Source organism: Clostridium grantii DSM 8605 (assembly GCF_900129965.1).
GTDB lineage: Bacteria > Bacillota > Clostridia > Clostridiales > Clostridiaceae > Clostridium_AF > Clostridium_AF grantii.
This window is the reverse complement of record NZ_FQXM01000002.1, coordinates 230,685-346,027: the sequence shown is the minus strand read 5'-3', so window position 1 is coordinate 346,027 and position 115,343 is coordinate 230,685. Positions and strand designations below refer to the sequence as shown.

Genomic DNA, 115,343 nt, shown 5'->3' with positions numbered 1-115,343 from the left:
TCAGAAAAATCGTAATTCATTAATATCACGGCCTTTCTAAAGATATTTTTCCTAGCTTCCCACCTCTAAATTCGTCAAGTACCATTACCGCTATCCTTGTATAATCAATATTTTTCCCAGGCAATATAGCTCCTCTTTTTAAAGCCATATTTTCCATGTTTACTAAAGGATCTTCACTTAATTCATCTAGTTTATATCTTTCTTTTAATCTTTCCGGATAATAAGTTTGTAAAACTTCTATTAATTTTAATGCTAATGTTTCAATATCCATTATTTCATCTTTTATTGCTCCTGTAAAAGCAAGATTTAATCCAACACTTTCATCTTCAAACTTAGGCCAAAGTACTCCAGGAGTATCCATTAAATCTATATCTAGCTTAGTTTTAATCCATTGTTTGGTTTTTGTAACACCAGGCTTATCTCCAACCTTCGCTCTAGTATTATTTCCAACTCTATTTATAAAAGAAGATTTACCCACATTAGGTATACCTACAACCATAACTCTTATAGTATATTTAACTAATCCTTTTTTTCTGTATGCATCTAGTTTTTCTTTTAAAAGTTCATTTAATAGTGGTTTTATATTATTAAGTCCTTTTCCCGTCAAACTATTTCCCACAGTAACTTTAGTAAATTCATTTGATAAACTCTGAATCCACATATTTGTGACTCTTTCTTCACTTAAATCTGCTTTATTTAATAAAATCAATCTTGGTTTACCTTCACATAATTGATCTATAATTGGATTTGCACTTGAGCTAGCAATTCTCGCATCTCTTATCTCAATTACAGCATCTACCATATCTATACATTCTGTAATTTCTCTTCTGGTTTTGGCCATATGGCCCGGGTACCAATTTATTGCCATGTTCAACACTCCCTATTCTTTTATAAAAAGAACACAAGAACAAAAAAAAGGACTAAACAGTCCCTCTTTTTATCTAAGTTCTTTAACTTTCGCTGATTTTCCTACTCTATCTCTTAAGTAGAATAACTTAGCTCTTCTAACTTTACCTTTTCTAACAACTTTAACACCTTCAACTAATGGTGAGTTGATTGGGAAAGTTCTTTCAACACCTGTACCATAAGCTACTCTTCTTACAGTAAATGTTTCTCTAGCTCCACCGTTTTGCTTTTTGATAACAGTTCCTTCAAATACTTGAATTCTTGTTTTAGCTCCTTCAGTGATTCTAACATCAACTTTAACAGTGTCTCCTACGTTAAATTGAGGTAATTCTTTCTTAATGTGTAAACTTTCTATTTCTTTTATTATATCTAACATTGTGCATTCCTCCTTTTTTTTATTAACGTTCATTCTCTTCAAAAGGAAGACAGCGGACCGTTGGTACTAGCACAAAGCATATTATATCACACAGATACACCTTGTTCAAGATATTATTTGTTGTTTTCTCTTAATTTCCAAGTAATTTTTTATCTTTTTTTGAAAGTTTAACTTTAGAAAACAAGTCAGGTCTTTTATTTTTTGTTAGTTCCAAAGATTTTCTACGTCGCCAATTTTTTATATTTTCATGATGACCAGAAAGAAGAATTTCTGGTACTCTTTCATTTTCGAAAATTTCCGGCCTTGTATATTGCGGAAATTCTAATAATCCCTCATAAAAAGACTCGTCTTCGTAGGATTCTGAAGTTTTTAGTACTCCTGGAACAAATCTACATATACTATCCACAACAGGTATACATGCCATTTCTCCACCAGTCAAAATAAAATCTCCTAGTGAAATTTCCATATCTATATGTTTATAAATTCTTTCATCTATACCCTCATAATGACCACATACAAAAATCAATTCTTTTTCATCTGATAATTTTTTAGACATTTCAGAATTAAAAGTTTCTCCTCTAGGGCCTAGAAAAATCACCATTCCTTTATTATTTTTCTTTACATTTCTTATAGCCTCTATAATAGGCTGTGGAGTCATAACCATGCCTGCCCCGCCACCATAAGGGTAATCATCTACTTTCTTATGTTTATTAGTAGAATATTCTCTTATATCATGGGCTTTAATACTTATTAAATTATTTTCCTGAGCTCTTTTAATTATACTTTGATTAAATATTTGAAACATTTCAGGAAATAAAGTTAATATATCTATCTTCATTGCCACTTCTCCACATTTTTAATTACTATTGATTTGGTTTCTATATTTATATCCAATACAATTTCTTTTAAAACTGGGATAAGTAGTTCTTCTTTTCCTTTTACCCAGTAAACATCATTTGATCCTGTAAAAAGAACGTCAAATATTTTTCCTAAATCATTTTTGTCTTCATCGTAAACCGTACAACCAATTAAGTCTACAACAAAATGTGTGCCCTTAGGTAATTTAATTGCATTTTCTCTAGAAACTTCAATAAGTTTAGTTTTCAATTTTTGAGCATCTTCAATAGTTTCAACACCTTCTATTTTAAGAACAACTCTACCTGGTTGTAATTTACATCCAATAATTTTTTCTTTTTTCCCATCAATATAAACATCTTTTAGTTTTTTAAATCTTTCTTCATCATCGCTTAAAGATATTACCTTTACTTCGCCTTTCAAACCATGTGTATTTACAATTTTACCTACAGCTAATAATTCTTCCATGGCTTAATCTCCTTTTCCTCTATTTTATATTATAATGCATTAAAAGAGTTAGGAATCCCTAACTCTTTAACATATGTAGCTAAATTATTTCAACCACAACTCTTTTATTTTCTTTTATTGCAGCTGCTCTAACTACTGTTCTTATAGCTTTCGCAATTCTACCTTGCTTACCTATAACCTTCCCCATATCATCTGGAGAAACTTTTAATTCTAAAACTATGGACTGCTCACCATTTATTTGGTTAACAGATACCATTTCAGGGTTATCCACTAAAGATCGTGCAATAATTTCAAGTAATTCTTTCATTTACAACACCCCCGCAAAACTACTTAGCTGCTTTCTCTTCGATACCAGCAACTTTGAATAACTTTTTAACAACATCAGTTGGTTGTGCGCCATTCTTAATCCATTTTTGAACTTTTTCTTCATCTATTTTAACCTCTTTTGGGGTTGATACTGGATTATAATACCCAATTTCCTCGATGAATCTACCATCTCTTGGAGATCTAGCATCAGCAACTACTACTCTGTAAAAAGGTGCTTTCTTAGCGCCCATTCTTTTTAATCTGATTTTAACTGCCATTTTATATTTCACCTCCCTTAAAATTTAAGTTGTATCTACATGAATGGAAGTTTTCCAAACATACCTTTACCCAAACCTTTTTTGCTACCACCTTTAAACTGTTTCATCATTTTTTTCATCATTTGGTAGTCTTTTAAAAGTTTATTAACATTTTGCACTTTTGTTCCTGACCCAATAGCAATTCTTCTTTTTCTTGAGGCAGAATTACTTACAATATTAGGGTTTCTTCTTTCAGCCGAAGTCATGGATTGAATTATAGCTTCCATTTTTTTCATTTCTTTTTCACTTTGGCCTAAATCTACACCTTCAAGCTGTTTTGTATTTACCCCTGGAACCATCTCTATAAGTTTAGACATTGGTCCTAATTTCTTCATTTGGGCCATTGACTCTAAAAAATCTTCTAAGTCAAATTCAGCTTTCATCATTTTATCGCTTAAATTTTTAGCTTTTTCTTCATCTATAGATTCTTGTGCTTTCTCAATAAGAGTCAACACATCACCCATTCCTAGAATTCTTGAGGACATTCTTTCTGGATAGAAAACTTCTAAATCATTAAGTTTTTCACCTACACCAATATATTTAATAGGCTTTCCAGTAACTGCTTTAATAGATAAAGCAGCACCACCTCTAGTATCTCCATCTAACTTAGTTAAGATAACCCCTGATATTTCTAAAGATTCATTGAAAGTTTCAGCTACATTAACTGCATCTTGACCTGTCATTGAATCAACTACTAAAAGAATTTCATTAGGATTAACCTCTGCTTTTACATCTTTAAGCTCATCCATTAATTTTTCATCAATGTGCAATCTACCAGCTGTATCCACTATAACTACATTTAATCCATTTTCTTTAGCATATTCCATAGATTTTTTTGCAATATTAACAGGATTTTCTTTATCCCCCATAGAGAATACTGGCACTTCTACTTGTTTACCAAGAATCTCTAATTGTTTTATGGCTGCTGGCCTGTAAATATCACAAGCAACCAAAAGCGGTCTTTTATTTTGTTTTTTAATAGCAACTGCTAGCTTTCCAGCCATAGTTGTTTTACCTGCACCTTGCAGTCCCGCCAGCATAATAACTGTTATGCCTGTAGAATTAAACTCTATCCTACTTTCTGTGCTACCCATCAATTCTGTAAGCTCTTCATTAACTATTTTAATAACATGCTGAGCCGGAGTCAAACTTCTCATAACTTCTTCACCCATGCTTTTTTCACTTACAGTACTAATGAAATTCTTTACTATTTTATAATTAACATCCGCTTCTAATAAAGCAAGTTTTACTTCACGCATAGCAGATTTTATATCTTTTTCGGAAAGTTTTCCTTTTCCTCTTAACTTCTTAAAGGTATCTTGAAGTTTAGAAGATAATCCTTCAAATGCCATATGCTACCTCCTAAAAAGTTCTGACGATATACTCATTTAATTCCTTAAGAGAGTTATAAATATCATCATCCTTAACAGACTCTTTTATAGTATCTATTTTACTTATCAAAACTTTTATGTCACTATCTCTTTTTTGATCTTTTTCCATATAAGCTAATTTTTCTTCGTATATTCCAAGTTGTTTGTCACATCTCTTGATAATATCGTAAATAGCTTGACGACTAGTTTTAGTTATTTCAGAGATTTCTTTAAGGGATAAATCATTATTTATGTATAAATCCATGATATCATTCTGCTTATCAGTTAATAATGGACCATAATAATCTAATAAAAGCGAAATGGTAAATCTGTCATTCATAAAATCACCCTTCCCATAAAAGATAATATCAAAAACTAAAAGGTCTGTCAAGTACTTTTACTTAACACCTTTATTTTTTTTATTTTACTCATTCATTTAAAACAATGCTTCTACAAATTCTTTGGAATTAAATGCTTGCAAATCATCTATGCCTTCTCCTACACCTATCATTTTAACTGGTATATTTAACAAATGTTTTATAGCTATTACAACTCCGCCTTTTGCAGTACCATCTAATTTCGTTAATATTATTCCATCTATTGGACAAACTTCTTTGAATTCTTTTGCTTGAATAAGAGCATTTTGCCCAGTTGTTCCATCTAAAACCAAATAAGTTTTCTTTTTAGCTTCTGCAAATTCTCTATCAATAATTCGATTTATTTTACCAAGTTCATTCATTAGATTTTTCTTATTATGAAGACGTCCCGCTGTATCGCAAATAAGCACATCTGATTTTCTTGCTTTAGCCGCTTGTATGGCATCAAAAACTACGGCTCCTGGATCCGAACCTTCAGAATGCTTAATCAGTTCTACCTTTGACCTATCCGCCCAAACTTGTAACTGATCAATAGCAGCTGCTCTAAAGGTGTCTGCTGCTGCTAAAAGAACCTTATAATCCTTACTCTTTAGTTTTGCAGATATTTTTCCTATGGATGTGGTTTTTCCAGCTCCGTTAACTCCAATAATAAATAATAATTCTGGTGTTTGCTCTGGTTCGATAGAATTATCATCTTCTCCTAATATCTCTATAATAACTTCTTTTAAACAATCATTTACTTGTAAGGGATCTTTTATTTTCTTTTCTTTTACTTTTTCTCTTAATTTTTCAATAATATCAATTGAAGTTTCCACACCAATATCTGCTGTTATCAAAATTTCCTCTAATTCCTCATATAAATCCTCATCAATTTTGATAGCTGTAGTCAGTGCATCTGTAACCTTATTAGTGAAATTTTCTTTTGTTTTAGTTAATCCAGTTTTCAATTTGTCAAATAAATTACCAAACATATTTTTTCTCCTTTTTATTCGTATTTACTTAGGTCTACTGAAACAATTTTAGATACCCCTTTTTCTTCCATAGTTACACCATATAAAGCATCACTACATTCCATGGTTCCTTTTCTATGGGTAATAATTATAAATTGAGTTTTTTCTGAAAACTTTTGTAAAAATTCCGAAAATCTTTTAACATTAGCATCATCTAATGCTGCTTCTATCTCATCTAATATACAGAAAGGAGAAGGTCTCATTTTTTGAATTGCAAATAATAAAGCAATTGCTGACAATCCTTTTTCTCCACCAGACATCAAATTTATGTTTTGAAGTTTTTTACCAGGTGGTTGAACATTTATATCAATATTGGCAGATAGCTCATCTCCCTCACCTAGAATAAGGTCTGCGTGACCTCCCTTGAAAAGTTCAATAAATGTTTCATTAAAATTTTCTCTCATTTTTTGAAAATTCTCTTTGAACATACTTTTCATTTTTTCAGTCATATCTTTAATCAATGATTGTATTTCATCTTTTGCATTTAATAAATCTTCCTTTTGTTGTTTTAAAAAAATGTACTTTTCAGAAAGCTCTTTATATTCCTCTACTGCCCCTACATTGACTACCCCCAAGGCTTTTATTTCACTTTTGTACTCTTTAACATCTTTTTTAAATTCCATTATATCCATTTGATCAACTTTCATCTCTAAAGCCTCAGCATAAGTTAAATTGTATTCCTCATTTAACCTTGAATATTTTTGTTCTAATTCAGTTTCAAGTTTCGCAATTTCAATAGTTATCTTTTGTTCTTCCTTACTTTGTTTTGAGAGAATATCTTGATGTTGTTCTTTAGAACTCAAAAGACTATTAATAATTTCTTTTAATTTTAATTTTTCTACTTCTTTTTCTTCCATTTTATCCTTAAAAGTTATTAATTTTTTCTCTAAAACAGCAATTTTTATAATATTATCTTCTATATTTTTTTCAAATAACTTTTTATTATTCAATGAACTTTCTATTTCGTTTTCTATTTTTTTATGATTTTTCTTAAATTCATTTAAATCCAATTTTATTCTAGATAATTCATTTTTTTTATTTGAAATTACTTCTTCATTATGCGCTTGTTTAATTTTTAATGAAGTTTGTTCTTCCTTTTTTGTATTTAAGCTAATATTATCTATTATCAATGTTTTTTCTATTTCTTCCACCAATTCTTTATCTTTTTCCACTATAGTTGATAATTCTTCAACTTTTAATTTATAAATATTAGCATCATCATATGTTTTAAATATATTGATATTTATAGCTTCCATTTCTTTTTTAGATATTTGTAGATCCTTGGTTAGCTTTTCATTTTCTTTATCTACCGCAATAATTTTACCATTGATTTTGGTTATATCTATATTCTTATAGTGAATTTTATCTCTTAAATCTAAACATTCATCATCAAAAGCTTTAATTTTATTTTGAATTTTTTCAATTTTAATATTAAGAGCTTCAATATCTTCATTTTGCTTTATTTTTTGTGATTCAGTTTCATCAATCTTTCTTTTTCGAGATATTACATTAAATGATTTTTTATAAATACTTCCTCCGGTAAAAGACCCACCTGAATTAATCACATCTCCTTGTAGTGTTACGATTCTAAAAGAAAAATTGTTTAATTTTGCAATAGAAGAAGCGTTCTCTAAATTATCTGCAATTAATATTCTTCCCAAGGCGTAATCAATAGCTTTTTTATAACTAGGATTATAATCTATAATATCAGATGCAACCCCTATATATCCTTTAGCATTTTTCGTGTTCTCATTCACGAAAATCTTATTAGGCTTAATTGTATTTAGTGGTAAAAATGTTGCTCTTCCTATATTTTCCTTTTTTAGATATTCAATTAAATTTTTAGCCATAGAATCATCATCAGTAATTATATTTGAAATAGCACTTCCTAATGCAATTTCTATAGCAGACTCATATTTTTCATCTACATCAATAATTTCTCCCAATATTCTGCACTTACCAAAAGCAGAAGGAATTTTATTCTTATCGATTGCATTCATTAAATCTTTTGTAGACTTTGTATATCCTTCATGATTATTTTCTAAATCTATCAGCATTCTATGATGAGCTTCTAATCTATTAAACTCTGAGGTTCTTAATTTTAAATCCTTTTGAGTTTCTTCCAATAATTTTTTTTCAGAAAAAATTATCTTTTTATCTTCAATTATTTTTTCTTCTAAAAATTGAATATCTTTATTTAATTTTAATACTTCATTTTCTAACATAGTTATAGTTTGAGAATTTATTTTCACTGTATTCTTATATGTATCATAGGATAATTGCATATCTTCTAATTTCGCTTTATAATTGGAAATATTATTTTCAATTAAATTAATATTATTTTTATATAAAGAAACATCACTAAGCTTTTCTATGATTAAATCTTTCTTATTTTTAACTTCTTCTTCATTTTCAGATATTTGATTTTGAAAAAAAAGAATTTCTTCACTAAGAAGAATAACTCCATCATCAATTATTTTTTTATTTTTTCCCGTTTCTTGCAAAAAAGATTGAATTCTTGATTCTTCATCAACCAAGAAACTTATTTTTTCCGAAATACTTATAACATCACTTCGGTATTTTTCAATATTTTCTAAATTATTCTTTATTTTTTCTTCACTTAAACTATTTTCATGAATCAAATCTTGAGTTTTTTCTTTGTTCTTAAAATATTGTTCTTTTTCAAAATTATTTTCTTTTTCTATGTCTTCTAGCTTTATATTATTTTGTTCAATCTTGTTTTTAATTGTGGAATTTTCATTTATCAAGTTTTTCATTGATATTTCTATTTTCCATAATTCTTCTTTACATAAGATCATATCATTTTGAATATTGCTTAAGTCGTGTATCAATATATTTATTTCTTTTACTTTTAATTTTTGTGATAATTCAATAAATTGACTTGCTTTTAAGCTTTCTTTTCTAAGAGGCTCAATTCTTTCTTCATAGGTTGAAAAAATATCTTCCACTCTTTGTAGATTCTGCATTGTTGATTCTAGCTTTTTTTCTGCATCATTTTTTCTTGTTTTATATTTAACTATACCTGCCGCATCTTCTAATATACTTCTTCTTTCTTCTGGCCTTCCACTTAAAATAGCTTCTATCTTCCCTTGTCCAATGATAGAGTAACCTTCTCTACCCACGCCAGTATCCATAAATAATTCATGTATATCCTTAAGTCGACATTTAGTGTTATTTATATAATATTCACTTTCTCCAGATCTGTATAATCTTCTAGATATTCTTACCTCATTATAATCAAGAGGAAGTGATTGATCATTATTATCTAAAACTAAGGAAACTTGAGCTAACCCAACAGGCTTTCTATACTGTGTTCCTGCAAAAATTACATCTTCCATTTTACCGCCACGTAGATTTTTCACACTTTGTTCACCTAAAACCCATTTTACCGAATCTGATATATTGCTTTTGCCTGATCCATTTGGACCTACCACAGCAGTTATTCCTGATTTGAATTCTAAATTTGTCTTGTCAGCAAAAGATTTAAAGCCTCTTACTTCAAGTGACTTCAAAAACATATTTCACACTCCTAATTACATTTTTAAAAAACTTACAAAAGATAAAATAAAAATAAAAATTATAAAAACTAATGTTACTTGAACAACATTTTTTCTTGTTTTCTTTTTCACTTAAATCACTCCTTTTTTAAATTACCATCTAAGTTTATATTAAAATTAAAAAAATATCAATAAAAGCCGTGCTAAGCACGGCTTTTATTTCTATCTAGGCTCAATAATAAATTTTATTGCTGTTCTTTCTTCACCATTTATACTTATCTGTGAAAAAGCTGGTACAGCTACTAAATCTATACCATTCGGAGCAACAAAACCTCTACTTATAGCTAATGCCTTTACCGCTTGATTTACCGCTCCTGCCCCTACTGCTTGAATTTCCACGCTACCATTTTCTCTTAATACCGCTGCTAAAGCTCCTGCTACAGATTTTGGTTGAGATTTTGCCGATACTTTCAATATTTCCACTTTAACTACCTCCTATAATTTCTACATTAACAAGAAATTCCTTATAGATGATATATTCTACTAATTTTGAAAATATCCTTCTTTATACCAATTTTTAATATTTTTAATTATCGATACATTTCTACAATCTTCACCATATTCAAAAACAAGCGCCATTCGGTCTACTAAACTATCTTGCTTTACCATAATTTTTTTATCTTTAATCTTTGATATCATTTCATTAAAATATTTTTTCTTATTAGCATATACTTTAGAAATATCCTTATTATTAACTTTAACAACCACTTGATTAAAAGGTATTTCATTTAAAGTTTTTAATATAAATTCATTAAAAATTTTACTTTCAACTAATTCTCTCATTGCTGGATGAAAAGGGCCTGCTATTATATCTGCACCTTCATTTATTTCTTCTGTAGGTTGTAGCCCTATCCTTATTACGTTTATATCATTAGCTAAAAGCATTGAATACATAGTTTTCACAACATCTACAGTTTCTTCTAACTCATAAGGTAAATACTCTTTCATATCAAGCATTTTCTCCATATAAGTATTTTTAATTGTCAATGCTGGATATAGTCTACATAGATTAGGTTGTAGAGCTATCACTTTTTTTATTGTTTCAATATCCTTTTGAAAAGTATCTCCTGGCAAACCAATCATAATTTGTATGCCTAAAGTAAAATCAAATTCTTTTATTAACTTCACCGCTTTTACAACATCTTCTTCACTATGCCCTCGACCAGATTTTACAAGAACTTCATTATCCATGGATTGAACTCCTAGCTCAATAATATCTACAGAATAATCTTTAAGGTGATTAAGTATACTTTTATCAATGTAATCCGGTCTGGTAGAAAGATGAATTTTATCAATCAACTTTTTAGCTTTATATTCAAAAGCAACACTAAGCAATTCCCTTTGTTTTTCTAAAGGAATACCTGTAAATGTACCCCCATAAAAAGACACTTCAACAATAGAATTTTCTCTGTTAATTGTTTTCAAATAATCACTTATAGTTTTTTCAACAGAAGCCTTAGTTTCCGGAGACACACTCCCTGTAATGGAGTCTTGGTTGCAAAAGACACACTGATGTGGACAACCTTCGTGAGATACGAAGATTGGTATTATGTAATGATTTTTATGCATTATGTGCCTCCCAATTTTTCAGCGCTTCTTTTGCCGCATTTTGTTCAGCTTCTTTTTTTGAATACCCATTGCCATTTCCATAAACAAGTGAATCAACTAAAACTTCAGTATAAAAGATTCTTCTATGTGGTGGACCATCAAATTTAACTAAGTTATAGCAAATAGAGTAATCTTTAGTCTTTTGAATGGTTTCTTGTAGTTTCGTTTTGTAATCTGAAATATATCCACCACTTTGAACTAATTCAATAATCACTTTAAAATTATCAATTATAAATTTCTTAGCATTTTCATAATCCTTATCTAAATAGATTGCAGCTATTAAAGCCTCCACACAATCTGCTAAAATTGAAATTCTAGTTCGTCCTCCTGTCATCTCTTCCCCTTTACTCATTTTTATAAAAGGACCAATATCCCAATTTTGAGACACCTGAAATAACGAATCTCCACAAACTATAAGAGCTCTTTTTTTTGTTAAAAAGCCTTCCGATTCATTTACATATTTACTAAACAAATATTCTGAAATACATAATTGCAATACAGAATCTCCTAGAAATTCTAGTCTTTCGTTACATTCTACACCCTTTTGCTCATTAGTAAATGAACTATGAGTTAGTGCCTTATCTAACAATTCTATATTTTGAAAATTTAAATTTAACTTTTTCTCTAATGTTCTTAATTCATTTACTCTAGTTGCATCCATAAACTCAGCCTTTCATAGTTATAATTGATAAAATCAAAGTCCCGTTTTACGGGACTTTGATTATTCTTCTGAATGATTTGTTATATATTCTACAACATCCTTAACGGTAACCATTTTTTCTGCATCTTCATCAGGTATTTCTACTCCAAACTCATCTTCACAAGCCATTATAAGTTCAACTACATCTAAAGAATCTGCTCCTAAATCTTCTATTAAAGATGTTCCTTCTTTTATTGAATTAGCACCAACACCAAGTTGCTCAGCTATCATTTCAATAACTTTCTCTAATACCATAAAATCACCTCCATTAATCAAAATACTACACTATGATACTATTATATTCCTGAGCCTAAGTCAATAATCTTTTTCATAATATTTAAATATTATTTTCTAAACTACTTTTTATTTTATTAATAACATCATGATTATAAGCATTTAAGGCTTGCTTAATAGCATTCTTAAAAGCTCTTGAATCTGAGCTACCATGAGCTTTAATGCATATACCATCAACACCTAAAAAAGCAGCTCCACCATATTCTTTATAATCAAAATCTTTTTTGATTTTCTTAAAAACTGGCTTTAAAATTAATGCTCCTATTTTTGTTCTTGTTGTTTTTAACATTTCTTCTTTTAAAATACCAAAAATATTAGAAGCTACCCCTTCATATAATTTTAATATAGTATTTCCTGTAAATCCATCACATACTAAAACATTTACCTCACCCTTTGGTATTTCTCTAGGTTCTACATTACCCACAAAATTAACACCTGATTCTTTAAGCAAAGGATATGTAGCTTTAGTAAGTTCATTTCCTTTTTCTTCTTCCGCGCCTATATTAACTAATCCTACCGTAGGCTTTTCTATATTTAAAACATTTTTAAAATAAATCTCACCCATTTGAGCAAATTGAACCAAATTTAAAGGCTTACAGTCCGCATTAGCTCCAACATCAATAATCATAAATGGGCCTTTCTTACCCGGCATAACAGGCGCTAGAGCAGGTCTTTTAACATTATCTATCCTACCAACAATTAAAGTAGCTCCGGCAAGGAACGCTCCAGTACTTCCAGCTGATATAACCCCATCAACTTCTTTATTCTTTACCATGGTTAATGCTTTATGTATACTAGAGTCTTTTTTTCTTCTAATAGCCATTACTGGGTGCTCATTATTCCCAATAACTTCACTGGCATGAACTACTTTTATCTTATCTTTGTCATATTCATATTTATTTAACTCAGTATTTATAAGTTCCTCAGGTCCTGTAATAAATATTTCAATATCATTTTCCTTTATTGCTTCTATACAGCCAGCTACAATATCAATCGGAGCATTATCTCCACCCATTCCATCTACGGCAATTCTCATATTACATACCTTCCTTTATTAAAACTTTTTATCTTTATTATAAAACAAAAAAAGATAAAATTAAATAAAAAAAAAAAGAAAGTCATGCAGACTTTCTTTTTATTGTTCAACTTTAATTACTTCTACACCTTTGTAAAAACCACAGCTTTTACATACTCTATGCGCTAATTTCATTTCATGGCATTGTGGGCATTCAACTATTGCTGGTGCACTCAATTTGAAGTTTGATGCTCTTCTTTTGTCTCTTCTAGCTTTTGACGTTTTTCTTTTTGGATGTGCCATTTATTTTTCACCTCCTTAATTATTAGAGAAAAAATCTTTTAATTTTACAAATCTCGGATCAATGTCATCTTTGATGCAACTGCATGAAGATTTATTTAAATCATCACCACAACTTGGACATAAGCCTTTGCAGTCAGTTTTGCACAACTTTTTAATAGGTAGATTTAAAATAATATTATTTTCAATTATTTTCGAAAAATCAATTTCACTATTTTCAAAAAAGAATATTTCCTCATCTTCATTAAATTCATCTTTGGTAAATTCTTCATGAAAATCCACATTAAGTGAATATTGAAATTTTTCTAAACACCTTGAGCATGTTAATTCCATATAAGCTTCAATTTCACCCTGGAAAGCAATCAAATCTTCCACAGCTCTAAATTTTCCACTAAGGATAACTGGCTTTACAAATTTTATGTATTCCTCATCATAACTAAAATCAGTGCAATTGAATGATGTATTGATTTCTTTCTCTGTTACTTTTTTTGAAGTTAAGTCAGAAATATCAATTATCATGTGAACACCTCTATCCGTATAAATGGGCTAATGAATCCCATTAATGAATTCATTAGCCACAACTATTATAATAAAGAATAGTATAAAAAGTCAAGAATTATTTATTTTATAATGCTGAAACTATTTCTTTTGTATCTCTAGCTATCATCAATTCTTCATTTGTTGGCACTACTAAAATCTTAACTTTAGAATTTTCTGTTGAAATATCTGCCAATTTACCTCTTAATCCTTTATTAGTATCTGTGTTAAATTCAGCACCTAAATATGCTAAATCTGCACATATTGATTCTCTTGTTTCTGGACCATTTTCTCCAATACCACCAGTAAATAATATACAATCAACTCCACCCATTGCTGCAGCGTATGACCCTATATATTTTTTAACTCTATAGTGGAACATATCTAAAGCTAATATAGCTCTTTTATTACCTTCGTTAGCAGCTGCTTCTAAATCTCTAAAATCTGAACCTACTCCTGAAATTCCAAGAACCCCAGATTTTTTATTTAATGTTTCATTTGCTTCTGAAGCTGTCATACCTAATTCAGTAATCATGAAAGTAACTATAGCAGGATCAATGTCGCCACATCTAGTACCCATAACTAAACCTGCAAGAGGTGTGAAGCCCATACTTGTATCTATACACTTACCATTTTTAACTGCTGATATAGAAGCACCATTTCCTAAATGACAAGTAATAATTTTTAATTCTGACATATCTTTTCCTAAGAATGTTGCTGCTTCTTTTGCAACAAATTTATGAGAAGTTCCATGTGCACCATATCTTCTTATTTTATGTTCTTCATAAAACTCGTATGGTAATGCATACATGTAAGCTTCTTCTGGCATAGTTTGGTGGAAAGCTGTATCAAATACTGCAACCATAGGTGTTCCAGGCATTAATTCTTCACAAGCATTTATTCCAAGAATATGCGCAGGATTATGTAAAGGTGCTAATTTCACGCAATCTTCAATTACTCTCATTACGTCTTCATTTATTAATACTGAATCAGCATATTTTTCTCCACCAGAAACTATTCTATGTCCTGATGCAGAAATTTCTGATAAATCTTTTATAACCCCATGTTCTGAATCAACTAAAGCTTTTAAAACTAATTCTATAGCGATTTTATGATTAGGCATTTCTTCTTCAATTTTATACTTCTCATTGTTTGCCTTTTGGATAAGAACTGAACCTTGTATACCTATTCTTTCAACAAGACCTACCGCTAAAGCTTCTTCTGTAACCATATCAATTAATTGATATTTTAATGATGAACTTCCACAATTAACAACTAATACTTTCATAAATTACCCTCCCAATTATTAAACAAAATTTTATATTGCTTGAACTGCAGTTATAGCTACAACATTCACAATATCTTCCACGCTGCAACCTCTTGATAAATCATTTAATGGTTTTGCAAATCCTTGGCATATTGGACCAATTGCTTCTGCTCTAGCAAATCTTTCTACCAATTTATACCCAATATTTCCAGATTGTAAGTCTGGAAAAATCAAAACATTAGCTTTGCCTGCAACTTTACTGTTTGGAGCTTTTAACTCAGCTACTTTTGGTACTATAGCTGCATCTAGTTGAAGCTCTCCATCGATATCCAAATCTGGTCTCATTTCATGAGCAATGGCAGTTGCTTCTTTTACTTTATCAACCAATTCATGCTGAGCACTTCCTAATGTTGAAAATGATAGCATTGCAACTTTAGGATGCATTCCACAAAGTATTTTTGCTGAATCTGCTGTTGAAGTAGCTATATCTGCTAAATGAGTTGCATCTGGATTAGGATTAACCGCACTATCTGCAAATAATAATAATCCTTTTTCTCCATATTCACAATTTGGAATTTCCATTACAAAAAAGCTTGAAACAATTGATGCCCCAGGTGCTGTTTTGATAATTTGAAGACCTGGTCTTAACAAATCACCAGTAGTGTGTATTGCACCTGAAACCAAACCATCAACATCTCCAACCTTCAACATCATTGTACCAAAGTATACAGGGTCTTGAACAGTTTTTAAAGCTTTTTCTTCTGTAATCCCTTTATTTTTTCTTAATTCATAAAATAAATTAGCGTATTCTCTAGTTTTTTCTGAGTTATTTGGATTTATAACTGTAATTCCCTCCAAGCTAACTCCGTATTCTACTGCTTTTTCCATAATCACTTCTTCATTTCCTATAAGTACCACTTTAGCAATTTTTTCAGCAGTAATTATACCTGCTGCTTTTAAATTTCTTTCCTCCTCACCCTCTGGCAATGCAATAGTTCTTAAATTTTGTTTAGCTTTTGCTCTTACTACATCAATAAAACCCATTTTTATTATCTCCTCTCATCCATTTTCATGTATTAAATATAATATAGTATACTAAAGTGATTATACTATATTATATTTAATACTCCATAATATAATATACACCGTTTTTAAATGAAATTTCAAGACATGCTTTAATATTTGTTGTTGAATTAATAATATTTTGAAAATTTAAGGTATAATTAAAGCTAGTATTATTATTTTTAAAAATCTATATTATTATTCAGGAGTGATGAAATGAATATTACAGGTGTAATTACAGAATACAATCCCATGCATAATGGGCATGTTTATCATATCAATGAAAGCAAAAAAATAACTAACTGTGATGCAATTATTTGTGTAATGAGTGGCCATTTTGCTCAAAGAGGAATACCGACTATATTAGATAAATGGACTAGAACTGATATAGCTTTAAAAAACGGGGTAGATCTAGTAATAGAGCTTCCTGCTGTTTATAGCACCTCTTCTGCCGAGTTTTTTTCTTTTGGCTCCGTTAGTATTCTTAACAGTTTAAACTGTGTAGACAGTCTAGTATTCGGCTCTGAATGTGGGGATATTGATACTCTTAAGTTAATTGCTTCCGTTTTGACAAATGAGTCTCCCGAATTCAAAGAAAAACTAAGCTTTTACTTAAACAAAGGGCTGGCCTTTCCTAAAGCTAGAACATTGGCTTTTATCGACCTTTACAAAAACGAAACAAGTGCTAATTTGGAACAAATCATGAATTCATCTAATAATATATTAGGAATTGAATATTGTAAAGCTTTGAATAATTTAAATTCCAAAATAAACCCTGTTACTATTATGAGAAAAGGTTCTTCTTACAACGAAGAAAATCTTTATGAAAATTATTCTAGTGCAACATCCATAAGAAAATTTTTAAAAAGCGAAAAGAATACCGATATTCTTTCTTCTACTCTTCCAATAGAAACACTATTAGAACTCCAAAAAATAAAGAAATCTAATTTTGATTTCCCTAGCGAGGAAAATTTCTTTCCTTACTTAAAATACAAACTTTTATCTGATGGCAACTCCATTTTGAGAATACCTGATGCTTATGAAGGTTTAGGTAATAAAATTTTAAAAGAGATTGGACATTGCACTAATTACTCTGACTTGATAGATTCTGTTAAATCAAAGCGTTACACTCGCACTAGGATAAATAGAATTTTGTGTCAATACTTATTAAATTTTGATTCTTATGATTTAGCTAGATTAAGAAAAACACCTGCTCCCTATGCTAGAATCTTAGGTTTTAATAAAAAAGGAAGGGAAATTCTATCTATAATAAAAAAAAGCAGTGATATTCCTTTGATTTCTAAAGTTCCATCCAAAACCCAAGATGAAATACTTTTATTAGACCTTCATTCAACTAAAATATATAGCTTATTTAATAGTAAAATTTCTTATAACGATGATTTTTTAAAAAAACCAATAATTTCTATTTAAAAGGATAGGCCATAAGCCTATCCTTTTTTATCATAAATTCTATCATAATTAAGCTTTCTCAAAATATATTTATACTATAAAATAATATTAAAGGGGCTTATATGTTTTATTTCTTCTGTTTTTTATTAATATTGATATTTACTTCATTTCTTTTTCTTTATATGAATATGGGAGTAAAACTAAATTTAAATATAGTTATTACTTTTATATCCACTTTAATGATTTTATCTATAATTATTAACCCTAAAATCTGCTTAACTTCAGGTTTGCAGGGATTAAATCTGTTTATAAAATCTGTTTTCCCTTCTCTTTTTCCTTTTTTGGTTATTATTAATTTAATGATTAGTTTTAAAGGAGTAGATATATATGCTTCAATTCTTGGAGGAGTGTTATGCAAGCCTTTAAGACTTCCTAGAAATTGCTCAATTGTTGTAATGGTTAGTTTTTTATGTGGTTATCCTCTTGGTGCAAAATTTGCAGTAGATTTATACACAAAAAAAGAAATCGATTATTCAACCTGCCAACGTTTAATAGCTATTGCTTCAAATCCCAGCCCCTTATTTGTTATAGGCTTTATAGGTGTTAACTTATTAGGAAACCCTTTTTTAGGATATGTATTATTATTGTCCACCTATATTTCCTGTTTGATTATGTCTTTTATTCTAAAACCAAATAAAGAAAAATCTTTTTATCAATCATTTAAACAAAACAAAAAATTAGTTAACGAAAACTCTTCACCAAATACCCATAAAATAGGTGCAGCTTTAAAAGATGCAATACATAACGGCATAATTACTTGTTTAGATATAGGTGGTTTCATAGTATTTTTCTCAGTAATAATTAGTATAATAAAAAACAATACCCTTTTGGATATTGTTTTAAATAAAATTTCCTATGTAATTCCTTTAAATGTAGATTTTATTGAATCCTCTTTGTTAGGTATAATTGAAATAACTAATGGTTGTAATGAATTAAATTCACTTTCAATTAATCCTCAATGGAAAATTATTCTTATAAGCTTTCTTTTGGGATTTAGCGGTTTATCAATAATTGCTCAAGTTAGCTCTTTTATTGCACCATATAACTTTTCCATAAAAATATATATTAAAAATAAACTACTTCAGGGGTTTTTATGTAGCATAATTTCTTTAATCCTACTGAAAGTAGATATATTTAACTTAAGTGAAAATGTATTTAATTATACATCAAAAAACCCACACTCATTTTATGGAATTTATGTAGTAATCATTCTTGCTTTTTTTTCATTATTTATAATAAAAAAATTATTTAACCGTATCTCTTAGCTCTTTTATGTTAGCTCTAACTGTTGCGGACAAAGAGAAAATTTCATTGTCTAAATGTTTCAAATAATTTTCACTTTGTTCTTTTATAGCTAAAAGCATTTGATCACCTTTTTCACTAAGTTCTTTATCTAAATCACATAAAATTTCATCAGCATAATCTTTTGCATTAAGCCTCATGTTTTTAGCCTCTCTTCTTGCCGAAGAAATTATTTCTTCTGCTTTTACAGTGGCTTCTTTAATTATATCGTGGTTTTCAATTTCTCTTCTTAGCATATCATATGTTTCGCTTTTGTATGCTTCTGACTCATCCTTTGCTTCCTGCAAAATTCTTTCTTTTTCCTGACTTATCCACTGTGCTTTTTTAAATTCATCTGGAAGGTAGTTTATTATTTCTTCTACAACCTCTAGTAGTTCTTTTTTATCTACCATAGCTTTTCCCATGATAGGAACATTTTGTGATGTTTCTATTAATTCTTGTAAATATTGCAACAATTTTATAACTTCCATGCTATCACCCTATTTATTCAAAATTTTATTCACGACATCATCAATAATTTCTTTTGGTACTAAATCATTTAAATCTCCGCCAAACTTTGCTACTTGTTTTACAGAACTAGAACTTAAATAGGAATACTGAGCGCTAGTCATCATAAAAACCGTTTCTATTGTGGGACTTAATTTTCTATTCATAAGCGCCATTTGAAATTCATATTCGAAATCAGTTACAGCCCTAAGTCCTTTTATAATTACATTCAATTCTCTTTCTTTCATATAATTAACTAATAATCCATGAAAAGCCTTAACTTTCACATTGGGAATATTTTTTGTTACTTTTTCAATTAATACTTTTCTTTCTTCTATATCAAACAAACCTTTTTTTTCAGGATTTATTAAAACCAATACTACTAATTCATCAAACATTTTGGAGGCTCTTTTTATTATATCCAAATGCCCTTCAGTAATTGGATCGAAACTACCTGGATATACTGCAACTCTCATTTAATCCTCCTTGTATCTATAAAAACAAACTGTTGTATTACCATATTTTCTTGCGTCAACTAAAGTTATTTCTTCATTTCCATTATATATATCTTCGCCAGAATCAATTTTTGTAACAATCAAACCATCCTTTTGAAGAATATGTTTTTCAGTAATTATCTCTACTGCCAAAGGAATCATTTCCTTTGCATATGGTGGGTCTATAAAGATTAAATCAAATATTATTTTTTTTCTACTCAAATCTTTCAAAGCACCATATGAATCCATATTCAAAGCTGTACATTCTTCTTGAAAATTCAAATTATTAATATTTTGACACAAGAATTTAAATGTTGTAGGATGTTGATCAACTAAGTAGCATTTTTTTGCTCCTCTACTTACTGCTTCCAAACCCAGACTTCCAGTACCCGCAAAAACATCTAGGGCTATAGCATCTACCACATCATTTTGTATTATATTAAAAATATTTTCTTTTACTCTATCTAACGTGGGCCTTGTTTGCATCCCATCTGGGGGAAGCAAATTTTTCCCTTTAGCTTTTCCTGCTATTACTCTCACTTAATTTTCCTCCTTAAGTACGATAACTTTCAATTTATTTTAACACATATTACTAAGTTATACAAAATATAATTTACATTAAAAACGTCTTTTAAATTCATCTTGTTAATTCATTATTAATTGAAACAAATAAGTTTTTTCTCACTTTCTAATCTTTGTGCGATACTTGTTTTAAGCAGAATATCTTCTTCTTTTGCGCTTTTCATTATTTTTTTAGCTTCTTCCGAAGCACAAATCAATATTTTCATGTCATCAATAGGATTTGCTAACATGAAATTTTCATCTCCATGTTGCTTTATTCCAAATACTTGACCACTACCCCTAATCTTCAAATCTTGTTCTGCTATATAAAATCCATCATTACTTTTCACCATAGTTTCCATTCTTTGTTTTGTAACTTGACTTTTACCATCAGCAATTAAATAACAATATGATTTATATTTTCCTCTTCCTACTCTCCCCCTTAATTGATGCAATTGAGATAATCCAAATCTTTCTGCATCTTCAATTATCATCACAGTAGAGTTTGGCACATTAACCCCAACTTCAATAACGGTAGTAGATACCAAAACATCTATCTCTTTATTTTTGAATCTCTCCATTATTGCGTCTTTTTCTTTTTGCTTCATCTTACCATATAAACTTTCAATCACAAAGCCCTTTAAGTTATTACTTCTCAATTCTTCTGATAGTTGTTGAACTGAGTTTAATTCCATTGTTTCATTTTCTTCAACTAAAGGACAAACCACATACCCTTGCCTACCTTCTTTTAATTCCATTGATAATAAGTCATAAACTTTTCCTTTTTCCTTTTTGCTAAACCAAAAGGTATCAATTTTTTTTCTACCAGGAGGCAATTTATCTATTATAGATACATCTAAATCGCCATAGAGGCATAAGGAAAGTGTTCTCGGAATAGGTGTAGCACTCATAACTAAAACGTCAGTATTTACTCTTTTATTGTATAATCTTGCTCTTTGATTTACTCCAAATCTATGTTGCTCATCAGTAACTATTATACCCAAATTTTCAAATTCCACATTATCTTCAATTAAAGCATGAGTTCCAATAACTAAATCTAATTCACCTGCTTTAAGTTTTTCTTTTATACTAATTTTTTCTTTATTAGAGGTACTACTAGCTAAAAAAGCAATTCTTACGGAAAAATCTTTTAAAATTTCAATAAAATCTAAATAATGTTGTTTTGCTAATATTTCAGTAGGGGCCATCATAACTGCTTGATATCCATTAAAAATAGCATTAAAAATAACAATAAGCGCTACCACTGTTTTTCCAGATCCAACATCTCCTTGAAGTAATCTATTCATAGCCACCGGTTTTTTACTATCTATCAAAATTTCTCTAACCGCCTTACTTTGAGCTTCCGTTAATTGAAATGGTAATTTTTCTTTTAAATTAATTAATTCTGGTGCAATTTTAAAAGGAATACCTTGGTTATTTAATAAACGTTTTTCTTTCATAACTCCAATTTTAATGGAATAAGCAAAAAGTTCTTGAAATTTTAATCTATCTGTAGCTAATTTTAATTCTTCTTTTGTATCTGGCTTATGAATTTTTCTTATAGCAAAATCCAAGGAGCATAAAGAAAACTTACTTAATAATTCTTGGGGTAAATTTTCATTAATTACAAAAGAATTTAATGCTTCATTTGTATATTTATAGAAAAAATTATTTGTAAGTCCTTTTGTTAACTGATATTTTGGCGAGATACTATTTCCACTTTTATCTCTTCCTAAAATCTTAGCATTCATTAAGACTCTAGAACCATTTTTTTGAATTTTTATAGTTCCTGAGAGATTATAGCTGTTGTTAACTAAAAATCCTTTTTTAATATAAGGTTGATTAAACCATTTTGCAATAAAAGTTGTTTCTCCATCATTTAAAACTATAGATGAAATAATCATATTTCCTTTAACCCTAATGTCTTTATTAATACTTTCTACCAAGCACTCTAAAGATATTTTTTCTTTATCTTCACAATTAGAAATCTTTTTATTTAAAGATAAAGTTTCATAGTCAGTGGGAAAATATAAAATTAAATCCAAAATAGTTTTTATATTTAACTTATTTAATAATTGAGCTGTTTTTTTCCCAACTCCTTTTAAATTTTCAATATTATCGCTTATATTCATGAAATAAACCTCACTCTTTTTACTTTAGACAAAAAAAAGCCCAAGGGCTTTTTTTTACTCAGCTGAAACTATGAAATAATATAAAGGTTGTTCTCCATTGAAACTTTGAACATCAATATCCTCATATTTTTCTTCTAATTGAGCTATTAATTCATTAACTTTTTCCTCATCACAGTCTTTACCATAAAAAACTGTTAATAGTTCTGTTTCATCATTTACTAAATTATTTATAAGATCTTTAGTAACAGCGTATACTTCATCACCAATTTCTGAAATTTTACCTTCTATTAGTCCTAAAATATTACCCTCTTTTATTTCTCTTCCGTCCATTTCAGTATCTCTCACAGCATAAGTAACAGAAGCTGTTTTTACAGTGGTGATTGCTTCTTTCATATTTTCTAAATTTTCTTCAACTGAAGATTCTAGATTAAATTCTGTCACAGCTGTAATTCCTTGAGGAATTGTTTTTGACGGTATAACAAAAACATTTTTTTCTGATAATTCTCTTGCTTGTTCTGCTGCCATAATAATATTTTTATTATTTGGTAATATAAATATATTTCTAGCATTTATTTTTTCAATTCTATCAAGAATATCTTGAGTGCTTGGGTTCATAGTCTGTCCGCCTTCAATAACAGAGTCTACTCCAATATCATTGAAGATTGCTTTCAACCCTTCACCCATAACCACAGTTACAAAACCATATTCTTTTTCCTCTTCAATACTTTGTGTTTCTTCTTTTTCTTCTATAAGTTCGCTTGCATATTCAGCTTCAAGTATTTCCCTATGTTCTTCTCTCATATTATCAATTTTGATTTTAGAAAGTTCTCCAAGCTTAACAGCTTCTGAAAGAACCCAACCTGGGTCATTTGTATGTATATGAGTTTTTATTATATCATCCATTGCAATAACTATCATTGAGTCTCCAACAGGATTCAATGTATTCTTGAATGATTCTTGAAAATTAACTGCATCTTTAACTTTAATAAAAAACTCAGTACAATAGCCAAATTTAATAGAATCAGGGTCAATTTTACTTTGAGCAGAAACCAATCCTCCAGCTGCACCTTCTACACTATCTTCTATTTCAACTTGCAAATCTTCTGATAATACTTCAAGCATTCCTTTTAAAATAATTAATAAACCCATACCACCTGAATCCACTACCTTAGCTTCTTTTAATGCTGGAAGCATTTCTGGCGTTTTGTTTAAAACTTCTTCACTATAATTACATACTTCTTTTAAAAGTTTTGTAATATCCACTTCTTCACTTTCAACAGCTTTTTCACCAGCGGCTCTAATGATAGTTAGAATAGTTCCTTCTATAGGTCTCATTACAGCTTTATAAGCAAATTTTGATCCTTCTAATAGGGCCTCAGCTAATTGTAATGAATCAACTTGGTCATACCCTTCTAATCCTTTTGCAATCCCTCTAAATATTTGTGATAATATTACTCCAGAGTTACCTCTTGCTCCCATCAATGAACCTCTAGATATCAACCTAGAAACTTCACTAATGGACTTAGAATCACTTTTTTTAATTTCTTCTGCTGCGCTTCTAAAAGTCATTGACATGTTCGTTCCAGTGTCACCATCAGGTACGGGAAATACATTTAAAGAGTTAACATACTCTTTCTGTCTTTCTAATTTATTAGATGCGTTAATAACCATATTTTTAAGTTTCGTTCCATCTATCTTTAAATATTCCAATTTTAGTACCCCCTATACTCTTACACCTTGAACATTAACTGTAACACTTGATACTTTCAATCCTGTATAGCTTTCTAAATTGTATTTAATCTTTTGAATTATATTATTCGCTATAACTGAAATTTTAGTTCCATATTCTACAATAACATATAGTTCAATGCTTATAACATTATTTTTATTATGAATTTTTACCCCTTTACTAAAATTTTCTCCTTTTAGTAATTCCCAAAATCCATCAGTTGCATTTTTTGAAGCCATGCCTACCACTCCATAGCATTCCATAGTAGATAAACCTACTATATCTGCTAATACTTCCTCTGAATAATGTATTGCGCCAAAATCATTGGAAAGTTCCATCATATATATCTTCCTCCTTAATACTCATACATAGTATTTATTGTATATTATTATAGTACTTTAATCAAGAAAAGTTAAGTATAATTTTATCCATTATTATTTATTACCTCTTTTTTTCGTAATATAATAGATAATTTTTAAGATTATTTAATTTAAGCATTCTCTTTATTTGATTTATGTGCTATAATCATTGAGTGCTACACTAAAATAAAAATTAAGTAAATTTTAAATTTTGTTTGCATTTTTATTCTTATCTGTGGTAAAATATTAGACGGTACATAGATAGGTATTATCTTTATGACAGGAGGTGTCTTTAATGTCTAAAAGTTGTGATATATGCGGAAAAGGTGTAATTTCTGGCGTTCAGTACAGCCATTCTCATCGTCAATCAAAGAGAAAATGGGCTCCAAACGTAAGAAAAGTAAAAGCTGTTGTCAACGGAACCCCAAAAACATTAAAAGTTTGTACTAGATGCTTACGTTCTGGTAAAATTCAAAGAGCGGTTTAGTACTAAAGATAAAAAATGCAATTGAATTCAATTGCATTTTTTATTTTTTTATAAACACTTTGAGTATAGATGCTATAAACTTAGGCATTTTGATAGCAACAATTTTCATATTATCCTCCTAGAATTGCTGAAAATAAAACATACCTTTTATAATATGTTTCATTCTTTTATTTGTTACTTTTTTTAATCTCTAGAAAAAAATATCAACAAGTCCCCTTTTTCAAACTCAATAGTCACCTTTTCTTCTTGAAATTCGTTAGAGATTGTAAGACCATCTCCTATCTTTAAATTATAGTCTTTTAAATCATATTTAGAACCTTTTATATTTAATCTATAGATTTCATTTTTGTATGGCATCAATGAAAATTTTTCTTTTTCACTTCCTTTAATAATAATACTTTTATCCACCATAAAGATTTCATTATTATTGTCCTTAATAAAAGCCTTAATTCCTTTTTTCATAGATTTATATAATAAAGTTAGACTTCCAAAAAAATGATCAATTCTAGTGCCTGTACAACCCAAAAATACTATTTCTTCAGCATTATTCTCAAAAGCAATATTCATAGCAAGTTCACTATCTGTAAAATCTTTTTCTGGTGGAAATTTTAAGATATTACATTTTTCATTTTCATAAAACTTCAATACATCTAAATTGATTGAATCAAAATCACCTACTAAGTAATGGGGTACAATTTTATGCTTATATAAGTGATTAGCACCGCTATCTGCACATATAATTAAATCTGCATTATTTATTTCTTTCGTTAACAAAGAAAAAGAGGGTGCTACCCCTCCTGAAATGATTAATACTTTCATGCTAGTTTCTCCATCAGTTCATCAATATTTTTCTTTATCTCCCCATTTTTGAAAACTCCAGATCCAGCCACTAATAAATTTGCTCCACAAGAAGCTACTTTTTTGATTGTATCACTGTTTACTCCGCCATCTACTTGTATCAATAAATCTTTATTATATTTATCTGAAAGTTCTTTAACTTCTCTTATTTTATCTGAACAATATTCAATATATTTTTGCCCACCAAAACCTGGATTTACACTCATAATAAGTACAAGATCTAACTTTGGAATTAAATGTTTTATGGATGATACTGGCGTTGCCGGATTAAGAGAAACTCCTGCCTTCATACCAAAACTTTTAATATAATCAATTGTTCTATCCAAATGTCTCTCTGCTTCATAGTGAACTGTTAAAATATCTGCACCTGCTTTATAGAAATCCTCTACAAATTTAGAAGGGTTTTCAATCATTAAATGAACATCAAAAGTCATTTTTGTAATGGGTCTTAATGCTTCTATTACCGGAAATCCGAATGAAATATTAGGTACAAAACTTCCATCCATCACATCTATATGGATTACCTCGATATTATTGTTTTCTAACTCTTTAATATCCTTCTCTAAGTTCTTAAAATCTGCTGACAGTATTGACGGAGCAATTCTTACCATCTTTTGTTTCCCCCTTTTTCATATTCTTCTAATAGTCTGAGATAAAAATTATATCTATTTTCATTTATTTCACCTTGTTCTACAGCCTCTTTTACTGCACAAGAAGGTTCTTTAAAATGCATACATCCTTTGAAACGACATTCTTCTATAAAAGATCTAAATTCCGGAAAATATTGTTGAATTTCTTGTTTCTCATCAAATGTTATATCCAGGTTTGAAAATCCAGGTGTATCAACAACTAGACCGCTTTCTACACTTAAAAGCTCACTATGTCTCGTAGTATGTTTCCCTCTTCTTAATCTATCACTAATTTTCCCTGTTTCCATGGCTTCATAGCCTGCAATTATATTTAATATTGTTGACTTACCAACACCAGAAGGTCCACAAAATACAGAAATATTATCTTTCAAACGTTTTTTAATTTCCTCTATTCCTAATCCTTCTTTTGCATTTAGTATTAAAGTATCATACCCTGCTGATTTAACCATTTCAATAGCAATATTATTAGCATAATCATTGTCTAAATCAACTTTATTGAAACAAACAACTACATCTATATCGTTCATTTCACATTGTATTAGAAACTTATTTAATAAATCAACATTAATATCAGGATGTTTTACTGCAAAAACTACAAAAGCTTTTGAAATATTTGATACTATGGGTCTTTTTAAAATATTTTTTCTTTCATAGATATCTTCAATAGTACCCTTCATATTATCCATAACAGAAATTCTAACTCTGTCCCCAACCACGGGACTTTCACCTGTATTTCTGAATTTTCCCCTTGCCTTGCACTCAAATACTTCCTCATTCACTTTTACATAATAAAATCCTGCAATTCCTTTTATAATTATTCCGTCCATATTTTCTCCTATTCCTAAGGATTAGTGGCTTGAACTGCATTATCACCTGATTCTGCATCTTCCGGTTCACTTTCAACTATAATTGTGCTTCCTTTTTCAATTTTTGTATTTACAGCAACGTTTTGTGAAACAATAATATAATTATTTTCCCCATCAAAAGATAAAACTAATCCTAATTTATCAAGAGTTAATTTTGCCTCGGATATACTTTTACCTACAATGTTTGGAACACTTACCATATCTGCTTTATAAACATAATATGTTAATCCTATTTCCGTATTAATAGCTACCTGGGAATCACTTTGTATACTTTGAAGTACAACTTTATTATCAAGTTCCTTATCTGTAGTACTCACTTCATTTACTGTACCTAAAGCAAGTTTGGCTTTACCTATTAAAGCTACAGCTTCTTCATATTTTTTATCAATTAGGTTTGGAACATATGTTTTTTCTATTCCTCCACCTTCACTTACAATCAAATCAATAGTATCCCCTGGTTTTGCTTCTACATTTGCATTCAAACTTTGACTTATAACAAAGTTCTTTTCAATAGTTTCATTTTGAACATAATCTATTTTACCTACTATTAATCCCAAATCTTGAATAGTTGTTTTTGCTTGCTCAATCTCACTATTAACCACATTTGGAACGGTTATAGTTTCTACCCCCAAACTAACTAATACTTTTACCTCAGTTACCTCTTGTACATCAACTTCTGTTCCTTCATAAGGATAACATTGAGTTATAGTCCCCTTTTCTTTAGGACTTTCCACTTCTGTTATCACCATTTTTAAGCCTAATTTTTCTAACTCAATTTTCGCTTCCTCACTTTGCATACCAACTATATTAGGAATCATCACCTTTTGTATGCCACTTTTTTCAACATCATTTCCACTTGCTCCTGATATTATATATGCCGCAAAGAAAACCAGAATTGCTGCAATAACTACTCCTATAGTTCCTAGTATGATTTTCTTTTTATTAGTTTGTGGCATTATAAATTCATCCTCAAACTTTTTATCCTTTTCTGTTTCTTTTATTTTATCAAAATTAGAATCATTTTTAACTATAGGTATAATCCTTGTCATTTCATCTTCATTCACAAAATTTATATCATAGTTAGGATTATTTTTAACTTTAATTAAATCATTTAGAATTTCACTAGCTGTATGATATCTTTTAAATTTTTCTTTTTCTAATGACTTTAATATAATATTATTCAAAGCATTTGGTATGTTCTTATTTATGTTAATAGGTGGCTCTACATCTTCTTGAATATGTTTTAAAGCAACCGCAATAGGACTATCCGCATTAAAAGGAACTTTTCCTGTTACCATTTCATACATAACAACACCAAGAGAATATATATCCGTTTTACAGTCAACTACATTTCCTTTTGCTTGTTCAGGAGAAATATAGTGTGCAGAACCTACGATTCTATCAGAATTAGTTATAGTAGAAGATGTAGTTGCCTTTGCAATACCAAAATCCGCCACTTTAACATTACCTTCTGTTGTTATTAAAATATTATGCGGCTTTATATCTCTGTGAATTATATTTTTCCCATGAGCACATTTTAAAGCCGATGCAATTTGCACCGAGATGTCTAATGCTTTATCATAATTCATAACTCCAGCTTCTTTGATAAAGTTTTTCAGATTAGTACCCTCAACATACTCCATAATAATGTAAATGAGATTTTTATCGTTTCCTATATCGTATATATTAACGATATTATCATGAGATAAAACCGCAATGGCCAAAGCTTCATCTTTAAATTTTTCCACAAATTCCTCATTTTCATAAAACTGACTTTTTAAAACTTTTATTGCAACATATCTTTGAAGAAGATTACACTTAGCTTTGTAAACTTCGGCCATACCACCCTCTCCAATTTTTTCCACAATCTCGTATCTATTATCCAATATAGTACCAATCATCTAACTATCTCCTCTGCATAAAATTACGGATATATTATCTCTACTACCCATCTCTAAGCTTTTAATAAAAATATTATTACAAACTTCACTGCCATCATAACTTTTAATTATACTTAATATTTCTTCGTTAGTTAATACATTCGAAGCTCCATCAGTACACAATAATATATCCGTAATATCACAAGAATCTATTTTGTAAATATCTACTTCTACATCTTTACTTGTACCTAAAGCTCTTGTAATAATATTTTTACTTGGGTGTACTTTTCCCTCTTCTTCAGTTATTGCTCCAGAATCCACTAATTCCTGCACTAAAGAATGATCCTTTGTTATAAGACTTATTTCATTGTTCTTAACAACATAACATCTACTATCTCCTACATTAGCTATATAAATAAAATCATTAATTATGATGCTCACTGTTATAGTTGTACCCATACCTGAATAATCTAAGCTTTCACTTGATTTTTTAAAAATTTCCTCATTAGCCATTTTAACCGCAGTTATAAGTTCTTTTTCCACGTTAGGTTCTTTTATTTGATTTATATAACTCAACAAAGTTTCTACCGCTATCTTACTAGCAATTTCCCCCGCATTGTGGCCACCCATTCCATCTGCTATTACTAATAAACTTGAATCCTCATGAAAAGCACAGCCTACGTAGTCTTCATTTATCTCTCTAAAATTTCCTTTTTCAGATATTTTATATACCTTCCAATGTTTGTTTTGGATTTTCATTCATTGTTTACCCCTTATAATAATATTTAAGAAAAGTTTTCCATATGATTTCTCCTAAGTTGTCCACATGCTCCATCTATATCTTCGCCCATCTTTCTTCGTATAGTTGTCTCAATACCATTTTGAATTAAAGTATTTTTAAACATCTCTATGGACAAAGAGTCAGATTTTTTATATGTGTTTTCTTTTATTTCATTTACACTTATAAGATTTACATGGCTAGGAAACTTATTTAATAGTTTGCTCAATGATAAAGCATCTTCTTTACTATCGTTAACCCCTTTTATTAATGCATATTCAAAAGATATTCTTCTTTTAGTTTTATTATAGTAATATTCACAACTATCTATTATTTCTTTAATAGTATATTTTCTTGCAATTGGCATCATATCTGCTCTGCTATCATCTTTAGGAGAATGTAAAGAAATAGCTAATGTTATTTGATATTCTAAATCTGCTAATTCATATATTTTAGGTACAATTCCGCAGGTTGACATTGTAATATGCCTTGCACCTATATATAGGCTTTCTTTTGAATTTAATATCTCAATAAATTTTATTACATTATCAAAATTATCTAATGGCTCTCCGCTACCCATTAAAACTACATTTGATATTCTATCATTTATATTGTTTTGCGCCACTAAAATTTGACCTATAATTTCACCGGGTGTTAAATTCCTTACCATTCCCCCTATTGCAGAGGCACAAAAACTACACCCCATTCTACATCCTACTTGAGTTGAAACACATATAGAATATCCATATTTGTATTGCATTATTACAGATTCAATTATGTTTCCATCTTCTAACTTTAATAAAAGTTTTTTAGTCCCATCTTTTTCAGACTTTTGTTCTTTAATAATGTTTGGTAAATATAAGCTTAATTCTTTAGAAATATTTCCTCGTGTTTTTTCAGAAATATTTTTCATATTTTCATAGTTAAACACACTGCTTTTATATATCCACTGAAAAATTTGTTTTGCTCTAAATTTACTTTCATTGTTTTCTAACATCCAAGCTGATAATTCTTCTAAATTGAAATCAAGAATATTTTTCATAATCATCCTACTTTCTTTTTAACCTAGCTATGTAAAAACCATCCATATTTTCATTTGGAAGTATAGTCAAGGTTCCTAAATTATCATATCGAAGATTACTTAAATTTCCTAAAAATATTTTTTCAATCTCAAATCTATCATCCTTTTCTAGGAACCAACTTATATTCTTTATATTCTCATTTTTGTTTAAAGTACATGTTGAATAAATCAAATATCCACCTGACTTAACATAGTCTGCTGCTTTTACAAGTATATCTTTTTGAATTTTAATCAATGCATCTAATTCATTTTTATTTTTATTCCATTTAATTTCAGGTTTTTTTCTTATTATCCCAAGCCCAGAACATGGAACATCTATCAAAACTCGGTCTGCATAATTTACGAATTTTTCATTGTATACCGTAGCATCAAAATTCATCAATTCCACATTTTCAATACCTAATCTCTCTATATTATCTTTAACCAACTTCAACTTATGATCGTAGATATCACAAGCAATAATATTCCCTGTATTATTCATTAACTCTGCAATATGCGTAGTTTTTCCCCCTGGGGCGCTGCACAAGTCTAAAACTTTCAAATTATCTTTTAACTCCATAACTTCTGCTACAAGCATAGCACTTTCATCTTGAATTGTTATTAAACCTTCGTTAAATAAAGGATTTTTCTCCACATTACTACCTTTTCTTATATATATAGCTTCTGGTGAAACTTCCCCTTCTTTAATGGAATATTCAAGTTTAGATAATGATTCAACCACTGTATCATAGTCAGCTTTTAAGGAATTAACCCTTACTGTAATTTCCGGTCTTTGGTTAAGCCCATTTAAAATACTTTCCACATCTTCCTTACTATATTGAGCTAAAAGTAATTTTACCATCCAATTTTCAAAAGAATGTTCAAAACTAAGAGTTTCAGTATAAGATTTTTTTAATTTTTCATCTGGTTTTTCCTTATTTCTAAGGTAATTACGCAAAACCCCATTAACTAATTTAGATTTTGGCATACCACATCTTTTTTTTGTGATTTCCACAGCTTCATTAACTGCTGCAAATGGTGGTATCTTATCAAGATATTTAATTTGATAAATTGATATTCTTAGCACGTTTAATAGCAAAGGGTCATTCTTACTCATTTTCTTGGTTCCATCCTTAAGAAAACTATCTAGAATTTTATCTATTGTATACTTATATCTTAAGGTACCATAAATGATTTCAGTAAATAAACCTCTATCTTTTTCATTTATTTCACTTTCATTTAAAACTTTACTCAAATATATATTTGAATAAAGTCCATCTACAAATATATTTGTTAGCGTTTCTACCGCTAGTTCTCTGGTGCTTTTCATTGATTTCTCCAATCTATCTTCGATTTCTACTTAAAGCTAATAATCTCACTAATTGTAAAATAGACATTAATGCCGCTGCTACATATGTTAAAGCTGCCGCAGATAAAACAGATTTAGCTTTTTTAACTTCATCCCCATATAAAATACCCTTATTCTCCAAAACTGATAAAGCTCTATTTGAAGCGTCAAACTCTACAGGCAATGTAACTATTTGGAATATTACAACTGTGGTAAACAAAAGTATCCCTATATTTATCAATGCTGATGATTTAAAAAAGAATAGTCCTGCCATAAAAATAATCCAAGAAGCATTTGAACTAAAATTTACTACTGGCACCAAAGCTCCTCTTAATTTCAATGGTACATAGCTATTTTTATGCTGAATAGCATGCCCTGTTTCATGTGCTGCCACTCCTATTGCTGCTATAGAAGTACTACTATAAACACTATCTGAAAGTCGCATAACTTTATTAACTGGATCATAGTGGTCTGAAAGGTTCCCTTTAATATGTTGCACAGATATATGTTGTAGCCCTTCATCATCAAGTAATCTTCTTGCAACTTGTGCACCTGTTAAACCATTCATACTTCTAACCTTTGAATACTTTTCAAAAGTGGATTTAACTTTGAACTGAGCCCAAGCTGAAATAATCAACGCTGGTATTAATATTACTATGGTTGAATCAAAACCGTAAAACATATAATCCTCCTCCTTTTATTTTAATACGTATCCTTCTTCTATGGTATTGCCTCTTAAATAGTCTTTTACTAGAAGAACTTTTTTTCCTGGGAATTGAATAGAAGTCAAAAGAATAACTTTTTCACCGCAGGATACTTCAATTCCCTCATCATTTACTTTAAGTATAGTGCCTGCTTCTTTTTCAGAAGTTTTATCTAAAGTTTTAGATGAATAAATTTTCATAATCTGCTCTTTGTATTCTGTATATGAAACAGGCCATGGATTCAATCCTCTAATTAAATCATGTATTTCTTTAGCTGATTTTTCCCAATTAATCTTTGCCAGTTTTTTATCTAACATGGAAGCATAACAAGTTTCAGAATCTTCTTGTTTTATACTCTTAATCTCTTTCTTTGAATATCCTTCTATAGTTTTTATTAGAAGTTCTCCACCTATATCTTTTAAAATATCATGAAGCTCTCCTGCAGTCATATTTTCTTCTATATCTACTTGCTGTTTTAAAAGCATATCTCCTGTATCTAATCCCACATCCATAAGCATAGAAGTGTTGCCACTAACTGTTTCTCCATTAATAATAGCCCAGTTTATAGGCGCTGCTCCTCTATACTTAGGCAATAATGAGGCATGCAAATTGATACAAGCATATTTAGGTATATTCAAAACCTCTTTCGATAAAATTTGCCCATATGCTACTACAATAATATAATCAGGGTCTAAATCTTTAAGCTCTTGAATTATTTCAGTATCTTTTCTTAAACTTTTAGGTTGGTATACTTTTATATTATTTTCTAAAGCAACTTCTTTTATAGGAGATATTGTAACTTTATTTCCTCTTCCTTTAGGTTTATCTGGCTGAGTAAAAACACCTATAACATTGAAGTTTTTGATTAATATTTTTAATGACGGCACCGCAAATTCAGGTGTTCCCATAAATACTATATTCATTTTTTCACCTTCCAATTATTAATTTTCTACTGTTTTATCTGTAAATAAAACTCCGTTTAAATGATCTAATTCATGACAAATAGCTCTAGCTAAAAGTTCTTCCCCTCCTAAAATGAATTTTTCTCCATTTTCATTAAGTGCTTCTACTTTTACCTTCATAGGTCTTTCAACCATCCCTTGAACTCCAGGTACACTAAGACATCCTTCTTCATCAATCTGTGAACCTTCTTTACTTATTATTTCCGGATTAATTAAAACTATAGGACCTTCGCCTACATCTATAACCACAACTCTTCTTAGAATACCAATTTGTGGCGCAGCCAAACCTACCCCATTAGCATGATACATAGTTTCCACCATATCTTCAACCAATATTTTTATTCTATCATTAACTTCTTTTACTTCTCTACTTTTTTTTCTTAAAATCTCATCTCCATTTATTCTTATAGTTCTTAAAGCCATAAAATTACCTCCCTATGTTAATTATTTTTTTACAAATTTTACGCATTTCATACATTCAAAGAGATTACATCATATTTCCAGGATTCACATCCAAACTTACTCTTATATCATTATACATAGTTTTTAAATTTTCATAAATAAAATTTTTAATTTTATTCTCAAATTCATTATCGAATTTACCTTTTATTAATATTTGCCACCTATAATATTCCTTTATTCTGGATAAAGAACTAGCTGTGGGTCCTAACATAACTATTTTATCACTATTGCTTAACTTATGCTTTAATAAATAGCCAATTTTTTGAGTATTTTTTATTAAAATTTCTTCATTTTTGCTACTAAAATTTATAAGAAGAATTTTTCCAAAAGGTGGATAATTCATAGCTGCTCTTAATGCTATTTCACTTTCATAGAATTCTTCGTAATTATTTTGTGAAGCATAAATTATTGCCTGATTTTGTGGTTCATATGTTTGAATTACAACTTTTCCTGGGTTGTTCCCCCTACCAGCTCTTCCACTAACTTGTGTTATAAGTTGATAAGTTCTCTCCTCTGCTCTATAATCAGGTATATTTAAAGAAATATCCGCTGCTATAATCCCTACTAAGGTCACATTTTCAAAGTCTAATCCTTTCGCAATCATTTGAGTTCCTATCAATATATCTGCTTCCCTATTTTTAAATTTATTATAAATTTCTTCATGGGAATCTTTTTTTCTAGTAGTATCAAAATCCATCCTTAAAGTTTTAGCTCGAGGGAATGTTTCTTCAATTATACTTTGTATTTTTTCTGTACCAACGCCAAAAAACTTAACATATTTACTGTTACATTTTGGGCAGCTATTTTTTACGGAGTACTGTTTGCCGCAATAATGACAATTCATATAATTACCCTTTTGATGATAAGTAAGTGAAATATCACAACTGTCACATTTAAATACATATCCGCATTTCCTACAAGAAACAAAAGTTGAAAATCCTCTTCTATTTAAAAAAATAATTATTTGTTCCTTTTTATCCAACTTTTCATTTATGTCATTATATAATTCTTCGCTAAAAATAGACTTGTTATTTTTCATCAATTCATTTCGCATATCAACTATAGAAACTTTAGGCATTTCATAGTTATTAACTCTCTTACTTAACTTAAGCAATTTATAAAAATTTTCTTTTGCTTTATAATAACTTTCAACTGAAGGTGTAGCCGTTCCTAAAATCAACTTGCAATTATATAACCCGCTTTTTAGCTCTGCGATTTCTCTAGTATCGTATTTTGGATTACTATCAGATTTGTAACTTAATTCATGCTCCTCGTCTATAATTATGAGTCCCAAATTATTAAATGGCAAAAATATAGCTGATCTTGCTCCAATAGCAACCTTTACCTCACCATTCTTAACCCTATTCCATTCGTCATATCTTTCTCCATCTCCCAATTTACTATGGAAGACAGCTATTTCCTTACCAAATCTACCCTTAAATCTTTCTACCATCTGAGGAGTCAATGAAATCTCTGGAACTAAAATAATAGAGTCTTTATTAAGCTTCATCATTTTTGTAACAAGATTCATATATATTTCAGTTTTCCCGCTTCCAGTTACTCCGTGTATAAGAAACATATTTTCATTTGATTCCATAATATCACTAACTACATATTGCTGTTCAAAATTTAATTTTACACTTTTATAATTTTCATATTCTCTATCACTATATCTACTAACTACAACATCCTCACTAAGGATAAATCCATTCTTTATCATTGTATTTATAGAAGATAAGGATATATTAAATTTCTTGCTCAAAGCACTTTTATTAAATAAACCATTATTATTTTTTACTATTTGGAAAATTGATTCATAAGGTTCCTTTAGATATTTATTTTTTAATGGTTCTCCCAAAAATAGTAAAGCGGAGGTTTTAGCTTTATTACCTCTAGTTATACCTGTAGGAATCATTACTTTTATACAATCCAAATAAGAACACAAATATTTATCTTTCATTACTTTTATTAATTGTACGTGTTCTTTTGACAATAAAGGAGTTTCATTATTTATCGAAATTATTTCCTTTAATTTTCCAATTTCATTATATTCCGAATATAATTCCATAACGAAAGCATCAATTTTCTTATTACTTCTTCCGAATGGAACTTTTATCATTTGTCCTAATAAAATTTTATTTTTTAATTCTTCTGGGATTTTATAAGTGAATAGCCGATCCACCGCTTTTGCTTCGTTATTGACAATAATCCCTGCGTAATTATTCAAACTTTTCACCTTCTTTAATTTCCACTATAAGAAAAAAGCGCATTAGCGCTTTTTGTCATTAACAATATTAAATAACTCTCTAGCTACAAGCCTTTTAGTCATCTTTTCCAGAGAAATTTCTTTCCCATTTGCTTTTATAATAGTAACTACATTTTCCATAGAATTAAATCCTATTTCACTAGATTTTATATTGTTAGCAACTATATAATCCAAATTCTTTTTTTCCATCTTAGCTTTGGCATTATTAATTAGGTTTTCACTTTCTGCTGCAAAACCTATTAAAATCTGTGTTTTTTTATTTTTTCCTAATTCTTGCAGTATATCTACATCTTTTATCAATTTAATTGATAATTCATCATTTTGTTTCTTTATTTTTTCTTCTGAATATTCAGCTATTTTATAATCAGCCACAGCTGCTGCTTTTACTACTACATCCATAGAATCATAAATTTTTAAAACTTCATCTCTCATTTCACTATTAGTTTGAATCTCTAGAAAATCCACACCAATAGGTGGAACTTCGTTTGATGGTCCCGATATTAGTGTTACATGGGCCCCTCTATCTCTAGCCTCTTCTGCTATTGCATAGCCCATTTTACCACTAGATTTATTGGTAATAAACCTAACTGGGTCTATAAAACTAATTGTAGGTCCTGCTGTTACTAGTACTTTTTTCCCTTTTAAATCTTTTAAATCGTACAATGTTGTCTTAATATTTTCTAAAATCACATCAATATTTGCGAGTTTTCCCTTACCTTCATCTCCACATGCTAATCTACCACTATCCGGTTCAATAAATTTATAGCCAAAACCCTTTAATTTATTGATATTATCTTGAACTATTGCATTCAAATACATATTAGAATTAGCAGCAGGTGCAAAAATTACTGGAGCTTTAGTTGCCATTATAGTAGTAGATAGCATATCATCAGCTATCCCATTTGCTACTTTCCCAATAATATTTACTGTAGCTGGACAAATAATCATAACATCAGCTTTTTTAGCTAAAGAAATATGTTCTATGTCCCAAGTTTTAGGGTCTTCAAACATATCCTTGATTACAAAATTCTGACTTAATGATTGAAATGATAAAGGGTTTACAAACTCAGCTGCACTTTTTGTCATAATAACATGAACATTAAAGTTTGATTTTTTCAACTTGCTTACTAAATCTAATGCTTTATAAGCTGCGATACCACCAGTCACTCCAATAACAACTGTTTTTTGTTCACCCATTTTATCTATTCCCTTTCTTCAGATATTTTTTCGTAAAATACTCTTCCCTCATTAACTTCATTGATAGCTATTGTAAGCGGTTTTTCAGTAGTCTTTCTTTCAAGTAAAGTTTCATCACCTGCAATTAATTGTCTTGCTCTTTTAGATGTTACTGTAACTAGTGTATACCTATTTTCCGCCTTCTTTAATAATTCTACTAATGATGGTTCAATCATAGAGTTGTTCATGAATTATACCCTCCTTTGATAATATGTTTTCCTTCATTCTTTCAACACTGCACTTTTCTGCAGTTATTATACTCTCTATCTTTTCAACTGCTTCAGACAATTCATCGTTCATCACAGCATAATTGTATTTTGAAACATAATTTACTTCTTTATAAGCAGATTTAAATCTTCTCATTAAAGATTCTTCTGTTTCGCTGCCTCTTTTAATTATTCTTCTTTTCAATTCATCCATAGATGGAGGCAATATAAATATAAATACTCCCTCTGGATAAGACTCTTTAACCTTTAAGGCACCTTGAATATCTATTTCTAGAATTACATCTTTACCTTCTTCGATTTTAGATATAACACTTTCTCTAGGGGTTCCATAATAATTTCCATATACCTCAGCACTTTCTAAAAAATCATCCTTAGCTAATCTATCAACAAAATCTTCCTTTGTCATAAAAAAATAATTTATCCCTTGTTGCTCATTTTTCCTAGGAGCTCGGGTAGTTGCTGAAACTGATAACCAAAAATCAGGATTCTTTTCTAATAATTCTTTACAAATAGTTCCTTTACCGGCACCGGAAGGACCTGATATTACTAAAAGTAATCCTTTTTTTACAACGTTATTGTTTTCAAGCATTATTCATCAACCTCATTCATTGGTATTTCATCTTTAACAGATAATCTATGCGCTACAGTTTCTGGTTGAACTGCAGATAAAATCACATGATCACTATCAGTGATGATAACAGCTCTTGTTCTTCTGCCGTAAGTTGCATCAATTAACATTCCTCTTTCTCTTGCTTCTTGGATAATTCTTTTTATCGGCGCTGATTCTGGGCTTACAATAGCAACTAATCTATTAGCTGATACTATGTTGCCAAAACCAATGTTTATTAACTTTATTCCCATGTTCTCCCCCTGTTATTCAATATTTTGAACTTGTTCTCTTATCTTTTCTATTAAACTCTTTAATTCTATGGTTAAATTGACAGTTTCTAAATCACTAGACTTAGAAGCAATAGTATTAGCTTCTCTATTCATTTCCTGAATTATGAAATCTAGTTTTCTACCTACAGGTTCAAGTTCAGTAAAAGTGCCTTTTATTTGGCTAATATGACTTTTAAGTCTAACCAATTCTTCATCAATACTAGCTTTATCAGCAAATATAGCAATTTCATTTGCAATTCTATATTCGTCAATATCACTTTTATCCATTAATTCGCTTATTCTTTCTTCAAGCTTTTTCTTATAATCCATTACTACAAGAAAAGATTTTTCCTCAATTTGGCTAACAATATTCATTATTAAGTCACATTTATTAATTATATCTAATTTGAGTTTTTCACCTTCTATCATTCTCATATTAGACAAATTTTCAATAGCTTCATTAACTAATTGACTTAATTCATCCCAAACATGGTTAATATCCTCTTCTTTTTTTTCTATAACAACTACATCTGGAAATTTTGAGATGAGTGCAACAGAGATGTTATCAACAACATCATAATTATTTTTAATTTCTGTAAGACATTTCATATAGTTATCTGCCAAATCTTTATTAAAAGAAACTTGGTAGTCATCTTTACCATAAGAATTCTGAGAAATAAAAATATCTATTTTTCCTCTTTTTAATTTAGCTTTAACTAATCCTCTAATTTTGTTCTCAATTTGCAAATAATTTCTAGGCATTTTTATATTTATATCAAGATACCTGTGATTTACACTTTTCATTTCTATAGTGAATCCTCTAGTACTTTCTTCTAAAGAAATTGCCCTTCCGAAACCAGTCATACTATTTGACATTTAACTCATCCTTCCAATGCGACAATATGATAAAAAGTTATCTTTTATATGATATCATATTTTTTCTCATATTAAAACAAATTATTGAATTATTAGTATTTAATTAATTAATACGCCCTCATACTTCCTAATACTCTTTTAATTGTTTCTTTATCGTTGGTCAAACTAACTCTGAAATAATTATCATAATCTTTTCCAAAAGAACTTCCCGGTGTTATTATTACTGAATACTTCTCAAGCATTTCACGTGCAAAAGTTTTGTCATTATATCCCAAAGGAGTATGACACCAAAGATAAAAAGTCCCTTTACTATTAAAATATAAAATGTTTTTTTCCTTAAAAATCTTTTTCACCGCATTTTTCCTACTATTGTAAATATTCATATTGCTATCAATATATTCTCTTGGAAGTTTTAAAGCTGCAATAGCTGCATATTGTATTGGAATAAACTGTCCTGAATCAAAACTATTTTTAACTTTTAGTAATCCTTGAATTAACTTTTTATTTCCTACCGCAAAGCCAATTCTAAATCCAGTCATATTAAAAGTTTTTGAAAATGTTCCAAATTCAAAACAATATTTTTCTTCATCATAACTTAAAATACTAGTTGGTTTTGATTTTGAACATATTATTTCATTATAGGCTCCATCATTGCAAAGCAAAATATTCTTACTTTTGCAGAATTTTATAACTTGCTTAAAAAAATATTCATTGGCAATAGCACCCGTTGGATTATTTGGATAATTAAGTATCATTAATTTACTATTCAAACTTACTTTATCACTAATGTCATTTAAATCCAACAAGAAATTATTTTTTTCAAATAGTTTTACTTTATTACACTTTATACCCCATAAATTAGCGCTGGTTTCATAAGGTGGATATTTGGGTTCTGTTATTATAATTTCATCCCCCGAATCACATATCACTGGTAAAGCGTGAGAAATACCTTCTTTAGACCCAATTAAAATAACAACTTCATCTAAATCTAGTTTCACATTGTATATTTTATTATAATAATTAATAATTTCCAATTTCAATTCTTTTATTCCTTCATAAGGTGGATATTTGTTATAGTTCTCTCGTTTTAAAGATTTTACCAACTCTTCTTCAATAGATTTATGAGGATTCAAGTCTGGATCTCCTATACCTAAATCCAAAATTTCCTCACCTTTTTCTATTTTTTCACACTTTATCTTATTTATAGTTTCAAAACAATACTCTTCAAGATTAGCTACTCGACTACTAAACATTATTTTCCTCCAAAGAATACTTTATAAATTATTTTATTCTTAGGATTTTTCTTAAGTTACAGATTATTTATATTATTTACTTTTCTTCAATACTATAACTATAAAAAGCAGGGAAAGCCCCTACTTTAATTTAAGATGCAATTATTAATTTTACAAGAAATAAGAATGCTAAAATATACATTACAATTGAAATTTCTTTTCTTTCACTCTTATCTTTTGTAAAAAAATTATTTATAACGTTTATAACTACGTAAGATAGTATTCCTAGTGTCAATCCATCACCTATACTGTATGTTAATGGCATTAATGCTATTGTTAAAAAGGCTGGAATACCTTCTGTTATATCTGCAAAATCAACATTAATAACATTTTCCATCATATAAAACCCTACTACAATTAGTGCTGGTGCTGTAGCACATGCTGGAATAGCCATAAATATTGGTGAAAAAAACATTGCAAGTAAAAACAAAATACCTGTAGCTACAGATGTTAGTCCCGTTCTACCACCTGCTGCAACTCCTGCAGAACTTTCTACATATGTAGTTACTGTAGATGTTCCCATTAACGCCCCAAAAGTTGTCCCTATTGAATCTACTAATAAAGCTTTTCCTGCATTTTTAACTTTGCCGTCCTTATCAACCATTCCTACTTTAGATGCAACTCCCACTAAAGTTCCTACAGTATCAAAGAAATCTACAAACAAGAAAGTAAACACAACTGTAATAAATGTAAACAAGTTTGCACTATCTAAAAAGAATGATTTATCTAGAGAAATTGCTTTAAACACAATAGGTTTTAAAGATTCATATTTGAATATTCCTGACGGTAAATAAATGTGGTACTTTTCAGCAGCTATAACTGGATTAACAAATGCATATGTCCATGCAATAACTGTACTAGCTAAAATACCCCAAAGTATAGCCCCTCTTACATTTTTTTTAGATAAAACTACTATAATTAAAATACCTATGCATGTTACAATAGAAGTTGGAGATATAAAATCACCAAGACTAAGTAATGTAGCTTCATTATTTACTACTATTCCTGCTCCTACAAATCCTATAAATGCAATAAAAAGTCCAATACCTGCCGTAACCGCAATTTTTATAGTTGCTGGTATTGCATTAACCACTGCTTCTCTAACCTTTGTTAGAGATAAAATAATAAATATAATTCCTTCTACAAATACAGCTGCTAATGCTATCTCCCAAGGTATTCCTTTTTCAAGAACTACTGTATAAGCAAAAAATGCGTTCAGCCCCATTCCTGATGCTAAAGCAAAAGGCAAATTTGCATATAAACCCATTAATATTGTCGCTAATCCTGCTGTCAAACATGTTGCAGTTAAAACAGCACCTTTTGGCATTCCAGTTACTTCTAGAATATTAGGGTTTACAGCTATTATATATGCCATAGCTAAAAATGTTGTGATACCTGCTAGAACTTCTTTTCTAACATCTGTTCCATTTTCCTTAAGTTTAAAATACTTTTCCATATACTTCCCCCTAAAAATGATTATATCACTACAACTCTTTCTACCAAGCAAGTCATAGTGATAAAGGAAGCTTCTATAACTTACTCGTAGTCAGACATTTAAGGCGTCTGGTAGAAACTTCTGATCCTCATCATCAGAATTATACGAGTAGTGCGATATTTACAACTTCACCATAATATCAAAATTCTTAAATCATGTCAAATATTTTGTCAATTAATGTCGACCATCTTTTGTTTCTTGAATTGATAACCTTATTAACCTATTTCTTTTCAAATATTTCCTTTATTAAATCATAATCATTGGTTTGCCCTAAGGCTAACATAAGCTTAATCCTAGCTTTTTGTCCCGGAAGATTATTTCCAAATATCACACCTAATTTTCTTAATTCTTTTCCACCACCCTCATATCCATAAGAATCTAATACTCTTCCCATAAAGCACCTTGTAACTAAAACCACAACAACACCCTTATCGATGGCTCTTTTTATCCCATCAACCATCTGTGGTGGCACATTGCCTCTTCCTAATCCCTCAAGCACAATACCCTTAGCACCAGACTCTACTAGAAAATCGAAAATTTTAGAATTCATGCCTGCAGCGCACTTTACTAACTCAACATTCTCTTCTATTTTATTTGTTAAAATATTTTGTTTTTGTAAAATGTCTCTATAAAAAATAACTTGATTGTTATCAATTATCCCTATAGGTCCAAATTCCGGGCTCTGAAAAGTATTTAAATGCATTGAATGAACCTTTGTAACTTCTTCAGCAGAGTTTAATTCATCGTTCATACAAACAAGTACCCCTTTATTGCTTGCATCCTCTGAAATCGCTGTACAGATAGCTGCTGATAAATTTGCTGGACCATCATATCCCAGTTCAGAACCATTCCTCATAGCTCCAGTTACAATTATAGGTTTGCTTGATTTAATATTCAAGTGAAGAAAATATGCTGTTTCTTCCAACGTATCTGTTCCGTGAGTTATAACAACCCCTTCAATATCTTCCCTGTCCACTATATTTTGTACATATTTAGACATCTCTAACATCTTATTAGGAGTTACATGAGGACCTGGTAAATTAGAAAAATTAAAACTCTCAATATTTGCATATTCTTCAATGCCCGTTACCATACTCATTATTTCTTCCCCACTTAAAGAAGGTACTGCAGCCTGAAGCCTTGGATCTATTTTCATAGATATAGTTCCACCATTAAAAATCACAGCTATTTTTTTCATTATTATCCCCCTTACAGCATTTTATTATTTCGATTATAATTTCAACTTGGATAAGTGTCAATAAAATCAAATTATGAATATTTATTAATTTTTATATATATTTATATATAATCAAATCATTCTAATTATTTTTTCAATTAATTACTAATAATCTATTTTATAAATCTATGGTTTACTTTGTTTCTATGAAATTTTTAACACTATATGTTATATAGTTAACCTATTTAACATAAAAACTCTGATTTAATCAAAAAAATAAAAGGTGGAGATATTTATGTCTCCACCTTCTTTAAAAAGATCATTTTACTTCTTTAGATTACTGTTTTTCTTTATCCTTTGACGTAGTTTCATCTAAATATCCTGTTCCCTTGTCAGGATTATTGACAATACCAGCTATAACTAGTATGCCTAATAAAGAATTCACTATTTCGTCATAATTTTGAGGTACAATCTTTAATCCAAAAGCCTCAAGAGCTAAGGGAATAAAAGCAGCAACAGAAATCCATAATCCATAGTTTTTAAATCTGCTCATTATACCACCCCTCTAATATTATATTAACTTTTTTAATCAATGTTACAAAAATCCGTCATTCTTTTTAAGAATGACGGATTAAAATATTTTTATTATTTATAAGATGATACAAATTAAACCCCCATTGCCTTCATTGATGATCTTTTCCAAAGTTTTTTGGATCTTAATTTGAACATCATCAGGCATTTTATACAATTTGTTTTGGAGGCCTTCTTTAACTAATACTTCTAATGACTTACCAAACATATTACTTTCCCATATTTTAGACGGATCACTTTCAAATTGATCCAAAAGTGATTTTACTAATTCTTCACTTTCTCTCTCAGTTCCCATAATAGGGGAAATCTCTGTTTCTATGTTTGCTCTAATAAAATGTAATGAAGGAGCACTAGCCTTTAATTTAACCCCATATCTAGACCCCTGTCTTACAATTTCAGGTTCTTCAAGTTTCATCTCTTTTAACTGTGGAGCAACAAGCCCATAGCCTCTTTCTTTTACATCTATTAAAGCATCAGAAACCTTATCGTACTCAATTTTGGCTTTATTCAAATTTTGAATAATATCTAATAATTCACTTTCTCCTTTTATGTTTACAGAACAAACTTCACTTAATATTTTATAAAACAAATCCTTTCTAGGATTCATTTTTACACAAGCAGTTCCTTCTCCCATATTAATAGAATCTAATGATGAGTTTTCCAAGAAATCTATTGTGCTGAATTCATCGGTAAAATTTCCTACATCCCTTACCTTGTATACTTTTTTACACATATCTTTAATCAAACTCATAAAATTCATTTTAAGCCAATGACTCACTTCTAACTTTTCAATCCACTCAGGCATTTCAATATTAATTTCCTTTATTGGAAATTCTTTTAATATGCGTTGAAATACATTAGTTATATCCTCTTGTTTCATGTTAGCTACATTCATGATTTGAACTGGAACATCATATTTTTCTTCAAGCTTTCTTTTTAATTCTATAGTTGTTTCATTTTCTGGATTAGAAGAATTTAAAACCATCACAAAAGGTTTATCTATTGCTTTCAATTCTTTTACAACTCTTTCCTCAGCCTCTAAGTATTCTTCTCTTGAAATATCTGTTATAGAACCATCAGTAGTCACTAATAAACCTATTGTGGAATGTTCATTAATAACTTTTTTTGTTCCTATTTCAGCTGCTTCTTCAAATGGAATCTCGTAATCATACCAAGGAGTAGTAACCATTTTAGGTTGTTCCCCTTCTTTATACCCTAAAGCCCCTTTCACAATATAACCAACACAATCCACCATTCTAACTTTAAATTTTGTTTTATCACTTACATCAACCTCAATTGCTTCATTAGGAATAAATTTAGGCTCAGTTGTATGAATGGACTTTCCTGAAGCACTTTGTGGCAATTCATCCCTAGCACGTTGTGCTTTATAAGCATTCTCAATGTTTGGAATAACCATCAATTCCATAAACCTCTTGATAAAAGTAGATTTACCTGTTCTAACAGGTCCAACTACACCTACATATATATCCCCTTGAGTTCTTTCCGCAATATCTTCATATATATCAAAGTTTTCCAATAGTGCACCCTCCCAGTACTTATTATTAACATTATATATATACTGTTAAATACAAGAAATATTACAAAATAATTTAATATTTTAAAAAAAAGCTATTCGTAATGCGAATAGCTTTTAATAATATATTTCATCTTTTTTTTCTCTTGTCATTAATTCATATACTGCATACTTTGGGTCTTTACCATTAAATAAAACATCATAAAGCGCATCTGTTATAGGCATTGATACATGTAGGTCTTTTTTAAGAAAATAGAAAGCCTTGCATGCTTTTACTCCTTCTACCACCATTCCAATTTCTTTAGCGGCATCTTCATATGAATAACCTTTACCTATTAAAATTCCCGCTCTTCTATTTCTGCTATGCCCACTAGTACAAGTAACTATTAAATCTCCTACCCCTGTAAGTCCAGAAAAAGTTTCTTTTCTAGCTCCTAGCTCAACACCTATTCTTTTTATCTCATTCATTCCTCTAGTCATTAAAGCAGCCTTTGTATTATCTCCAAAACCAATACCATCAGACACTCCTGCAGCAAGAGCTATAATATTTTTTACAGCAGCACCTATTTCTACACCGATAATATCATCATTAGTATAAACTCTTAGTTTGCTGGTTGTAAAAACTTCCTGAACCTCTATTGCACTTTGCCTGTCTTTAGACGCTGCTACCAAGGTAGTTGGTAAATCTTGCGCCACCTCTTCTGCATGACTTGGTCCTGACAAAACTACCACTGGATTATTAGGAATTTCTTCTTCTATAATTTCTGAAAGTCTTTTATATGTTTCAACTTCAATTCCTTTGGCAATATTAACTATTATAGCATCCATATGAACATATTCTTTTATCTTTTTACATACCTCTCTCACAGCATGAGATGGTACCGCTAGAACAATAATAGAGCATCCGTCCATACTCTCTTTTAAATCGCAAGTGGCAAACACATTAGAGGGTATAACAATATTAGGAAGATATTTTATATTCTCTTTTTTTACATTAATATCTTCTATTGTTTCTTTGCTTCTATCCCACATATTTATTTGGTACCCTTTTTTAGATAAAGTAACTCCTAAAGCTGTTCCAAAACTACCCGATCCAATAAATGCGATTTTTTTCATGCTATTCTTTCCTTTCTCTGAAGATAAGCTTTATACCAGTTCCACTGAAATCAAAGCTTTCTCTTAATCTATTTTGCAAATATCTGCCATAGGAGAAATGTAATAACTCTGGATCGTTAACAAAAAACACAAAAGTTGGCGGTTTAATTGCTACTTGAGTAGCAAAATGTACTTTTAATCTTCTTACCCCCATCATTGGTGGTTCTTGCATCATTAAAGCTTGACTTATTACATCATTAATAACTCCTGTTTTGATTCGTTTTGAGTAATTTGCATAGCAATCTTTTGCTACAGATAAAACCTTATGGACTCTTTGCCCTGTAAGTGCAGAAATAAACACCATTGGTGCATAATTTAAAAATGCTAAACTTAATGAAATTTCTTTTTTAAATTTAGCCATTGTTTTATCATCTTTTTCAATAAGATCCCATTTGTTTACAAGAACTAATATGGATTTATTTAATTCATGTGCATACCCAATAATTCTTTCATCTTGTTCTGCCACACCTTTTTCTGCATCTAACATCAATATACAAACATCTGCTCTTTCTATAGCTGCAAGAGTTCTTACTGCACTGTATCTCTCTACTTGTTCTTTTATTTTACTTTTTCTTCTTAATCCTGCAGTATCAATAAGCGTAAATTTTCCCAAGTCATTTTCTACATAACTATCCACAGCATCTCTTGTAGTACCAGGTATGTCACTAACTATATGTTTTTCTTCTCCTAATATTTTATTAATCAAAGAAGATTTACCTACATTTGGTCTTCCGATTATAGCAATCTTAATACTGTCATCCTCTTCATCTTCCGTAAATAATCCCTTGAAATAAGCTGTAACCTCATCAAGCATATCTCCTAATCCCAATGCTTGAGTAGAAGAAATAGCAAAAGGTGTTCCTATCCCTAGATTATAAAATTCGTAAGCGCTTGATTCTAATTCTCTTGTATCAATTTTGTTAACCGCAAGCACTACTGGCTTTTTAGATTTTCTAAGCATTTGAGCTACTTCTCTATCTGTATCTGTCAATCCTTGTTTTCCATCTACAATAAAAATAATAACGTCAGCCATTTCAATAGCAAGTTCAGCTTGCCTTCTCATTTGTGTAAGAATAATATCTTGATTATGAGGCTCAATCCCACCTGTATCGATAATAGTAAATTTATCATTTAACCATTCTGCTTCAGCATAAATTCTATCTCTTGTAACTCCTGGTTGGTCGTCTACAATAGCGATTCTCTTTCCTGCTAATTTATTAAATAGGGTTGATTTCCCTACGTTAGGTCTCCCTACAATTGCAACTATTGGCTTTGCCATGTTTATTCCTCCTCTTGTATGTGATTTATAATTTGGATTAAATCCTCACCTGTATAATCACATAATAAAACTTTTTTATTTAACTTCTTTTGTAAATCTTCAATTGTAATATCATCAAGTAAAACTAGTTCCTTAGAGTCACTTAACTCATATCCTTTTCTCACCACATTATCAGGTAATATCATATAATTAAATTCTTGGAAATCCTCTTGAATTTGCTCTATTATGTCCTGGCCAGTAAGTAAACCTGAGACTGTTATAGTTTCTCCGAAAAAGTTGTTGATTATTTTTTTTACCTTTATATTAAGGTTAGAATTTTTACTCATAATAATGTTTGCCATAGAGACAATTTCATCATAAGCTAAAGTTCCTGTCACCAAAAGAATATTTTCTTTTAAATTTTTTCTTAAATCTTCTAGAGTCATATTTATATTATCTCTCAATTTTCTAACAGTTCCAATACCATCTTCTAGTTGTTCAAAATCTTCATAGAACTCACTTGATGGAATTTCTTCTTCTGCTAAAATATAAAATTCATCTGACAACCTAATAAATACCTCTCCATGTTCCTTTAAAAATTTTTCTTGATATACAGCTACTGCATCTAATAACTGTTTTGAAGTTTCTTTATTAAAAATATCAATTTGCGGCAAATGAGATTCTTTTCTAAACTTAGTTATTCCAATAGGAACTGCTGCCACATTATTCACATTTGGATAAAGCTTATATAAATCTTCAACTGTTTTAATAAATTCTTCTCCATCATTGTAACCTGGACAAACCACAATCTGTGAATTCATACTTATACCATTTTCAGCTAGTCTTTTCATCCTTTCATAAACATTTCCTGCAAATTTATTATTCATCATTTTGCATCTAAGACTTTCATTCGTTGTATGTACAGATACATTTATTGGACTGATTTTATATTTAATTATTCTATCAATATCTTCCTCACTCATATTAGTCATTGTAACAAAGTTTCCTTGGAGAAATGATAATCTAGAATCATCATCTTTAAAATATAATGTTTCTCTCATTCCCTTGGGTAATTGATCTATAAAACAAAATATACATTTATTATGACATTTTTTAGGATTATCTAAAATTGGTTCTTCGAATTCTAATCCCAAATCTTCATCATATTCTTTTTCAATTTCAATTTCCCAAATTTCATCTTCTACTTTTTTCAAAATTTCTAATACTAGTACTTCATCAGTTATAAGATATTTATAGTCAATAATATCCTGAATATCCTTATCATTAATTTTTAATAACTTATCCCCAGGTTCAATCCCAACTTCTTCTGCTATACTAAAAGGTTTTATATATTTTATTTCAGAAATCATAATTCCTCCATAGATTCCAAATCATATCATTAATATTTTTGCCATACATTATGTATAGTATCATTAATCTAAACATTCTGCAAGAATTCATTTTTTAAATAATTAATGATAGCACAAAAACCAGACTAATCTGGTTTTTATTTAAATTCACTCCATATTTATCGGGATTTCTATTATAAATTCCGATCCAGTCTCCACTTTAGTATTAACTGTAATATTTCCTTCAAAACTCATTACAATATGTTTCACTATAGCTAACCCCAGTCCTGTTCCACCCCTATCTCTAGACCTAGCTTTATCAACTCTATAAAACCTTTCAAAAAGTCTATGTATATGTTCTTCTGGTATCCCACACCCAGTATCTTTAACAGATACTACATAATTGTATCCTTGAACTCTAGAATGAACGTAAACTGCATCACCATTTTCAGAATATTTTATTGCATTATCAACTAAATTTATTAACATTTGTTTGAAACTATCTGGATTGCCTGTAATAATAGGATTACCCTCCATAGTTTTAACTAAAAGAATCTTTTTCTTTTTAGCCATAGATTTTGTTAAAGAATAAACTTCATTTACAATTTTATTTACTTCAAAGTCCACATTATTTGCATTAGGTTTATATTGTTCAATATCAGATAATGTAAGAATGTCATTTATCAACCTAGTCAATCTTTCTGTTTCATCATTAATTATGTTCAAAAATTTATCTCTGGTTTCTTTATCCTCCACATATTTTAATGTTTCAGCAAACCCTTTAATTGAGGTAAGAGGTGTTTTTAGTTCATGGGAAACATTGGCAACAAATTGTGATCTCATATTTTCTAGTCTTCTTACATCTGTAATATCATGAATAACTGCTACTGTGCCAATTTTTGTATTCTCACTTATAATATCTGCTGTTTTTATCTTCAAATGCTTTTCAATAACATTATTTATTTTAATTTCCTTTATATTATTATTATCATTAAATATTTCTTCAAAACTTTCTTTATCAATGAAATTATTTATATCATTACCAATAACATCTTCATTTATTCCGAAAATCCTTTTTGCATAAGGATTTAACATAATTATTTTATTGTAATCATCTATGGCTATAACTCCACTATCCATACTTTTTAGAATCGCCTCCAATTTATCTCTTTTATCAATAGAATCCTTTATAGTTAATTGTAATCTATCTGCCATTTTATTAAAGGTAACTGCTAATTGACCTATTTCATCATCAGAGAAAAACCTTGCTCTTCTATCAAATTGACCTTGTGCAATTTTAGATGTGGTTGACTCTAAATCTTTTATAGGTTTAATTATTGCATAAGTGAGCTTGGATGATATTAACAAAGAAATCAAAAATACAAAAGCTAAGATTGTCAGATAATACTTTAAATATTCACCTTCAAGACCAGTTATTACATCTACATACATAGAACTTCTTATAACCATATCATTATGAAAAGTTGCATAATACATCATTCTTTTTTTAAGGGTACCACTATATCTAATTGAAGTTCCTTTACCTGTTTTTCTTGCTTCTATAACTTCTTCCCGATTATTATGATTTTCCATTAATTCTGAATCTGCTTCAGAATCAATGATAACCTTCCCATCTTTATCAATTATTGTAATTCTTAAATCTGTATCTTTATAAAGTTTTTCATAAATATGTTCATCATTTAAAATTCCTAATTCAATTTGATTTATAATTAATTGATTATTTTTCTTTAATTGATTTTTTATGAACTCCTCATTTTTGAAATTAATAAGAGTTACAAATAATAAGGTTACAATAATCAAACTTAAAGTCATAGTACCTATTATGGATATCATTAATTTCTTTTTCATGTTTATTCTCCTAAACTAAATCTATACCCAATACCTCTTATAGTTTCTATGTATTTAGGTTTTTTATCATCTTCTTCAATTTTCTTTCTCAAATGTCTTATATGAACATCCACTGTTCTAGTTTCTCCTATATACTCATAACCCCATATTTTTTCAAGCAGATAATCCCTAGTCATAACCCTTCCTTTATTCTTAATAAATTCACTCAATAATTCAAATTCTTTATATGTGAGATCAATTTTATTTTTATCCTTTATTACTTCATGCTTTTCAAAATCCACCATAATATCGCCAAAAGAATAAATATCCTCAAAAACTTGAATTGTAGTTCTTCTTAATACCGCTTTTACTCTAGCTAGTAATTCTTTCACTGAAAAAGGCTTTGTTATGTAATCATCGGCTCCCAATTCCAATCCATGTACTTTATCAAACTCCTCTCCTTTTGCTGTTATCATAATAATGGGAATAGAAGAAATACTATTGTTTCTTCTTATCTCACTACATACATCATATCCGTCCATTCCCGGTAGCATCAAATCCAATAAAATCAAGTCAGGCTTTTCCTCTTTAGCTAATTTTAATGCTTTTAATCCATCCCCTGCAACAAGTACATCGTATCCCTTACTTTTTAAATTAAACTTTATTAACTCTTGAATATTTAATTCATCATCTACAACTAGAATTTTTGCATCGCTCATAACTTTCCTCCTATTTTGTATAATTTTTCCATTATCTTATAATTACAAATGAAAACATTCTTCCATATTCTACTGTTTTTTTTCTAAATGAATGCAGACAAATCTCTTTTTCACAGTAAGTACACTTATTAACTTTTATTATCTTTTTATGATGAACTCCTATAGATTTAAGTTGTGTTAAAATACAATTTTGCAAACTTAAATTTTTACCAGAATTAATATTATCTTTTTTATATAATTCCTTTTGTAAAAATTTATCTATTAAATCATAATCTACTTCATAACAACAATCCATAATATGCGGCCCAATATAAAAAGATAAATCCTTTATTTCACTTTCATAACAATCCACCATTTTATTCACTGCCTCAATAACAACTTCATCATAGGTCCCTTTCCATCCGCTATGAACGGCAGCAACAACTCTTTTTTTACCATCAATGATTATAATTGGCACACAATCAGCATTAAATACCCCTACTGCTATATTTTTTTTATTGGTTAGAATCCCATCTGCTTCTTTAATTTTGTCACTTTCATTAAATATTATAACATTTTTCCCATGTACCTGTTTACAATATCCTATTTTCTTAACAGAAAAATAACTTTCCATCTTTTTTATATTATTTAACCCTTCTTCTGTATTCATATTAAATGATTTATTATTTTCCCCAGTAGAAAAATATATTTCAATATCACTTTCCTCAAAATTTATAAATTGAAAATCACTTTTTTTTATCATTTCTTTTACACCCTCCTACTATCAAGTTATTAATCCTTTAAATTTACCATTATTACTATAATAAGAAAAGTCCTTTATTTAAAAGGACTTTTCTTATCTGACATTAAAATTTTAATCTCTTCAATGAAAGTATTTATATCTTTAAATTGCCTATAAACTGAAGCGAATCTCACATATGAAACTTCATCGATACCCTTCAATTTTTTCATTACCATCTCACCTATGTATTCACTCTTAACTTCATTAATCATAGAATTACTTAATTTCTTTTCAATATCCTCCGCAATTTCATCTATATCATCTCTAGATATAGGTCTTTTTTGACAAGCTATCAATAATCCATTTATTATCTTATTCTTATCAAAATATTCTCTACTTGAATCTTTTTTTACAACTAATAATGGTATTGTATCTACCTTTTCATAAGTAGTGTATCTTTTATTACAAATAATGCATTCTCTTCTTCTTCTAATGGCATTATCTGTTGATCTAGAATCAATTACTTTACTTTCGCCCTCACCACAAAATGGACATTTCATAAACTCACGTCCTTTACGCTAATAGTCATCCTTATCTAAGATTATACACTTAATATTTATAAATTTCTATATCGAATTTACTAAACCTTCTTTATACCCATTTACCAATAAAACATCTTCCCCTACTTTGAAGATTTGCTCCCAAGGTATTTCTAGAACGTCTTGCTTATTAAACCATCCACTTCCTTGTATAGGGATAATAATAGATAATATTCTATAATTAAAAATATCTATTTTCAAATCAGCTACAAAACCTATTTTTCTTCCATTTGAAACATCTATTACCTCCATACTCTTAATCCTATTAATCGAGTACAATATGTTTTCCCCCTTAATTTAATTTTTAGATTTCCTCATATTATTATATGTATAAGCATTATTAAATATTATATTAATATAGAATAAAAAAAAGAGCTCAAGAGCTCTAAACGTATTTTTTCATATGCTTCAATGCAGTTTTTTCTAATCTAGAAACTTGAGCTTGTGAGATGCCTATTTCATCCGCTACCTCCATCTGTGTTCTTCCTTGAAAGAATCTCATACTCAAAATAAGTTTTTCTCTACTATTGAGTTTTTTCATAGCTTCTTTTATAGAAATGTTTTTTATCCAGCTATCATCCAAATTTTTGCTATCACTTATTTGGTCCATTACATAAATTGCGTCTCCTCCGTCATGGTAAATAGGTTCAAATAAAGATACTGGATCTTGGATAGCGTCTAAAGCAAATACAACCTCCTCTCTAGGCAGTTCAAGTTCTTTGGCAATTTGACCAACAGTAGGTTCCTTGTTATTTAAGGCTATTAATCTGTCCCTTACTTGCAACGCTCTATAAGCAATATCTCTTAAAGATCTACTTACTCTTATAGAATTATTATCTCGTAAGTACCTTCTAATTTCCCCAATAATCATGGGTACTGCATAAGTGGAAAATTTAACATTTTGGCTGAGGTCAAAATTATCTATTGATTTTATTAAACCTATACAACCTACTTGAAATAAATCATCAATGTTTTCTCCTCGATTGTTGAATCGTTGAATAACACTTAAAACTAATCTCAAGTTACCTCTTATAAAAACTTCTCTTGCACCTATTTCTCCGCTTCTCATTCGTAACATTAAATCTTTCATTTCTTTTTCTTTTAAAACGGGTAACTTAGATGTATTAACTCCACATATCTCTACCTTGTTAATCATCATTTCTGTATCAGCTCCCTCTATGTAGTTCATTTTAAATTATTTCCCGAAAGCTGATTTTTATACTATAGTATTAAACCATTTTATTAATCTCTTTTTTTAATCTTCTTATTATTCTCTTCTCAAGCCTTGATATATATGACTGGGAGATACCTAAAATATCTGCAACTTGTTTTTGAGTTTTTTCATCTTTTCCATTTAAACCAAATCTTAATCTAACAATTTCTTTTTCTCTTTGACTTAATTTTTTCATTGCTATTAATAAAAGTTGCTTATCCACTTCGTCTTCAATAAGATTATATACCATATCATTTTCTGTACCCAATATATCTGAAAGTAGTAACTCATTTCCATCCCAATCTGTATTCAACGGTTCATAAAATGAAATTTCAGACTTGATTTTATTATTCCTTCTTAAATACATTAAAATTTCATTTTCAATGCATCTAGAAGCATAAGTTGCTAACTTTATATTTTTAGTAGGATCAAAAGTATTTACAGCTTTTATTAATCCAATTGTTCCTACCGAAATCAAATCCTCCACCATTATTCCTGAGTTTTCAAATTTTTTAGCAATGTATACTACTAATCTTAAATTCCTTTCTATCAAAATGGTTCTTACACTTTCATCTCCACTCATTAATCTTTGTACAACCTCAACTTCTTCATCCTTAGATAATGGTGGAGGTAATGCATCATTCCCTCCAATAAAATAAATTTTATTTCTAAATAATTTTAGTTTTGTGAATACTCTATTCATAAATACATTAAACACATTAAACACATCCACATTCATCACCCCACACTTAGAATATTTCCCTTGATAACAAAGCATTATAATCCCCTACGTCACTTAGTTTATTAGAACATATAGCAATAATGGCATTTCTATTTTCAACTTTATCTTCATAATAAACGGTAACAGAATCAGGCCTAAAGGCTCTCATAAAACCTTTTTCCCCATTTACAACTGAATACGGAATTTTAAAGTCTATCTTTTGTTTTTCTAGCATATCTTTTAAAAAACTCTCTTCTACTATAATCACTGGTAGATTTGTAGCCGGCTCTCTTAATTCATTACCCGTATCAAGAAAAGCCTTTATTTTCTTTACAGATCCTTTATTATTTATTTCAACCTTATAGATCAATTTTTGAATTTTTTTTCTATCCCCTATATAGCAAACTATTCTCTCTGCAAAAATATAAATCAACATGATTGATACCAATAATTTTTTGTAGGAAAAATTGGTTAACCTATCAAACAAAACCAGATTATTGTTATATTCAATAAATAAACATAGTCCTGCTAAAGTCATAGATATGAATATAAATATAGCAGTCACTTTAATTTGAAATAAAATTTCTTTGTCATTGTACACAATGCAAATCATTATGAACGCTATTACCAGTTTAGAAGGCGTGCTATATAAAAAAGAGAATGCCGATATTAAACCAATTGTGGATCCTATTGTGCCCAAAAAAGCTGCCAATATTTCTAATCCATTCTTTCTTTTTAACTTAACAATTTTGGAGGTTAGTTTTAATAGAAACAAGTTTACTATTAAATTTTGCAAAATAAAAAAATCTAAATATACTACCAACATCCCTCCCCCTTTAAACATATTATATACCCATTACCTTCAAAATTTTGTCATTTTTTATGAATATTAAAATTTTTTATCTTTTATAATTCTCTAGAATTTAACATATTATAATTATATTTATCATAAAATTCTTTAATCAAAAAAAAAGATAAAGCACTATTATAAGTGCTTTATCTTCTATACTTTCTTAGAAATGTGGGTATTTCTAAATCACTTTGGTCATATTCTTTTTCTACTGCTACTTCTTTAGCTCTTAAATCTTCATGTAAATTCGGAGTTTCCATTTTTTTATCAACTAAATGCTCATTTTTACTCTTGCTTTCATTATGTAAATCACGTTCTAATTTACTATCAAATCCTGTAGCAATTACAGTTATTCTAATTTCATCTTTTAAATCTTCATTTACAACAGCACCAAATATAATATTAGCATCAGGATCGGCAGCTTCTTGAACAATTGCAGCTGCTTCATTTATTTCAAATAAACCAATATCATTACCACCGGTAACATTAAGTAAAACTCCTGTAGCCCCTACAATAGAAGTTTCTAACAAAGGACTAGAAATAGCTAGTTTTGCTGCCTCTGCTGCTCTATTATCCCCCGACGCTACACCTACACCCATATGTGCTAAACCTGTATTTAACATTATAGTTCTAACATCTGCAAAATCCAGATTTACAAGTCCAGGAATTGTTATTAAGTCTGATATACCTTGAACACCTTGCCTTAAAACATCATCTGCCAATTTAAAAGCATCTAACAAAGGTGTTTTTTTGTCTACCATAGTTAATAATCTTTCATTAGGAATAGTAACCAATGTATCTACCATACCTTTTAATTCCTTTATCCCACTTTCTGCATTTAACATCCTTTTTCTTCCCTCAAATGGGAATGGTTTTGTAACAACTCCAACAGTTAAAATCCCCATAGATTTAGCAATTTCTGCTACAACTGGTGCAGCACCTGTTCCTGTTCCTCCACCCATTCCAGCTGTGATAAAAACCATATCAGCACCTTTTATTGCTTGAGAAATTTCATCCAGATTTTCTTCTGCAGATTTCTTACCAACTTCTGGATTTCCACCTGCACCTAATCCTTTTGTTAATTTATCGCCTATTTGAATTCGTTGAGATGCTTGAGAAATAGTTAAAGCTTGCTTATCAGTATTAATGCCGATAAACTCAACATTTTTCAAGCCCTCTTTAATCATTCTATTCAAGGCATTATTGCCTCCGCCCCCACAACCTATAACCTTTATTTGAGCAAATTGTTGTATATCAACATCAAAATCTAACACAAAATAACCTCCTTGCTAAAAAAAATCAGATATAAATTCTTTTACTCTACTGATGATTCCTTCTTTTTTTTCATCAATATCCATACCAACTTTTTTTGCATTATCTTTTTTAGAATTTTCATTTAAATTTTTTGTCATTTTTAAAGTTTCAAAGATATCCTTAATTGTTCCTACTACATTTGAGTATTTAGGATTTGATGCCCCAAAATCCTCAGGGTAACCAACCTGAACTGATTTTTCTAAAACATCTGAGGCATATAAATCAATATCTTTGAACAAAGCTACTCCACCGCCAACTAGAATAACATTGGAAATATCGTCATAAACAACTTTGTCTTTTAATTGTTCTTTAATTAATTTAAATATTTCCCCAACCCTAGCTTCAATAATATTGTCTAAAAATCTTTTATCGATTTCTTTTTTATTATTATTTCCGTCTATCACACTAATTTTTTTATTCTCTTCATCACTTTTTAAATATACTTGTCCGTATTTTATTTTTAATTGTTCAGCAGATGAGTGTGGTATTTTTAAACAAATAGATATGTCTTTTGTAATATTATTACCACCTACTACAATGGTAGATGTATAAACCAAATTTTTGTTTTTAAATAAAGCTAAATCTGTTGTTTCTCCACCAATGTCAATAATCAATGTTGATAAATTTTTATCAATATTTTTTAAGGCAATATTTGAAATTGATTGTGATGATAATACCTCTGCAATTATAGTTACTCCAGCTCTTTCCAAGCTTTTTCTTAAATTGCTTAAAACCATAGTTTGAGCTAATATTACTTGAGCATCTAGTTCTAGCCTCAAACCACTCATTCCAATGGGTTCATTTATATTCTCATAGCCATCAACAATGTATTGTTGAGGGATAAGTCCCACAATCTCTTTTCCTGAAGGAATAGAAATAATTTTAGTAGCATCTAAAACTCTGATTAAATCTTTTTCTCTTATTTCTCGATTTTCTGATGAAACTGCAACTACCGCTTTATTCCATATCAATTCACAAATGCCACCTGGTAACGAAAGAAAAACCGAGGTAATTTCCAAATCAACTATTCTTTCTAAATTTTCAATACAATTTTTAATTGATTTAGCTGCACTTTCAATATCAACTACAACACCTTTTTTCAAACCTGTGCAATTAACAGAATTAGTACCAATAATATTTAATTCTCCTCTGTTATCAATCTTACCAACTGCACCATAAATATTAGAAGATCCCACATCAATGGCTACAATATATTCATGCATTTGGTATACCTCCCTAAAGACTAACTAGCTTAATATAACTAACTAATTTAATATATTCAATACATATTTGGTTTTTCCTTTTTTATTTTGAAAATAATCTCAAAAAGAATATTAGTGATTAAATGTAAAACATTTAATCACTAATATTGTAACACAAAAAAAAACTAATTACTATATACAGATGTTTAATATTATTCAATAATGAAACAAAAATTACAATTCTTTTTCCAATATTTGTATTTTATACAAATTTAAACTGTTTACATGTTTGCTAATCTCTTAAACATTTCAACATCTACAGCATAAGTAAGAGCATCTTCATATGATATTATTCCACTTTTATACAATTCTACTATACTGCTATCCATGGTTTTCATTCCATATTTTGCTCCTGTTTGAATAGAAGACTGAATTTGATGTGTTTTACCTTCCCTTATTAAGTTTTGAATTGCAGGTGTAGACACCATAGTTTCTAAAGCTGCCACCCTTCCTTCTCCGTCACTACGTGCTAATAATTGTTGAGATACTATTCCTTGAAGAACAGCCGATAACTGCACTTTTATTTGCTGCTGTTGGAAAGGAGGAAATACATCAATAATTCTATCTATAGTTTTTGCGGCTCCAATAGTATGTAATGTTGAAAGTACTAAATGTCCAGTTTCCGCAGCAGTAATTGCTATAGAAATAGTTTCTAAATCTCTCATTTCGCCTACTAGAATTACATCAGGATCTTCTCTAAGTACTGCTTTTAAAGCATTTTGGTACGAATTGGAATCTCTTCCGATTTCTCTTTGATTTATTATAGATTTATTATGCTTATGCAGATACTCAATAGGATCTTCTAAAGTTATAATATGAGAAGCCCTGTTAGTATTTATTTCATTAATCATAGCAGCTAAAGTAGTACTTTTACCACTCCCTGTTGGACCAGTTACAATTACTAGACCCCTTCTTTTCTCAGTTAAATCCCCTATTATTTTAGGCATATTTAATTTTTCTAAAGTAGGAATCTTTAATCCTACTACTCTAATGGCAATAGCCGCACTATCTCTTTGCTTATAAATATTAACCCTAAATCTACCAATTTTAGGCAATGAATAAGATGTATCAATCTCACCTTTCTCATTATAATAAGCGAAATCATCTTCTAATATTTCTTTTGCAAAAACTTCAGTATCTTTAGGGGTTAATTTTTTTTCCTCTAACTTTACAAGTTCTCCGTTTATTCTCAATATAGGTGCTGTACCCACTGTTAAATGTAAATCTGAAGCATTTCTGTTTACTGTTAATTCTAAAAGTTCATTTAATGAAATCAATTTATCTCCTCCTAGAGTCTATTTATATCATACCATAGTATTTTTCACTTGCTTTAGTTCTATCTTTAGTTAATTTTATCAAAAAATTAACCATAATGAAAGAGTTAAAGTTATTTAATAGAAAATATGCCTAATTAAATTTATATTTTATTTATTTGTTTTTTGTTATTAAACTCCTTAAATAACTTTTTTAAAGCCCTTTTTTCAATTCTGGACACATAAGACCTTGAGATATCTAGCATTTTAGCAATCTCTCTTTGTGTTTTTGGTTCCCCATCACATAAACCATATCTCATCTTAATTATTATTCTTTCTCGCTTAGTTAAACAATTTTTTATATTTTCATAAAGAATTTTAATTTGAATTCTACTTTCTACCTTTTCTAAAACAGAGTCATCATTTGTGCTTAATATATCTAGTAGTGAAATTTCATTACCTTCCTTATCAACACCAATGGGATCCTGTAGGTACATTTCATTCTTTACCTTTTTATTGTTTCTTATAAGCATTAATATTTCATTTTCAATGCATCTGGCAGCATAAGTAGCTAATCTAGTACCTTTTGATGTGTCAAAAGAGTCAATAGCCTTTATTAAACCTACTGTCCCTATAGATATAAGATCCTCCACATCTTTATATGGATATGAATATTTTTTTACAATATGAGCAACCAATCTAAGGTTGTGCTCAATTAAAGTAGTTTTGGCTTTAGTATCGCCCTCTTTAAATTTATTCAAGTAATATTTTTCTTCTTCTTCATCCAAAGGTTTTGGAAATGAATTGCCATTGCTTATATAGGCAGTAAACAAAACTATAGTGCTTAAAATTTCAGTTAGATTATCAATAATTAACATAGGAGTCTCCCCTAAAGAGTGCTTATTACTATAATATGTTTGAAATTATTAAATAGTTACACTAATTAGGATAATTCTTCATAAACTTTTTCTACTACACTTTTAAAAATAGGTGCACAAACTTCTCCTCCTGATTTTGTTCCAATGTTATCTGAAAAAACAACCATAGAATAGTTTTTATCTTCTATAGTAAAAAAACCAACAAACCACCCATCGTGTAATAAGATTCCATTATCCATACGTTCCGCGGTACCAGTCTTGCCTCCTAAATATATATAACTACTATAAGCCTGTTTTCCTGTACCCATTTCACTTCTAACTACTTTAACCATTTGGTTTTTCATAATATTAGCAGTATCTTTAGTAAGAATTTTTTTTGATTCTGTTTCAAATTTTTTTATCACGTTCCCATTTATATCTACAAAACTGTCAACAATATAAGGTTTTACATAAACCCCTTGATTAATAACCGTATTAGGAATAGCTAAAGCATGCAAAATAGTAATTCTATGTTTTTGCCCAAATGATGCTAATCGAGTATCTCCTATCTCATTTACATCACCTTCAAAAGTACCTTTAGCTTCTGAATCTATGTTTAGAACTTTCTCAAACATACCATATTCTGATATCAAGTTATTTATGTTATTTATCCCTACTTCTGTACCAACCTCTGCAAAAACATTGTTTGACGAAACTATAAAAGCCGTTTCTACATTCATATAATCCAGTGATAAATGATCCTGGAAATTGTAATTATTTCTATACATTTTTTCCAAGGATGTTGTTTTTGCTTCTAGTGCTGCCTCTTCTACTACTACTTTCATAATAGAGCCCGGATAGTAACCATTATTTGTGGAAATACCCAAATTGATATTAGGCAATTTATCATCTTTCTGTACCATAGCTTTTATTTTTCCTGAATCTGCTTCCATAATGACAACACCAATTTGATTAAAATCTTTGTATTGTTCAGAAAGCATAACTTCTTTCACTTTATCAGAAACTTCTTTATCTATAGTAAGTTTTACATTAATATTATCTTTAGGAATAACAAAACCCTTACTTTCTATAGTTCCTTCCGTATTTTTTTCGAAAAGGCTATATAAATATTCATTTTTTTCTGTCTCTTTTTCAATAAAACTTTCTAAACTATTTTCATTTTTCATTTTCAATTTACCATCTAAAGAATCATATGCAAAATTACTTGAAATGATATTTTCAATACTGTTTGCATCCTCATCTCGATCAACAACACTATCTTTAGTGATGTAAAAACCTTTCACACCCTTTATATCCATTATTTTGTTGTATGCAGATAAGTCTATCTCCCATCTAATTTTTTTGCTTTTGTCTTCCATATTTATTTTTCGTAAATCATACTCAGAATTATAGTTCCTCAAAATCAAATCAAGGGAATATAAATCGTCTATTCGGGTATTATAGTTATTCATAGCAAAAGTATATGGGTCAATTATAATATAATACTTATCCTTATAATTCAATAAATTTTTTCCATTACAATCAAGTAATGAATAATTCAAGTCTCCTACTTTTTCACTAATTGAGAATTGAGAATTAGTCATTGATACTAATTTATCCTTTTGTACATATTGAATGACAACTATTTTGTAAATAAGATAACTAAAAAATCCTAAAAAAACGAGAAATAAAGTTACTATTCTTTTTTTGATCTCACTTCTACCATTTCTGTACATAAAAACACTCCTTTATAGCTTAAATCATTGCCAAAAGGAGTTTTTTTATTCATTAATTTATTTTGTCATTAAGTATTTGTTGAATTTTTGCTACAATTATATCTATTGCTACTTTATTTCGTCCACCTTCTGGGAAAATTATATCAGCATACCTTTTTGTAGGTTCTGCAAATTGAAGGTGCATAGGTCTTACCACATCTAAATATTGATTTATTACGGATTCTAAAGTTCTTCCTCTTTCTTCAATATCTCTAACAATTCTTCTTAAAATCCTAATATCTGCATCTGTATCTACATAAATTTTGATATCCAACAAGTCTCTTACTTCTTTTTCTTCTAATATTAAAATTCCTTCAAGCATTATAATATCTTTTGATTGAATAGTTACAGTCTCTTTTGCTCTATTGTGAATTGAGAAATCATAAACAGGTTTTTCTATACTTCTGCCACCTATTAATTGTTTTAAGTGACGAACTAATAAATCATTATCAAAAGCATTAGGATGATCATAATTAGTTTTTATTCTTTCTTCAAAAGTAAGGTTGCTTTGATCCTTATAATAAGAATCTTGTTCTAACACAGCAATACAACTTTCATCAAAAGTTCTATAAATTTCTTTAGCAACTGTACTTTTCCCAGACCCAGTTCCTCCAGCAATTCCTATTACTACTGGCTTTCTCATGTTATTTGCCCCTTTCCTTAAAGAGTATGTCATTTAGTTCAAGTTGTTTATCAACTTTAGCACTAAAAATCATTTGTGCACTTCTAGCCGCCTCAATAAGTTCACCTTTTTCATCTCTTAATTCATTTAATATAACTGTAAATACGTCACCATTTGGTCTCAACACTTGAACAGCTTCACCTTCAAAAACTCTATTCTTTTGTTCTAAAGTTACTATTGATTGGCCTTTATCAAATTCCTTAACAACGCTAATAACATCATAATCTCTTATGTATGATGATGAGCCATAGTATTGTTTTAATTCTTCATCAAAGTAGAATCCTGTTGTATAAGTTCTGTGACTAGGTCTCAAAAGATATTCAAACCATTTTTCATCGAATTTATATTCAAGTGGATTATTAAAATAAGAATCTATAGCTTGCCTATATGCTTTTACAACAGAGGCAACATAGAAAACACTCTTCATTCTACCTTCAATTTTAAAAGAATCTACACCGGCTTTAATTAGTTCTGGTATATATCTAATCATACATAAATCTTTGGAATTCATTATGTATGTCCCTCTTTCATCTTCATAAACTGGGAAATATTCACCAGGACGTTTTTCTTCCATTAAACGATATTCATATCTACATGGTTGAGCACACTTTCCTCTATTTGCATCCCTTCCAGTCATATAATTAGATAATAAGCATCTTCCTGAATAGGACATACACATAGAACCATGCACGAATGCTTCCAAACCACATGACAAAGGTAATTTTTGTCTAAATTCATTTATATCCTCAAGTTTAAGTTCCCTTGCTAAAACAATTCTTTTAACACCAAAATTATGCCAAAATTGTGCGGACTTCCAATTTACATTATTAGCTTGTGTACTTAAGTGAATTTCCATTTCAGGAATCACTTCTCTTGCGGTCATTATAATCCCTGGGTCAGATACAATAATTGCATCAACCTTTAACTTGTATAGCTCAATCAAATACTCTTCTAATCCAATCAAATCTTCGTTATGAGGAAAAACATTTAAAGTTACATAAACTTTTTTTCCCCTTGCATGCGCATATTCAATACCTTCAATTAAATCCTCTTTTTCAAAGTTATTGGCTAAAGCTCTTAGGTTAAGCCTATTGCCACCTAGATAAACTGCATCAGCTCCATAGTCTATGGCAGTTATTAGCTTCTCCAAATTACCAGCTGGTGCTAATAATTCAGGTTTATTCATACTAATTCCTCCTTGCCGTAATGGCTACTCCATCTCCTACTGGGAGAACTGTGGTGATTAAATTTTTATCTTTACTTATATTCATAAGATATGTTCTCATTCTTTTTACAATTGTAATTTTTCTTCTAATTAGCAAATCATTATTTGCTACCATTCCTCGGAACAGTACATTATCAGATATAATCACACCTGAATCTTTTAACAACCTTAAACAATGTGGAAAAAATTCATTATAATGTCCTTTCCCTGCATCTATAAAAATCATATCATACTTATCTTCAAGTTTTTCAAGTACTTTTAAACAGTCCCCTTCAATTATGGAGATAATTTTATTTTCATCAAATTTACTCATGTTATTTCTAGCAATTTCAGCCATGTTTTCATTTCTTTCTATTGTCACTATTTCTTTAACAAATTTAGAAGATCTACTCATAAGAATAGACGAATACCCTATAGCTGTTCCTAATTCTAAAATTCTCATTGGTTTTTGAATTGTTATCATCAGTTTTAGAAGGTTTGCAACTTCCTTCTGTACAATTGGAACATTGTTTTCATTTGCATATTGTTCCATTTCTAATATACCCTCATCATCTTCTTCAATTAGGGTATTTAAATATTCAGTTATATAATCAAATGATATTCCATTCATTAATCTATCTCCAATCTGCTAAGATATTTATTTTAGATATTTATTTTTAGCTTCTAGAAAATCATTATAATTATTTGAAAAATAATGAGATCCATCTCCTTTTGCTACAAAATAAATATAATCGGTATCCGCAGGATATAATGCAGCAATTAATGATGCTTTCCCAGGATTACAAATTGGCCCCGGTGGAAGCCCCAAATTTTTATAACTATTGTATGGTGAATTAACTTCTAAGTCAGTTAATAATAGTTTTTCCTTGTATTCTCCTAAAGCATATATAACAGTAGCGCAAGATTGAAGCATTTGCCCTTTTTCTATTCTATTATTGAAAACAGAAGCTATAATTGGTCTGTCTTCTGCAACTCTTGCTTCTTTTTCTACAATTGATGCCATAGTAACAATTTCATCTAGATTGGCAATTTTCTTGCCATAATCTTTTTCTAACTCTGTTAGTACTGCCATAAATCTATTTATCATTTTATTAATTATCACATCTGGAGAGGTGTGTTTTTCGAAATTATAAGTATCAGGAAATAAATACCCTTCAATTTTATATTTCACATTATCATTTTCATTCATTACCAAAGAATCTGGAATCTTATATTCTAGACATGCATTTAAAAATGTTTGGCTAGAAACTATACCTTTTCCCTCTAATAGTGTGGCTATGGTTTCTATATCATAGCCTTCTGGAATAGTAACTTTAATGGTATTATTTGAAATCGTACCAGTTTGCAATTCTTTTAAAAGTTGTTCTAACGAAAGGGTTGAATCCAATGTGTATTGACCAGCTTTTATCTCTGTAGGCAATTCATTATACTTAATTGCTAGTTTTATCAAATTCTTATCTTTAACAATATTATCCTCAACTAAAGTATCTAATAGAGAATAAAAAGTCATACCCAAAGATACATTTATAGTAACGCTATCAGTATCTACAATTAATGGGTGATCTATAACTTTTTTATATCTAAACCAAAGAACTCCCACTGCAACCAAAATAAAAATAAGAAATGCCACAAAAAACCTTTTTACCCCTTTCATTAAAACACCTACTTTTTTAATTTATTTTTTCTTACTAACTCTTTTTCTTTCTACACTATTTAAAATTCTTTTTCTCATTCTAATTGTTTGAGGAGTTATTTCTACTAACTCATCATCAGCAATAAATTCCAAGCATTGCTCTAAACTTAATTCTAGGGCAGATACTAATTTTAAAGCATCATCTGCACCTGAAGATCTTGTATTAGTTAATTGTTTCTTCTTGCAAACATTAACTTCAATATCATCAGCTCTTGAACATTCTCCAGCAATCATACCTTCATATACCTTCGTTCCAGGTTTTAGGAATAATCTTCCTCTATCTTGAGCGTTAAATAATCCGTATGGTACTGCTTCTCCTTGTTCAAACACTACTAAAGAACCTCTATTTCTTCCTGGAATGTCGCCTTTGTATGGTTCATAAGCTTCAAAAATATGATTCATAATTCCGTTTCCTTTTGTATCTGTTAAAAATTCATTTCTATATCCTATCAACCCTCTTGCTGGTATTTTAAATTCTAATCTAGAATATCCATTAACAGCAGACGACATATTTAGCATTTCTGCTTTTCTTGGTCCTAATTTTTCGATTACTACGCCCATAAATTCCTCTGGTACATCTACTGTCAATAGCTCTACAGGTTCATATTTTCTATTGTCAATTTCATGGAAAATAACGTTTGGCTTTGATACCTGAAATTCATATCCTTCTCTTCTCATTGTTTCAATAAGTATTGAAAGATGTAGTTCTCCTCTACCACTAACTTTAAAGCTATCTGCAGAATCAGTTTCCTCTACTTTTAAGCTTACATTTGTTTCTAGTTCTTTAAATAATCTATCTCTTAAATGTCTTGATGTAACAAAGTCACCTTCTGTTCCCGCAAAAGGGGAATTATTGACAATGAAGTTCATATTTAGTGTTGGCTCATCAATTTTAACGAAATCTAAAGCTTCTGGCTCAGCATTATCACATATTGTATCTCCAATGTTTATATTAGAAATACCTGATAAAGCTACTATATCGCCTAATTTAGCTTCCATAACTTCAACTCTTTTTAATCCCTCATAAGCATACAAACCTGAAACCTTCATATTCTTATCATGTTTATCTATATTTAACACTGCTACTGCTTGGTTTTTCTTAACACTACCTCTTTCAATTTTTCCTACGGCTATTCTTCCCACATATTCGTTATAATCAATTGTTGTAACAAGCATTTGGAATGGCTTATCTATTTCACCAGTAGGAGGCGCAACGTTACTTATTATAGTTTTAAATAAAGGATCCATATCAGTTGATTCATCTTCAAGTTCAAATTTAGCAAATCCATTTTTTGCTGAGCAATAAACCACTTCAAAATCTAATTGTTCATCCTCTGCACCTAATTCAACGAATAAGTCAAAAATTTCATCTACAACTTCTTCACATCTTGCACTAGGCTTATCGATTTTATTGATACAAACTATTGGTTCTAGTTTTAACTCTAATGCTTTTTTTAAAACAAATTTAGTTTGTGGCATAGCACCTTCATTTGCATCAACAAGAAGTAAAACACTATCAACCATTCTAAGTACACGTTCAACTTCACCACCAAAGTCAGCATGTCCCGGAGTATCTACAATATTTATTTTTACCCCCTCATAATTCAAAGAAGTATTTTTAGAAAGTATAGTTATTCCTCTTTCTTTTTCTAAGGCATTTGAATCCATAACTCTATCTTCAACAACTTCATTTTCTCTAAAAGTGTGACTTTGCTTTAAAAGAGCGTCAACAAGCGTAGTTTTACCATGGTCAACATGGGCGATGATAGCGATGTTCCTTATATCGTTTCTTGTAATATTATTCATTTTATTCCTCCAAGTCTATTTGTTGCTTATAGTGGCATAAATAAAAATTGGATACTTCATAGCATCCAATTTTATTTTGCCATATTTTATTGTAATGTTTTCGCTATAAAAAGTCAAATTATTTATAATCTTATAAGTGAAAATCTATTTGAATTACTTTAATAAACCTAAGATTTCTCTAGACTTCGACTATAATAGGTAAAATCATCGGTTTTCTCATAGTTTGTTCAAACAAGAATACTCTCAATGCTTCTTTAACTTTGGATTTTATAACAACCCATTCAGTAATATTCTTTTCTTCACAATACACTAAAGCTTCTCTTGCAACTCTTTTAGCTTCATCCATAAGAACCTCTGATTCTCTTACATATACAAATCCTCTAGATATTATATCAGGTCCTGCAATAACTCTTCCTGTATCTTTTTCCAATGTGACAACCACAGTAAGAATACCATCTTGAGATAAATGCTTTCTATCTCTTAAAACGATATTTCCTACATCACCAACCCCAAGTCCATCTACAAAAACTTGGCCTGAAGGTACATATCCATTTTTTCTAATAGTTTCTTGAGTAACTTCAATTACATCACCATTATTTGCAAGAATAATATTTTTTTCTGGCATTCCTAATTTCATAGAAAGGTCAGCATGCTGTTTTAACATTCTATATTCTCCATGAACTGGAATAAAGAATTTAGGCCTTACTAAAGTATGAATTAATTTAAGTTCTTCTTGTTTAGCATGGCCAGACACATGTACATCTTCCAATGCTTCATAGATAACCTCTGCACCTTTTTTAAATAATTGATTTATTACTCTTGAAACTAATTTTTCATTTCCCGGAATAGGAGTTGCTGAAATAATCACAGTATCTCCTTTTTCTATAAATAGTTTTCTATGGTCAGACATAGCCATTCTTGACAATGCTGCCATAGGTTCACCTTGACTACCAGTTGTTAATACAACCATTTTATCATTTGGATATTTTTTAATGTCGTCTAAACTCACCATAACTTTTTTAGCAATTTCTAAATAGCCAAGTTCAGTTGCTACTCTAACTATATTTTCCATGCTTCGCCCAGAAACAGTAACTTTTCTATCATATTTGTCTGCTGCCTGCATTATTTGCCTTACTCTATGAACATTAGAAGCAAAAGTTGCCACAATAATTCTTCCTTGGGCTTTTGCAAATAATCTTTCAAATGTTTCTCCTACTATACTTTCCGACATTGTATATCCAGGTCTCTCTACATTAGTGCTATCTGCCATTAAAACGATAACACCCTTTTGGCTCAACTCTACAAACCTTCCCAAATCTGCTAATTCGCCATCAATAGGTGTATAATCAATTTTAAAATCACCCGTGTGAAGAATGACCCCCAATGGTGTGTGTATAGCAATTGCTGATGCATCTGCTATACTATGGCATGTTCTTATAAATTCAACTGACATATGCTCAAGCTCAATTATATCTCTAGATTTAACCGTCTTCAGCTCTGTAGTGCTCAATAAGCCATGTTCTTTAAGTTTAGACTCTAGTATACCTAATGTTAATTTAGTGCCGTAAATAGGCACATTAACCTCTTTTAAAACAAAGGATATAGCACCGATATGATCTTCATGCCCGTGAGTTAAGAATATTCCCTTAACTTTTTCTTTATTTTTCACTAAATAAGAAATATCAGGAATAACTAAATCAATTCCAAACATATCGTCATCAGGAAATTTAATACCGCAATCGATAACTACAATTTCATCCTTATATTCAAATAAGGTTAAATTTTTTCCCACTTCGTTTAAACCACCTAGGGGAATAATTTTTATTTTGTCTCTTTTCTTTCTCAATTTATGCCTCCTTTTCTTTATGATGTCAAATCTTCTTCCGAACATTCTTCACATAATCCAAAAAACTTAACTTTGTGATTTTCAATTTTAAACTTATACTCTTTCTCAATAGATTCTTCTATTGAATCCAACAAATCACCTTTTACTTCAATTACTTTTCCACAATTTTTACAAATCAAATGATGATGTTGATGTACTTCATCCTCGTTATTTAATTCATATCTATTGCAACCATCTTGAAGAGTCAATTTATTAATCAACTCAATTTCTTCCAACATTTGAATTGTTCTATATACTGTTGCAAGTCCAATCTCCGGGCATGGGACTTTAACAATATCGTACAATTCTTCTGCAGTTAAATGTTCACCTTGACTTTTATATATAATTTCAATTATAGCCATCCTTTGAGGTGTTAATTTATAACCTTTGTCTTTTAATTTTATCTTTAATTCTTCTTTAACTTTATCATCCAATTGAGACATTTAAACCCTCTCTCCTAATATATTTTCATAAATATTTTTATATTAAATGAAGATTATTTCTCTATTAAAGAAATCTATTCTTCCTCAAGTGACAATGCTTCATAAGCTTCTGAAACCATCTTAAACTCTTCTTCATCTTCAACAGTAACAAGAACTTCCTCTCCAGATTCATCAACCACAATTTTAAGTGCAATAGCTTCTTCATTGTCTAAAGCCGTTAAAATAACATACTCACTATCCTCAATATCAAACTTCATAACTAATTCAAATTCTTGTTCAACACCATTTTCGTCTTTTAATGTAAAAATTTCATTTTCCATATTTTTTTCCTCCATTATAAACTATCTAAATAATTTTGCAAAATAAAAGTTGATGCCACTTTATCAATAAGTTTTTTTCTTTTGTTTCTAGACAAATTTGCCTCTAGCATTGCATTTTTTGCCGCTACAGTAGTAAGTCTTTCATCCCACATGATTACCTCTAATCCTAATTCTGCTTTAATTAGATCAGCAAACTCCAAAGCTTTTTCACCTTGTGGTCCAATAGTTCCGTTCATATTTTTAGGTAATCCACACACAATTTTTTCTATCTTAAATTCATTGCAAATTTGTTGCAATTCTATTACATCACTTTCTATACTTTTTCGGTGAATAGTTTTGATACCCTGAGCTGTAAATCCTAGCAAGTCTGACATACATACCCCTATAGTTCTATCACCAACATCCAATCCTAATATTCTCATTTAATTCTCCTTGGTTTATTTTTTCCCCTATTAAAAATAAAAATGCCCAAAAGGGCATTTTTATTTAATTAACAAATAAGCCTTAATTACTTCATCTAATATATCATCTCGCTCCAACTTTCTTATTAAAGTTCGAGCACCTTTATAATTTGTAATATAACTAGGGTCTCCAGAAATTAGATATCCAACCAATTGATTAATAGGATTATATCCTTTTTCCATTAATGATTCATTAACTTGCATCAAAATTGTTCTTGTTAAATCCTTTTTGTTTTTTTCCATATCAAATTGCATTGTGTTTTCATTCATAATAAATCATCCTTTCAGCTGGAAAGCTTAGCAATAATAATGAAAAGTATGTTCTTATTTTAATTATAAACTAAATCAAAGTAATTGTATACTATTTAACTAAATTTTCCATGATATTTTTAACACTATTTAAAGCTTCATCTAATTTTTCAGGATTTTTGCCTCCTGCTTGTGCCATATCTGGTCTTCCTCCACCTCCGCCACCAGCTATTTTAGCTACATCCTTTATTATTTTGCCACAATGAACCCCTTTATCTAAAACATCTTTACTTGCCATAGCAATAAAATTAACTTTTCCATCTTGTGTACTACCCAACACAACTACTCCACTCTTAATTTTATCCTTTATTTTATCAGCAAGATTTCTTAATGAATCTCCATCCACGTCTTTTAAAGCTTTTATAGCAACTTTGACACCTTTAACATCTATCAAATTATCCAATATTTCTTTTTCAGCACCACTAGCCAACTTTAAGTTTAAATCGCTAATTTCTTTTTCCTTTAATTTGATTTCCGCTTGAAGTGTTTGGATTTTTGACAAAACGTCTCCCTCTGTTGCTTTTACTTGATAAGATATTTCTTTAAGTAAGTTTTCTTTTTTCTCAACAAATTCTAATGCTTTAAATCCAGTCACTGCTTCAATCCTTCTTATTCCTGCCGCAATTCCGCTTTCAGAAATGATTTTAAACAATCCAATTTTACCTATGTTATCAGTATGTGTACCCCCACATAATTCCTTACTGAATTCACCAATACTTACTACACGTACGCTTTCCCCATATTTTTCATCGAAAAGTGATGTTGCTCCGCTTTCTTTCGCTTCTTCTATACTCATTACTTTAGTATTAACTTCATACACATTCATTATTGCTTTATTTACTAAATTTTCAACTTCATTGATTTCCTTTTGTGATAATCCTGTAAAATGTGTGAAATCAAATCTCAGTTTCTCTTTGTCAACAAATGAACCTGATTGATGTACATGCTGTCCTAAGACTTCTCTTAAAGATGATTGTAATAAATGAGTAGCACTATGATTTTTCTGTATACCTTCTCTATTATTTTCATCTACTTTTAATACAATATTATCCCCTGTATTAATTAAACCTTCTTCTACTTCTATGAAGTGAACTATCTGGCTACCAATGTTTTTTCTAGTATTGATGACTCTAGCTTTAAAGTTTTCATTATACACAACGCCAATATCACCAACCTGGCCTCCCATTTCTGGATAAAATGATGTGCTCGCTGTGACTAATGCTCCTTTTTCACCCTCATGCAAAACATCTACTATATCTTTATCATCCACTAATGATAAAACGACACTTTCGGTTTTTAAAGTATTATACCCTAAAAATTCAGTTTTTATTTCTTTGGATATTGTATCTACAGTTTTTATTTCAGCACCCATATAATTACTTTCTGCTCTAGCTGCTCTAGCTCTTTCTCTTTGAACTTTCATTTCCTCATTAAATCCTTCTAGATCCAAGTGAAGATTTTTTTCCTCAAGTATTTCTAAAGTTAATTCAATTGGGAATCCATAAGTATCATACAATTTAAACCCTTTGTCCCCTGATAAAATTGTTTTATTTGTTCTTTCAAGTTCTGCTATAAAGTCTTTCAAAATTTCCATTCCCGAATCAATAGTCTCACTAAATCTTTTTTCCTCAATTTTAATTACTTTCTTTATGTAATCTTTCTTCTCAGCTAATTCTGGATAAGCCGACTCAGAATTAAGAACAACAACCTCTACTAACTCAGCTAAAAACCCTGGATTTATACCTAATACTTTTCCATGTCTAGCTGCTCTTCTTAAAAGCCTTCTTAAAACATATCCTCTTCCCTCATTTGAAGGCAAGACTCCATCTCCAATCATAAAACTTACACTTCTAATATGATCTGTAATAATTCTCAAAGAGATATCTTTATCTTTTTCTATGCCATATGCAACATTTGAAATATCTGTAACTTTATTTAAAATATTTTTAAATGTATCTACTTCAAAAATAGAATCTACTTCTTGCATTATTGTTGCAATTCTTTCTAAACCCATACCTGTATCGATATTAGGAAAATCAAGTTCATTATAATTTCCTTCTTCATCTTTATCAAACTGTGTAAAAACTAAGTTCCAAAATTCTATAGCTTTGTCCTCATTACTTGCTTTAACAAATTCTTCTGCAGATAAAATTTCACCTTCACCTTTATAAAAATGAATTTCTGAACATGGACCACAAGGTCCAACTCCATGTTCCCAAAAATTATCTTCTTTTCCCAACCTAAAAATATGACTATGTTTTACATCAGTTTTACTCTTCCACAAAGTTTCTGCTTCATCATCATCTAAATAAACAGTTACATAAAGCTTTTCTTTTGGTATATCTAATACTTCTGTAACATACTCCCATGACCATGGAATAATTTCTTCTTTAAAATAATCTCCAAAAGAAAAATTACCCAACATTTCAAAGAAAGTGGCATGCCTTGATGTTTTCCCTACATTATCAATGTCGCCTGTTCTTATACATTTTTGGCAAGTAGCAATTCTTTTACTTGGAGGAGTTTGTAATCCCGTAAAATATGGTTTTAGTGGTGCCATTCCTGCATTTATCAACAAAAGACTTTTATCGTTTTTTGGCACAACTGAAAAACTATCCATAATTAAATGTTCTTTCATTCTAAAAAATTCTAAGTATGATGCTCTAATTTCATTTAATCCCATTTTTTTCATATTAAAAACCTCCATTTATTTAAATACTTTTGTTTTTCAAAAAAAAATCTTTCAATCCCAAAAGGGACGAAAGCATTCTTCCGCGTTACCACCCTAATTATATATAGAAAATCTATATATCCCTCGATAACATATGACTCCTAGGTAGCTTCAATAAGATTAAATAAAAGTTTTCACCAACCACTTTTTCTCTGAAAATCAATCTTTACTTACTATTCCTAATTAACGCCCAATATCTATACTAGTAAGTTTGATTATAAAAAAAAATATGTTTTATGTCAATATTTTAGAAATCAATAAATATAATAATTTAAATCCTCATATATAATTTTAACAAAAACAACAATAGGAATTGCCAAAATCATTCCTATTATTCCACTTATTTTTCCTCCTAAAATTAACACTATAATCACTACTATAGGATGAAGGTCTACTGAATCTCCTGTTATTTTTGGAGCAATTATATTTCCCTCCAACACTTGTATTGCATAAAGGGCTATAGTTAAATATATAGCTTTTTTAGGAGAATACACAAAAGCGATAATTATTGAAGGCATAGCACCAAACAAAGGCCCAAAATATGGTATTATATTGAACACTCCATTTATAGTGGAAAGTAATATTGGATATTTTATTTTAAAACATATCAAAATAACAAAAGTTAAAATACTGACAATTCCACAAAGTAAAAATTGACTAAGTATGTATTTGCTAAGAATTTTATCTGTATCATATCCAATTTTTCTTATGATTTTTCTCCATTTGATTGGAAATAAAAATACTATTTTATTTTTTATTTTTTCGGCATCACACAAAAAATAATATGTTATTACAGGTATCACAAAAACAGCCAAAATATTATCAGCAAAATCTAAAACATTATCCAAAAAATCATTTGCATATCCCATAAAAGCAGAGTATCCTTTTTTGTACAGCCCATCTAAAAGATTGATTAATATCTTATTGTTTTTGATTCCAGAAAATTTTTCGCTTATTTTATAAAAGTCTTTTTCTCCAATTCCAAAGTTCCCTGCCAAACTTATACTTTCCCTGAAAAACAAAGGTATAAAATAAATACTCATTAAAAGAAATCCTACTAAAACACTTATTACAAGAAGAACAGATGCATTTTTTTTCTTGATTCCTTTATGAATCAAAGTTTTTTGAAAAGGTTTTAAAGTGTAATAAAGAATATATGAATATAATAGGGTACAAATTATTTCTCTCATAAATTCTACTTTTAAAACAAAAATTATGCAAATAAAAATGACAATTGTATAAATTAAGAATCTTTTATATTTTCCATTTATATAATTTATCTTTTTTCATCTCCTATAAAAGTGAAGTGAGGTTTAGTATAAAATTCTAAATCTTTATTAGAATTAAATAAAAATATACTTTTGTCTCCTAAAATAAAATCATCTAGCAAAATTATTTTTTTACCATGTATTAAATTTTCTATTAAACCCATTGAAATAAGTAGGCCTAAAATATCAAGTCCTTCTTCTTTGATCAATATATCCTCCACAACTCCTACTATATTTCCAATTGAATCAATAACTTCAAATCCCCTTATTTCGGAAAATTTAAGGAAATTTCCTGTGTTATATTTTGAATATATTATACTTTCACCTATTGAAACTATATCTTCTTTTGTAATATATTTATTCTTAGAGAATAAGTTTGTAGAAACCACTGAAAATCCCAATATTTTCCTTTCTGAAAAACTAATTAGAATATCCTTGATAAAACCCACTCTTTTTCCTTGAATACTTTCTACATTTTTATATAAAAAATCTTTGTTTTTAAGCACTTGCATCATCCTAACAAAAATCGAAATAATTATAATACCCATATTTATTATTACCAACAGTTTATAATTTATCCCAAAATTTCATATAAAACCTTTATTTGTTTCAACAAGGACTATAGTTAATAAACCACAAAAATAAAACAGCTGAATTTCTGGCGAAATTCAGCTATAAGTTAATTTTACTCTTCTCCATGCACCATATCATGTAAATCATCTGAATGTTCTTCAAAATCCCATGCATCATAACCATTATTTTTTCTATAATCATTTATAGCTTTGTGAATTGCCTCTTCTGCCAAAACAGAACAATGCATTTTAACTGGAGGTAACCCATCTAATGCTTCAGCAACAGCTTTATTAGATAATTCCCAAGCTTCTTCTACTGTTTTACCTTTAATCATTTCTGTTGCCATACTTGAAGAAGCAATAGCAGATCCACATCCAAAAGTTTTAAACTTTATATCTTTTATGATATTATCTTCAACTTTTAAATAAATTTTCATTATATCTCCACATTTAGCATTTCCGACTTCTCCAACACCATTGGCGTCTTCCAATTCTCCAACATTTCTTGGGTTTCTAAAATGGTCCATTACTTTTTCACTATACATAATTAACGCTCCCCTCTTTCTTTTAAAAATTCTTCCCAAAATGGTGACATTTCTCTTCTTCTTGAGATAATCTTTGGTAATTCATTAATAACATAATCTACATCTTCTTCCGTAGTTTGTTCCCCTAAACTTAATCTTAAAGAACCATGTGCAACTCCATGTGATAAACCTATGGCTAATAACACGTGTGATGCCGACAAATCTCCTGAAGCACAAGCACTCCCCGTAGAAGCATTTATTCCTATATCATCTAAATCTAATAATAAAGTTTCACCTTCAACACCAACAAAGCTTATATTAACATTACCAGGTAATCTTTCATCTCCAGTAGTTCCATTTAATTTAGCATGTGGTATCCTTTGTAATAGTTCATTAATTAATTTTTCTCTTAATTTAGTTAGTCTTTCACTTTCTTGTTCCATAGATGAACGAGCAATTTCAATAGCCTTACCCAAACCTACAATTCCTGGTACATTTTCAGTAGTACCTCTTTTTCCTTTTTCTTGCCCTCCACCATGTATTAAGTTTTCTAGCTTAATACCTTTTTTAACGTAAAGCGCACCTACTCCCTTTGGGCCATAGAATTTATGAGCCGCCAACGATAACATATCTATATTCATCTCATTAACATCAATAGGTACATGAGTTATTGCTTGAACAGCATCCGTATGGAATAAAATCCTCTTTTCCTTACAAATTGCACCTATTTCTTTAATAGGTTGAATTGTTCCAATCTCATTATTAGCAAACATTATACTAACTAAAACAGTTGTTTCTTTTATACTGTCTTTTAATTGTTGAAGATTTATAACTCCCATATCATCAACATCTAAATAAGTAACCTCAAATCCATTCTTTTCTAAAAATTTCAAAGTATTTGTTATAGCATGATGTTCAATCTTTGAAGTTATTATATGGTTTCCAGTATATTTTTTTGAATATGCAATTCCTTTAATAGCCCAGTTATCTGCTTCCGCCCCGCCGCTAGTAAAATAAATCTCATTTTTATCTGCATTAATGGTCTTTGCTACTTCTTCTCTTGCTTTATCAATTGCTAATTTGTTTTTATATGCAAAGTTATAAAAAGATGATGGATTTCCATAATACTCTGTAAAGTATGGTATCATTTCATCCAAAACTTCTTTTTTTGTAAATGTTGTTGCAGAATAATCTAAATAAACTCTATTTTTCATATTTTCACTCCTCTTTATGTATCATTGAAAGATAATCATTTAACATATCTTGTAAAGTTATAGACTTTGTAACATCGTCTATACTTTTCTTAATTTTTCCCCAAAGCAACCTTGTGGCACATACTTCACTATTATTACATTCAGAATTATCAAGGCAATCTGAAATTTCAACCGGACCTTCTAAGACCTCCATTATATCCCAAACTGAAATTTCAGAAGCTTTTTTTCCAAGAATATATCCCCCTTGCGCACCCCTGATACTTTTAACTAATTTTGCTTTACGTAATAAAGCAAAAAGTTGTTCTAAGTAGGATTCAGATATATGTTGTCTTTCAGAAATACATTTTATGGATATAGGGTTGTCTTTTGAATTATAAGCAATATCAAGCATAGCTTTAACTCCATATCTTGTCTTAGTAGATAATTTCATTTTCCCACCTCTCAATTCCTAGTATTTAACTCTACTTTACTTTTAAAGCTATCATATCAAATCACAGTAAAATTGTCAACTTTATTTTTGATTATTTTTTAACATTTCTAAAAATAATTTTATAGCATTTTCAAATTTGTTTTTACCCGGTTTATAATAAGATTTGTTTTTAAAATTTTCTGGTAAGTATTGCTGTCTTACATAGTTATTTTCATAATTATGTGGAAATTTATAACCTACTGCTCTATTTAACTTGTTAGCTCCTTCATAGTGCCCATCTTTTAAATACGAAGGTATATCCTCTACTTTTTCATTATCCAAATCAGTTAGCGCTTGATCTATAGCTAAAATAGCAGAATTTGATTTAGGACTAGTTGCTAATAAAATTGTTGCTTCTGCTAGTGGTATTCTAGCTTCTGGCAACCCTAATTGAAAAGCTACATCAACGCAACTCTTTACAATTGTTATGGCATTTGGATAAGCTAGACCTATATCTTCAGCCGCTATAACCATCAATCTCCTACAAATTGATTGTAATTCTCCTGCTTTTATTAATCTAGCTAGATAATGAATAGATGCATCAGCATCACTACCTCTAATAGATTTTTGAAAAGCACTCAAGCAATCATAATGATTATCTCCATCTTTATCAAAGTTGAAAACTTTTTTTTGAGCACACTCTTTTACAATTTCGATATCTACAACTATAGTATTATCTTTATTTACTGGTGTGGAATAAACACTTAATTCAAGAAAATTTAGTGCTTTTCTCATATCCCCATTACACAAATCTATCAAAACTTCCAAAGCATTGTTCTTTATTTCTATATTTATATTTTCAAAATCATTTTGTATTATTTTCACTGCTCTTTCCATTGCTTTTTTAATATGCTTTTCTTCTAGCATTTTGAATTCAAAAATTGAAGATCTGCTAAGAATGGCATTATATATATAGAAGTATGGATTCTCAGTAGTACTAGCAATCAACGTTATAGATCCATTCTCCATAAATTCCAACAAAGATTGTTGTTGTTTCTTGTTAAAATTTTGAATCTCATCTAAGTAAAGAAGAACCCCATTGCATCCCATAAAAGTGTTTAACTCATCAATTATAACTTTTATATCCTTTACAGAAGCATTAGTAGCATTTAACTTGTAAAATCTTTTCTTCGTTTGCTTTGCTATTATATTTGCAACAGTTGTCTTTCCAGTGCCTGGTGGCCCATAAAAAATCATATTGGGAATTATATTTGATTTTACAATCCTATCTAAAATTTTACCTTTTCCTAAAATATGTTCTTGACCAACTACTTCCTCAATTTCAAGAGGTCTAATTCTATCCGCTAAAGGTTTTCTCATGAATTTCCTCCCCCTTATCAATAAATTTAAAGACAGCAACCATTAAAGTTGCTGTCTTTATAATTATCTAATATCCATATCATTTGGGTTAAAGTCAATACACAAAATATACTTTTTCCCATTGGTAGTTTTAAATACTTCTGAAATAGTTACACACAAATTCCCTGTTGCAAGGGAAATATAAGCTTCCGTAATATATTTTTTCAAAGCCATATTTTTCAAATAATAATAGTATTTCTTTAAAGAATGATCTGTTTTTATTTTAGCTGGTTGGAAAATAAGTGCCTTATGTGATAGCATATTTTTATACTGAGTAACAGTATTTGTTACTTGTATACCCTCATAATCTAAAACATATATACATTCAAATTCACTATATCGTTGAGATAGTTCATTTAATTGAATATCAAAACCTTCTTCATTAACTAAAGATAACATTTTAATAATTTCTTTTATAATCTTTTCATATTTCTTGTGATTAGATTTTTCAAAATTAATTTTATCTTCCATATACATCATATAACTAAATGCAATTTTATCTAATTTACCTGTAATTTCTTTAATGGATACTTGATCAAATTTATTATACTCACCAAAATAATCACCAGTTAGCATATCTGCTCCTAGCTCCATTGTTGTTAAAGCTCTTTCTTCCGAATTAATTCCATCCGCAATTACTAAAGCTCCGATACTCTTGCTTAAATTAACTAATGATTTAAATACTTCTTGTTTGTAGTAATCTTCTTCAATAAAATTAGTTATGTTTTTACTAATAATAATAATATCAGGTTCAAAAAATGATATTTTGTCTAGGTTTGCAAAACCAGATCCTATACCGCTTAAAGATACTAAAAATCCTCTACTTCTATAGTCTATAATAAAATCTTTAACTGCCTGTACATTTTTAAATTTTTCTCCTGTAATGTTTAACACTACGTTTTCAGGTTTTAAATTATATCTTTTAATTAAATTTAAGATTAAACCTGATCCTACATAATCAGAAATAACCGATAAATTTATATCAATAAATAATAAGGTATCCATAGTATTGATTATTGAATTGGAATAAATTTCTACAGTTTTTTCTCTATATTTTCTCTCAATAGCTATTATTTGATCCTTGTCATCTACATTTTTAATTATGTCTTTCATAGAAACTATAGAATTTTCATTTAGCATACCTAAATTTTTTGATTCAAAACCCACATTTTTTCTATTTATAATAGAAACAATAGGTTTAAAAGAAATTTGTAAATCATCACTGTCTATTACATCATTAAATACAAGTTTTTTCTCATTCAATTAAAGCACCTACCTTAATTAGTCTTCTATTTCATTAATTTATTATATACTATTCTTTATTTTACATATAATAGAGTAACTTTTCAAGTGAATTTGAAACTAAAAATTTAAAAATATTATAATTTTGTATATTCGTCTAAATAATAATACCAATTTTAATATTCTTATAAAATATTGACAAGGAAGTATATTCATAATATACTTTGATTATCAAATATTTTGACTTTCAAAATTTATGTGATAAAAGGAGTAGATTAAATGAAATTACCGAAATTAAAAATAGGTGAATTAGTAGCAAATATACCAATAATTCAAGGTGGCATGGGTGTTGGTGTTTCCAAAGCAAATCTAGCCTCTGCTGTTGCTAAAGCTGGTGGTATAGGTGTTATTTCCGCTGTTCAATTAGGTTATGACGAAGCTGATTTTGAAACTAACTTTAAAGCAGCCAATATACGTGCTTTAAAAAAAGAAATAAAAAAAGCTAGAACTTTAAGCCCCAATGGTATTCTGGGTGTTAATATATTAATGGCCGCAAAAAATTATGAAGAGGTAGTAAAGACAGCTGTGGATGAAAAAATTGATTTAATCATATCTGGCGCAGGTCTTCCAACCGATTTACCAAAATTCGTGAAAAATACAAAAACGAAAATTATACCTATTGTTTCTTCTGCAAAAGCTGCAAGTGTTATCACTAAGCTTTGGTTAAAAAAATATAATTATATTCCTGATGCTATAATCGTTGAAGGAAAAGAAGCTGGTGGACATTTAGGTTTTACTTTAAAAGAATTAATGTCTTCTTCTGCAAAAAATCTTAGCGAAATAGTAAAAGAAGTTATTTCTATTATTAGCAATTATGAAAAAGAATATAATAAATCCATTCCTGTAATAGCTGCAGGTGGAGTTTTTACTGGTGAAGATATTGCTCATTACTTAAAACTAGGTGCTTCTGGTGTTCAAATGGCTACATCATTCGTTGCAACCGAAGAATGTGATGCTCATATCAATTTCAAAAATGCTTATATTAATTGTGAAAAAGATGATATTCAATTAATAAAATCTCCTGTTGGTATGCCCGGTAGAGCTATTAAGAATAAATTAGTTGAATCATTAGCCATTGATAGTATTCCTGTGACAAAATGCTATAATTGCTTAAAAACATGCAATCCAAAAACAACAGATTTTTGTATTTCAAAAGCTTTGATAAGTGCTGTTAAAGGAGATGTAGAAAATGGTTTGGTTTTTGCTGGCAGTAGCGCCTACAGATTAACAGAAATTAAACCTGTGGCTAAATTACTTGATGAATTGGTAAATGAAGCAGAAACTTTTTTCTAAAATTTAAAGATAATTCAATATCTTTAATTACCATAATTGAGTTTAAACCTAAAAGAGAAGCTAGCTTCTCTTTTTTTCTTGCTTATTACTTTAATATATATTAAGATTGATGAATACACCGCATAGATAGTACCAAATTTCAAATACTATTTGGAATCACAAAAAAAATATCCAGGAGGCAATATGAGAAATATAAAACTAACAATGGAATATGATGGCAACAAATATAAAGGATGGCAAAAATTAGGTGATAGCAATAATACCATCCAATATAAATTAGAAAATTCTTTATCTTCAATTTTAGGAGAAGAAATTAATATAATAGCTTCTGGGAGAACAGATGCTGGAGCTCATGCATTAAATCAAGTTGCTAATTTTCATTGCACTAATGGTATTTCCCCTTCTAAATTGATTCATAAAATCAATTCTGCTCTACCAAATGACATTTTAGTAAAATCAGCTGAAGAAGTTCCATTAAATTTTCATTCTAGATATAATGCTACTAGAAAAACTTATACTTACAAAATAGATAACGGACTTTTCCCTGGTGTATTTAATACAAAATTTTCTCACCATGTTAAAGACCCTTTAGATATTGATAAAATGAGAAAGGCCGCATCCTACTTAATAGGCAAAAGAGACTTTCAAAGTTTTACAGCTTTAAAATCAAGCAAAAAATCAACTGTAAAGGAATTGTACTGTATAGAAATAGAAGAGAAAAATAATCTTATCGAAATTTCTTACACAGGCAACTCTTTTCTTTACAAAATGGTTAGAATATTAACAGGAACCTTAATAGAAGTAGGTTTAAATAAAATCAAACCAGATGATTTAATTAAAATTATTAATGCTAAAGATAGACAGGAATCTGGACATTTAGTACCTGCTCAAGGTCTTCATCTTATATCTGTTGAATATTAATATTCTGCATTTAAAATAACTTATATAAAACAAAAGGGCGTAGAATTAATCTACGTCCAAAATTTCTTTAAAGGTTTTAATTACATAATCAATATCTTTTTTTGAAACCCAATAATTAGTTACAAATCTCATTTCTCCATTCTCTTCTCCATTGATTTTTACTTTTTTTGAATAAAACTCTTCAACTAATTTACAAGATGAGTAGTTTGTATCTTGCATATTAAAAAACACCATATTTATATGTATATCATCATTTACAGTTATTCCTGGTATTTTAGAAAGTTCATTTGCTAAGTATTTAGCATTCTCATGATCAACAATAGGTTGATTAATCATTTCTTTTAAAGCCACAAGTCCTGCTGCCGCTAGTATACCCGATTGTCTAAGCCCTCCACCCATTAACTTTCTGTTTTTCTTAGCTTTACTAATAAACTCATTGTTTCCCGCTAGAATTGACCCAACTGGGGCACAAAGTCCCTTTGATAAACAAAACATTATCGAATCAGCATAACCACAAATTTCACTTGGTTTCACTTTTAAATATGCAGAAGCATTAAATAATCTTGCTCCATCTAAATGAACTGAAATATCATTTTCTTTTGCTATATTGTAAATACTTTCCATTTTTGTTAATGGAATTACTCTTCCACTAGAATGAGCATTCTCAACACATATCAAAGATGTACCTGGATAATGAATATCATCAGATGCCTTTCTAATCTTTCTTTTAACCTCCATAGGGTCTATCATACCCTTAACACTGTTTAAAGTCCTTAATTGTACGCCTGCAATAACAGAAGATGCTCCAACTTCATGAGCTACTATATGACAATCATCCGCTAATATGACTTCATCTCCTCTATTGCAGTGTGTAAATAAAGCTAATTGATTACCAAACGTTCCGCTTGGTACAAAAATAGCTGCCTCTTTTCCACATAATTCAGCTGCATATTGTTCTAATTCCTTCATAGTAGGATCATCCCCGTAAACATCATCTCCTACTTCTGCTTTAAACATAGCTTCCCTCATTTTATCTGTTGGGTTAGTTACTGTATCGCTTCTCAAATCTATAAATGCCATAAAAATCCCCTATCTTTCCTTTTTATTTTTTACTTGTGAATTTAATTAATTTAAACAAATTACTTCAACTATTATTATATTACATATTTTTATTTTTTCAAATTAATTAAATAGAAAAGTAAAATTCTCAGTAAAGAACCACATTCTGGCCATTTACTGAGAATTTAATATTATTTTTAATTTTATCTTTTTATAAACATCTGTGTCCAATAAAGTCTTCCAGCACTATCTTTTGCAACTCCTACTCCAATTTCAGCATAAGAAGTACTTAAAATATTACTTCTATGCCCTGGTGAATTCATCCAACTTGTCATTACACTTGAAGCAGAATTCTGTCCATAAGCTATATTTTCTCCAGCTGCAGTATATTGCATTCCAAAATCCTTAATCATTTGAAATGGAGAACCATAAGTTGGAGATGTGTGTGAAAAATAATTTTTATCAATCATATCTTGAGATTTATATCTTGCAATTCTAGAAAGTTGCCAGTTTATTTTCAATGAAGAGAGTCCTTGTTTATTTCTTTCCACATTTACTAATCTAGCCACTTCATTTTCTAAATTCTTAATATCATCCAGATTAGGTACTCTCAATATTTGGCCTGGGTAAATCAAATCTGGATTAGAAACCTGAGGATTAACACTCAGCAATTCTGAAACTCCAACCTGATACTTTAAACAAATTTTCCAAATAGAATCTCCTGATTTAACTGCATAATCAAAAGTATTTGTTTCCATGCTCAAAGCAACTACCGGAGATACTAAAAGAAAAAATAATACTAGAGAAATAATATAAGTTTTTGAAATGATTTTCTTCATATGTTCTACCTCTTTCTTTTATTTTATAAAGATAGTATTTGTATATTTTTAAATTTTATTTTTATTATTTTTGGGTAAACTAAATTTATAAAACAAGAATTCAAAAATATGGAGGATAATCATTTGAAAAATTTACAAGGAACAAAAACTGCCGAAAATCTTTCTGCTTCTTTTGCTGGAGAATCTCAAGCACGTATGAGATATACTTATTACGAATTATTAGCTGAAAAGGATAATCACAAACATATAGCTTCAATTTTCAGAGAAACTTCTGAAAATGAAAGAGCTCATGCTAGAGTGTTTTTTAATCACTTAATTAAGGGCTTAGGTAAATCCCATATAAAAGTAAATGCAGACTATCCTATAGCATTTGGAACCACCGAAGACAACTTACTAGCTGCTGCAGAAGGAGAAAAAGAAGAATGGGGAAATTTATATCCTAACTTTGCTAAAATAGCAACAGAAGAAGGTTTTCCAGAAGTCGCAGATTCATTTACCGAAATACTTTCAATTGAAAAAGGTCATGAAAAAAGATATTTAGATTTGCTTGATGCTTTAAAAAATGGCACTTTATACAAAAAGGAAGCTCCTCAATATTGGAAATGTAGAAATTGTGGTTATATTCATATGGGGTTAGAAGCTCCTGCCGTTTGCCCTGCTTGCAAGCATCCACAAGGTTTTTTCGAAGTTATGTTTAATTTTCCAATCAAATAAAAAAACCCTTACGGGTTTTTTTATTTGATTGAATTATTTTTTTATTTGAGGCTTTATTGCATCTTCAATTTGTTTCATCAAATGTTCTTTACTCATGTTTTCTATATCATCAATTGAATTTAATACCTTCATTATTCTATACTTAACATTCTCATCATTTAATTTTATTTTTTCATTGATATATACTTTTTCAGCAACATCAACTATTCTTGATTTGTACCCTTTGCTATCTAGTAATTCCTTAAATGTGGTCATTGCTGTATCTGAACCATGTACTAAATAAATTTCTTTAGGTTTTACCATCAAATGTTCAACCCAATTCATTAATCCTTTTTGGTCTGCATGTCCAGATAAACCATCCAAGTTATATATACTTGCATTAACTGCCACTTGCTCACCAAATATTTTAACTTTTTTGTTACCACTGGAAATAGCTCTACCTAGAGTTCCTTCAGCTTGATAGCCCACAAATACTACTGAACACTCTTTTCTCCACAAGTTATGCTTTAAATGATGCTTAACTCTTCCAGCTTCACACATACCACTAGCCGAAATTATAACAGCTCCCTTTTGGATTTTATTTATTTGTGCCGAGTCCCCAGGTGAATTTGTAAAAACTAAACCTTTAAACTTAAGAGGGTCATCACCTATTTTTATAAGTTTCTTAGCTTCTTCATCAAAGTACTCACTCATACTTTCATAAACTACTGTTGCCTCAGATGCTAATGGACTATCAACAAAAACAGTTAAATCATTTAATTGTTTCGTTTCCACATATTTATTTAAAGCATACAAAATTTCCTGAGTTCTTCCCACTGAAAAAGAAGGTATTACAACATTTCCGCCTTTATCAAATGTTTCTTTAATAATATTTACAAGTTCCTTTAAAGACCAATCAATATTACCATGAAGTCTATCTCCATAAGTAGTTTCCATAATTAAATAATCAGCATAATTAATAAATTCCGGATCATTTATAATTGGCTTATTTATATTTCCCAAGTCACCTGTATACACAACTTTTATTTCTTCATCATAATCTTCTTTTATATACATTTCTATTATTGCTGAACCCAGTAAGTGACCTGCATCCCTAAACCTAATCTTAAATCCATCAAAAACCTCAATTATCTCATCATACTTATAATCTTTAAACAAATACAAAGAAAGTTGAGCAATTTTTGAAGTATATAAAGGTTCTATTGTTTCTAATCCCTGCCTAATTCTTTTTCTATTTTTCCATTCAATTTCACTTTCCTGAATATAACCACTATCCGGCAGCATTATTTTACATAATTCTTTTGTAGCTTCTGTGCATAAAACTTCGCCTTTAAATCCCTTTTTATATAAATAAGGAATTCTTCCACTATGATCTATGTGTGAATGACTTAGTATAATATAGTCAATCTTCTTTGGATCAAAATTAAAAACCTCATTGCCTCTTTCTTGCTCATCTTTGCCTTGATAAAGTCCACAATCTAACAATATATTTTTATTATTAATTTTAAGTATATGACATGATCCTGTAACACTTTTAGCTGCTCCATAAAATTCAATTTTCATAGCAATCACCTGTCCTTAATAATTATGATAAATTTAAAATCGACTTTATTTTATTGGTTATGTATTTCTTCTTTGCTTTTATATACAGTTTTTTTAGCTTCTTCCTTTTCCTTTTGGATTAATTCCTCATTAACCACTTTATTCCAGTCCACGTAAATTTGGAACAAACTCACCACATCTTGTTCATTATACAATAGAATTCTATCTTTCTTTTCTTGTGGCATTCTATTCATATAATCACTATCTTTCATAACTTTGCAAAATGTTTTTGCTAAGTTTGAACCACTTATTACATTACTTTCTCTTTCGATATCAAAAAGCTTTTCTAAATTCTTTAATCCAATATTTTTTCCAATTACATTTTCGTACTCTCTTTGCAAATCAATATGTTTATAATAGTCTTCAATAACATAATCAACATTATTTTTTTCTAACAAGTAATTAATCACAGTAAAATCATTATTACCTGAAAAAGTAACAATGTACTTTTTCTTTTCCTTAGTATACATATTTTGGAAATATTTTTTTGCTAAATCCAAAATGTCTAAGGACTCTTTTTTATTTTCTATCATGTATTGAGTTACATTTATTTCATTTTTTTTCTTATCATAATAGCAACATCCAAAAACTCCTATACAAATAGGTTTTCTATAAACATAATGCTCCAGATCAAAGAACAATGCATCCTCAAATACTTCTTTCTCACCTTCTACCTCTAATACATTTTTCAAAAAATAGTCGTCTACTTGAATCTTATTTTCTCTTATTATCATTTTTTCACTCTTTCTAGTATAAAAACAAAATTAAAAATTTTTTTAAATTAATTCCATATCCTTTATCTTATCAGTTTTTTAACTATTTTACAAACTATATTAGAAATAATAACAAAACATTATTTTAATTGACAAGTCTTCTCAATTAAGCTATAATGTTATTGAGAATGAGTTTCATGGTTATCTATTCATAATTAGGAGGCGTTTTATATGAGTTTAGTAGATTTGAATCCTGGTCAAAATGGGATTATTGAAAATATATTATGTGATATGAAATTATCAAAAAGATTACAAGCTTTGGGTTGCATCGAAGGAACCGAAGTATGTATTAAAAATAGAGCACCTTTTGGAGATCCTATCATAATAAATATTAGAGGATTTGATTTAGCTATTCGTAAAAAAGATGCTATTCACATTAGCTTAAAGGAGATTACAGATGGTAACTGCTGCATTAGTAGGTAACCCCAATGTGGGAAAAACCACTTTGTTCAATTATTTAACTGGTTCTAATCAATATGTTGGTAATTGGGCAGGTGTAACTGTAGAAAAAAAAGAAGGTCTTCTTAATAAGGATATAAAAATAGTGGATTTGCCTGGAATTTATGCAATGGATACATTTTCTAACGAAGAAAAAGTATCAAAACAATTCCTAGAAGATGAGAATACAGATCTAATTATTAATATTGTGGATGCCTCAAATTTGGATAGAAATTTATATTTGACAACTCAATTAAAACAATTTGGTAAACCTATAATTCTAGTTTTAAATATGCTAGATGTTGCCCATTCTAAAGGTTTAAATATTGATACAAAAAAATTATCATTAAATCTAGGTGTTACTATTGTTTCAATGTCAAAAAATAAAGAAGATAAAATTAGTGAATTAAAAAATCTTTTAATAAATAAAAATTATTTTAGTGAAATAGATGAAAGAAATTACAACTTTGAGAGTGAAAAAAAGACTTATGCGTATATTGAGTCTATTTTAGAAGAATGTATTGAAACTTCTAAGGATAATAAAAGAAATGTGACTGAATTTTTAGATAGCATTATTTTAAATAAATTTTTAGCTTATCCAATCTTTTTATTCTTAATGTTTTTAATATTTAAATTTACATTTAATTGGGTTGGACAACCTTTATCAGATGGAATTGCTTATATTATAGACGATTTATTTGTTCCTTTTATAGAAAATCTACTTTCTTCAAGTGATGACTGGTTTAAATCATTAATTATAGATGGAATTATAGGTGGTGTAGGCTCAGTAATTTCATTGTTACCCTACATACTAACATTATTTTTTGGAATATCAATCCTTGAAGATAGTGGTTATATGGCAAGAACTGCTTTTATAATGGACAAAATAATGCGTAAAATAGGATTATCCGGAAAAGCTTTTATCCCTATGATAGTTGGTTTTGGATGTTCTGTTCCTGCTATAATGTCTGCAAGAACCTTAGAAAGCGAAAAAGACAGGAAATTAACAGCTTTATTAGTACCTTTAATGTCCTGTAATGCTAGAATACCTGTATATGCTTTGTTTGCAACTATATTTTTCAAAGGTAGAGAAACTTCAATGGTAATTTCTTTATATGTTTTAGGTGTGTTGGTTGCATTCATAATAGGATTATTATTTAAAAATACTTTATTCAAAAAAGATGAAGAGCCTTTTATAATAGAACTTCCTTCCTATAAATCCCCTGAATTAAAAAGCTTATTAATGCATACTTGGGAAAAAGGAAAAGGATTTTTGCAAAAAGCAGGTACAATAATATTCTCTGTATCAGTTGTAGTATGGTTATTGTCAAATTTCAGTTTTTCTGGAATGGTCACAATAGAAGACAGCTTGCTTGCTTCTTTCGGTAAATTATTGGTACCAATATTTAAACCTCTAGGATTTGCAAATTGGCAAAATGCTGTAGCTTTATTAACTGGCTTAATGGCAAAAGAAGTAGTTGTATCAACTTTAGGTGTTCTTTATGGAAATAATCTTACTGAGATTTTACCTTCAATTTTTACTACTGCATCTGCTTACAGTTATTTAGTATTTATATTATTATACACTCCATGTGTATCTACTATTGCTGTAATGCAAAAAGAATATGGTAATAAAATGGCTATTTTTTCCGTGTTTTACCAATTGATATTGGCATGGATTGGTTCTTTTATAGTTTATAATTTAATTACTTTATTCTTATAGCAATATTACTATTCAGATTATAAACATTACTTAAATAATATTTATTAACCAAAAATAAAGCTTACGCAAATGCGAAAGCTTTATTTTTTTGCCTCTCCAAGTATTACATTGACGATATTATCAACGCCCTCTTTAAGAGTACTTTTTTTCATTGCATTATAGTATTCACTTTTATTTTCTATAAGATAAGTAAGTTTTTCTAGTAATAAATTTCCGTTTAATTCTTCTTCTTCTATTACTAAACTATATCCATTTTTCTCAAAGGATTTTGCATTTAATATTTGATCGCCTCTACTAGCTTTTGCTGATAATGGTATTAGAATATTAAGCTTTTTCAAAGCTAAGATTTCAAAAATAGCATTAGCTCCTGCTCTAGATATAAAAATATCAGTTGCTTGCATTAAATGTGGAAGTTCTTCACTTACATATTCAAATTGAACATATCCTGATTTGCCTACAAGTTCACTATTTAAATTCCCTTTGCCACACAAATGAATAATATTATATTTATCTAAAAGCTCATTAATTTTAGAATAAATAGCATTATTAATAACTTTAGAACCTAGGCTTCCACCAATTATCATTATTACAGGCTTATCATCACTAAATTTACAAATTCTTTTACCAATTATTCTACTTCCTTCAAAAAGTTGCTTTCTTATTGGAGTTCCAGTTAATACTGCTTTGTTTTTATCTAACTGTTTTAACGATTCTGGAAAAGTAACACAAATTTTATTGCAAAAGGGTGCTACTATCTTATTAGCAAGACCTGGTGTCATATCGGATTCATGTGCCACAACTGGAATTTTATTCATATATGCTCCTAGCACTACAGGAACAGAAACAAAACCACCTTTTGAAAAAACCACTTTTGGATTAACTTTTTTAAGTATTTTTTTTGCTTGAAAAACTCCTTTAACTACTTTAAAAGGATCTGAAAAATTCTTTATATCAAAATACCTTCTTAATTTTCCACTAACAATGGAATGATACTCAATAGTTTCATTTAGAATAATACCTTTTTCTATTCCATCCTCCGTTCCAATATATTCGATTATATATCCTTGTTCTTTTAATTTAGGAATCAAAGCAAGATTTGGTGTTACGTGTCCTGCTGAGCCTCCACCTGTCATAACAATTTTCTTTTCTTCCAAAAAAACATCCCCTATTATTCAAATTTATCGTCTTTCTAATTTTCTAATATTTAAGCTATCTTGTCAATTATTTTTTAAACCGATATTATGTATTTTTATACCATTTAATTAATTTTTTGCTATAAGGCAAGTATTTTTCTATTAAATGTACAAACTACTATTTGTCCCACTAACCTACTATTTGTCCCACTAACCTACTATAATAATAAACATGATTTGAGTAATACTATTACTGTAACAAAATAAAAAATTAAACAGGAGGAAACACAATGGCTCAAAAATTAGTTCCAGACGCAAAACAAGGATTAAACAAATTCAAAAATGAAATAGCTAGCGAAATGGGAGTTCCTTTCTCAGAATACAACGGAAACTTAACTTCCTCTCAATGCGGTAGCGTAGGCGGAGAAATGGTTAAAAGAATGGTATCACAATACGAAAAAGGCTTAAAATAATTAAATATTAATTACTAGAAAAAGCGGTGAATTTATTATTCACTGCTTTTTTATTTTCGAAATATTAATTTGAAGTTTAGTTACTTTATTACTTTATTTTTATTTTGAATATATTTGTTTTTGTTGGGTACTATAATATAGTGTATATTATGAACAAATTAGTTTCTAGAATATAAATTTCTAATTTACATTATTTTTTCCTTATTTACCATTATGTTAGTATAATATTTATCTCATATTTGGATAAGCTATTATTGTACCAAAATATAAGGAGGCGAAGATATAATGGCTAAAAATTTAGTTCCAGAATCTAAACAAGGATTAAACAGATTTAAAACTGAAGTAGCTAATGAAATTGGAGTACCTTTTACAGATTACAATGGTAACCTAACATCTGCTCAATGTGGTAGTGTTGGTGGAGAAATGGTTAAAAGAATGGTAGCAAAATACGAACAAGAAATAAAATAGGTTCAATTTAATTCAAAAAGGGATATGAAAATCATATCCCTTTTTTATGTTAATCTGAAATCTGTTAATCTTAACTGTTTTGTTTTATTTCCGTTAAACTCATTAATTCCAATAGTAAAAACTATATCTAAATATAAATCATCAGGATTGTACATTGCTTTTTCCCACTGATCACCATAATTTATCTTTAAAATTTCTATAAATTCATCTACTTTATTAAAAGCTATAGCATCTAAAGTATTATTATCATCAATCTTTAAAGTCAATTTTAAAGTATTATTGTTTTTACCTAGTATTCTAATTGCTGTAACAAAAACATTTTTTTCAGCAAAAACCGGCGAAGGATTCCCTTTTCCAAATGGTTCTAAAGAATCTAACATTTCTATAAGTTCAAAAGTTGCTTGCTTTAAATGAATTCTTTTATCTATTTTTATTTTAAATTCTATATCTTTATCACTAAGTTGGCAATTATCTAATAATTGTTTCCTTAGTTCTGGTATATTTTCTTCTAAAAGAGATAATCCCGCTGCCATTGGATGGCCTCCAAATTTATTGATAACGTCTTTACATTTTAGCAATTCCTCAAACATATTATACTCATCAATAGATCTACCTGATCCCTTAGGCATATCTTTTCCACCAGTTAAAATAATGGTAGGTAAATTATATTTTTCTCTAACTTTTCCTGCCACAATTCCTGCTATACTTTCATGAAGATCTTTTTTGTATACTACTATAACTCTATCATTTTTTAATGTGGAATTCTCTATATCTTCAATAATTTCTTCCACATATTTATTTGTCATATCTTGTCTAATTTTATTTAAACTACTAAGTTTTTCTGCTAACTGCATTGCTTTATCCATATCACTAGCTAAAAGTAGTTCTACTGATATATTAGCTGTATCTAGTCTTCCAGTAGCATTTATACAAGGCCCAATCATAAATCCTATATGATAAGATTTAATTGTTTTATCTTTTAATCCCAACTCCTGTATTAAAGCTTGCAATCCCATATTATTAGTATTATTAATAAGTCTTAAAGCATTTTTCGCTATTATTCTATTTTCATCTAATAAATCCACTACATCACAAATTGTTCCAATACCTGCAATTTCTATTAATTCATTTAACTCTTCTTCTTCAATGCCCAACTTTTCATATAATACTGTGGCAAATTTTAATGCAATACCAGCTCCACATAACAATTTAAAAGGATACGTACAATCCTTCTGTTTTGGATTAATTATAGCATCTGCCTCTGGAAGAATATATTCCCTTACATTCTCATCTTTTTCTATAAACCTTAGTTCATGGTGGTCAGTTATTATCACTGTCATACCTAAAGATTTAGCATATTCAACTTCTTCTATAGCACTAATACCATTATCACAAGTTAAAATTATTTCAACACCTTTTTCATATAAGGTTTTTATTCTTTCACAACTCATACCATACCCTTCATGTTCTCTATCGGGTATATAATAATCCACATTAGCATCTAATTTTGATAAAGCTTTGTATAGTATTGTGGTACTCGTAACTCCGTCAGCATCATAGTCACCATACACAACAATGCTTGTTCCCTCATCTATAGCTTCTAATATGATGTCCGTACCTAAATCCATATCTTTCATCATATAAGGATCATACATATGTTTTAAAGAGGCTGCTAGATAGTTATTAGCTTGTTCAGCATTATTTATACCTCTTGTTGCCAAAATTTTCGAAAGTATTTTATCTATTTTTGCGTTTTTTGATAAATCTTCAACATCAACGCTTGTAACTTTCATTCTCCATTGGTTTTTCAAATTATCACCTTCTCCACAATGATTATAACATATTTTTTTTAGGTTTTAAAATTTTATCTTTAGGGATGTTTTTAAGATTTCTTCATTTTAAAAATGAATACCTATCAAAAATTATCAAAAAATATATTTTTTAAACTAAAAATAACCCTTAGTTAGTTCTAAGGGTTACTCATAAAAATATTTATTTACATTTATATTTGTTTTGTATTTTAAATTCTAAAGTGCTTCTACTATTTCAGTAAAGATTACACCTAACGCCATTGCTCCTGCATCTGGATGAGATAAACTTCTTTCTCCAACATAAGTTGCACGGCCTTTTGATGCCACCATTTCTTTAGTTTTTTCAGCGCCTTCTCTTGCAGCAGCTGCACCTTTTTTCATGGCTTCTAACATATCTTCTCCTGCTTCAGCACTCTCTTTTAATGCCATTACAGTAGGGATTAATGCATCTAATAAAGTTTTATCTCCAAGTTGAGCTTTACCTCTTTTTTGAATTGCATCTACTGCGCTTTGCATAAGTTCTGCAAATTCAGCTAAAGTAACTTCTTCTTTACCTTTTGCATATTTTCCTGCGCCTCTGAATGCAGATCCCCATATTGGGCCTGATGCTCCTCCACAATGTTCAGTGATTATCATTCCACTATCTTTTAAGAAAGCACCAATGTCATTTTTTGAAAGATCTTCCCATTCAGCTTTTAAAACTTTAAATCCTTTTGCAACAGACATTCCAAAATCTCCATCTCCTGCAATTGAATCTAGTTCACAGAAATAAACCTCATTTTTTATTATTATGTCAGCCATATGATCTACAATTTTAATCATACCCTCAGTATTAATTCTATCCATATTAATTCTCCTTTCATTCCCTACTATATCCCTTGATATTTTATCCTAGCATCTAAATGCTAATGCATCGGATGGTGCATCTACTAATTCTTTTAATTCATCATCCAATTTTAGCATAGTAACAGATGCTCCTGCCATATCTATTGCTGTCATGTAATTTCCTACAAATGTTCTATATGCTTTTATTCCAGCTTTATCAAGTTCCTTATTTACTGAATTGTTAAGAACATATAATTCTTGTAATGGAGTAGCTCCTAATCCATTAATCATTAAAGCAACTTCATCTCCTTCAACAAAAGGAAGATCTTCCATTAATTTAGCTACCATTTTTTCTGCTAATTCATCAGCAGAAATTAATTTTTCTTTAGCTATTCCTGGCTCACCATGAATACCTACTCCAAATTCCATTTCATCTTCATTCAAAGAAAATGTTGGAGTTCCTTTAGCTGGAACTGTACATGATGTTAAAGCAAAACCTATAGTTCTAACATTAGCGATTGTTTTCTCTGCTACTGCTTTAACTTCTTCAAGTAAAGCTCCTTTTTCTGCAAGAGCACCGGCAATTTTTTCAACAAAAACTGTTCCTGCAACTCCTCTTCTACCTACTGTATATAAACTATCTTTAACTGCTACATCATCATTAACATAAACTTTTGCTACTATGATATCATCGTCTTCTTCAGCCATTTCAGCAGCGGCTTCAAAGTTCATTACATCTCCAGAATAATTTTTAATGATTAATAATGTTCCTTTATTTGACTCTGTCTCCGTAATAGCATTATAAACTTGAATAGTTGAAGGAGATGCAAATACGTCACCACAAACTGCTACATCTAGCATACCTTTACCAACAAATCCTGCATGAGCTGGTTCGTGTCCGCTTCCTCCACCACATATTAAAGTTACTTTATCTTTGTTAAGTTCTTTTCTAGTAATTATTTTATGTTTTTTATTAAACTTTAATTTATCAGGATGTGCTTTTATCATTCCTTCGCACATTTCAATAACTAAATTTTCTGGTGTATTAAGTATCTTTTTCATTATTTACCTCCAAGTTGGTCTGCCGCTAATATTGCTGCATAAACATCTTCTGCTGTTACAGGGAAAGGCATGTTATGGATAGTTTCACCTTCAGCTGTAGCTGCTTCAGCAACAGCCATAATTTTTTCAGAAGTAACTTCTGTGATTCCTAAATCTTTTAAGCATGTAGGTAATCCTACAGATTTACAATAATCTAATACTAAGTTTAATTCTTCACTTGCAGCATTTTCAAGTACAAGGTGAACAATTACTCCAAATGCAACTTTTTCACCATGGAAGAATTTATGTGTTTCTTCAAGAACTGTTAAACCATTGTGAACAGCATGTGCAGCTGCAAGTCCGCTACTTTCAAAACCAAGTCCACTTAATAAGATATTTGCTTCAACTATATTTTCAAGAGCTGGTGTAACAACATTTGCATCAGAAGCTGCTTTGGCTTTAATTGAATCTTCTAATAATGTTTCATAGCATAATTTTGCTGCAGCAATTGCTAGTTTTGTGCTTTTTCCACCTGGAATATTATCAGCAAAAGCTCTTTCGCATGATCTAGCTTCAAAATATGTTGAAAGCGCATCTCCCATACCTGCTACTAAGAATCTAGTTGGAGCTTTAGCAATTATTCCTGTATCAACTAAAACCAAATTTGGATTTTGTTTGAAGAACATGTACTCTTCAAATTCTCCACCTTCTGTATAAATAACAGCTAAACTACTACATGGAGCATCTGTTGATGCTATTGTTGGAACAATAATTACTGGAACGTTTTCAAAATGTGATGCTGCTTTTGCTGTATCAAGAGCTTTTCCGCCACCAAGTCCTATTATTACTTCGCAATTATTTTCAACACAAACTTTTCTTAATCTTTCAATTTCTTTTTTTGTACATTCTGCATTAAAGTCTCCATAAACCAAATTATAAGATTCTCTTTTTAATGATTCATCTAGAAATCCTTGCACTCTTGCTTGGTCTTCACTAGAAGCTACTAGTAAAGCATTTTTACCAAAATCCTTTACATATGTACCTAAATTACATAATTCCCCATTACCTTGTAGATATTTTGATGGTGATATCAATACTTTTTTCATATTATCAATCTCCTTTATATAATAGTTTTTTTAATTACTTTTTTACCAGATAATAAGTAACCTAACTACTAAATATTCCACAAAATTAAACGTATACATATCTATTAATAAAAATAAAAGTTTTCAATCAATAGATTTATTATACTTTTTAACTATTAAATAATTTTAGCTTTCTACTAGGTTATTATCTCTGTTTGAATTAATTATAATACATATAAATTATTTTTTCTCCCTATTAAGTTACCCAATTAGTGAAATATTTAATAGTAATTTATTATCTTTTTAAAGAAAATCGTATTTTTCAGCATAATCCATAGTAATTTTTAGCACTTTCTCTGAAAAGGTTAACAAATTACCACTGCACTAAAAAAAATTAAATTTCACGAAATTAAAAACAGTACGCTTATTACTACGTACTGTTTTGTGTATATTTAATAAAATTTAATTAAATAAGTTTTTTCTATAAACTGCTGGTGTAACTCCTTCACTTTTCTTAAAGATTTTAATAAAATATCCACAATCATCAAAAGCTAAATTTAAAGATATATTAATTATTGGAATATCTGTGGTTTGAAGCAATTCTTTTGCTTTATCTATTTTCACTTTGTTCACGTAGTCAGTGAAACTTTCACCTATTTCTCGCTTAAATAATTTACTAAAATAACTTGTACTAATATTACAATGTGAGGCCATATTATTTAAAGTTATTTTTTCACCATAATTTTCTTTTATATACTCTAATGCTGGTTTTAAAATGCTATTTTTCATTTTAACTTTTGATGAAACTTGTTCATCCAATATTTGCTCTGGAATTTCCTCATTTTCCATAGGTTTATCCCAATAATAATAGATACGATTATTTATCTTATTGATATCTTTTTTCTCCGCAAAAGACATATTATTTTCACTTTGAATAAAGGAGGACTTTTCATTTAGTTCTATTAAAGATGTTTTAACTACAGCTTCCTCTAAAATATAATTAGTTATATGCATCATCATATTTGCTACATCTTGTATTTTTTCTAATGACATATGGTGCAATTGATCATATAAAATTCTAAACTCTTTTTCAATTTCAAAATTGACCCCATTATTTTGAGTATTAACAATAACCTCAAGATTATTCTTTTTTTTGTTATCCTTCAACAAAACTTGACCCGCCATCACTGCTCCTAAAAATTGTCCATCCACTATAATAGGTATTGCAAAATCTACTATTCCTATGTGGCAAACATAAATATAGGGTTTTTGAATTCTTGCAGCTTCTAGCCCACCTCTAGAATCGCACTTTTCGCAAAGTGAACTGTACTGAGGATGTTTTCTAATTCCATCACAAAATTTACTGCAATTACTATGTTTTGTAATAGGAACACCTTTATAGTCAACTGTTACTATTGCCATATCTGTAGCTTTTGAAATACCATCTTGAATATTTTGAAATCTATCTATATCTAGTATATACTTCAAATTAAGCAAGTTACTGTTCAAAAAATTTCCCCCCAACGTTTACATCTCATATTAAACCTTATTTAATTATATCATACTTCTGTTTTTTAATTAATAACAACTCTTACTTGTTTATTAAAATATATCCCTATGTTATAATTCTATTTGGAGGTGATATACTTGGATAAATTATTATTTGGTATTTCTGGTTTACCTATTGGTGAAAACCAACAAAAATTTGTATACAAAACAGGAATTAGTTATCTTAAATCAATAAATCTTGATGCCATGGAACTACCCTTTGTAAGATCCGTTAATATAACAGATAAAAATTATAAAGGAGTCCTAGATAGTAAGCTTGAAAATGATTTTTACTTATCTGCTCATGGTTCATACTATATAAATTTAAATTCTGATGAAGAAGAAAAAATCGAAAAATCCAAGGAAAGAATTATACAAGGTGCTTTAGCTCTTGAAAAAGTTAAAGGAAAAAGCTTAGTATTTCATCCTGGTTTTTATTTAAAGGATTCAAAAGAAGAAAGCTTTACTACAATAAAAAAAGAATTAAGTGAATTGCCTGACCTAGGTTTAAAATATAGATTAGAAACCACTGGTAAGCCTACTCAATTCGGAAATTTAGAAGAAATTGTGAATTTGAGTAAAGAGATTCCAACTTGTGCTCCTTGTATAGATTTTTCTCACTTACATGCTAGAGAAAATGGAATTTTAAAACACTACGATGATTTTGCAAGAATTTTAGATTTTATAGGCACACAATTAGGTGAAGAATCATTGTTTGATATGCATATTCATATGTCTGGAATAAATTATACTTTAAAAGGAGAAAGAAATCATCTTCCTTTTGAAGAAAGTGATTTTAATTATAAAGCTTGTTTAAAAGCTCTTTTTGATTTCAAGGCAAAAGGCTGTGTTATCTGTGAAAGTCCAATGCTTGAAAAAGATGCTCTTAAACTAAAAGAATACTATACTAGTCTTTAGGAGAATTTTATGAGTAAAAAAATATTTAAAGGTAGCGTCATGCTTAACCCCGTACCTGCGGTTTTAGTTACATCAACGGATGGAAATGGTAACAACAATGTTTTCACTGTAGCTTGGGCCGGTACAATATGTACAAAACCACCTATGCTTTCCATAAGCATTAGACCAGAAAGATTGTCATATGACTATATAAAAGCAACTGAAGAATTTGTTATAAATATTCCTTCCTCAAAAATGGTAAAAGAACTGGATTATTGTGGGGTTCGCTCTGGAAGAAAAGAAGATAAAATTAAAAATATGAATTTCCAATTAAATGAAAGTTCTACTGTTTCGGTACCTTATATTGATCAATGTCCTATTTCTTTGGAATGTAAGGTAAAAGAAATTTTACCACTTGGTAGTCATCATATGTTTTTAGCTGAAGTTCTTAGCTGTAATGTAGAAGAATCATTAATAGATTCTAAAGAAAAAATCCACTTTGAAAAAGCAGACTTAATTTGTTATTCTCATGGAGAGTACTTTAGAGTTCCCGAAAAACCAATAGGTTCCTTTGGTTTTTCTGTAAGAAAGAAAAAGAAATCAAAAAAATAAAGTGCCTAATTAAGGCACTTTTATTTTTATTTGATTTCCACTACAACATAACCAAAATCTTCAACTTCAGCTTTCATTTTTCCATCTTCTAAGTTATTACCTTTAACAAAAGCAGTTTTATTTTCTAAGCTAACCTCTACACTTTCTACTCCCTCAATATCCATCAAAGCATTCTTTACATGACTAACACAATGATTGCATGACATTCCTTCAATTATTAATGTTTTTTCCATTCTTTATTCCTCCATTTTTTATAAATTTATTTTGAAATTCTTCAATCTTAATGCATTTAACAAAACTGATAAAGAACTAAAACTCATAGCTGCTGCTGCTATCATAGGACTAAGCTTAGGTCCACCAAATAAAGTTAAAACTCCTGCCGCAACCGGAATACCTATTATATTATATCCAAAAGCCCAAAATAGATTTTGTTTGATATTAGTAATTGTTGCTTTACTTAATTGTATTGCTCCAACTACATCAACTATATCATCCTTCATTAAAACTACATCTGCTGATTCCATAGCTATATCTGTTCCTGAGCCAATGGCAATTCCTACATCTGCTTGTGCTAAAGCTGGAGCATCATTTATTCCATCTCCTACCATGGCCACAAGTTTGCCTTCTTCTTGTAGTTTCTTTACATACTCTGATTTATCCTGTGGCATTACATCAGCAAAAACTTTACTAATACCTACTTGTTTTGCAATTGCTTCAGCAGTTTTCTTGTTATCTCCAGTAATCATAACAGTTTCTACATTCATCTTTTTAAGTTTTTCTATGGCCAGTTTACTATTTTCCTTTAATGTATCTGCAACCGCTATAATTCCTTTGTACTGCTTATTTACTGATACATACATTGGAGTTTTACCTTCATCCGCCAATTTATCAGCTTCAGTTTCAAAATCACTGATATCAATAGCTAAATGTTGCATAAATCTTTTATTTCCAATATAAACTTCATCATCTTTTATCTTAGCTTCTATGCCCATACCTGCATGACTTAAAAATTCATCAACTTTTTGTAGAGATACTTCTAAATTTTCCGCTTCTTTTACTATAGATTCGCCAAGGGGATGTTCTGATGCTTTTTCAGCCGAAGCCACTAAAGATAATAAATCCTCTTTAGAAATATCATGAGTGATAATATCTGTAACCTTTGGTTTTCCTTTTGTTAAAGTCCCTGTTTTGTCAAAAACAATTGCATTTATTTTATAACTATTTTCTAAAGCTTCTCCGCTTTTTATTAATATACCATTTTCCGCTCCTTTTCCAGAGCCTACCATTATAGCAGTTGGAGTTGCCAATCCTAATGCACATGGGCAAGCAATAACTAAAACTGCAATGAAAATTGTTAAAGAAAAAATAGTATCTTTTCCAGATATATACCAAGCTAACGCTGATAAAGTAGCAATAGCCATAACTATTGGAACAAAGTAACCTGAAATAACATCTGCCAATCTTGCAATAGGCGCTTTAGATCCTTGTGCACTTTCAACTAACTCAATAATACTAGATAAAAATGTATCTTTACCTACCTTTGTAGCCTTAAATTTTAACATACCATTTTTATTCATAGTTGCTCCAAAAACCTGGGACCCTGTAACTTTTTCTACGGGAATACTTTCTCCTGTAAGCATTGATTCGTCTACTGATGAACTTCCTTCAATAACTTCTCCATCTACTGGAATTTTCTCACCAGGTCGAACTAGTATAACATCATTTACTTCAACTTCTTCAATAAGTATAATGATTTCTTTACCGTCTTTTATTAATGTAGCATTTTTAGGACTTAATCCAATAAGTTTTTTAATAGCCTCTGATGTTTTTCCTTTTGTTTTTGATTCTAAGTATTTACCTAATAAAATCAAAGTAATTATTGTAGCTCCAGATTCAAAATATAAATCCTTTGCATATTCTAAATTATTTTCAGCGATTTGATATATTGCAAAAAGTCCATAAAGTACTGCTGCCGATGTTCCTATTGCAATAAGTGAATCCATATTAGGGTTTCTTCTCATAATATTTTTAAATCCATTTTGAAAAAACTTCTTTCCTGCTATTAAAGAAGGAATCACTAATACTAATTGAATCAAAGCAAAATTCAAGGGATTATGATGAGGATCTAATATCATTGGTAATGGCATACCCACCATGTGACCCATAGATATTAACAATAAAGGAATGGTAACCCCTGCGGATATAAGAAAGTTTCTCCATATAACATTCTGCTCTAACATCTTTCTATCAATATTCTCACTATTTTCAACTTTTTCTTCAATAACTTCATAACCAGCTTTCTTAACTGCTTCCTTAATCATAGATAATCTTACTTTTCCGCTATCATATTCCACAAATAATTTTTCTGTAGCAAAATTAACCTCTGATTTTTCAACTCCTTCTAGCTTTGAAGTAGCTTTTTCCACCGCTTTAGCACAAACTGCACAAGTCATACCTTTAATGCCTAAAGTAGTTTTATTAATTTCTTTATCTTCTTCTGCTGAGTAACCAGCTTTTTCAATAGCTTTAACTATTTCATCCAAGGAAGTTTCATTTTCATTGTAATTTACAAATAATTTTTCTGAAGCGAAATTTAAGCTTGCACTTTCCATCCCCTTTATCCCATTAGCCGTTTTTTCAACAACTCTGGCACAAACAGCACAAGTCATTCCACCAATTCTTAATGTTTTTTCCATTGTTTTTTCCTCCTTACTTAGTCAATTTATCTAATAATTTCATAACTTCTTCTATTTTTTCTTCACCAGAATCATGTTGAAAAGCCTCTTTAACGCAATGAGTCATATGTTGTTTAATTATCAGCGAGTTTGCTTTCTTTAATAAAGCTTGTGCCGCAATTATTTGATTTGAAATATCCACACAATATCGTTCATCATCAATCATTTTTATAATGCCCTCAATTTGTCCTTTAGCAGTCTTTAAATATTTTTGTGCATTCTTTTTTTCTTGATTCATCTTACCTCCCCACCCCCCAGGGGTGTTCTTTAATTATATCTTAATCTATATATACCCGAAAGTCAATAAACTTATAAAAAAATAACTACAATAAAAAAAGATTTAAACCATCTATTTTAAAATTCTATGGTTTAAATCTTAGGTTTATTATTTTATGTTTACATTGGTTCTATTATCTGTATAGAAGGATTTTCTAAAACTTTCTGTGTAACTTCTATAATATCTTCGCCAGTGATATTTTCATCATTAAATATTTTTGTAATGCCTCTTGTACTATTAAACATAATTTCACTTATATTAATTCTTATGGTAAGTCTAATAGACATTTCATTATTAATTGCGTTTTTCAGTTCCAAAGACTTCTTTGTTTTTTCTATTTGTTCTTGAGAAAAAAAGTATTTACCTTCCTTCACATCACAAATACATTTATTAATTATTTCAATAACTTTAGTAATATTTTCTTTCCCTGTTCCAGCTTTAATTATTAGATTCTTAATTCCCTTTTCAAACTTTACTAATGATGAAATATCATATGCAAGTCCTCTTTTAGTTCTTATTTCTTCATAAAGAATACTATCTACAGCCTGACCAAATCTTTCATTAAATATTCTTAAAATTCTTTCTTCCTTTAGCGTTAACCCTTCAATATGAAATAAGTATTGAATTTTAGCACCAGTTAAACCTACTTTTTTTTGTTTATAAACTGACGCTTTGCTCACTTGATCTTGAGTTTTAATTAAAGGACAATAATCTGAATTTGCTTTCCAGCTTGATAAGTGTTTTTCTATTATAGTCCTGGTTTCTTCTAAATTCAAATTTGTTATGATGGTCAAAACACAATTACCTGGAACATAATTTTTATCATAAAATTTCTTCATTTTCTCTATAGTTATGTTATTAATAAATGCTTCATTCCCTATTATGGGATATTTCAATCTGTGATTTCTATAGGAATTAAAATAAAGTTCATCTTCACAATATTGGTATGCATCATCTTTCCATTCTTTTAATTCCTCACAAATCACCTTTATTTCCTGGGAAAAGCCTTCCTCTGAAAAAAGTGGGTTCATTAATATATCAGAAAATACTTTAATGCCTTCTTCAGTATCTTCTTTTAAACAGCTACCATAATAAATTACATAAGGATAATTTGTCATAGCATTAGTAAATCCAAAAATTTCAGACATTTTTTCATTAATTTGTTCTTCGCTATAGTTTTTAGTTCCTTTGTATAAATAATGCTCAACTGCATGAGCAATACCTATTTCATTCTCATCTTCTGAAAAAGCACCTGCTTCTAATCCAAAACAAAAGGATGTAATATTAGAATCACTTTTTTTATAATTAATTCTTAATTTATTTTTTAACTTTAAACTAATCATTATATTTTAACCAACCTAATGATCTATTAACCGCACGATGCCATTGGGCTAACATCTGTTGTCTATTTTCTGTTTCTAAACTTGGTTTAAAAATTCTATCCATTGTCCAATTTTGTGAAAGTTCTTCTTTATCTTTCCAATATCCTACTGCTAAACCGGCTAGATAAGCAGCTCCTAAAGCTGTAGTTTCTACAACTTTAGGTCTTTCAACAGGTATCTTAAGTAAAGATGCTTGGAATTGCATCAAAAAATTATTTGATGCTCCTCCCCCATCAACTTTCAAGGATTCCAACTCAATACCCGAATCCTCAGACATTGCAACCAAAACATCATATGTTTGATACGCCATAGATTCAACCGCTGCTCTTATTATATGTTCTTTTCTAGTTCCTCTAGTTAAACCCATCATTGTACCTCTTGCATAAGCATCCCAGTAAGGCGCCCCAATTCCAACAAATGCAGGTACTAGATAAACTCCATTAGTATCATCCACAGACTCACAATATTTTTCAGATTCAGGTGCAGTTTCTATCAGGGTTAGCTCATCTCTCAACCATTGAATAACAGCCCCACCCACAAACACACTACCTTCTAAAGCATAATCAACTTCTTTTGATGTGCTAGCTGCAATAGTTGTTAGTAATCCATGCTTTGATTTTACAGGACGACTTCCCGTGTTCATCAATAAAAAACATCCAGTTCCAAATGTGTTTTTAGCCATACCTTCTTTAAAGCAAGTTTGACCAAATAAAGCTGCTTGTTGATCGCCCGCATCACCAGCAATTTTTATATTTTCCCCAAATATTTTTTTGTCAGTTTCTCCATAAATACAACTTGAGGGTTTAACTTCTGGTAACATAGAAATTGGAATATTCATTTCGGATAGTAGCTCTTTATCCCACTCTAATTTATGTATATTATAAATCATTGTCCTAGAGGCATTGGTATGATCAGTTATGTGTACTTTTCCTTTAGTCAAATTCCAGATAAGCCATGTATCAATAGTCCCACATAATAATTCTTCCTTTTCTGCTTGTTCACGAGCCCTTTCAACATTTTCTAATATCCAATTAATTTTACTACCAGAAAAATATGCATCTATTACTAATCCTGTTTTTTCTTTAACCTTTTCATCAGAAATCTTTTCCCTTAAATTATCACAATATTCTGCAGTTCTTCTACACTGCCAAACAATAGCATTATAAATGGGTTTTCCTGTGTTTTTATTCCATACCACAATTGTTTCTCGTTGATTTGTTATTCCAATACTAGCAATTTCATTTGCTGTGGCATTAACTTTATTTAAAGCCTCTTTAGCAAGGTTTAATATTTCTGTCCAAATCTCAATTGGGTCATGTTCTACCCAGCCAGCCTTTGGATAAATTTGATTTACTTCCTTCTGTGTTATGGCAACTACTTCTCCAGAATGATTAAATAAAATGCATCTTGAACTTGATGTGCCTTGGTCTAAAGCCATAATATACTTTTCCATATAAAAACATCTCACTTTTCTACTGAACTTTTATCAAAAAATCATTCATTTCATTTTGTATCAATTTTTTACCTCTACCGGCTCTGTTCTGTTCTTTAATATCGTTTATATTAATTGGATATTCAATTCCTTTTGAAGTTACTATGGTAATAAAATCTTTCATAGTTGCATTAAAAGAAAATTCTTCTGTATCTTCTAAAACTAATTTTTTGACAAAAATAATCTCATCCTCATCCTTTAAACTGATAGCTATAACTCCAGAAGCGTTAAGCCCCATATAATTAACAGAATTAAGTTTGAAATTAATTCCAAAAGCATTTTTTGTAATAATAAGCATATTATCCTCTACACTATTATCATTTAGAATTACACTTATTATTCTATCATCATCTTTCTTTAATTTATATCCTTTTATCTCAGAACTATTAGTTTCAAGCTCTTTTAACAACGTTCTCTTAATATACCCTTGTTTTGAAATAAAATATATACTTTCATCCATTTCAAAATTTAGCACTGAAATCATTTCAACAATGTTTTCATCACTATTATACCCATCTAATATTTCTTCCACATTCAACCCCTCATCTTTAAGATTTTGAAATAAAAATGCTGGTGTAGAATAAACATTACCTATATCTGTAAAAAATAAAATACGACTACTTGTATTAGATATTATAGATTTGGTCTTACCTCTTACTTTTTTAGGGCTTATCTTTAATTTATTATCCTTTAAATTAATATAAAAAGTTTTATATTCATATTCATCAGTAAAGCTTATTTCTTTTATTATATCTTGTGAAGGCAGATTAAATAAAGAAATCCCCATAATATTCCTTGCAGTGTAATCAAAACGTGGTAATTCAACTGTGAAACTTAATTCCTTTGTGCTTTTAACCTTCAAATACTTAAAATTAGATTCATCTTGTATTTCATTAACATATATTAAGTTTTCTTCTTCTTTTAATCTTAAAGCTACCAATTTTGAATAATTAGTTTTGAACTCTAAAAGTTTAGTTGCTTTCATTGAACCTTTATCTGTTATAAAAATAAATCCTTTATCTGCATCAAAATTATCCACATCAAACATTGCAATTATAGCTTCCGTTGAAAGATCCAATGATTTTATTAATGTATCAATTCTTTCTCCTTTATCCTTCCATTTTTTTTCTGGAATATTTATAGAGTTTAATTTATACATATTGCCTTTATCAGTAAATAATACAATATTGTTCTTGGTATTTGATTCTATCAAGAATCGATTATAATCTCCCTCTCTATACTCAATCTCATCTATTTCTGTATTTGAACGTTTATAAGATTTTTCAGAAATTCTTTTTATAAATCCATCATTTGAGCAAGTAATCAAAACATCCTCTTCAATTATTATTTCTTCTATCTGAATTTTAGCTTCTTCATCATTTTCTACAATTCTAGTTCTTCTTTTATCTGCAAACTTGTCTTTAACCTCTAAAAGTTCTTTTTTAATAACTTTTAAAAGTTCTTTCTCATCCTTTAATATTCTTTCTAATTTCTTTATTTTAGCTGATAACTCTTTGTATTCTTTTTCAAAGGCTTTTATTTCAAGTCCACTTAATTTATATAACATTAATTCAACTATTGCAGTAGCTTGCTCTTGCGAAAATCCGAATTTTTCCATTATATTCTTTTCGGAATCGCTTTTAGATTTTGACTTTCTAATAGTTGCTATAATTTCATCCATAACATCTATTGCTTTTATAAAACCTTCTACAATATGATGTCTTTTCTTTGCAATAGAAAGTTCCTTATTAGTTCTTCTAGTAATTACATCCCTTTGATGATTTATATAGCTAGAAAGTATATCTTTTAAACTTAATGTCATTGGTTTACCATCAGAAAGAGCAACCATATTGAAACTTAAATTACATTGTAGTTCAGTTTTTTTGTAAAGATATTTTAATATTCTTTCTACGGTATCATTATCAGCGGATTTTTTAAACTCAATTACAGCTCTGACACCATTTCTATCAGATTCATCTCTAATGTCTATTATAGGTTCTAAAATTTTTGCATGTCTTTTATCAGCCGTCATTTCAGATATGAACTGAAGAAGTTTTGCTTTATTTCTTTTGTATGGGAATTCCTCAATAATTATAGCAAGTCTTCCAGTATCTAATGTTTCAATAAATGTTTTAGCTCTTAAAGAAACTTTTCCTTCACCAGTTGAATAAGCATTTTTAATAGAATTCCTACCTATAAGAATTCCTCCTGTAGGTAAGTCTGGCCCTTTGATATGTTGCATTAATTCATCAAGTGTTATATTCTTATTATCAATATAAGCTATAGTCCCATCAATTACTTCTCCTAAATTATGCGGTGGAATATTTGTTGCAAGTCCTACGGCTATCCCAAAAGTACCATTTACCAATAAGTTAGGGAATTTTGCTGGTAAAACAGATGGTTCAAGTTCTGAGTCAGAATAGTTCCAAGCCATGTTAACTGTGTCCATATCTATATCTTTTAACATTTCCATGGATAACTCTGTAAGTCTAGCCTCCGTATAACGCATAGCTGCTGCATTATCACCATCAACACTTCCCCAATTTCCATGACCATCTATTAAAGGACTTCTCGTAGCAAAATCCTGAGCTAATATTACCATAGCATCATAAACAGAAGAATCTCCATGTGGATGATATTTACCTAAAATATCCCCAACTATTCTAGCTGATTTATAATAAGGTTTATCTGGAAAAGCCTTTAATTTATAAGCACCATATAAAATTCTTCTATGTACTGGCTTTAGTCCGTCTCTTACATCAGGCAAAGCTCTTTCTTTTGCAACTTCTACAGCATACGGAAGATAATTATCTGGCATTGCTTCTGATATTGGAACATTTATAATATTTCTATCTTCTGGAATCATGTCGTTTTTTTTAGCCATAACTAAACCTCCTTCTAAAATTCTGCGTATTTATACATATAGTTTCTTCTTGGTTCTACTACCTCACCCATAAGCAAGGACACCATTTTTTCAGCTTTTGCAGCATCGTCAATTGTAACCTTTTGCAGTGTTCTTGATTCTGGGTTTAATGTTGTTGTCCATAATTGTTCTGGATTCATTTCTCCAAGCCCTTTATATCTTTGGATTAAGGCTCCTTTTCCAATTTCTTTCTTTGCTTTTTCTAATTCAACATCACTATAAGCATAAATACTTTTTTCATTTCCTTTAACATTTTTATAAACTTTATAAAGTGGAGGTAATGCAATATATAAATGTCCATTTGTTATTAATGATTTCATATATCTATAAATATAAGTCATCCATAAAGTTCTTATATGATACCCATCCACATCAGCATCAGATAGAATTATAATCTTACTATATTTTAAATCATCTTCATTATAATTATCCAAAACTCCAGTACCAATAGCCGCATTAAACAACTTTAATTCTTCGCTAGCTAGTACATTCTCTAATTTTTGTTTTTCCGTATTCATTATTTTACCCTTTGAAGGCATAATGGTTTGAAATCTTCTGTCCCTTGCTTGTTTTGCACTACCTCCAGCCGAATCTCCTTCTACTACTATAAATTCACTAATTGCCTTGTTTTTCATAGTACATACAGATATCTTTCCTGCTAATGGAGCAGTTCCTTTTCCTATTTTCTTTTTTTCAGCATCATTAATTTTCTTAATCTTTTCTCTTCTTGATGCAGCCGAAATAGCATTATTTATAACGTTACTAGCCAATTCTTTATTATCTTCAATCCATTCACAAAGCTTGATATAGGATAATTCACTCATCAATGTATGAGCTTCAGCATTCCCCAGTTTAGTTTTGGTTTGCCCTTCAAAAATAGGATTACTAATTTTAACTTTAAGGATGGCTGTCATACCTTCCCTTATATCATCACCTTCAAAACCCTTATCTTTTTCTTTAACTAAGTTTAATTTTTTACCCCATTCTTTAAAAGCTCTTGTCATCCCAGTTTTAAAACCTGTTTCATGAGTACCTGCTTCAGTAGTTGGTATATTATTCACATAGCTTGCAATATTCTCAGTGGTAGAGTCCGTGAACTGAATACAAACTTCCCCAATAACAGCAATACCATTCAATTCTTTTTCACCTTGAAAAAGAATTGGATCTTTATGTATTACACTTTTACTTTCATTAAGGTATTCAATAAAATCTAACAATCCTCTTTCTGAATGATATTCTTTAACTAAAGGTTCTTCTTTTCTTTCATCTATAAATATTAATTTAATACCTTTATTCTGAAAAGCAAGTTCTTGTAGTCTTTCATCCACTAGTTCATGTTTGAACTTTATAGGACCAAATATTTCTTTATCTGGCAAGAATGTAATTTTACTACCCGTATTTTTTGTCTTCCCCACTACTTTTAATGAAGTAACAGGGGTTCCTGGCATAAGCTTTTGAAGTTCTTCATCATAAGCATATTCAAATCTTTGCTTGAAAATTTGATTATTTTGAAAAACTTCTACTTCAAGCCATTTTGAAAGAGCATTTACTACAGCAGCACCAACTCCATGAAGGCCACCAGAAGTTTTATAATTTTTATTATCAAACTTTCCCCCAGTGTGCAGCTCAGTAAATACCATTTCAACTCCAGATTTCTTTTTTATTGGGTGAATACCGGTTGGTATTCCTCTACCATTATCTAAAATAGTAACACTATTGTCTTTATTCAAAATTACTTTTATCTCATCACCATATCCATTTGAAATTTCGTCAATGGAATTATCTAAAATTTCCCATATGCAATGATGCAAACCTTTTACTCCTGTAGATCCAATATACATCCCCGGTCTAATCCTTACTGGTTCAAGTTTTTCTAAGGAAGTTAAATCAGTAACATCATAGGTTTTGCTAACTTTTGTTTCATCCATAATTATTCCTCCATATCTAACATTGGAATGTTTAGAACTTACGTTCTTATCGTCTTTTGTCCTTTCTATTCTAACGAATTTTTTGCCATTTTACAAGTATTTATAATTTCATTGCTAAAATAATATTCTAAAGCTATCAAAACTACATATTCCTAAATATATCATATAGTTTTATTATAAACAAAATATCTTCTTCCTTTAAATCTATTTCAATATTCTTAAAAATCATTTCTTCTTTAATTTTATCCAAAGTTTTTTCTAAAGCATTTTCTTTAATTTCATTATTAAAAAAACTATTAATCTGATTTTCATTTTTAATAATAATGTTTAAAATTTTTCCTGCATTTTCATAAAAACATTCATCTTTATAATAAAAATTACTATCAAATAGGATGATATCCTCTTCTTTTGTTCTTTGTCCTTTATCTTTAATTACATAAATTAAATAAATTGAATACACCACTAAAGCCATAATAATTGAATATAAAATAATTTCACTCATAAAACCAATCCTAATATTACTATTACTTCATTATATGTTAGCAATTATTCTAGGGTTAATTTTATCATTTATATTTTATAGTATTAATTAGATTACCCAAATAAAATAAAAATCCTCTTATTCAGAAAATATAAACAAGAGGATTTTTATTATATACTTATATTATTGTTTTAATTTTCTCTATAAATATTTCCATTTCCTCTGGAGAACCAATTGTGACTCTTAAAAAATTATCAATTCTTTCTTTATTAAAGAATCTAACAAGCACACCTTCTTCTTTTAATCTACTAAAAATCAACTCTGCCTTAATGGTTTTATGACTTATAAAAATAAAATTTGCACTTGATTCACACACTTCAAACTCCATTTTTCTCAATTGACTTACTACCTTAGTTCTTGTATCAATTATTTTTTTACAGTTTTCTTCAAAATAATCATTATCCTTAACTGACTCAATGGCAACCATTAAAGAAACTCTATCAATAGTATATGAATTTATTGAATTTTTAACTCTTTCTAATCCTTCAATTAAATCTTTATTTCCCAAAGCGTATCCAACTCTTATCCCTGCCAAACTTCTTGATTTTGATAAAGTTTGTATTATCAAAAGATTTTCATATTTTGATATTAATTTAACTGCTGATTCTGCTCCAAAATCCACATAAGCTTCATCTATTATTACAACAGTATTTATGTTTTTCTTTAATATTTCTTCAATCTCTTCAATAGTTAAAGCAATTCCTGTAGGTGCATTAGGATTTGGAATAACAATTCCACCATTATTTTTTAAAAATTCTTTTACAGGAATAGTGAAATCTTCTTTAAGCTTAACAGTTTCATAAGGAATATCAAAAATATTTGCATAAACCGGATAGAAACTATAACTAATATCCGGAAAAAGAATTCTACTGTTTTTATTAAAAAAGGCCATAAAAGCAAAAGCTAAGACCTCATCTGAGCCATTACCCACAAAAACATTATCTTTCTCCACCCCATAGTTCTTTGCTAAAGTATCTTTTAATAAATCTGCATTTGGGTCTGGATATAGTTTAAGAGAATCCACCTGAAATCCCTTTAGTATATTCTCCACATTAGGTGAAGGTGGATAAGGGTTTTCATTGGTATTTAATTTAACATATTTTTTATCCTTGGGTTGTTCTCCAGGAACGTATGGATCTAATTTTTTAGTTAGTTCACTCCAGTATTTACTCATTATTATATCCCCTTTGTAATTTTCTTTTATTTAACAATTTCTATAAATTCACTAAAAATTTTTATATTATTAAGCCATTCATCATCCCAAGCCATTTTTTTCAACTCAGGATTCAAAAAAATTGCTTCTTTCAAGTTAGAAAGTGCTTCTTTATTTTTTCTTGAAAAAGCTAATATTCTACTTTTACTATAATAAGCTTTTTCATTTTTAGGATTTAGTTTAATAGCTTTATCATAAAACTCTATAGCTTTGTTAAACTCACCTAATTCATAATGAGCATTAGCCTTATTGTAATAAATTAAATCTGTGTAAGCTTTTTCTTTTATTATTTTATCATATATTTCTATTTCATTTCTATAGTCTTCAATTCTATGATGATTTTCTGCTAAAAAAGTATATGCTGAAATATGTTTTGAGTTTTCTTTTATATATATTTTAATGTATTTTATTGCTTCCTCATATTGTTGTAATTTTGTAAGAACTAATGCTTTCCCTAAATAATTTTTATGAAAGTTCTCATCTAATTCTTCTAATTCATCAAAAACTTTTAACTCATCACTAAATCTTTGTAATTCATATAAAACTAAGGTTTTTCTTACTCTTCCCTCAATACTATTAGAATTTAGTCTCAAATATATTTCAATCATAAATAAAGCTTCCTCAAATCTTTTCAATTTGAAAAAAGCCTCATATTTTTGTTGGTATATTTCATATTCATTAGGCTTTAATTCTAATGCTTTCTCAAATTCTATTATAGCTTTTTCATATTCTCCCATTGAAAGAAAAACTTTACCTCTTTCTTCATATAAGATGTAATTATCTTTGTTTTTATTAATTTCCTCCTTCAAAATCAAAAGAGCACTACTATATTCTTTTTTATTATGGAAATCTCTTATTTTAAATAAGTTGTTGTTTTTTATCAGATTTGAGTAGTGTCTGATATAATATAAACTAAAAACAATAATAATAAAATCTATTATTAATAAAACAGCAATAATCATAATTATTTTTCTCCTAAAATTATTTTTAAGATAATATATTTTATAAATTAATTATATAGTATTTTTTTACAATTTAAAAGATTTTCAGTTATAAAATAATTATTACCCTGTTTATATGCCCTTAAGTGTAATATAATTATACTTAAATACATTACATTTAAAGGAGTGTTTATTATGTTGTTGAAGACTATGGAAAAATATCGAAATAAAGATCATTACGACCTTAGTTGTTCGGAATCAATAATTTATGCAGCAAATGAAGAATACAATCTAAATTTATCTAAAGACAGTTTCAAGACTATGGCAGCTTTTAGTGGAGGAATGTATTCAAATGAAGCCTGTGGATGCATAACAGGTTCCCTTGCTGTTTTAGGAATACTTTTTGTAGAAAAAGGTGCACACGAAAGTGATTACATCAAAAATTTAACAGTAGAATTTATTAATAAGTTTGAAGAAAAATTTGGTTCAAGAAAATGTGAGCCTTTAAAAGAATCCTATAGAACTGAAGAACAGGGGTGTAACAGTTTAATATATTCAACGGCTGAACTATTAGACGAATTAGTTTTAAGAGAGCTCAATAAATAAAATTAAAAAATTCAAAGCTTTCGCCAAAGCGAAAGCTTTCCTTACAATTAGTATTCTAATATGTAATAATTAAAAGCATTGATAACAGTTGTTTCGTTATAATTCATTTTTCTATCTATTCGCCCATAATTTAAATGTTGATGCCCATGAATATGATATTTAGGCTTATACTTATTTAGTACTTTATTAAAAGTTTTAAAACCAATGTGACAAAGGTCCTCGCCATCACCAACTCCAAATCCTGGAGCATGTGATACAAATATATCTATCCCTCCACTTTTAAAAAACTTAACCCAATTTTTCCTTATGGTTCTATTAACTTGTCGATCTTTATATTGAAAAGGGCCTCCAGAATACCAATTACTCCCCCCAAACCCATAGATTCT

General features: G+C 29.4%; 113 protein-coding genes, 1 pseudogene, 1 riboswitch and 1 other annotated feature (2 of these 116 cut by a window edge). Of the genes and pseudogenes, 13 read left to right on the top strand and 101 right to left on the bottom strand.

Annotation, left to right across the window (positions count from 1 at the left end; translation table 11 throughout):
* The 20 genes from BUB83_RS01570 to pta form a co-directional block, all read right to left on the bottom strand.
* Window positions 1-20 carry the start of a ribonuclease HII gene (locus BUB83_RS01570; protein WP_073336522.1) on the bottom strand. It extends 790 nt beyond the left edge of the window, so only the first 20 of its 810 coding nucleotides appear in the window; its start codon is at window positions 18-20; the stop codon falls past the left edge of the window.
* Between the two features lie 5 nt (window positions 21-25).
* Window positions 26-868 carry a ribosome biogenesis GTPase YlqF gene (ylqF, locus tag BUB83_RS01565; RefSeq protein WP_073336290.1) on the bottom strand — a complete coding sequence of 281 codons (843 nt, stop codon included), beginning with the start codon at window positions 866-868 and terminating at the stop codon, window positions 26-28.
* A gap of 69 nt (window positions 869-937) precedes the next feature.
* Window positions 938-1,282 (bottom strand): 50S ribosomal protein L19, encoded by a 345-nt coding sequence (gene rplS, locus BUB83_RS01560; protein WP_073336288.1) that lies wholly within the window; start codon window positions 1,280-1,282, stop codon window positions 938-940.
* Window positions 1,283-1,412: 130 nt separating this feature from the next.
* Complete coding sequence (gene trmD, locus BUB83_RS01555; protein ID WP_200801414.1) at window positions 1,413-2,120, bottom strand: tRNA (guanosine(37)-N1)-methyltransferase TrmD; 708 nt, start codon at window positions 2,118-2,120, stop codon at window positions 1,413-1,415.
* Complete coding sequence (gene rimM, locus BUB83_RS01550) at window positions 2,117-2,605, bottom strand: ribosome maturation factor RimM (protein WP_073336283.1); 489 nt, start codon at window positions 2,603-2,605, stop codon at window positions 2,117-2,119. Before rimM ends, trmD begins: the two co-directional genes overlap by 4 nt.
* Before the next feature lie 79 nt (window positions 2,606-2,684).
* Window positions 2,685-2,912: a KH domain-containing protein gene (locus tag BUB83_RS01545; protein ID WP_073336281.1), complete on the bottom strand. Its 228-nt coding sequence runs from the start codon at window positions 2,910-2,912 to the stop codon at window positions 2,685-2,687.
* Window positions 2,913-2,931: 19 nt separating this feature from the next.
* Window positions 2,932-3,189 carry a 30S ribosomal protein S16 gene (rpsP, locus tag BUB83_RS01540; protein ID WP_073336279.1) on the bottom strand — a complete coding sequence of 86 codons (258 nt, stop codon included), beginning with the start codon at window positions 3,187-3,189 and terminating at the stop codon, window positions 2,932-2,934.
* A gap of 35 nt (window positions 3,190-3,224) precedes the next feature.
* Entirely contained in the window at window positions 3,225-4,580 is a 1,356-nt protein-coding gene (gene ffh, locus BUB83_RS01535; protein ID WP_073336277.1) for a signal recognition particle protein, read from the bottom strand.
* Window positions 4,581-4,590: 10 nt separating this feature from the next.
* Window positions 4,591-4,938 (bottom strand): putative DNA-binding protein, encoded by a 348-nt coding sequence (locus BUB83_RS01530; protein WP_073336520.1) that lies wholly within the window; start codon window positions 4,936-4,938, stop codon window positions 4,591-4,593.
* Window positions 4,939-5,034: 96 nt separating this feature from the next.
* Entirely contained in the window at window positions 5,035-5,946 is a 912-nt protein-coding gene (gene ftsY, locus BUB83_RS01525; protein ID WP_073336275.1) for a signal recognition particle-docking protein FtsY, read from the bottom strand.
* A 14-nt stretch (window positions 5,947-5,960) separates the two neighbouring features.
* Window positions 5,961-9,524: a chromosome segregation protein SMC gene (gene smc, locus BUB83_RS01520; RefSeq protein ID WP_073336273.1), complete on the bottom strand. Its 3,564-nt coding sequence runs from the start codon at window positions 9,522-9,524 to the stop codon at window positions 5,961-5,963.
* Window positions 9,525-9,725: 201 nt separating this feature from the next.
* Window positions 9,726-9,986: a stage V sporulation protein S gene (locus BUB83_RS01515; protein ID WP_073336271.1), complete on the bottom strand. Its 261-nt coding sequence runs from the start codon at window positions 9,984-9,986 to the stop codon at window positions 9,726-9,728.
* Between the two features lie 60 nt (window positions 9,987-10,046).
* Window positions 10,047-11,132, bottom strand: a complete 1,086-nt coding sequence (locus tag BUB83_RS01510; protein ID WP_073336268.1) for an elongator complex protein 3 — start codon at window positions 11,130-11,132, stop codon at window positions 10,047-10,049.
* A complete protein-coding gene (gene rnc, locus BUB83_RS01505) occupies window positions 11,125-11,832 on the bottom strand; it encodes a ribonuclease III (protein WP_073336266.1) in 708 nt (235 codons plus the stop codon). The genes BUB83_RS01510 and rnc overlap by 8 nt, the downstream gene beginning before the upstream one ends.
* A gap of 60 nt (window positions 11,833-11,892) precedes the next feature.
* Window positions 11,893-12,126 carry an acyl carrier protein gene (gene acpP / locus BUB83_RS01500; protein WP_073336264.1) on the bottom strand — a complete coding sequence of 78 codons (234 nt, stop codon included), beginning with the start codon at window positions 12,124-12,126 and terminating at the stop codon, window positions 11,893-11,895.
* 82 nt (window positions 12,127-12,208) lie between these two features.
* Window positions 12,209-13,201 (bottom strand): phosphate acyltransferase PlsX, encoded by a 993-nt coding sequence (gene plsX, locus BUB83_RS01495; RefSeq protein ID WP_073336262.1) that lies wholly within the window; start codon window positions 13,199-13,201, stop codon window positions 12,209-12,211.
* A 99-nt stretch (window positions 13,202-13,300) separates the two neighbouring features.
* Window positions 13,301-13,483 (bottom strand): 50S ribosomal protein L32, encoded by a 183-nt coding sequence (rpmF, locus tag BUB83_RS01490; protein ID WP_073336260.1) that lies wholly within the window; start codon window positions 13,481-13,483, stop codon window positions 13,301-13,303.
* 15 nt (window positions 13,484-13,498) lie between these two features.
* Window positions 13,499-13,999, bottom strand: coding sequence for a YceD family protein (locus tag BUB83_RS01485; protein WP_073336258.1), 501 nt, complete (start codon window positions 13,997-13,999; stop codon window positions 13,499-13,501).
* A gap of 106 nt (window positions 14,000-14,105) precedes the next feature.
* Complete coding sequence (locus BUB83_RS01480; protein WP_073336256.1) at window positions 14,106-15,305, bottom strand: acetate kinase; 1,200 nt, start codon at window positions 15,303-15,305, stop codon at window positions 14,106-14,108.
* A 30-nt stretch (window positions 15,306-15,335) separates the two neighbouring features.
* On the bottom strand, window positions 15,336-16,328 hold the full coding sequence (gene pta / locus BUB83_RS01475) for a phosphate acetyltransferase (protein ID WP_073336254.1): 993 nt from the start codon (window positions 16,326-16,328) through the stop codon (window positions 15,336-15,338).
* A 234-nt stretch (window positions 16,329-16,562) separates the two neighbouring features.
* Between pta and BUB83_RS01470 the strand changes: the two genes are divergently transcribed.
* Both BUB83_RS01470 and ylbJ read left to right on the top strand, forming a co-directional pair.
* Window positions 16,563-17,777 (top strand): nucleotidyltransferase, encoded by a 1,215-nt coding sequence (locus tag BUB83_RS01470; protein ID WP_073336252.1) that lies wholly within the window; start codon window positions 16,563-16,565, stop codon window positions 17,775-17,777.
* 101 nt (window positions 17,778-17,878) lie between these two features.
* Window positions 17,879-19,081 carry a sporulation integral membrane protein YlbJ gene (gene ylbJ, locus BUB83_RS01465; RefSeq protein ID WP_073336250.1) on the top strand — a complete coding sequence of 401 codons (1,203 nt, stop codon included), beginning with the start codon at window positions 17,879-17,881 and terminating at the stop codon, window positions 19,079-19,081.
* On the opposite strand, the gene BUB83_RS01460 is transcribed toward ylbJ, so the two are convergent.
* The 6 genes from BUB83_RS01460 to BUB83_RS01435 form a co-directional block, all read right to left on the bottom strand.
* Window positions 19,061-19,588: an ATPase gene (locus BUB83_RS01460; protein WP_073336248.1), complete on the bottom strand. Its 528-nt coding sequence runs from the start codon at window positions 19,586-19,588 to the stop codon at window positions 19,061-19,063. The two genes, ylbJ and BUB83_RS01460, sit on opposite strands and share 21 nt — an antisense overlap.
* A 9-nt stretch (window positions 19,589-19,597) precedes the next feature.
* Window positions 19,598-20,080, bottom strand: a complete 483-nt coding sequence (gene coaD, locus BUB83_RS01455) for a pantetheine-phosphate adenylyltransferase (RefSeq protein ID WP_073336246.1) — start codon at window positions 20,078-20,080, stop codon at window positions 19,598-19,600.
* The gene (gene rsmD / locus BUB83_RS01450; RefSeq protein WP_073336244.1) at window positions 20,081-20,638 is read right to left on the bottom strand and encodes a 16S rRNA (guanine(966)-N(2))-methyltransferase RsmD; all 558 of its coding nucleotides are present in this window, start codon (window positions 20,636-20,638) and stop codon (window positions 20,081-20,083) included.
* Between the two features lie 116 nt (window positions 20,639-20,754).
* Window positions 20,755-22,791 carry an ATP-dependent DNA helicase RecG gene (recG, locus tag BUB83_RS01445; protein WP_073336242.1) on the bottom strand — a complete coding sequence of 679 codons (2,037 nt, stop codon included), beginning with the start codon at window positions 22,789-22,791 and terminating at the stop codon, window positions 20,755-20,757.
* 54 nt (window positions 22,792-22,845) lie between these two features.
* Window positions 22,846-24,501, bottom strand: a complete 1,656-nt coding sequence (locus tag BUB83_RS01440) for a DAK2 domain-containing protein (RefSeq protein WP_073336240.1) — start codon at window positions 24,499-24,501, stop codon at window positions 22,846-22,848.
* A 12-nt stretch (window positions 24,502-24,513) separates the two neighbouring features.
* On the bottom strand, window positions 24,514-24,861 hold the full coding sequence (locus BUB83_RS01435; RefSeq protein WP_423231134.1) for an Asp23/Gls24 family envelope stress response protein: 348 nt from the start codon (window positions 24,859-24,861) through the stop codon (window positions 24,514-24,516).
* Between the two features lie 313 nt (window positions 24,862-25,174).
* On the opposite strand from BUB83_RS01435, the gene rpmB reads away from it, so the two are divergent.
* The gene (gene rpmB / locus BUB83_RS01430) at window positions 25,175-25,366 is read left to right on the top strand and encodes a 50S ribosomal protein L28 (RefSeq protein WP_073336238.1); all 192 of its coding nucleotides are present in this window, start codon (window positions 25,175-25,177) and stop codon (window positions 25,364-25,366) included.
* A gap of 183 nt (window positions 25,367-25,549) precedes the next feature.
* Here rpmB and BUB83_RS01425 read toward each other — a convergent pair whose 3' ends face one another.
* The 55 genes from BUB83_RS01425 to BUB83_RS01155 form a co-directional block, all read right to left on the bottom strand.
* Window positions 25,550-26,185: a thiamine diphosphokinase gene (locus BUB83_RS01425; protein ID WP_073336236.1), complete on the bottom strand. Its 636-nt coding sequence runs from the start codon at window positions 26,183-26,185 to the stop codon at window positions 25,550-25,552.
* Entirely contained in the window at window positions 26,182-26,835 is a 654-nt protein-coding gene (rpe, locus tag BUB83_RS01420) for a ribulose-phosphate 3-epimerase (protein WP_073336234.1), read from the bottom strand. The genes BUB83_RS01425 and rpe overlap by 4 nt, the downstream gene beginning before the upstream one ends.
* Entirely contained in the window at window positions 26,829-27,701 is an 873-nt protein-coding gene (rsgA, locus tag BUB83_RS01415) for a ribosome small subunit-dependent GTPase A (protein ID WP_073336232.1), read from the bottom strand. Before rsgA ends, rpe begins: the two co-directional genes overlap by 7 nt.
* Window positions 27,702-27,715: 14 nt before the next feature.
* The gene (gene pknB / locus BUB83_RS01410) at window positions 27,716-29,641 is read right to left on the bottom strand and encodes a Stk1 family PASTA domain-containing Ser/Thr kinase (protein WP_073336230.1); all 1,926 of its coding nucleotides are present in this window, start codon (window positions 29,639-29,641) and stop codon (window positions 27,716-27,718) included.
* A complete protein-coding gene (locus BUB83_RS01405) occupies window positions 29,642-30,379 on the bottom strand; it encodes a Stp1/IreP family PP2C-type Ser/Thr phosphatase (protein WP_073336228.1) in 738 nt (245 codons plus the stop codon).
* Between the two features lie 26 nt (window positions 30,380-30,405).
* Window positions 30,406-31,440, bottom strand: coding sequence for a dual-specificity RNA methyltransferase RlmN (gene rlmN, locus BUB83_RS01400; RefSeq protein WP_073336226.1), 1,035 nt, complete (start codon window positions 31,438-31,440; stop codon window positions 30,406-30,408).
* Between the two features lie 7 nt (window positions 31,441-31,447).
* Window positions 31,448-32,788: a 16S rRNA (cytosine(967)-C(5))-methyltransferase RsmB gene (gene rsmB, locus BUB83_RS01395; protein WP_073336224.1), complete on the bottom strand. Its 1,341-nt coding sequence runs from the start codon at window positions 32,786-32,788 to the stop codon at window positions 31,448-31,450.
* A 13-nt stretch (window positions 32,789-32,801) separates the two neighbouring features.
* Window positions 32,802-33,488, bottom strand: a complete 687-nt coding sequence (locus BUB83_RS01390; protein WP_073336222.1) for a zinc metallopeptidase — start codon at window positions 33,486-33,488, stop codon at window positions 32,802-32,804.
* Window positions 33,489-33,503: 15 nt separating this feature from the next.
* The gene (gene fmt / locus BUB83_RS01385; protein WP_073336220.1) at window positions 33,504-34,433 is read right to left on the bottom strand and encodes a methionyl-tRNA formyltransferase; all 930 of its coding nucleotides are present in this window, start codon (window positions 34,431-34,433) and stop codon (window positions 33,504-33,506) included.
* 18 nt (window positions 34,434-34,451) lie between these two features.
* Complete coding sequence (gene def, locus BUB83_RS01380; protein WP_073336218.1) at window positions 34,452-34,895, bottom strand: peptide deformylase; 444 nt, start codon at window positions 34,893-34,895, stop codon at window positions 34,452-34,454.
* Between the two features lie 64 nt (window positions 34,896-34,959).
* Entirely contained in the window at window positions 34,960-37,161 is a 2,202-nt protein-coding gene (gene priA / locus BUB83_RS01375; protein ID WP_073336216.1) for a primosomal protein N', read from the bottom strand.
* Between the two features lie 42 nt (window positions 37,162-37,203).
* Entirely contained in the window at window positions 37,204-38,397 is a 1,194-nt protein-coding gene (gene coaBC, locus BUB83_RS01370) for a bifunctional phosphopantothenoylcysteine decarboxylase/phosphopantothenate--cysteine ligase CoaBC (RefSeq protein ID WP_073336214.1), read from the bottom strand.
* Window positions 38,398-38,402: 5 nt separating this feature from the next.
* Entirely contained in the window at window positions 38,403-38,624 is a 222-nt protein-coding gene (gene rpoZ / locus BUB83_RS01365) for a DNA-directed RNA polymerase subunit omega (protein ID WP_073336212.1), read from the bottom strand.
* Window positions 38,605-39,252 (bottom strand): guanylate kinase, encoded by a 648-nt coding sequence (gene gmk / locus BUB83_RS01360; RefSeq protein ID WP_073336210.1) that lies wholly within the window; start codon window positions 39,250-39,252, stop codon window positions 38,605-38,607. Before gmk ends, rpoZ begins: the two co-directional genes overlap by 20 nt.
* Window positions 39,252-39,524: an extracellular matrix/biofilm regulator RemA gene (remA, locus tag BUB83_RS01355; protein ID WP_073336208.1), complete on the bottom strand. Its 273-nt coding sequence runs from the start codon at window positions 39,522-39,524 to the stop codon at window positions 39,252-39,254. The genes gmk and remA overlap by 1 nt, the downstream gene beginning before the upstream one ends.
* Before the next feature lie 12 nt (window positions 39,525-39,536).
* Window positions 39,537-40,418 carry a YicC/YloC family endoribonuclease gene (locus tag BUB83_RS01350; RefSeq protein ID WP_073336206.1) on the bottom strand — a complete coding sequence of 294 codons (882 nt, stop codon included), beginning with the start codon at window positions 40,416-40,418 and terminating at the stop codon, window positions 39,537-39,539.
* A gap of 107 nt (window positions 40,419-40,525) precedes the next feature.
* Window positions 40,526-41,671, bottom strand: coding sequence for an aminotransferase class I/II-fold pyridoxal phosphate-dependent enzyme (locus tag BUB83_RS01345; RefSeq protein WP_073336204.1), 1,146 nt, complete (start codon window positions 41,669-41,671; stop codon window positions 40,526-40,528).
* Between the two features lie 130 nt (window positions 41,672-41,801).
* Window positions 41,802-43,166 (bottom strand): NCS2 family permease, encoded by a 1,365-nt coding sequence (locus BUB83_RS01340; protein ID WP_073336202.1) that lies wholly within the window; start codon window positions 43,164-43,166, stop codon window positions 41,802-41,804.
* 67 nt (window positions 43,167-43,233) lie between these two features.
* Window positions 43,234-43,333: riboswitch (purine riboswitch) on the bottom strand.
* Between the two features lie 92 nt (window positions 43,334-43,425).
* Entirely contained in the window at window positions 43,426-44,403 is a 978-nt protein-coding gene (locus BUB83_RS01335; RefSeq protein ID WP_073336200.1) for an asparaginase, read from the bottom strand.
* 316 nt (window positions 44,404-44,719) lie between these two features.
* Window positions 44,720-44,935, bottom strand: coding sequence for a holin (locus BUB83_RS01330; RefSeq protein WP_073336198.1), 216 nt, complete (start codon window positions 44,933-44,935; stop codon window positions 44,720-44,722).
* A 96-nt stretch (window positions 44,936-45,031) separates the two neighbouring features.
* Window positions 45,032-46,510, bottom strand: coding sequence for a stage IV sporulation protein A (gene spoIVA / locus BUB83_RS01325; protein WP_073336196.1), 1,479 nt, complete (start codon window positions 46,508-46,510; stop codon window positions 45,032-45,034).
* A 114-nt stretch (window positions 46,511-46,624) separates the two neighbouring features.
* Complete coding sequence (locus BUB83_RS01320; protein ID WP_073336194.1) at window positions 46,625-47,623, bottom strand: NAD(P)H-dependent glycerol-3-phosphate dehydrogenase; 999 nt, start codon at window positions 47,621-47,623, stop codon at window positions 46,625-46,627.
* Between the two features lies 1 nt (window position 47,624).
* Complete coding sequence (der, locus tag BUB83_RS01315) at window positions 47,625-48,941, bottom strand: ribosome biogenesis GTPase Der (RefSeq protein ID WP_073336192.1); 1,317 nt, start codon at window positions 48,939-48,941, stop codon at window positions 47,625-47,627.
* 2 nt (window positions 48,942-48,943) lie between these two features.
* A complete protein-coding gene (locus tag BUB83_RS01310; protein ID WP_073336190.1) occupies window positions 48,944-50,290 on the bottom strand; it encodes a DUF512 domain-containing protein in 1,347 nt (448 codons plus the stop codon).
* Window positions 50,291-50,437: 147 nt separating this feature from the next.
* Window positions 50,438-52,138: a HAMP domain-containing sensor histidine kinase gene (locus BUB83_RS01305; protein WP_073336188.1), complete on the bottom strand. Its 1,701-nt coding sequence runs from the start codon at window positions 52,136-52,138 to the stop codon at window positions 50,438-50,440.
* Between the two features lie 2 nt (window positions 52,139-52,140).
* Window positions 52,141-52,836 carry a response regulator gene (locus BUB83_RS01300; protein WP_073336186.1) on the bottom strand — a complete coding sequence of 232 codons (696 nt, stop codon included), beginning with the start codon at window positions 52,834-52,836 and terminating at the stop codon, window positions 52,141-52,143.
* A gap of 31 nt (window positions 52,837-52,867) precedes the next feature.
* Window positions 52,868-53,578 (bottom strand): peptidoglycan editing factor PgeF, encoded by a 711-nt coding sequence (gene pgeF / locus BUB83_RS01295; RefSeq protein ID WP_073336184.1) that lies wholly within the window; start codon window positions 53,576-53,578, stop codon window positions 52,868-52,870.
* A gap of 74 nt (window positions 53,579-53,652) precedes the next feature.
* A complete protein-coding gene (nrdR, locus tag BUB83_RS01290; RefSeq protein WP_073336182.1) occupies window positions 53,653-54,117 on the bottom strand; it encodes a transcriptional regulator NrdR in 465 nt (154 codons plus the stop codon).
* A gap of 66 nt (window positions 54,118-54,183) precedes the next feature.
* A complete protein-coding gene (locus BUB83_RS01285) occupies window positions 54,184-54,435 on the bottom strand; it encodes a YlmC/YmxH family sporulation protein (protein ID WP_242950612.1) in 252 nt (83 codons plus the stop codon).
* Between the two features lie 106 nt (window positions 54,436-54,541).
* Window positions 54,542-55,315: an RNA polymerase sporulation sigma factor SigG gene (sigG, locus tag BUB83_RS01280; RefSeq protein ID WP_073336515.1), complete on the bottom strand. Its 774-nt coding sequence runs from the start codon at window positions 55,313-55,315 to the stop codon at window positions 54,542-54,544.
* Window positions 55,316-55,385: 70 nt separating this feature from the next.
* Window positions 55,386-56,087: an RNA polymerase sporulation sigma factor SigE gene (sigE, locus tag BUB83_RS01275; protein WP_423231135.1), complete on the bottom strand. Its 702-nt coding sequence runs from the start codon at window positions 56,085-56,087 to the stop codon at window positions 55,386-55,388.
* A gap of 31 nt (window positions 56,088-56,118) precedes the next feature.
* A complete protein-coding gene (spoIIGA, locus tag BUB83_RS01270; RefSeq protein WP_159434026.1) occupies window positions 56,119-56,916 on the bottom strand; it encodes a sigma-E processing peptidase SpoIIGA in 798 nt (265 codons plus the stop codon).
* Window positions 56,917-57,086: 170 nt separating this feature from the next.
* Entirely contained in the window at window positions 57,087-58,214 is a 1,128-nt protein-coding gene (gene ftsZ, locus BUB83_RS01265) for a cell division protein FtsZ (protein WP_073336176.1), read from the bottom strand.
* 15 nt (window positions 58,215-58,229) lie between these two features.
* A complete protein-coding gene (gene ftsA, locus BUB83_RS01260) occupies window positions 58,230-59,477 on the bottom strand; it encodes a cell division protein FtsA (RefSeq protein ID WP_073336174.1) in 1,248 nt (415 codons plus the stop codon).
* Window positions 59,478-59,737: 260 nt separating this feature from the next.
* Window positions 59,738-60,793, bottom strand: a complete 1,056-nt coding sequence (locus BUB83_RS01255) for a type IV pilus twitching motility protein PilT (protein WP_073336172.1) — start codon at window positions 60,791-60,793, stop codon at window positions 59,738-59,740.
* A gap of 140 nt (window positions 60,794-60,933) precedes the next feature.
* Window positions 60,934-61,647 (bottom strand): RNA polymerase sporulation sigma factor SigK, encoded by a 714-nt coding sequence (gene sigK, locus BUB83_RS01250; RefSeq protein ID WP_073336170.1) that lies wholly within the window; start codon window positions 61,645-61,647, stop codon window positions 60,934-60,936.
* Window positions 61,648-61,712: 65 nt separating this feature from the next.
* The gene (locus tag BUB83_RS01245) at window positions 61,713-63,362 is read right to left on the bottom strand and encodes a penicillin-binding transpeptidase domain-containing protein (protein WP_073336168.1); all 1,650 of its coding nucleotides are present in this window, start codon (window positions 63,360-63,362) and stop codon (window positions 61,713-61,715) included.
* A gap of 52 nt (window positions 63,363-63,414) precedes the next feature.
* On the bottom strand, window positions 63,415-64,044 hold the full coding sequence (gene udk / locus BUB83_RS01240) for a uridine kinase (RefSeq protein ID WP_073336166.1): 630 nt from the start codon (window positions 64,042-64,044) through the stop codon (window positions 63,415-63,417).
* A gap of 1 nt (window position 64,045) precedes the next feature.
* Window positions 64,046-65,269 carry a peptidase U32 family protein gene (locus BUB83_RS01235; RefSeq protein ID WP_073336165.1) on the bottom strand — a complete coding sequence of 408 codons (1,224 nt, stop codon included), beginning with the start codon at window positions 65,267-65,269 and terminating at the stop codon, window positions 64,046-64,048.
* A 1-nt stretch (window position 65,270) separates the two neighbouring features.
* Window positions 65,271-65,918 carry an O-methyltransferase gene (locus tag BUB83_RS01230; protein WP_073336163.1) on the bottom strand — a complete coding sequence of 216 codons (648 nt, stop codon included), beginning with the start codon at window positions 65,916-65,918 and terminating at the stop codon, window positions 65,271-65,273.
* 27 nt (window positions 65,919-65,945) lie between these two features.
* Window positions 65,946-66,962 (bottom strand): endolytic transglycosylase MltG, encoded by a 1,017-nt coding sequence (gene mltG, locus BUB83_RS01225; protein WP_073336161.1) that lies wholly within the window; start codon window positions 66,960-66,962, stop codon window positions 65,946-65,948.
* Window positions 66,963-66,983: 21 nt separating this feature from the next.
* Window positions 66,984-68,807 carry a translational GTPase TypA gene (gene typA, locus BUB83_RS01220; protein ID WP_073336159.1) on the bottom strand — a complete coding sequence of 608 codons (1,824 nt, stop codon included), beginning with the start codon at window positions 68,805-68,807 and terminating at the stop codon, window positions 66,984-66,986.
* A 178-nt stretch (window positions 68,808-68,985) separates the two neighbouring features.
* Entirely contained in the window at window positions 68,986-70,653 is a 1,668-nt protein-coding gene (locus BUB83_RS01215; RefSeq protein WP_073336157.1) for a ribonuclease J, read from the bottom strand.
* Window positions 70,654-70,670: 17 nt separating this feature from the next.
* The gene (locus BUB83_RS01210) at window positions 70,671-71,135 is read right to left on the bottom strand and encodes a Fur family transcriptional regulator (protein WP_073336155.1); all 465 of its coding nucleotides are present in this window, start codon (window positions 71,133-71,135) and stop codon (window positions 70,671-70,673) included.
* 74 nt (window positions 71,136-71,209) lie between these two features.
* On the bottom strand, window positions 71,210-71,455 hold the full coding sequence (locus BUB83_RS01205; RefSeq protein ID WP_073336153.1) for a DUF1292 domain-containing protein: 246 nt from the start codon (window positions 71,453-71,455) through the stop codon (window positions 71,210-71,212).
* Between the two features lie 14 nt (window positions 71,456-71,469).
* Window positions 71,470-71,877, bottom strand: a complete 408-nt coding sequence (ruvX, locus tag BUB83_RS01200) for a Holliday junction resolvase RuvX (RefSeq protein WP_073336151.1) — start codon at window positions 71,875-71,877, stop codon at window positions 71,470-71,472.
* Window positions 71,878-71,937: 60 nt separating this feature from the next.
* Window positions 71,938-72,186, bottom strand: coding sequence for an IreB family regulatory phosphoprotein (locus BUB83_RS01195; RefSeq protein ID WP_073336149.1), 249 nt, complete (start codon window positions 72,184-72,186; stop codon window positions 71,938-71,940).
* A gap of 91 nt (window positions 72,187-72,277) precedes the next feature.
* Window positions 72,278-74,917, bottom strand: coding sequence for an alanine--tRNA ligase (gene alaS / locus BUB83_RS01190; protein WP_073336148.1), 2,640 nt, complete (start codon window positions 74,915-74,917; stop codon window positions 72,278-72,280).
* Between the two features lie 59 nt (window positions 74,918-74,976).
* Window positions 74,977-75,152, bottom strand: a binding site (T-box leader).
* Between the two features lie 58 nt (window positions 75,153-75,210).
* Window positions 75,211-76,179 carry an AI-2E family transporter gene (locus BUB83_RS01185; RefSeq protein ID WP_278336907.1) on the bottom strand — a complete coding sequence of 323 codons (969 nt, stop codon included), beginning with the start codon at window positions 76,177-76,179 and terminating at the stop codon, window positions 75,211-75,213.
* Window positions 76,180-76,232: 53 nt separating this feature from the next.
* A complete protein-coding gene (locus tag BUB83_RS01180) occupies window positions 76,233-76,730 on the bottom strand; it encodes a PRC-barrel domain-containing protein (protein WP_073336144.1) in 498 nt (165 codons plus the stop codon).
* Window positions 76,731-76,909: 179 nt separating this feature from the next.
* Entirely contained in the window at window positions 76,910-77,344 is a 435-nt protein-coding gene (gene nifU, locus BUB83_RS01175) for a Fe-S cluster assembly scaffold protein NifU (RefSeq protein WP_073336511.1), read from the bottom strand.
* Complete coding sequence (nifS, locus tag BUB83_RS01170) at window positions 77,344-78,534, bottom strand: cysteine desulfurase NifS (protein ID WP_073336141.1); 1,191 nt, start codon at window positions 78,532-78,534, stop codon at window positions 77,344-77,346. Before nifS ends, nifU begins: the two co-directional genes overlap by 1 nt.
* Before the next feature lie 4 nt (window positions 78,535-78,538).
* On the bottom strand, window positions 78,539-78,964 hold the full coding sequence (locus BUB83_RS01165) for an RrF2 family transcriptional regulator (protein WP_073336139.1): 426 nt from the start codon (window positions 78,962-78,964) through the stop codon (window positions 78,539-78,541).
* An 81-nt stretch (window positions 78,965-79,045) separates the two neighbouring features.
* Window positions 79,046-80,323 (bottom strand): replication-associated recombination protein A, encoded by a 1,278-nt coding sequence (locus BUB83_RS01160; RefSeq protein WP_073336137.1) that lies wholly within the window; start codon window positions 80,321-80,323, stop codon window positions 79,046-79,048.
* A gap of 63 nt (window positions 80,324-80,386) precedes the next feature.
* Window positions 80,387-81,625, bottom strand: a complete 1,239-nt coding sequence (locus BUB83_RS01155; protein ID WP_073336135.1) for an EAL domain-containing protein — start codon at window positions 81,623-81,625, stop codon at window positions 80,387-80,389.
* Window positions 81,626-81,883: 258 nt separating this feature from the next.
* On the opposite strand from BUB83_RS01155, the gene BUB83_RS01150 reads away from it, so the two are divergent.
* Window positions 81,884-82,957 (top strand): NAD(P)H-dependent flavin oxidoreductase, encoded by a 1,074-nt coding sequence (locus BUB83_RS01150; protein ID WP_073336133.1) that lies wholly within the window; start codon window positions 81,884-81,886, stop codon window positions 82,955-82,957.
* 183 nt (window positions 82,958-83,140) lie between these two features.
* A complete protein-coding gene (gene truA / locus BUB83_RS01145; protein WP_073336131.1) occupies window positions 83,141-83,878 on the top strand; it encodes a tRNA pseudouridine(38-40) synthase TruA in 738 nt (245 codons plus the stop codon).
* 45 nt (window positions 83,879-83,923) lie between these two features.
* On the opposite strand, the gene ltaE is transcribed toward truA, so the two are convergent.
* A complete protein-coding gene (ltaE, locus tag BUB83_RS01140; protein ID WP_073336128.1) occupies window positions 83,924-84,958 on the bottom strand; it encodes a low-specificity L-threonine aldolase in 1,035 nt (344 codons plus the stop codon).
* Between the two features lie 182 nt (window positions 84,959-85,140).
* The gene (safA, locus tag BUB83_RS01135) at window positions 85,141-85,776 is read right to left on the bottom strand and encodes a SafA/ExsA family spore coat assembly protein (RefSeq protein WP_073336126.1); all 636 of its coding nucleotides are present in this window, start codon (window positions 85,774-85,776) and stop codon (window positions 85,141-85,143) included.
* A 123-nt stretch (window positions 85,777-85,899) separates the two neighbouring features.
* On the opposite strand from safA, the gene rbr reads away from it, so the two are divergent.
* Window positions 85,900-86,490 carry a rubrerythrin gene (gene rbr, locus BUB83_RS01130; RefSeq protein WP_073336124.1) on the top strand — a complete coding sequence of 197 codons (591 nt, stop codon included), beginning with the start codon at window positions 85,900-85,902 and terminating at the stop codon, window positions 86,488-86,490.
* A 33-nt stretch (window positions 86,491-86,523) separates the two neighbouring features.
* On the opposite strand, the gene BUB83_RS01125 is transcribed toward rbr, so the two are convergent.
* On the bottom strand, window positions 86,524-88,053 hold the full coding sequence (locus tag BUB83_RS01125; RefSeq protein WP_073336122.1) for an MBL fold metallo-hydrolase RNA specificity domain-containing protein: 1,530 nt from the start codon (window positions 88,051-88,053) through the stop codon (window positions 86,524-86,526).
* Between the two features lie 50 nt (window positions 88,054-88,103).
* Window positions 88,104-88,826, bottom strand: a complete 723-nt coding sequence (locus tag BUB83_RS01120; RefSeq protein ID WP_073336120.1) for a ribonuclease H-like domain-containing protein — start codon at window positions 88,824-88,826, stop codon at window positions 88,104-88,106.
* A gap of 210 nt (window positions 88,827-89,036) precedes the next feature.
* On the opposite strand from BUB83_RS01120, the gene BUB83_RS01115 reads away from it, so the two are divergent.
* Window positions 89,037-89,288 (top strand): FeoA family protein, encoded by a 252-nt coding sequence (locus BUB83_RS01115; protein ID WP_073336118.1) that lies wholly within the window; start codon window positions 89,037-89,039, stop codon window positions 89,286-89,288.
* On the top strand, window positions 89,263-91,026 hold the full coding sequence (feoB, locus tag BUB83_RS01110) for a ferrous iron transport protein B (RefSeq protein WP_073336116.1): 1,764 nt from the start codon (window positions 89,263-89,265) through the stop codon (window positions 91,024-91,026). Before BUB83_RS01115 ends, feoB begins: the two co-directional genes overlap by 26 nt.
* 80 nt (window positions 91,027-91,106) lie before the next feature.
* Here the strand turns inward: feoB and BUB83_RS01105 are convergent, their stop codons facing one another.
* On the bottom strand, window positions 91,107-92,159 hold the full coding sequence (locus BUB83_RS01105) for an undecaprenyldiphospho-muramoylpentapeptide beta-N-acetylglucosaminyltransferase (protein ID WP_073336509.1): 1,053 nt from the start codon (window positions 92,157-92,159) through the stop codon (window positions 91,107-91,109).
* A 290-nt stretch (window positions 92,160-92,449) separates the two neighbouring features.
* On the opposite strand from BUB83_RS01105, the gene BUB83_RS01100 reads away from it, so the two are divergent.
* The gene (locus BUB83_RS01100) at window positions 92,450-92,632 is read left to right on the top strand and encodes an alpha/beta-type small acid-soluble spore protein (protein ID WP_073336114.1); all 183 of its coding nucleotides are present in this window, start codon (window positions 92,450-92,452) and stop codon (window positions 92,630-92,632) included.
* Between the two features lie 285 nt (window positions 92,633-92,917).
* On the top strand, window positions 92,918-93,100 hold the full coding sequence (locus tag BUB83_RS01095; protein WP_073336112.1) for an alpha/beta-type small acid-soluble spore protein: 183 nt from the start codon (window positions 92,918-92,920) through the stop codon (window positions 93,098-93,100).
* A 44-nt stretch (window positions 93,101-93,144) separates the two neighbouring features.
* Here the strand turns inward: BUB83_RS01095 and recJ are convergent, their stop codons facing one another.
* The 4 genes and pseudogenes from recJ to BUB83_RS01070 all read right to left on the bottom strand — a co-directional run bounded on the left by recJ (window position 93,145) and on the right by BUB83_RS01070 (window position 99,371).
* Window positions 93,145-94,911 (bottom strand): single-stranded-DNA-specific exonuclease RecJ, encoded by a 1,767-nt coding sequence (gene recJ, locus BUB83_RS01090; protein WP_073336110.1) that lies wholly within the window; start codon window positions 94,909-94,911, stop codon window positions 93,145-93,147.
* A gap of 216 nt (window positions 94,912-95,127) precedes the next feature.
* Window positions 95,128-96,798: pseudogene (gene dhaK / locus BUB83_RS22350) on the bottom strand (dihydroxyacetone kinase subunit DhaK).
* On the bottom strand, window positions 96,798-97,883 hold the full coding sequence (locus BUB83_RS01075) for a glycerol dehydrogenase (RefSeq protein WP_073336104.1): 1,086 nt from the start codon (window positions 97,881-97,883) through the stop codon (window positions 96,798-96,800). Before BUB83_RS01075 ends, dhaK begins: the two are co-directional and overlap by 1 nt.
* Before the next feature lie 441 nt (window positions 97,884-98,324).
* A complete protein-coding gene (locus tag BUB83_RS01070) occupies window positions 98,325-99,371 on the bottom strand; it encodes a PocR ligand-binding domain-containing protein (protein ID WP_073336102.1) in 1,047 nt (348 codons plus the stop codon).
* Window positions 99,372-99,509: 138 nt separating this feature from the next.
* Between BUB83_RS01070 and BUB83_RS01065 the strand changes: the two genes are divergently transcribed.
* Window positions 99,510-100,328, top strand: coding sequence for a TIM barrel protein (locus BUB83_RS01065; protein ID WP_073336100.1), 819 nt, complete (start codon window positions 99,510-99,512; stop codon window positions 100,326-100,328).
* 9 nt (window positions 100,329-100,337) lie between these two features.
* A complete protein-coding gene (locus BUB83_RS01060; protein WP_073336098.1) occupies window positions 100,338-100,919 on the top strand; it encodes a flavin reductase family protein in 582 nt (193 codons plus the stop codon).
* A 26-nt stretch (window positions 100,920-100,945) separates the two neighbouring features.
* Here the strand turns inward: BUB83_RS01060 and BUB83_RS01055 are convergent, their stop codons facing one another.
* The 10 genes from BUB83_RS01055 to BUB83_RS01010 form a co-directional block, all read right to left on the bottom strand.
* Window positions 100,946-101,152 (bottom strand): heavy-metal-associated domain-containing protein, encoded by a 207-nt coding sequence (locus BUB83_RS01055; protein ID WP_073336096.1) that lies wholly within the window; start codon window positions 101,150-101,152, stop codon window positions 100,946-100,948.
* An 18-nt stretch (window positions 101,153-101,170) separates the two neighbouring features.
* Entirely contained in the window at window positions 101,171-103,615 is a 2,445-nt protein-coding gene (locus BUB83_RS01050; protein ID WP_073336094.1) for a heavy metal translocating P-type ATPase, read from the bottom strand.
* 13 nt (window positions 103,616-103,628) lie between these two features.
* Complete coding sequence (locus tag BUB83_RS01045) at window positions 103,629-103,892, bottom strand: metal-sensing transcriptional repressor (protein ID WP_073336092.1); 264 nt, start codon at window positions 103,890-103,892, stop codon at window positions 103,629-103,631.
* A gap of 158 nt (window positions 103,893-104,050) precedes the next feature.
* On the bottom strand, window positions 104,051-105,274 hold the full coding sequence (locus BUB83_RS01040) for a M16 family metallopeptidase (RefSeq protein ID WP_073336090.1): 1,224 nt from the start codon (window positions 105,272-105,274) through the stop codon (window positions 104,051-104,053).
* Entirely contained in the window at window positions 105,267-106,766 is a 1,500-nt protein-coding gene (gene glpK / locus BUB83_RS01035; RefSeq protein WP_073336088.1) for a glycerol kinase GlpK, read from the bottom strand. Before glpK ends, BUB83_RS01040 begins: the two co-directional genes overlap by 8 nt.
* 19 nt (window positions 106,767-106,785) lie before the next feature.
* Complete coding sequence (locus BUB83_RS01030; RefSeq protein WP_073336086.1) at window positions 106,786-109,689, bottom strand: DNA topoisomerase IV subunit A; 2,904 nt, start codon at window positions 109,687-109,689, stop codon at window positions 106,786-106,788.
* 14 nt (window positions 109,690-109,703) lie between these two features.
* Window positions 109,704-111,656, bottom strand: a complete 1,953-nt coding sequence (locus tag BUB83_RS01025) for a DNA gyrase/topoisomerase IV subunit B (protein ID WP_073336084.1) — start codon at window positions 111,654-111,656, stop codon at window positions 109,704-109,706.
* Window positions 111,657-111,798: 142 nt separating this feature from the next.
* Complete coding sequence (locus BUB83_RS01020) at window positions 111,799-112,158, bottom strand: hypothetical protein (RefSeq protein ID WP_073336082.1); 360 nt, start codon at window positions 112,156-112,158, stop codon at window positions 111,799-111,801.
* Between the two features lie 157 nt (window positions 112,159-112,315).
* Window positions 112,316-113,371 (bottom strand): histidinol-phosphate transaminase, encoded by a 1,056-nt coding sequence (gene hisC / locus BUB83_RS01015; RefSeq protein ID WP_073336080.1) that lies wholly within the window; start codon window positions 113,369-113,371, stop codon window positions 112,316-112,318.
* A 26-nt stretch (window positions 113,372-113,397) separates the two neighbouring features.
* On the bottom strand, window positions 113,398-114,372 hold the full coding sequence (locus BUB83_RS01010; protein WP_073336078.1) for a tetratricopeptide repeat protein: 975 nt from the start codon (window positions 114,370-114,372) through the stop codon (window positions 113,398-113,400).
* A gap of 174 nt (window positions 114,373-114,546) precedes the next feature.
* On the opposite strand from BUB83_RS01010, the gene BUB83_RS01005 reads away from it, so the two are divergent.
* Entirely contained in the window at window positions 114,547-114,957 is a 411-nt protein-coding gene (locus tag BUB83_RS01005; protein WP_073336076.1) for a C-GCAxxG-C-C family (seleno)protein, read from the top strand.
* Between the two features lie 47 nt (window positions 114,958-115,004).
* Here the strand turns inward: BUB83_RS01005 and BUB83_RS01000 are convergent, their stop codons facing one another.
* On the bottom strand, window positions 115,005-115,343 hold the 3' portion of the coding sequence (locus BUB83_RS01000; RefSeq protein ID WP_073336073.1) for a metallophosphoesterase family protein. It continues 249 nt past the right edge of the window; 339 of the gene's 588 nt are visible here — the last part of the coding sequence; its start codon lies off the right edge, out of view; the stop codon is at window positions 115,005-115,007.

Bases quoted from the DNA above. Each gene is read 5' to 3' on its own strand.
- ylqF (WP_073336290.1), bottom strand. From the start codon at position 868: ATGGCAATAAATTGGTACCCGGGCCATATGGCCAAAACCAGAAGAGAA.
- rplS (WP_073336288.1), bottom strand. From the start codon at position 1,282: ATGTTAGATATAATAAAAGAAATAGAAAGTTTACACATTAAGAAAGAA.
- trmD (WP_200801414.1), bottom strand. From the start codon at position 2,120: ATGAAGATAGATATATTAACTTTATTTCCTGAAATGTTTCAAATATTT.
- rimM (WP_073336283.1), bottom strand. From the start codon at position 2,605: ATGGAAGAATTATTAGCTGTAGGTAAAATTGTAAATACACATGGTTTG.
- BUB83_RS01545 (WP_073336281.1), bottom strand. From the start codon at position 2,912: ATGAAAGAATTACTTGAAATTATTGCACGATCTTTAGTGGATAACCCT.
- rpsP (WP_073336279.1), bottom strand. From the start codon at position 3,189: ATGGCAGTTAAAATCAGATTAAAAAGAATGGGCGCTAAGAAAGCACCT.
- ffh (WP_073336277.1), bottom strand. From the start codon at position 4,580: ATGGCATTTGAAGGATTATCTTCTAAACTTCAAGATACCTTTAAGAAG.
- BUB83_RS01530 (WP_073336520.1), bottom strand. From the start codon at position 4,938: ATGAATGACAGATTTACCATTTCGCTTTTATTAGATTATTATGGTCCA.
- ftsY (WP_073336275.1), bottom strand. From the start codon at position 5,946: ATGTTTGGTAATTTATTTGACAAATTGAAAACTGGATTAACTAAAACA.
- smc (WP_073336273.1), bottom strand. From the start codon at position 9,524: ATGTTTTTGAAGTCACTTGAAGTAAGAGGCTTTAAATCTTTTGCTGAC.
- BUB83_RS01510 (WP_073336268.1), bottom strand. From the start codon at position 11,132: ATGCATAAAAATCATTACATAATACCAATCTTCGTATCTCACGAAGGT.
- rnc (WP_073336266.1), bottom strand. From the start codon at position 11,832: ATGGATGCAACTAGAGTAAATGAATTAAGAACATTAGAGAAAAAGTTA.
- acpP (WP_073336264.1), bottom strand. From the start codon at position 12,126: ATGGTATTAGAGAAAGTTATTGAAATGATAGCTGAGCAACTTGGTGTT.
- plsX (WP_073336262.1), bottom strand. From the start codon at position 13,201: ATGAGAATTGCCGTAGATGGAATGGGTGGAGATAATGCTCCGATTGAT.
- rpmF (WP_073336260.1), bottom strand. From the start codon at position 13,483: ATGGCACATCCAAAAAGAAAAACGTCAAAAGCTAGAAGAGACAAAAGA.
- BUB83_RS01485 (WP_073336258.1), bottom strand. From the start codon at position 13,999: ATGATAATTGATATTTCTGACTTAACTTCAAAAAAAGTAACAGAGAAA.
- BUB83_RS01480 (WP_073336256.1), bottom strand. From the start codon at position 15,305: ATGAAAGTATTAGTTGTTAATTGTGGAAGTTCATCATTAAAATATCAA.
- pta (WP_073336254.1), bottom strand. From the start codon at position 16,328: ATGGGTTTTATTGATGTAGTAAGAGCAAAAGCTAAACAAAATTTAAGA.
- BUB83_RS01470 (WP_073336252.1), top strand. From the start codon at position 16,563: ATGAATATTACAGGTGTAATTACAGAATACAATCCCATGCATAATGGG.
- ylbJ (WP_073336250.1), top strand. From the start codon at position 17,879: ATGTTTTATTTCTTCTGTTTTTTATTAATATTGATATTTACTTCATTT.
- BUB83_RS01460 (WP_073336248.1), bottom strand. From the start codon at position 19,588: ATGGAAGTTATAAAATTGTTGCAATATTTACAAGAATTAATAGAAACA.
- coaD (WP_073336246.1), bottom strand. From the start codon at position 20,080: ATGAGAGTTGCAGTATATCCAGGTAGTTTCGATCCAATTACTGAAGGG.
- recG (WP_073336242.1), bottom strand. From the start codon at position 22,791: ATGAATATAAGCGATAATATTGAAAATTTAAAAGGAGTTGGGAAAAAA.
- BUB83_RS01435 (WP_423231134.1), bottom strand. From the start codon at position 24,861: ATGATGGAACTTTCCAATGATTTTGGCGCAATACATTATTCAGAGGAA.
- rpmB (WP_073336238.1), top strand. From the start codon at position 25,175: ATGTCTAAAAGTTGTGATATATGCGGAAAAGGTGTAATTTCTGGCGTT.
- BUB83_RS01425 (WP_073336236.1), bottom strand. From the start codon at position 26,185: ATGAAAGTATTAATCATTTCAGGAGGGGTAGCACCCTCTTTTTCTTTG.
- rpe (WP_073336234.1), bottom strand. From the start codon at position 26,835: ATGGTAAGAATTGCTCCGTCAATACTGTCAGCAGATTTTAAGAACTTA.
- rsgA (WP_073336232.1), bottom strand. From the start codon at position 27,701: ATGGACGGAATAATTATAAAAGGAATTGCAGGATTTTATTATGTAAAA.
- pknB (WP_073336230.1), bottom strand. From the start codon at position 29,641: ATGATTGGTACTATATTGGATAATAGATACGAGATTGTGGAAAAAATT.
- BUB83_RS01405 (WP_073336228.1), bottom strand. From the start codon at position 30,379: ATGAAAATCCAAAACAAACATTGGAAGGTATATAAAATATCTGAAAAA.
- rlmN (WP_073336226.1), bottom strand. From the start codon at position 31,440: ATGAAAAATATTCTTGATTTCAATTTAGAAGAATTATCAGCTTGGATG.
- rsmB (WP_073336224.1), bottom strand. From the start codon at position 32,788: ATGAAAAGCACCAGAGAACTAGCGGTAGAAACGCTAACAAATATATTT.
- BUB83_RS01390 (WP_073336222.1), bottom strand. From the start codon at position 33,488: ATGTTTTACGGTTTTGATTCAACCATAGTAATATTAATACCAGCGTTG.
- fmt (WP_073336220.1), bottom strand. From the start codon at position 34,433: ATGAATATAGTATTTATGGGAACACCTGAATTTGCGGTGCCGTCATTA.
- def (WP_073336218.1), bottom strand. From the start codon at position 34,895: ATGGCTTTAAGAACTATAAGAATAAATGGAGATGAGATTTTAAGAAAA.
- coaBC (WP_073336214.1), bottom strand. From the start codon at position 38,397: ATGGGTGAACAAAAAACAGTTGTTATTGGAGTGACTGGTGGTATCGCA.
- rpoZ (WP_073336212.1), bottom strand. From the start codon at position 38,624: ATGAACAACTCTATGATTGAACCATCATTAGTAGAATTATTAAAGAAG.
- gmk (WP_073336210.1), bottom strand. From the start codon at position 39,252: ATGCTTGAAAACAATAACGTTGTAAAAAAAGGATTACTTTTAGTAATA.
- remA (WP_073336208.1), bottom strand. From the start codon at position 39,524: ATGGGAATAAAGTTAATAAACATTGGTTTTGGCAACATAGTATCAGCT.
- BUB83_RS01350 (WP_073336206.1), bottom strand. From the start codon at position 40,418: ATGTCAAATAGTATGACTGGTTTCGGAAGGGCAATTTCTTTAGAAGAA.
- BUB83_RS01345 (WP_073336204.1), bottom strand. From the start codon at position 41,671: ATGTTTAGTAGTCGAGTAGCTAATCTTGAAGAGTATTGTTTTGAAACT.
- BUB83_RS01340 (WP_073336202.1), bottom strand. From the start codon at position 43,166: ATGGAAAAGTATTTTAAACTTAAGGAAAATGGAACAGATGTTAGAAAA.
- BUB83_RS01335 (WP_073336200.1), bottom strand. From the start codon at position 44,403: ATGAAAAAAATAGCTGTGATTTTTAATGGTGGAACTATATCTATGAAA.
- BUB83_RS01330 (WP_073336198.1), bottom strand. From the start codon at position 44,935: ATGAGCAGATTTAAAAACTATGGATTATGGATTTCTGTTGCTGCTTTT.
- BUB83_RS01320 (WP_073336194.1), bottom strand. From the start codon at position 47,623: ATGAAAAAAATCGCATTTATTGGATCGGGTAGTTTTGGAACAGCTTTA.
- der (WP_073336192.1), bottom strand. From the start codon at position 48,941: ATGGCAAAGCCAATAGTTGCAATTGTAGGGAGACCTAACGTAGGGAAA.
- BUB83_RS01310 (WP_073336190.1), bottom strand. From the start codon at position 50,290: ATGATTTCTGAAATAAAATATATAAAACCTTTTAGTATAGCAGAAGAA.
- BUB83_RS01305 (WP_073336188.1), bottom strand. From the start codon at position 52,138: ATGAAAAAGAAATTAATGATATCCATAATAGGTACTATGACTTTAAGT.
- BUB83_RS01300 (WP_073336186.1), bottom strand. From the start codon at position 52,836: ATGAGCGATGCAAAAATTCTAGTTGTAGATGATGAATTAAATATTCAA.
- pgeF (WP_073336184.1), bottom strand. From the start codon at position 53,578: ATGATAAAAAAAAGTGATTTTCAATTTATAAATTTTGAGGAAAGTGAT.
- nrdR (WP_073336182.1), bottom strand. From the start codon at position 54,117: ATGAAATGTCCATTTTGTGGTGAGGGCGAAAGTAAAGTAATTGATTCT.
- sigG (WP_073336515.1), bottom strand. From the start codon at position 55,315: ATGATGATTAACAAGGTAGAGATATGTGGAGTTAATACATCTAAGTTA.
- spoIIGA (WP_159434026.1), bottom strand. From the start codon at position 56,916: ATGTTGGTAGTATATTTAGATTTTTTTATTTTGCAAAATTTAATAGTA.
- ftsA (WP_073336174.1), bottom strand. From the start codon at position 59,477: ATGCATGAATATATTGTAGCCATTGATGTGGGATCTTCTAATATTTAT.
- sigK (WP_073336170.1), bottom strand. From the start codon at position 61,647: ATGTTAATTATTGATAATCTAACTGAAATTTTAAGCACTATAGTTTTG.
- BUB83_RS01245 (WP_073336168.1), bottom strand. From the start codon at position 63,362: ATGTACAGAAATGGTAGAAGTGAGATCAAAAAAAGAATAGTAACTTTA.
- udk (WP_073336166.1), bottom strand. From the start codon at position 64,044: ATGAGAAAGCCAGTAGTAATAGGAATTGCTGGAGGAACTGGGTCTGGG.
- BUB83_RS01235 (WP_073336165.1), bottom strand. From the start codon at position 65,269: ATGAATAAACCTGAATTATTAGCACCAGCTGGTAATTTGGAGAAGCTA.
- BUB83_RS01230 (WP_073336163.1), bottom strand. From the start codon at position 65,918: ATGAATGGAATATCATTTGATTATATAACTGAATATTTAAATACCCTA.
- mltG (WP_073336161.1), bottom strand. From the start codon at position 66,962: ATGAAAGGGGTAAAAAGGTTTTTTGTGGCATTTCTTATTTTTATTTTG.
- typA (WP_073336159.1), bottom strand. From the start codon at position 68,807: ATGAATAATATTACAAGAAACGATATAAGGAACATCGCTATCATCGCC.
- BUB83_RS01210 (WP_073336155.1), bottom strand. From the start codon at position 71,135: ATGTCTCAATTGGATGATAAAGTTAAAGAAGAATTAAAGATAAAATTA.
- BUB83_RS01205 (WP_073336153.1), bottom strand. From the start codon at position 71,455: ATGGAAAATGAAATTTTTACATTAAAAGACGAAAATGGTGTTGAACAA.
- ruvX (WP_073336151.1), bottom strand. From the start codon at position 71,877: ATGAGAATATTAGGATTGGATGTTGGTGATAGAACTATAGGGGTATGT.
- BUB83_RS01195 (WP_073336149.1), bottom strand. From the start codon at position 72,186: ATGAATGAAAACACAATGCAATTTGATATGGAAAAAAACAAAAAGGAT.
- alaS (WP_073336148.1), bottom strand. From the start codon at position 74,917: ATGAAAAAAATGGGATTAAATGAAATTAGAGCATCATACTTAGAATTT.
- nifS (WP_073336141.1), bottom strand. From the start codon at position 78,534: ATGAAAAATAGAGTTTATTTAGATTATTCTGCAACAACATTTACAAAA.
- BUB83_RS01165 (WP_073336139.1), bottom strand. From the start codon at position 78,964: ATGAAATTATCTACTAAGACAAGATATGGAGTTAAAGCTATGCTTGAT.
- BUB83_RS01160 (WP_073336137.1), bottom strand. From the start codon at position 80,323: ATGAGAAAACCTTTAGCGGATAGAATTAGACCTCTTGAAATTGAGGAA.
- BUB83_RS01150 (WP_073336133.1), top strand. From the start codon at position 81,884: ATGAAATTACCGAAATTAAAAATAGGTGAATTAGTAGCAAATATACCA.
- truA (WP_073336131.1), top strand. From the start codon at position 83,141: ATGAGAAATATAAAACTAACAATGGAATATGATGGCAACAAATATAAA.
- ltaE (WP_073336128.1), bottom strand. From the start codon at position 84,958: ATGGCATTTATAGATTTGAGAAGCGATACAGTAACTAACCCAACAGAT.
- safA (WP_073336126.1), bottom strand. From the start codon at position 85,776: ATGAAGAAAATCATTTCAAAAACTTATATTATTTCTCTAGTATTATTT.
- BUB83_RS01125 (WP_073336122.1), bottom strand. From the start codon at position 88,053: ATGAAAATTGAATTTTATGGAGCAGCTAAAAGTGTTACAGGATCATGT.
- BUB83_RS01120 (WP_073336120.1), bottom strand. From the start codon at position 88,826: ATGATAATAAGAGAAAATAAGATTCAAGTAGACGACTATTTTTTGAAA.
- BUB83_RS01115 (WP_073336118.1), top strand. From the start codon at position 89,037: ATGAGTTTAGTAGATTTGAATCCTGGTCAAAATGGGATTATTGAAAAT.
- feoB (WP_073336116.1), top strand. From the start codon at position 89,263: ATGGTAACTGCTGCATTAGTAGGTAACCCCAATGTGGGAAAAACCACT.
- BUB83_RS01105 (WP_073336509.1), bottom strand. From the start codon at position 92,159: ATGACAGGTGGAGGCTCAGCAGGACACGTAACACCAAATCTTGCTTTG.
- BUB83_RS01100 (WP_073336114.1), top strand. From the start codon at position 92,450: ATGGCTCAAAAATTAGTTCCAGACGCAAAACAAGGATTAAACAAATTC.
- BUB83_RS01095 (WP_073336112.1), top strand. From the start codon at position 92,918: ATGGCTAAAAATTTAGTTCCAGAATCTAAACAAGGATTAAACAGATTT.
- BUB83_RS01075 (WP_073336104.1), bottom strand. From the start codon at position 97,883: ATGAAAAAAGTATTGATATCACCATCAAAATATCTACAAGGTAATGGG.
- BUB83_RS01060 (WP_073336098.1), top strand. From the start codon at position 100,338: ATGAGTAAAAAAATATTTAAAGGTAGCGTCATGCTTAACCCCGTACCT.
- BUB83_RS01055 (WP_073336096.1), bottom strand. From the start codon at position 101,152: ATGGAAAAAACATTAATAATTGAAGGAATGTCATGCAATCATTGTGTT.
- BUB83_RS01050 (WP_073336094.1), bottom strand. From the start codon at position 103,615: ATGGAAAAAACATTAAGAATTGGTGGAATGACTTGTGCTGTTTGTGCC.
- BUB83_RS01045 (WP_073336092.1), bottom strand. From the start codon at position 103,892: ATGAATCAAGAAAAAAAGAATGCACAAAAATATTTAAAGACTGCTAAA.
- BUB83_RS01040 (WP_073336090.1), bottom strand. From the start codon at position 105,274: ATGATTAGTTTAAAGTTAAAAAATAAATTAAGAATTAATTATAAAAAA.
- glpK (WP_073336088.1), bottom strand. From the start codon at position 106,766: ATGGAAAAGTATATTATGGCTTTAGACCAAGGCACATCAAGTTCAAGA.
- BUB83_RS01030 (WP_073336086.1), bottom strand. From the start codon at position 109,689: ATGGCTAAAAAAAACGACATGATTCCAGAAGATAGAAATATTATAAAT.
- BUB83_RS01025 (WP_073336084.1), bottom strand. From the start codon at position 111,656: ATGGATGAAACAAAAGTTAGCAAAACCTATGATGTTACTGATTTAACT.
- BUB83_RS01020 (WP_073336082.1), bottom strand. From the start codon at position 112,158: ATGAGTGAAATTATTTTATATTCAATTATTATGGCTTTAGTGGTGTAT.
- hisC (WP_073336080.1), bottom strand. From the start codon at position 113,371: ATGAGTAAATACTGGAGTGAACTAACTAAAAAATTAGATCCATACGTT.
- BUB83_RS01010 (WP_073336078.1), bottom strand. From the start codon at position 114,372: ATGATTATTGCTGTTTTATTAATAATAGATTTTATTATTATTGTTTTT.
- BUB83_RS01005 (WP_073336076.1), top strand. From the start codon at position 114,547: ATGTTGTTGAAGACTATGGAAAAATATCGAAATAAAGATCATTACGAC.